The sequence below is a fragment of the Xanthomarina sp. F2636L genome (genome assembly GCF_026410195.1).
GTDB lineage: Bacteria > Bacteroidota > Bacteroidia > Flavobacteriales > Flavobacteriaceae > Xanthomarina.
In genome coordinates this window covers 57,672-173,014 of the sequence record NZ_JAPMLM010000055.1, presented here as the reverse complement: position 1 = coordinate 173,014, position 115,343 = coordinate 57,672, and the positions used below count along the sequence as shown (strand labels likewise).

At 31.3% G+C, this 115,343-nt stretch carries 116 protein-coding genes and 1 pseudogene (2 of these 117 cut by a window edge); 52 read left to right on the top strand and 65 right to left on the bottom strand.

Annotated features, from left to right (window positions below):
• The 4 genes from OS191_RS01860 to OS191_RS01845 all read right to left on the bottom strand — a co-directional run.
• Positions 1-1,185 carry the 5' portion of a tetratricopeptide repeat protein gene (locus tag OS191_RS01860; protein WP_267154008.1) on the bottom strand. The gene continues 450 nt to the left of window position 1, outside the view, so the window shows 1,185 of its 1,635 coding nt (coding positions 1-1,185); its start codon is at positions 1,183-1,185; its stop codon lies beyond the left edge, outside the window.
• Positions 1,186-1,377: 192 nt separating this feature from the next.
• Positions 1,378-2,412, bottom strand: coding sequence for an ACR3 family arsenite efflux transporter (gene arsB / locus OS191_RS01855; protein WP_267154007.1), 1,035 nt, complete (start codon positions 2,410-2,412; stop codon positions 1,378-1,380).
• 1 nt (position 2,413) lies between these two features.
• Positions 2,414-3,025 (bottom strand): low molecular weight phosphatase family protein, encoded by a 612-nt coding sequence (locus tag OS191_RS01850; protein WP_267154006.1) that lies wholly within the window; start codon positions 3,023-3,025, stop codon positions 2,414-2,416.
• Between the two features lie 29 nt (positions 3,026-3,054).
• The gene (locus OS191_RS01845) at positions 3,055-3,387 is read right to left on the bottom strand and encodes an ArsR/SmtB family transcription factor (RefSeq protein WP_267154005.1); all 333 of its coding nucleotides are present in this window, start codon (positions 3,385-3,387) and stop codon (positions 3,055-3,057) included.
• Between the two features lie 148 nt (positions 3,388-3,535).
• On the opposite strand from OS191_RS01845, the gene OS191_RS01840 reads away from it, so the two are divergent.
• Positions 3,536-5,848, top strand: coding sequence for a DNA topoisomerase 3 (locus OS191_RS01840; RefSeq protein WP_267154004.1), 2,313 nt, complete (start codon positions 3,536-3,538; stop codon positions 5,846-5,848).
• A gap of 23 nt (positions 5,849-5,871) precedes the next feature.
• On the opposite strand, the gene OS191_RS01835 is transcribed toward OS191_RS01840, so the two are convergent.
• The gene (locus OS191_RS01835) at positions 5,872-7,071 is read right to left on the bottom strand and encodes a porin (protein WP_267154003.1); all 1,200 of its coding nucleotides are present in this window, start codon (positions 7,069-7,071) and stop codon (positions 5,872-5,874) included.
• Positions 7,072-7,403: 332 nt separating this feature from the next.
• On the opposite strand from OS191_RS01835, the gene OS191_RS01830 reads away from it, so the two are divergent.
• The 15 genes from OS191_RS01830 to OS191_RS01760 all read left to right on the top strand — a co-directional run bounded on the left by OS191_RS01830 (position 7,404) and on the right by OS191_RS01760 (position 19,394).
• The gene (locus OS191_RS01830) at positions 7,404-8,018 is read left to right on the top strand and encodes a TetR/AcrR family transcriptional regulator (RefSeq protein WP_267154002.1); all 615 of its coding nucleotides are present in this window, start codon (positions 7,404-7,406) and stop codon (positions 8,016-8,018) included.
• Between the two features lies 1 nt (position 8,019).
• A complete protein-coding gene (locus OS191_RS01825) occupies positions 8,020-9,273 on the top strand; it encodes a TolC family protein (protein ID WP_267154001.1) in 1,254 nt (417 codons plus the stop codon).
• Positions 9,274-9,275: 2 nt separating this feature from the next.
• The gene (locus tag OS191_RS01820; RefSeq protein WP_267154000.1) at positions 9,276-10,172 is read left to right on the top strand and encodes an HlyD family secretion protein; all 897 of its coding nucleotides are present in this window, start codon (positions 9,276-9,278) and stop codon (positions 10,170-10,172) included.
• 51 nt (positions 10,173-10,223) lie between these two features.
• On the top strand, positions 10,224-10,724 hold the full coding sequence (locus OS191_RS01815) for a hypothetical protein (RefSeq protein ID WP_267153999.1): 501 nt from the start codon (positions 10,224-10,226) through the stop codon (positions 10,722-10,724).
• An 8-nt stretch (positions 10,725-10,732) separates the two neighbouring features.
• Positions 10,733-11,191 carry an OsmC family protein gene (locus OS191_RS01810; RefSeq protein ID WP_267149516.1) on the top strand — a complete coding sequence of 153 codons (459 nt, stop codon included), beginning with the start codon at positions 10,733-10,735 and terminating at the stop codon, positions 11,189-11,191.
• Positions 11,192-11,197: 6 nt separating this feature from the next.
• On the top strand, positions 11,198-12,100 hold the full coding sequence (locus OS191_RS01805) for an ABC transporter ATP-binding protein (RefSeq protein WP_267153998.1): 903 nt from the start codon (positions 11,198-11,200) through the stop codon (positions 12,098-12,100).
• A gap of 3 nt (positions 12,101-12,103) precedes the next feature.
• Positions 12,104-12,832 carry an ABC transporter ATP-binding protein gene (locus OS191_RS01800; protein WP_267153997.1) on the top strand — a complete coding sequence of 243 codons (729 nt, stop codon included), beginning with the start codon at positions 12,104-12,106 and terminating at the stop codon, positions 12,830-12,832.
• 150 nt (positions 12,833-12,982) lie between these two features.
• Positions 12,983-14,089 (top strand): ABC transporter permease, encoded by a 1,107-nt coding sequence (locus tag OS191_RS01795; RefSeq protein WP_267153996.1) that lies wholly within the window; start codon positions 12,983-12,985, stop codon positions 14,087-14,089.
• Positions 14,090-14,158: 69 nt separating this feature from the next.
• A complete protein-coding gene (locus OS191_RS01790; protein ID WP_267153995.1) occupies positions 14,159-15,280 on the top strand; it encodes an ABC transporter permease in 1,122 nt (373 codons plus the stop codon).
• A 12-nt stretch (positions 15,281-15,292) separates the two neighbouring features.
• Entirely contained in the window at positions 15,293-16,027 is a 735-nt protein-coding gene (locus OS191_RS01785; protein ID WP_267153994.1) for an LOG family protein, read from the top strand.
• 21 nt (positions 16,028-16,048) lie between these two features.
• Positions 16,049-16,459, top strand: coding sequence for a hypothetical protein (locus tag OS191_RS01780; RefSeq protein ID WP_267153993.1), 411 nt, complete (start codon positions 16,049-16,051; stop codon positions 16,457-16,459).
• On the top strand, positions 16,438-16,881 hold the full coding sequence (locus OS191_RS01775) for a DUF2141 domain-containing protein (protein ID WP_267153992.1): 444 nt from the start codon (positions 16,438-16,440) through the stop codon (positions 16,879-16,881). Before OS191_RS01780 ends, OS191_RS01775 begins: the two co-directional genes overlap by 22 nt.
• Positions 16,882-17,028: 147 nt before the next feature.
• Positions 17,029-17,607 carry a cytochrome b/b6 domain-containing protein gene (locus tag OS191_RS01770; RefSeq protein WP_267153991.1) on the top strand — a complete coding sequence of 193 codons (579 nt, stop codon included), beginning with the start codon at positions 17,029-17,031 and terminating at the stop codon, positions 17,605-17,607.
• Positions 17,608-17,646: 39 nt separating this feature from the next.
• A complete protein-coding gene (locus OS191_RS01765) occupies positions 17,647-18,543 on the top strand; it encodes a hypothetical protein (protein ID WP_267153990.1) in 897 nt (298 codons plus the stop codon).
• 14 nt (positions 18,544-18,557) lie between these two features.
• Positions 18,558-19,394 (top strand): restriction endonuclease, encoded by an 837-nt coding sequence (locus OS191_RS01760; protein WP_267153989.1) that lies wholly within the window; start codon positions 18,558-18,560, stop codon positions 19,392-19,394.
• 58 nt (positions 19,395-19,452) lie between these two features.
• On the opposite strand, the gene OS191_RS01755 is transcribed toward OS191_RS01760, so the two are convergent.
• Complete coding sequence (locus tag OS191_RS01755) at positions 19,453-19,914, bottom strand: cold-shock protein (protein ID WP_267153988.1); 462 nt, start codon at positions 19,912-19,914, stop codon at positions 19,453-19,455.
• 248 nt (positions 19,915-20,162) lie between these two features.
• The gene (locus OS191_RS01750) at positions 20,163-21,281 is read right to left on the bottom strand and encodes a DEAD/DEAH box helicase (protein WP_267153987.1); all 1,119 of its coding nucleotides are present in this window, start codon (positions 21,279-21,281) and stop codon (positions 20,163-20,165) included.
• 117 nt (positions 21,282-21,398) lie between these two features.
• On the opposite strand from OS191_RS01750, the gene rlmF reads away from it, so the two are divergent.
• Positions 21,399-22,265 (top strand): 23S rRNA (adenine(1618)-N(6))-methyltransferase RlmF, encoded by an 867-nt coding sequence (rlmF, locus tag OS191_RS01745; RefSeq protein ID WP_267153986.1) that lies wholly within the window; start codon positions 21,399-21,401, stop codon positions 22,263-22,265.
• 36 nt (positions 22,266-22,301) lie between these two features.
• Here rlmF and OS191_RS01740 read toward each other — a convergent pair whose 3' ends face one another.
• On the bottom strand, positions 22,302-23,648 hold the full coding sequence (locus tag OS191_RS01740; protein WP_267153985.1) for a T9SS type A sorting domain-containing protein: 1,347 nt from the start codon (positions 23,646-23,648) through the stop codon (positions 22,302-22,304).
• Between the two features lie 228 nt (positions 23,649-23,876).
• Here OS191_RS01740 and OS191_RS01735 point away from each other — a divergent pair, with 228 nt between their 5' ends.
• Both OS191_RS01735 and OS191_RS01730 read left to right on the top strand, forming a co-directional pair.
• Positions 23,877-24,167, top strand: a complete 291-nt coding sequence (locus OS191_RS01735; protein WP_267153984.1) for a DUF3817 domain-containing protein — start codon at positions 23,877-23,879, stop codon at positions 24,165-24,167.
• A complete protein-coding gene (locus OS191_RS01730) occupies positions 24,167-25,414 on the top strand; it encodes a mechanosensitive ion channel family protein (RefSeq protein ID WP_267153983.1) in 1,248 nt (415 codons plus the stop codon). Before OS191_RS01735 ends, OS191_RS01730 begins: the two co-directional genes overlap by 1 nt.
• Here OS191_RS01730 and OS191_RS01725 read toward each other — a convergent pair.
• Entirely contained in the window at positions 25,407-25,802 is a 396-nt protein-coding gene (locus OS191_RS01725) for an acyl-CoA thioesterase (protein ID WP_267153982.1), read from the bottom strand. The two genes, OS191_RS01730 and OS191_RS01725, sit on opposite strands and share 8 nt — an antisense overlap.
• A gap of 188 nt (positions 25,803-25,990) precedes the next feature.
• Here OS191_RS01725 and OS191_RS01720 point away from each other — a divergent pair, with 188 nt between their 5' ends.
• Positions 25,991-26,392: a glyoxalase gene (locus OS191_RS01720; protein ID WP_267153981.1), complete on the top strand. Its 402-nt coding sequence runs from the start codon at positions 25,991-25,993 to the stop codon at positions 26,390-26,392.
• 3 nt (positions 26,393-26,395) lie between these two features.
• The gene (locus OS191_RS01715; RefSeq protein ID WP_267153980.1) at positions 26,396-26,842 is read left to right on the top strand and encodes a transcription elongation factor; all 447 of its coding nucleotides are present in this window, start codon (positions 26,396-26,398) and stop codon (positions 26,840-26,842) included.
• On the opposite strand, the gene OS191_RS01710 is transcribed toward OS191_RS01715, so the two are convergent.
• From OS191_RS01710 to OS191_RS01690, 5 genes are all read right to left on the bottom strand, one after another.
• Entirely contained in the window at positions 26,835-27,512 is a 678-nt protein-coding gene (locus OS191_RS01710) for a DUF2461 domain-containing protein (RefSeq protein WP_267153979.1), read from the bottom strand. The two genes, OS191_RS01715 and OS191_RS01710, sit on opposite strands and share 8 nt — an antisense overlap.
• A 78-nt stretch (positions 27,513-27,590) precedes the next feature.
• The gene (locus tag OS191_RS01705) at positions 27,591-28,139 is read right to left on the bottom strand and encodes a hypothetical protein (RefSeq protein ID WP_267153978.1); all 549 of its coding nucleotides are present in this window, start codon (positions 28,137-28,139) and stop codon (positions 27,591-27,593) included.
• 66 nt (positions 28,140-28,205) lie between these two features.
• Complete coding sequence (locus tag OS191_RS01700) at positions 28,206-28,409, bottom strand: hypothetical protein (RefSeq protein WP_267153977.1); 204 nt, start codon at positions 28,407-28,409, stop codon at positions 28,206-28,208.
• Between the two features lie 130 nt (positions 28,410-28,539).
• The gene (locus OS191_RS01695; RefSeq protein ID WP_267153976.1) at positions 28,540-29,043 is read right to left on the bottom strand and encodes a Dps family protein; all 504 of its coding nucleotides are present in this window, start codon (positions 29,041-29,043) and stop codon (positions 28,540-28,542) included.
• 170 nt (positions 29,044-29,213) lie between these two features.
• Positions 29,214-29,999 carry a tRNA pseudouridine synthase A gene (locus OS191_RS01690; protein ID WP_267153975.1) on the bottom strand — a complete coding sequence of 262 codons (786 nt, stop codon included), beginning with the start codon at positions 29,997-29,999 and terminating at the stop codon, positions 29,214-29,216.
• Positions 30,000-30,096: 97 nt separating this feature from the next.
• Here OS191_RS01690 and OS191_RS01685 point away from each other — a divergent pair, with 97 nt between their 5' ends.
• Positions 30,097-30,534 carry a hypothetical protein gene (locus OS191_RS01685; protein ID WP_267153974.1) on the top strand — a complete coding sequence of 146 codons (438 nt, stop codon included), beginning with the start codon at positions 30,097-30,099 and terminating at the stop codon, positions 30,532-30,534.
• 36 nt (positions 30,535-30,570) lie between these two features.
• Here OS191_RS01685 and hisIE read toward each other — a convergent pair whose 3' ends face one another.
• From hisIE to OS191_RS01590, 19 genes are all read right to left on the bottom strand, one after another.
• On the bottom strand, positions 30,571-31,167 hold the full coding sequence (gene hisIE / locus OS191_RS01680) for a bifunctional phosphoribosyl-AMP cyclohydrolase/phosphoribosyl-ATP diphosphatase HisIE (RefSeq protein ID WP_267153973.1): 597 nt from the start codon (positions 31,165-31,167) through the stop codon (positions 30,571-30,573).
• The gene (hisF, locus tag OS191_RS01675) at positions 31,167-31,922 is read right to left on the bottom strand and encodes an imidazole glycerol phosphate synthase subunit HisF (RefSeq protein WP_267153972.1); all 756 of its coding nucleotides are present in this window, start codon (positions 31,920-31,922) and stop codon (positions 31,167-31,169) included. The genes hisIE and hisF overlap by 1 nt, the downstream gene beginning before the upstream one ends.
• Before the next feature lies 1 nt (position 31,923).
• Entirely contained in the window at positions 31,924-32,655 is a 732-nt protein-coding gene (hisA, locus tag OS191_RS01670) for a 1-(5-phosphoribosyl)-5-[(5-phosphoribosylamino)methylideneamino]imidazole-4-carboxamide isomerase (RefSeq protein ID WP_267148832.1), read from the bottom strand.
• A gap of 1 nt (position 32,656) precedes the next feature.
• A complete protein-coding gene (hisH, locus tag OS191_RS01665) occupies positions 32,657-33,238 on the bottom strand; it encodes an imidazole glycerol phosphate synthase subunit HisH (RefSeq protein ID WP_267153971.1) in 582 nt (193 codons plus the stop codon).
• Between the two features lie 55 nt (positions 33,239-33,293).
• A complete protein-coding gene (gene hisB / locus OS191_RS01660) occupies positions 33,294-34,427 on the bottom strand; it encodes a bifunctional histidinol-phosphatase/imidazoleglycerol-phosphate dehydratase HisB (protein ID WP_267153970.1) in 1,134 nt (377 codons plus the stop codon).
• Complete coding sequence (gene hisC / locus OS191_RS01655; RefSeq protein WP_267153969.1) at positions 34,427-35,455, bottom strand: histidinol-phosphate transaminase; 1,029 nt, start codon at positions 35,453-35,455, stop codon at positions 34,427-34,429. Before hisC ends, hisB begins: the two co-directional genes overlap by 1 nt.
• A 2-nt stretch (positions 35,456-35,457) precedes the next feature.
• Positions 35,458-36,738: a histidinol dehydrogenase gene (hisD, locus tag OS191_RS01650; RefSeq protein WP_267153968.1), complete on the bottom strand. Its 1,281-nt coding sequence runs from the start codon at positions 36,736-36,738 to the stop codon at positions 35,458-35,460.
• Positions 36,738-37,595: an ATP phosphoribosyltransferase gene (gene hisG, locus OS191_RS01645; protein ID WP_267153967.1), complete on the bottom strand. Its 858-nt coding sequence runs from the start codon at positions 37,593-37,595 to the stop codon at positions 36,738-36,740. The genes hisD and hisG overlap by 1 nt, the downstream gene beginning before the upstream one ends.
• A 266-nt stretch (positions 37,596-37,861) precedes the next feature.
• A complete protein-coding gene (locus tag OS191_RS01640) occupies positions 37,862-38,677 on the bottom strand; it encodes a prohibitin family protein (protein WP_267153966.1) in 816 nt (271 codons plus the stop codon).
• A gap of 10 nt (positions 38,678-38,687) precedes the next feature.
• Positions 38,688-40,721 carry a VWA domain-containing protein gene (locus tag OS191_RS01635; RefSeq protein ID WP_267153965.1) on the bottom strand — a complete coding sequence of 678 codons (2,034 nt, stop codon included), beginning with the start codon at positions 40,719-40,721 and terminating at the stop codon, positions 38,688-38,690.
• Positions 40,722-40,729: 8 nt separating this feature from the next.
• Entirely contained in the window at positions 40,730-41,476 is a 747-nt protein-coding gene (gene fabG, locus OS191_RS01630; protein ID WP_267153964.1) for a 3-oxoacyl-[acyl-carrier-protein] reductase, read from the bottom strand.
• Positions 41,477-41,635: 159 nt separating this feature from the next.
• Complete coding sequence (sucD, locus tag OS191_RS01625) at positions 41,636-42,508, bottom strand: succinate--CoA ligase subunit alpha (RefSeq protein WP_267153963.1); 873 nt, start codon at positions 42,506-42,508, stop codon at positions 41,636-41,638.
• A gap of 68 nt (positions 42,509-42,576) precedes the next feature.
• Complete coding sequence (locus OS191_RS01620; protein ID WP_267153962.1) at positions 42,577-42,984, bottom strand: nuclear transport factor 2 family protein; 408 nt, start codon at positions 42,982-42,984, stop codon at positions 42,577-42,579.
• Positions 42,985-43,920, bottom strand: coding sequence for a UDP-3-O-(3-hydroxymyristoyl)glucosamine N-acyltransferase (locus tag OS191_RS01615; protein ID WP_267153961.1), 936 nt, complete (start codon positions 43,918-43,920; stop codon positions 42,985-42,987).
• A complete protein-coding gene (gene efp / locus OS191_RS01610; protein WP_267153960.1) occupies positions 43,921-44,487 on the bottom strand; it encodes an elongation factor P in 567 nt (188 codons plus the stop codon).
• Between the two features lie 105 nt (positions 44,488-44,592).
• Positions 44,593-45,378, bottom strand: a complete 786-nt coding sequence (gene lpxA, locus OS191_RS01605; RefSeq protein ID WP_267153959.1) for an acyl-ACP--UDP-N-acetylglucosamine O-acyltransferase — start codon at positions 45,376-45,378, stop codon at positions 44,593-44,595.
• 26 nt (positions 45,379-45,404) lie between these two features.
• On the bottom strand, positions 45,405-46,811 hold the full coding sequence (locus tag OS191_RS01600; protein WP_267153958.1) for a bifunctional UDP-3-O-[3-hydroxymyristoyl] N-acetylglucosamine deacetylase/3-hydroxyacyl-ACP dehydratase: 1,407 nt from the start codon (positions 46,809-46,811) through the stop codon (positions 45,405-45,407).
• Positions 46,798-47,826, bottom strand: a complete 1,029-nt coding sequence (gene lpxD, locus OS191_RS01595; protein ID WP_267153957.1) for a UDP-3-O-(3-hydroxymyristoyl)glucosamine N-acyltransferase — start codon at positions 47,824-47,826, stop codon at positions 46,798-46,800. The genes OS191_RS01600 and lpxD overlap by 14 nt, the downstream gene beginning before the upstream one ends.
• Positions 47,827-47,850: 24 nt before the next feature.
• Positions 47,851-49,080, bottom strand: a complete 1,230-nt coding sequence (locus tag OS191_RS01590; protein WP_267153956.1) for an HD domain-containing protein — start codon at positions 49,078-49,080, stop codon at positions 47,851-47,853.
• Positions 49,081-49,116: 36 nt separating this feature from the next.
• On the opposite strand from OS191_RS01590, the gene porX reads away from it, so the two are divergent.
• The 4 genes from porX (at position 49,117) to OS191_RS01570 (ending at position 51,978) form a co-directional block, all read left to right on the top strand.
• Positions 49,117-50,670 (top strand): T9SS response regulator signal transducer PorX, encoded by a 1,554-nt coding sequence (gene porX / locus OS191_RS01585; protein ID WP_267153955.1) that lies wholly within the window; start codon positions 49,117-49,119, stop codon positions 50,668-50,670.
• A 74-nt stretch (positions 50,671-50,744) separates the two neighbouring features.
• The gene (gene tsaE / locus OS191_RS01580) at positions 50,745-51,167 is read left to right on the top strand and encodes a tRNA (adenosine(37)-N6)-threonylcarbamoyltransferase complex ATPase subunit type 1 TsaE (RefSeq protein ID WP_267153954.1); all 423 of its coding nucleotides are present in this window, start codon (positions 50,745-50,747) and stop codon (positions 51,165-51,167) included.
• A 183-nt stretch (positions 51,168-51,350) separates the two neighbouring features.
• A complete protein-coding gene (locus tag OS191_RS01575; protein ID WP_267153953.1) occupies positions 51,351-51,491 on the top strand; it encodes a hypothetical protein in 141 nt (46 codons plus the stop codon).
• The gene (locus OS191_RS01570; RefSeq protein ID WP_267153952.1) at positions 51,454-51,978 is read left to right on the top strand and encodes a hypothetical protein; all 525 of its coding nucleotides are present in this window, start codon (positions 51,454-51,456) and stop codon (positions 51,976-51,978) included. The genes OS191_RS01575 and OS191_RS01570 overlap by 38 nt, the downstream gene beginning before the upstream one ends.
• Here OS191_RS01570 and OS191_RS01565 read toward each other — a convergent pair whose 3' ends face one another.
• The 5 genes from OS191_RS01565 to OS191_RS01545 form a co-directional block, all read right to left on the bottom strand.
• Positions 51,979-53,151 carry a hypothetical protein gene (locus OS191_RS01565; protein WP_267153951.1) on the bottom strand — a complete coding sequence of 391 codons (1,173 nt, stop codon included), beginning with the start codon at positions 53,149-53,151 and terminating at the stop codon, positions 51,979-51,981.
• 2 nt (positions 53,152-53,153) lie between these two features.
• The gene (locus tag OS191_RS01560) at positions 53,154-53,606 is read right to left on the bottom strand and encodes a hypothetical protein (RefSeq protein ID WP_267153950.1); all 453 of its coding nucleotides are present in this window, start codon (positions 53,604-53,606) and stop codon (positions 53,154-53,156) included.
• A 60-nt stretch (positions 53,607-53,666) separates the two neighbouring features.
• On the bottom strand, positions 53,667-53,933 hold the full coding sequence (locus tag OS191_RS01555) for a hypothetical protein (RefSeq protein ID WP_267153949.1): 267 nt from the start codon (positions 53,931-53,933) through the stop codon (positions 53,667-53,669).
• A gap of 74 nt (positions 53,934-54,007) precedes the next feature.
• A complete protein-coding gene (locus OS191_RS01550; RefSeq protein WP_267153948.1) occupies positions 54,008-54,586 on the bottom strand; it encodes a TlpA family protein disulfide reductase in 579 nt (192 codons plus the stop codon).
• Between the two features lie 212 nt (positions 54,587-54,798).
• A complete protein-coding gene (locus tag OS191_RS01545; protein WP_267153947.1) occupies positions 54,799-55,206 on the bottom strand; it encodes a hypothetical protein in 408 nt (135 codons plus the stop codon).
• A 518-nt stretch (positions 55,207-55,724) separates the two neighbouring features.
• Between OS191_RS01545 and OS191_RS01540 the strand changes: the two genes are divergently transcribed.
• Genes OS191_RS01540 through OS191_RS01530 form a run of 3 tightly spaced genes read left to right on the top strand, consistent with a single transcriptional unit; the run spans position 55,725 to position 59,113 of the window.
• Positions 55,725-57,458: a helix-turn-helix domain-containing protein gene (locus OS191_RS01540; protein ID WP_267153946.1), complete on the top strand. Its 1,734-nt coding sequence runs from the start codon at positions 55,725-55,727 to the stop codon at positions 57,456-57,458.
• 29 nt (positions 57,459-57,487) lie between these two features.
• Positions 57,488-58,687, top strand: a complete 1,200-nt coding sequence (locus OS191_RS01535) for an alanine dehydrogenase (RefSeq protein ID WP_267153945.1) — start codon at positions 57,488-57,490, stop codon at positions 58,685-58,687.
• Positions 58,688-58,741: 54 nt separating this feature from the next.
• Complete coding sequence (locus OS191_RS01530; protein ID WP_267153944.1) at positions 58,742-59,113, top strand: hypothetical protein; 372 nt, start codon at positions 58,742-58,744, stop codon at positions 59,111-59,113.
• Positions 59,114-59,167: 54 nt separating this feature from the next.
• Here the strand turns inward: OS191_RS01530 and OS191_RS01525 are convergent, their stop codons facing one another.
• Positions 59,168-60,676: a T9SS type A sorting domain-containing protein gene (locus OS191_RS01525; protein ID WP_267153943.1), complete on the bottom strand. Its 1,509-nt coding sequence runs from the start codon at positions 60,674-60,676 to the stop codon at positions 59,168-59,170.
• 434 nt (positions 60,677-61,110) lie between these two features.
• Between OS191_RS01525 and OS191_RS01520 the strand changes: the two genes are divergently transcribed.
• The 11 genes from OS191_RS01520 (at position 61,111) to OS191_RS01470 (ending at position 73,791) form a co-directional block, all read left to right on the top strand.
• Positions 61,111-62,202: a glycosyltransferase family 4 protein gene (locus tag OS191_RS01520; RefSeq protein ID WP_267153942.1), complete on the top strand. Its 1,092-nt coding sequence runs from the start codon at positions 61,111-61,113 to the stop codon at positions 62,200-62,202.
• A gap of 4 nt (positions 62,203-62,206) precedes the next feature.
• Positions 62,207-63,541 carry a murein biosynthesis integral membrane protein MurJ gene (murJ, locus tag OS191_RS01515; RefSeq protein ID WP_267153941.1) on the top strand — a complete coding sequence of 445 codons (1,335 nt, stop codon included), beginning with the start codon at positions 62,207-62,209 and terminating at the stop codon, positions 63,539-63,541.
• 74 nt (positions 63,542-63,615) lie between these two features.
• Positions 63,616-64,575: a glycosyltransferase family 2 protein gene (locus OS191_RS01510; protein ID WP_267153940.1), complete on the top strand. Its 960-nt coding sequence runs from the start codon at positions 63,616-63,618 to the stop codon at positions 64,573-64,575.
• Between the two features lie 20 nt (positions 64,576-64,595).
• Positions 64,596-65,708 carry an O-antigen ligase family protein gene (locus OS191_RS01505; RefSeq protein ID WP_267153939.1) on the top strand — a complete coding sequence of 371 codons (1,113 nt, stop codon included), beginning with the start codon at positions 64,596-64,598 and terminating at the stop codon, positions 65,706-65,708.
• 12 nt (positions 65,709-65,720) lie between these two features.
• Positions 65,721-67,568 carry an asparagine synthase (glutamine-hydrolyzing) gene (gene asnB / locus OS191_RS01500; RefSeq protein WP_267153938.1) on the top strand — a complete coding sequence of 616 codons (1,848 nt, stop codon included), beginning with the start codon at positions 65,721-65,723 and terminating at the stop codon, positions 67,566-67,568.
• A complete protein-coding gene (locus OS191_RS01495; RefSeq protein ID WP_267153937.1) occupies positions 67,565-68,653 on the top strand; it encodes a glycosyltransferase in 1,089 nt (362 codons plus the stop codon). The genes asnB and OS191_RS01495 overlap by 4 nt, the downstream gene beginning before the upstream one ends.
• Positions 68,654-69,811: a glycosyltransferase gene (locus tag OS191_RS01490; protein ID WP_267153936.1), complete on the top strand. Its 1,158-nt coding sequence runs from the start codon at positions 68,654-68,656 to the stop codon at positions 69,809-69,811. It abuts the gene before it with no gap.
• Between the two features lie 111 nt (positions 69,812-69,922).
• Entirely contained in the window at positions 69,923-71,014 is a 1,092-nt protein-coding gene (locus OS191_RS01485) for a glycosyltransferase (protein ID WP_267153935.1), read from the top strand.
• Positions 71,015-71,018: 4 nt separating this feature from the next.
• On the top strand, positions 71,019-72,224 hold the full coding sequence (locus OS191_RS01480; protein ID WP_267153934.1) for a DegT/DnrJ/EryC1/StrS family aminotransferase: 1,206 nt from the start codon (positions 71,019-71,021) through the stop codon (positions 72,222-72,224).
• Complete coding sequence (locus OS191_RS01475) at positions 72,221-72,811, top strand: sugar transferase (protein WP_267153933.1); 591 nt, start codon at positions 72,221-72,223, stop codon at positions 72,809-72,811. Before OS191_RS01480 ends, OS191_RS01475 begins: the two co-directional genes overlap by 4 nt.
• Entirely contained in the window at positions 72,808-73,791 is a 984-nt protein-coding gene (locus tag OS191_RS01470; RefSeq protein ID WP_267153932.1) for a polysaccharide deacetylase family protein, read from the top strand. Before OS191_RS01475 ends, OS191_RS01470 begins: the two co-directional genes overlap by 4 nt.
• Here OS191_RS01470 and OS191_RS01465 read toward each other — a convergent pair.
• The gene (locus OS191_RS01465; RefSeq protein ID WP_267153931.1) at positions 73,778-75,022 is read right to left on the bottom strand and encodes a GNAT family N-acetyltransferase; all 1,245 of its coding nucleotides are present in this window, start codon (positions 75,020-75,022) and stop codon (positions 73,778-73,780) included. The genes OS191_RS01470 and OS191_RS01465 overlap by 14 nt on opposite strands.
• A complete protein-coding gene (locus tag OS191_RS01460) occupies positions 75,012-76,265 on the bottom strand; it encodes a GNAT family N-acetyltransferase (RefSeq protein WP_267153930.1) in 1,254 nt (417 codons plus the stop codon). Before OS191_RS01460 ends, OS191_RS01465 begins: the two co-directional genes overlap by 11 nt.
• 387 nt (positions 76,266-76,652) lie before the next feature.
• Between OS191_RS01460 and OS191_RS01455 the strand changes: the two genes are divergently transcribed.
• From OS191_RS01455 to OS191_RS01440, 4 genes are read left to right on the top strand one after another with little or no spacing between them, the layout of a single operon-like run.
• Positions 76,653-77,795 carry a DegT/DnrJ/EryC1/StrS family aminotransferase gene (locus OS191_RS01455; RefSeq protein WP_267153929.1) on the top strand — a complete coding sequence of 381 codons (1,143 nt, stop codon included), beginning with the start codon at positions 76,653-76,655 and terminating at the stop codon, positions 77,793-77,795.
• Between the two features lie 55 nt (positions 77,796-77,850).
• The gene (locus tag OS191_RS01450) at positions 77,851-79,698 is read left to right on the top strand and encodes a polysaccharide biosynthesis protein (RefSeq protein WP_323370025.1); all 1,848 of its coding nucleotides are present in this window, start codon (positions 77,851-77,853) and stop codon (positions 79,696-79,698) included.
• Positions 79,699-79,709: 11 nt separating this feature from the next.
• Positions 79,710-80,498 (top strand): polysaccharide biosynthesis/export family protein, encoded by a 789-nt coding sequence (locus OS191_RS01445; protein ID WP_267153928.1) that lies wholly within the window; start codon positions 79,710-79,712, stop codon positions 80,496-80,498.
• A gap of 24 nt (positions 80,499-80,522) precedes the next feature.
• On the top strand, positions 80,523-82,877 hold the full coding sequence (locus tag OS191_RS01440) for a GumC family protein (RefSeq protein ID WP_267153927.1): 2,355 nt from the start codon (positions 80,523-80,525) through the stop codon (positions 82,875-82,877).
• Between the two features lie 3 nt (positions 82,878-82,880).
• Here the strand turns inward: OS191_RS01440 and OS191_RS01435 are convergent, their stop codons facing one another.
• On the bottom strand, positions 82,881-84,053 hold the full coding sequence (locus OS191_RS01435) for a proline dehydrogenase family protein (RefSeq protein WP_267153926.1): 1,173 nt from the start codon (positions 84,051-84,053) through the stop codon (positions 82,881-82,883).
• Between the two features lie 92 nt (positions 84,054-84,145).
• Here OS191_RS01435 and aroB point away from each other — a divergent pair, with 92 nt between their 5' ends.
• Entirely contained in the window at positions 84,146-85,213 is a 1,068-nt protein-coding gene (gene aroB / locus OS191_RS01430) for a 3-dehydroquinate synthase (RefSeq protein WP_267153925.1), read from the top strand.
• A gap of 85 nt (positions 85,214-85,298) precedes the next feature.
• Positions 85,299-85,601: a hypothetical protein gene (locus OS191_RS01425; RefSeq protein WP_267153924.1), complete on the top strand. Its 303-nt coding sequence runs from the start codon at positions 85,299-85,301 to the stop codon at positions 85,599-85,601.
• On the opposite strand, the gene OS191_RS01420 is transcribed toward OS191_RS01425, so the two are convergent.
• The 3 genes from OS191_RS01420 to OS191_RS01410 all read right to left on the bottom strand — a co-directional run bounded on the left by OS191_RS01420 (position 85,602) and on the right by OS191_RS01410 (position 87,898).
• Positions 85,602-86,117 (bottom strand): DinB family protein, encoded by a 516-nt coding sequence (locus tag OS191_RS01420; protein WP_267153923.1) that lies wholly within the window; start codon positions 86,115-86,117, stop codon positions 85,602-85,604. It abuts the gene before it with no gap.
• 71 nt (positions 86,118-86,188) lie between these two features.
• Positions 86,189-86,668, bottom strand: coding sequence for an Lrp/AsnC family transcriptional regulator (locus OS191_RS01415; RefSeq protein ID WP_267153922.1), 480 nt, complete (start codon positions 86,666-86,668; stop codon positions 86,189-86,191).
• 69 nt (positions 86,669-86,737) lie between these two features.
• Positions 86,738-87,898, bottom strand: coding sequence for a M14 family zinc carboxypeptidase (locus OS191_RS01410; protein ID WP_267153921.1), 1,161 nt, complete (start codon positions 87,896-87,898; stop codon positions 86,738-86,740).
• A 301-nt stretch (positions 87,899-88,199) separates the two neighbouring features.
• Between OS191_RS01410 and OS191_RS01405 the strand changes: the two genes are divergently transcribed.
• The gene (locus OS191_RS01405) at positions 88,200-88,598 is read left to right on the top strand and encodes a helix-turn-helix domain-containing protein (protein ID WP_267153920.1); all 399 of its coding nucleotides are present in this window, start codon (positions 88,200-88,202) and stop codon (positions 88,596-88,598) included.
• Positions 88,599-88,656: 58 nt separating this feature from the next.
• Here OS191_RS01405 and OS191_RS01400 read toward each other — a convergent pair whose 3' ends face one another.
• The 6 genes from OS191_RS01400 to OS191_RS01375 all read right to left on the bottom strand — a co-directional run bounded on the left by OS191_RS01400 (position 88,657) and on the right by OS191_RS01375 (position 94,006).
• Complete coding sequence (locus OS191_RS01400) at positions 88,657-89,142, bottom strand: ABC transporter ATPase (RefSeq protein WP_267153919.1); 486 nt, start codon at positions 89,140-89,142, stop codon at positions 88,657-88,659.
• Entirely contained in the window at positions 89,142-89,933 is a 792-nt protein-coding gene (locus tag OS191_RS01395) for a (Fe-S)-binding protein (RefSeq protein ID WP_267153918.1), read from the bottom strand. Before OS191_RS01395 ends, OS191_RS01400 begins: the two co-directional genes overlap by 1 nt.
• A 65-nt stretch (positions 89,934-89,998) precedes the next feature.
• Positions 89,999-90,448, bottom strand: coding sequence for an LNS2 domain-containing protein (locus OS191_RS01390; protein WP_267153917.1), 450 nt, complete (start codon positions 90,446-90,448; stop codon positions 89,999-90,001).
• 112 nt (positions 90,449-90,560) lie between these two features.
• Positions 90,561-91,868 (bottom strand): 4Fe-4S dicluster domain-containing protein, encoded by a 1,308-nt coding sequence (locus OS191_RS01385; RefSeq protein ID WP_267153916.1) that lies wholly within the window; start codon positions 91,866-91,868, stop codon positions 90,561-90,563.
• Between the two features lie 16 nt (positions 91,869-91,884).
• Positions 91,885-92,832 carry an MlaD family protein gene (locus OS191_RS01380; protein WP_267153915.1) on the bottom strand — a complete coding sequence of 316 codons (948 nt, stop codon included), beginning with the start codon at positions 92,830-92,832 and terminating at the stop codon, positions 91,885-91,887.
• A gap of 55 nt (positions 92,833-92,887) precedes the next feature.
• On the bottom strand, positions 92,888-94,006 hold the full coding sequence (locus tag OS191_RS01375; protein WP_267153914.1) for an N-acetylmuramoyl-L-alanine amidase family protein: 1,119 nt from the start codon (positions 94,004-94,006) through the stop codon (positions 92,888-92,890).
• 189 nt (positions 94,007-94,195) lie between these two features.
• Here OS191_RS01375 and OS191_RS01370 point away from each other — a divergent pair, with 189 nt between their 5' ends.
• A complete protein-coding gene (locus OS191_RS01370) occupies positions 94,196-96,943 on the top strand; it encodes a putative LPS assembly protein LptD (RefSeq protein ID WP_267153913.1) in 2,748 nt (915 codons plus the stop codon).
• 27 nt (positions 96,944-96,970) lie between these two features.
• Positions 96,971-97,351: a Rid family detoxifying hydrolase gene (locus OS191_RS01365; RefSeq protein ID WP_267153912.1), complete on the top strand. Its 381-nt coding sequence runs from the start codon at positions 96,971-96,973 to the stop codon at positions 97,349-97,351.
• A gap of 1 nt (position 97,352) precedes the next feature.
• On the opposite strand, the gene OS191_RS01360 is transcribed toward OS191_RS01365, so the two are convergent.
• On the bottom strand, positions 97,353-97,901 hold the full coding sequence (locus OS191_RS01360) for a methyltransferase domain-containing protein (protein WP_267153911.1): 549 nt from the start codon (positions 97,899-97,901) through the stop codon (positions 97,353-97,355).
• 14 nt (positions 97,902-97,915) lie between these two features.
• Positions 97,916-100,291, bottom strand: coding sequence for a S9 family peptidase (locus tag OS191_RS01355; protein ID WP_267153910.1), 2,376 nt, complete (start codon positions 100,289-100,291; stop codon positions 97,916-97,918).
• 195 nt (positions 100,292-100,486) lie between these two features.
• Between OS191_RS01355 and OS191_RS01350 the strand changes: the two genes are divergently transcribed.
• On the top strand, positions 100,487-101,527 hold the full coding sequence (locus OS191_RS01350; protein WP_267153909.1) for a GMP reductase: 1,041 nt from the start codon (positions 100,487-100,489) through the stop codon (positions 101,525-101,527).
• Here the strand turns inward: OS191_RS01350 and OS191_RS01345 are convergent.
• The 8 genes and pseudogenes from OS191_RS01345 to OS191_RS01310 all read right to left on the bottom strand — a co-directional run.
• Positions 101,528-101,665 (bottom strand): annotated as a pseudogene (locus tag OS191_RS01345) (methylglyoxal synthase); the annotation flags it as partial. It abuts the gene before it with no gap.
• A 291-nt stretch (positions 101,666-101,956) separates the two neighbouring features.
• Positions 101,957-102,265 carry a hypothetical protein gene (locus OS191_RS01340; RefSeq protein ID WP_267153908.1) on the bottom strand — a complete coding sequence of 103 codons (309 nt, stop codon included), beginning with the start codon at positions 102,263-102,265 and terminating at the stop codon, positions 101,957-101,959.
• 113 nt (positions 102,266-102,378) lie between these two features.
• Positions 102,379-102,648, bottom strand: a complete 270-nt coding sequence (locus OS191_RS01335) for a hypothetical protein (protein WP_267153907.1) — start codon at positions 102,646-102,648, stop codon at positions 102,379-102,381.
• Between the two features lie 26 nt (positions 102,649-102,674).
• Entirely contained in the window at positions 102,675-102,818 is a 144-nt protein-coding gene (locus OS191_RS01330; protein ID WP_267153906.1) for a hypothetical protein, read from the bottom strand.
• 407 nt (positions 102,819-103,225) lie between these two features.
• The gene (locus tag OS191_RS01325) at positions 103,226-104,263 is read right to left on the bottom strand and encodes a CobW family GTP-binding protein (RefSeq protein WP_267153905.1); all 1,038 of its coding nucleotides are present in this window, start codon (positions 104,261-104,263) and stop codon (positions 103,226-103,228) included.
• A 10-nt stretch (positions 104,264-104,273) separates the two neighbouring features.
• Entirely contained in the window at positions 104,274-105,782 is a 1,509-nt protein-coding gene (locus OS191_RS01320; RefSeq protein WP_267153904.1) for an amidohydrolase family protein, read from the bottom strand.
• A gap of 875 nt (positions 105,783-106,657) precedes the next feature.
• Entirely contained in the window at positions 106,658-107,719 is a 1,062-nt protein-coding gene (locus OS191_RS01315) for an HAD family hydrolase (protein ID WP_267153903.1), read from the bottom strand.
• A gap of 92 nt (positions 107,720-107,811) precedes the next feature.
• Entirely contained in the window at positions 107,812-109,446 is a 1,635-nt protein-coding gene (locus OS191_RS01310) for an arylsulfatase (RefSeq protein WP_267153902.1), read from the bottom strand.
• A gap of 423 nt (positions 109,447-109,869) precedes the next feature.
• Between OS191_RS01310 and OS191_RS01305 the strand changes: the two genes are divergently transcribed.
• Both OS191_RS01305 and OS191_RS01300 read left to right on the top strand, forming a co-directional pair.
• Positions 109,870-111,000: a helix-turn-helix domain-containing protein gene (locus OS191_RS01305; protein WP_267153901.1), complete on the top strand. Its 1,131-nt coding sequence runs from the start codon at positions 109,870-109,872 to the stop codon at positions 110,998-111,000.
• Between the two features lie 447 nt (positions 111,001-111,447).
• The gene (locus OS191_RS01300; protein WP_267153900.1) at positions 111,448-112,236 is read left to right on the top strand and encodes a helix-turn-helix domain-containing protein; all 789 of its coding nucleotides are present in this window, start codon (positions 111,448-111,450) and stop codon (positions 112,234-112,236) included.
• Positions 112,237-112,488: 252 nt separating this feature from the next.
• Here the strand turns inward: OS191_RS01300 and OS191_RS01295 are convergent, their stop codons facing one another.
• The 4 genes from OS191_RS01295 to pfkA all read right to left on the bottom strand — a co-directional run.
• A complete protein-coding gene (locus tag OS191_RS01295; RefSeq protein WP_267153899.1) occupies positions 112,489-112,851 on the bottom strand; it encodes a methylglyoxal synthase in 363 nt (120 codons plus the stop codon).
• A complete protein-coding gene (locus OS191_RS01290; protein WP_267153898.1) occupies positions 112,842-113,714 on the bottom strand; it encodes an N-acetylglucosamine kinase in 873 nt (290 codons plus the stop codon). Before OS191_RS01290 ends, OS191_RS01295 begins: the two co-directional genes overlap by 10 nt.
• A gap of 76 nt (positions 113,715-113,790) precedes the next feature.
• A complete protein-coding gene (gene gap / locus OS191_RS01285; RefSeq protein ID WP_267153897.1) occupies positions 113,791-114,786 on the bottom strand; it encodes a type I glyceraldehyde-3-phosphate dehydrogenase in 996 nt (331 codons plus the stop codon).
• 55 nt (positions 114,787-114,841) lie between these two features.
• Positions 114,842-115,343: the 3' portion of a 6-phosphofructokinase gene (gene pfkA, locus OS191_RS01280; protein ID WP_267153896.1), read on the bottom strand. The gene runs 485 nt beyond the window's last position; only the last 502 of its 987 coding nucleotides appear in the window; its start codon lies beyond the right edge, outside the window; it ends in the stop codon at positions 114,842-114,844.

Genomic DNA, 115,343 nt, shown 5'->3' with positions numbered 1-115,343 from the left:
ATTTTTCACAGCTGTAAGTTCTAATTCTTGTTCAGCTAACAGCTGCTTATTTTTAGCATTTATAATATGCTGACGTCTTCTTAAAAATAATGATAGCATTAGGATTAAAACCAATGAAGACGTTAAACTAACAATCCAAAGTTTTGAACGCTGATTGTTAATTTTATTTTCTTTCTCAATTCTATCTATTTTAAAGTTTAACGCTACTCTATCAAGTGAAATTGTATTCAATTCATCTTGCCATTTTCTGTCTGCTATTTTAGATATAGCATTAAGACTATCCTTGATGCGGTTTCTATTTAAGGAAACTTTATAAGCAGCTTCGTAATTGTTTTGAGCAATAAATAAGTCTTCTTGTGCTTTTAAAAACTCTAAACGCGACTTACTAGATATTTTATTCTTAAACTCTGTTTCAAACAAGTTTTTTTGAAGTTCTGCAAAAGTTTGTTTTGCATTATTCAACAGGTTAAGTTTTATTTCAGTTTTTACTAATTGTGTTCCAGCACTAATATAACGTGGTATATCCAATTGATTGGACTCTTCGTCTTTTGTTTTAAGATAAAAATCAAAATTCTTTTTATAAAGTAATCTGGCTTTTTCTGGCTGATCTAATTCTAAGTAAATATCAGCTAAATTATCCCTTATACTTCCTAAAAATATATGATTTGGAAAATTGCGCTTTGTTAAGGAATAAGCTTTATTAAAATACACTAAAGCAGAGTCTAATTCATTCTTGTTCCAGTAGAGAAACAAACCGTAATTATTATAAGCTGAAGGTGTTGAAATAATATTTAATTCTTTAGCAAATTTGATGTTTTTTTTATGCTCCAAAGCAGCACTATCCAAAAAACCCATATTTGCATAATTCTCTGCTAAAATACTATGCGAGAAGATTATCATTGTAACCAAGGAATCTCTTTCAAAAGTTTTTAAATCTTGCTCATGAGCATTATAATAATCAAAAAACTTTTTATACCATTTATTAGATTCTTTTGGAAAACCCAATTGGCGAAACCAATTACCAGAATGTAAATAATTATTAATTTTAAATACATGACGACCTTCGATATAAGGTAGTAAATCTAATCTTTGAAAGTGTTGCGATAAATAAGTTTGAAGTTGTTGTTCTGAAAACGATTCTCTTTTGTAGGTTTTGTATTCATCCTCAGGAAAAGTTTGATCCATAACAAATGTTATAGAATCAAATTGTTTTAAAGCTTCAGTATTTGTTATTGTTTCTTGAGCATAGCAAATATAACTAAGAAATAAACAAATACTTAATAGCAAATGCCTGAAAAACATCACTGTACAAAATGAAATTAGTGTTTAATTAATTCAAATATACAAGATATTTATAAGAATAACTTTACCTAAGAATTAATAATATTTTTTCTTTAACCAAAAAGATATTCTTACTAATAGTATTAAAGCTGGTACTTCTACCAAGGGACCAATAACACCTGCAAAGGCTTGACCTGAATTCAAACCAAACACTGCAATAGCAACTGCTATGGCTAATTCAAAATTATTTCCTGCTGCTGTAAAAGCAATAGCAGCATTTTTATCGTAAGTTGCTCCCATAGCTTTACTAACAAAAAAACCAATTACAAACATCAAGGTGAAGTAAATTAACAGTGGAATTGCAATAATGACAACATCCATAGGAATTTCTACTATTAATTCCCCCTTCAACGAAAACATGACTACAATTGTGAATAACAAGGCAATTAATGTTATTGGTGAAATTTTAGGAATAAATACCTCGTTATACCAAATTTCTCCTTTTAATTTCACTAATATTTTTCTACTTAAATAACCTAATAAAAAAGGAATTCCTAAATAAATAAGTACACTTTCTGCAATAGTTGTTATGGAAATATCAACAATAGCTCCATCAAACCCAAAATAAGGTGGTAAAATGGTTATAAATATCCAGGCATAAAAACTATAAGCAAATACTTGAAAAATACTATTTAAAGCTACCAAACCAGCTCCATATTCGCTGTTACCTTCAGCCAGATCGTTCCAAACTAAAACCATAGCAATACATCTGGCTAGACCAATCAATATTAAACCAACCATGTATTCCGGATAATCCTGAAGAAATGTAATGGCCAGAATAAACATCAAAACTGGTCCAACAATCCAATTTAAAACCAAGGATATAGATAAGATTTTTACATCCTTAAAAATTTTTGGTAGTAAGGCATAATTCACTTTTGCTAAAGGCGGATACATCATTAAAATTAACCCAATTGCGATAGGTATATTGGTTGAACCACTACTAAACGAATTAATATAATCTGGAATAGATGGAATTAAATAGCCAAGACCTACGCCAATTCCCATAGCAATAAAAATCCAAAGGGTTAAATAACTATCTAGAAAACTTAGTTTTTTATTTGATGCCATCTTATTTATTTATTTGTGAAAAAACATAATACATTTCAGTTGCAATTTGCAAGCTTCTGTTTGAATAAACTTCTTTTTGGTTTGGCGAGCCATCAGATACTTTAGGATCTTCATAAGTTATTGGAATACGCTTTTCAGCTCCAGCTATAAACGGACATCCAACATCAGCTTGCGAGCAGGTCAAAATAGCTGCAAAATTAGATTTCGGATTAAAAACATCATCAAAGGTTTTAGAAAAACCTATAATTGGATGTTTATTTTCTGAATACTTCATACTGTAAACTGGATTGCTTTCTTCTGATAATTTCTGGATATAAAAGCCTGACAACTCTAGAGTTTTTACTACTTTAGGAAATAAAGCAGTGACTTCTGTACCTCCAGAATAACAAAACATCTGAGATATTTGAAAATGATGAGCCAGTGTTTGTGCCCAAACCTGTGCCAAATGGCTACGTCTAGAATTGTGAGTGCAAATAAAGTTTAAACGGATTTCTTGCTTTCCTGAGACTTTTTCTTGAATGTACTCTATTAGTTCTTGTAGTATTTTTTTACGTTCTAAAGGAAGAGTTGAAACGTCCAAAGATCCGATAATACCTCTAATTTCTTTATACATAAATCGGTTTAAATATGTTAAATCTAATGTTAACAGCAATCGTTATTTATTCCTGTTTCTTGCTCTAAAAATTGAGTAATTATTTGTTTTACATTCTTCCATTTATCCTGGTCTATACAATAACAAACACTAGTACCTTCAATACTTCCTTTAATAATCCCTAGCTTTTTTAATTCTTTTAAATGCTGAGAAATTGTAGGTTGTGCTAAACCAATTTCATTGACTAAATCGCCACAAACACAACTATCTATTTTAAATAAATGCTGAATAATAGCTACTCTAGCTGGGTGCCCAAAAACTTTAGCAATTTGCGCTATGTTGTTTTGTTCCTCAGTAAATATTTCCGATTTTGTAATTCCCATAATAATCTGTCATTTTATTAATCGCAATATTACGATTAAGAAAATAAAATCACAAATATTTTTAATAAAAATTGATAACAGAAGCAGATTTCATTACTTAAATTTTATAAAAAAGATGTACTTTGCATGTCCCATAAAAAAGTAAAAAATGAAAGTATGTATTGCCGAAAAACCTAGTGTTGCCAGAGAGATTGCTTCCGTTCTTGGAGCAAACAGCAAGCGCGATGGCTATTATGAAGGCAATGGATATGCTGTAACTTATACCTTTGGACATTTGTGCACACTTATGGAGCCAAACGACTATAAAGCGCATTGGAAAAGTTGGGATTTGAATAACTTACCTATGCTGCCTGAAAAGTTTAAAACCAAGGTGGTAAGTAATTCGGGGATCCAGAAACAATTCAATATTGTAAAAAGTCTTTTCGATAAAGCCGAAGTTGTTATTAATTGTGGGGATGCTGGCCAGGAAGGAGAACTCATTCAACGATGGGTTCTAGATCAAGCCAACTATAAAGGAAAAGTTGAAAGACTTTGGATTTCATCTTTAACAACGGAAGCTATTAAAGAAGGATTTGAAAAGCTAAAACCTTCTGAAGATTACGACAATCTCTACTATGCCGGATTTTCACGAGCCATTGGAGATTGGCTACTAGGTATGAATGCCACGAGGTTATACACTGTAAAACATGGAGGTTATAAACAAGTACTCTCCGTTGGACGTGTGCAAACTCCTACGCTTGCCATGGTTGTAAACAGGTTTAAAGAAATTGAAAACTTTAAGCCACAACCCTATTGGGAATTACAAACCTTATATCGCGATACGGTTTTTTCTTACGAAGAAGGACGCTTCACTAAAATGGAAGACGGTGAAATTTTAGCAAATAAGGTAAAAGAACACGAATTTGAAATAGATTCCGTTACCAAAAAGAAAGGTAAAGAATATGCGCCAAAGCTTTTCGATTTAACGGGTTTACAGGTGTATTGCAATACCAAATTTGGATTTTCGGCAGATGACACTTTAAAAATTGTTCAGAAGTTGTATGAAATGAAAGTGGTAACCTACCCGAGAGTAGATACAACCTTTTTACCTAATGATGTGTATCCAAAAGTGGCAGGAATTCTTCAGAAATTAACTAACTATGCCGAATTAACACAACCACTTTTAGGCAAGAAAATAAAGAAATCGTCTAAAGTCTTTAACGATAAGAAAGTTACAGATCACCATGCTATTATTCCAACCGGTATGCAGACCAATTTACAATACAACCAGCAGCAGGTTTACGATATTATTACAAAACGCTTTATAGCTGTTTTTTACGAGGATTGTTCTGTATCTAACACCACTGTCATAGGAAAAGCTGCTGATGTGAACTTTAAAACTACCGGAAAAGAAATTCTTAAAAAGGGATGGCGCGTAGTTTTCGAAGCTGACGAAAAAGACAAGTCTGCTCGTCCTTCAGGTGGGAAAGAATCAGATATCCTTCCAACCTTTGTTAAAGGTGAAAAAGGCCCTCATGAGCCTAGTTTTCTAGAAAAACAAACCAAACCACCTAATCAATTTACTGAAGCTTCTCTCCTACGCGCAATGGAAACTGCGGGTAAACAGGTGGACGACGATGAGCTGCGTGATTTAATGAAAGAGAATGGTATTGGACGTCCTTCCACACGAGCTAATATTATAGAAACCCTTTTTAAACGTCAATATATTAAGCGTAACAAAAAACAAATTTTACCTACGGTTACGGGAGTTGCTTTAATTGACACCATTCAAAATGAACTTTTAAAATCTGCCGAACTCACTGGTTTATGGGAAAAGCAATTAAAAGATATTGAAAAAGGGGAATTTAGCGCAAGACAATTCATTATCAATATGAAAAAAATGGTCGATGAATTGGTCTATGAAGTAAGAAGCGAAACAAAACGCGCCAATATTTCTCAAGCTACAATAGCCAAGCAACGACAAGCAAAAGCGCAACAAAAGAAAAAAGCAGGAATTGCAGCTGAAACTTGCCCTAAATGTAAAAAAGGGACACTTATTAAAGGGAAATCAGCTTATGGCTGCTCAGCATATAAAGAAGGTTGTAAATTTATTCTTCCTTTTAAATTATATGATAAGAAAATCTCCGAAAAGCAGTTTTTAAGATTACTCCAAAAAGGTTCGACTGTAAATTTAAAAGGCTTTAAAACAGATTCTGGAACAGCCGAAGGGTTGCTGCGTTTTGATGAAGCTTTTCAACTTGTTTTAGAACCTAAAAAAACAAAATCAAAAGTTATTCCAGATACTTTGACTTGTCCAAAATGTAAAAAGGGAACGGTTGTAAAAGGTAAAACAGCTTATGGATGTTCGGCGTATAAAGACGGATGTGACTTTAGATTCTCATTTGAAGATTTAAGAAGCAAAATTAAAAATAAAAAGCCAACTAAAGAATTGGTTTACAGCATATTAAATGAGGTTAATTAAGCTTACAAATTAATCGTTATTGATTAAAACGAAATATCCCATTGTACACGAAATCGCCATTCTTTAGGGTCTTGAAAGTTTGAACTTAGAAATTTGAAATGTGTAAATTCCATAGTTAATTTATTTCTATGTCCGCTAAAAAACCAATTTAAGGCCATTCCTATTTCTCTTTCATAATTATGAGATAGTTCTAAATCCGGCTGGTAATTAGTATAAATACCAGCAAGCTCTAATGGTTCAGGAACAAAGTCTAAAATATTAGAAAAAAAGTAACCTGCTTGAAAATAATATCCTCTTAAGTTTCTGGTTTGCAGATTTACGTAATCTTTTACGGTTTTTACATGAAACTCATTCTGCCAAGAAAAACCTTTGTACTTAAATGCTGTTTCTAAAAGTGCTTGATTTACTCGGTATTGACCTGGAATTCCTTCTTCGAAACCAGTTAGTTCTCCTCCTCCCGCTTGCGAAAATCGCGTATAAGGACTTCTATTTGTAGCAGCAGCCAAAGCAATTAATCCTGTAGGTTTTTTGTGAAAAGATAAATCAGAACCAGTCATTCCTAATTCACGTCCAAACATATTCCATTGCAACCTTCCAACATACATTAAATGATTATCGTCATTCGTAGTAGAACCTCGTCCAGCCCCAGTTAAAATGGATAAATGATAGGTGAAATCTGCTAAACTTCCTGGAAACACCCTTCCGTAAAACTCAATACCTTGCTGCCTGTCTAATGTAAAAGGTCTATTAATTATAGATCTATCAACCATTTGTTGCTTCCCTGAAGATATAACACGTTCCCGATTATAATAGGTTTTCCATTGTCCAACCTTTATTTTAAAAAACTCCCAGCGTTCAATCATAATTCGGAAATCCAACAAATTTCCCTGCGATAACTCATATTCAAAATAATATTTCAACCAAGGCTTATACGCATGTCCTCCAATTTTTAATCTGGCTCTATTAATTTTAAAAGTTGTTTTATGACCTTCAAAAAAGTCATTATAATTTAGTGGGTTTTGATCGTTTGGTGTTGCAAATCGAAATTGAAATCGTGATTCAACATGCAATAAGTACTTGTTATCCGGAGTGCTAAAAGCAAAACCCTTATCTGTATATTCAATATTAATATTATTCGAAGTAATAGAATCAGTCTGCGCTATCACATGATAAGTAAAACAAAAAGAAATGAAAAGAAATAAAAACCCTGTTTTGATAGACATAAACTGTTTTTAAGCTAATATAATAATTAGTATATTTTATACAATAATTAAGTTTGATATTTTAGCCAGATGTACAATTAAAAATAAGGTTAATTGTAGAAATCATTACAGACAATTAATAAGAACTTACTAACTATCATCCACAAAGATCTATTAGTTTTATTGTAATTTCAAAAATTTTTAAGCAATACCCCACTCTCTTTTATCATTGATAATCAGCATCTTATTATACCTAACAACCTTATATATTGTTACAAATTTCAATTTTATACTAGGAATTAGAAAATTTTATTATCTTTGTTAACCAAATGGTTAAACTAATTAGTTAGATAATGGCGAAAGTAAAGGATAGTAATACAGAAGAACAAATTTTAGATGCAGCTAAAAACGTGTTTCAAACAAAAGGAATGGATGGTGCAAGAATGCAAGAGATAGCAGATGTTGCAGGAATTAATAAAGCCATGCTTCATTATTATTATAAAAGCAAACAGTTGCTTTTTGAAGCGGTATTTAAAAATGCCTTTTCTTTATTGGCACCACAATTAAATAAGGTTTTAAATGATGATTCTTCAATTGAGGACAAGGTGAAAAACTTCACATCAAATTATATATCGTTCATTATCAAACATCCGTATTTACCAAACTTTATTATACAAGAGCTTAATAGGAATCCTGACTTTATAAAAACCATTCAAGAAAATAACACATTTTTAAATATTGAAAAGTTTAAACAGCAAGTAGCATTAGAAGTCAGTCAGGGTATTTTAAAACCAACTAAAGGCGATCAGCTTTTTATTAACATTCTAGCCTTAAACATCTTCCCTTTTGTAGCAAAACCCCTTATAAAAGCCTTTACAAAAGAAGACGATAAAGGTTTTAAAGCACTCATGGAACAACGAAAAACAGAAGTTTCAGAATTTATAATTAATTCGATAAAACAACATTAAAATGAAAACAACTTTTAGCATATTGGTTTTCTTTTTATTTGTGACGCTAAGTTGGGCGCAACAGCAAATTACTTTGGAAACGTGTTATCAATTGGTATCTGAAAATTACCCCTTAGTCAAACAAAGCACTTTATTAGAAAGTAAAACGCAGTTAGAGTTAGACGCCATTGACACAGCAAAACTTCCACAATTAGGATTTGATGCACAAGCGGCATATTTATCCGATGTGACTCAAATCCCCTTAGAAAACACTGGAGTTGAGCCACCTAATAACGACCAGTATCGCGCAACGCTTTCTGTAAATCAGTTAATATACAACGGTGGTTTTATCGATGCTTCTTCGAAAGTAAAATCTGCTCAATTAAAAACCCAGCAGAAACAATTAGAAGTTAGTTTATACCAATTAAAGCAACAGGTAAACCAACTTTACTTCTCCATTTTGCTTTCTAATGAATCTTTTAGTTTATTAGAAACCAAGCAAACACAATTGGAAAGTAAGCTAAAGGAAGTAAAATCTGGAATTCAATATGGAACCATATTACCATCTTCAGATAAAGTTATTGAAGCAGAATTATTAAGGATTAAGCAACAATTTTCGGACATTAATAACAATAAAAAGGTGTTAGTTGAAACCTTATCAGCTTTAATTGGTCAACCTTTAGATGTTTCAACCAAGTTTCAAGAACCTCAAATTTCAACCAGCCTCACTCCTACAACTCAGCGTCCAGAAATGGATTTATTTCAACTTAAAAAAGAAGAAATTGAAAGTCAGGAACAACTTATTCAAAAAGAGAATATCCCAAAACTATTCGGATTTGCAACAGGAGGTATTGGAAACCCTGGATTAAATATGTTGGATAATACTTTTCAGCCGTTTTATACTGTTGGTGTGAAATTAAATTGGAATGTATTCGATTGGAATGCCAATAAAAAGAAACGCGAATCTTTAATGATTAATAAAGATATTGTTGATAATGAAACTGAAATTTTTCAATTGAATAACAATATAGAACTCAATCAATATGAAACAGAGATTCATAAGATTTCTGAAAACATTCTTATAGATTCAGAAATTATAAATCTTAGAAAAGACGTGTTGTTAGCAACAGAATCTCAATTAAGAAACGGGGTGATTACCACATCTACTTATATAACCGAATTAACCAATTTATTTGAAGCCGAAAACATGCTGGTAACACATAACATCCAATTAGAATTGGCAAAAGCAAATTATAACATTACTCAAGGAAATTAAAGATGAAATACATTCACACATATTTTATAGGAATTAGCATAGGCACATTAAGTCTGGTTTCATGTAGCGATTCGAATGGAAAAGCTGATGGTTACGGGAATTTTGAAGCTACTGAAATAACCGTTTCTGCTGAAAACAATGGCAAACTCATGGTTTTTCAAGTCAACGAAGGCGATGCGCTTAAAAAGGAAGCTTTTATAGGTTATATAGACACCATTCCTTTGGCATTAAAACGTGAACAACTTTTGGTCTCAAAAGATGTTATTAGTTCTAAATCTCAAGGGGTTTTATCTCAAATAGCTGTGTTAAAAGCCAAATTAAAAACAGCAAACATTAATAAAACCAGAACTGAAAACTTGATAAAAGACAAAGCTGGAACCCAAAAACAATTGGATGATGTTTTAGGTGAAATAGATGTGATAAAACAACAAATTAGAAGTGTTGAAATCCAAAACGCTCCTGTTGTGAACGAATTAAAAAGTATCGATGTACAATTAAAACAAATTGATGACCAGATTGAAAAATGTAAAATCATCAATCCGATCAATGGAACTGTTTTAACAAAATACGCTGAACCAGATGAAATTACAGCTTTTGGAAAACCATTATATAAAATTGCCGATTTAAACAACATGGAGTTGCGTGTTTTTATAAGTGAAACCCAACTGGCTCATTTAAAAATTGGAGAGGAAGTAACTGTCAAAATTGATGCTGGAGATGCTATGAAGGATTATAAAGGAACCGTTACATGGATAGCTTCGGAAGCTGAATTTACACCAAAAATTATTCAAACAAAAGAAGAACGTGTTGCTTTGGTTTATGCTGTAAAAGTTACTGTAATAAACGATGGAAGTTTAAAAATTGGCATGCCAGCCGAAATGTGGCTCAAAACGTCTTAAACAAATAAATAAATCTAAATAATTAAAAATCAACCTTTAAATTCAAATATTATGAAAAAAACAATTTTATCATTCGCAATGTTGGCATTTATTCTTTCAAGTTGCAACAACAAAAAAGAAGAAGCGGCTACAGAACAAACTATTCAAGAGTCAGTTGAAGTCGTATCACATGAAAATCACGACACGCATCACGCAAGTTCAGCATTAAACAACGACTGGATGAATGAGATTCAAATGGATAATGGCTCGCAATGGGAAGCAAATATTGAAACGACTGATGGTGTAAACGATATGCTAAAACTAATTTCTGAAAGCAAAACAGAAACCGTTGAAGACTATTTAGGTCTAGCCAATAAATTAAACGAGAGAAAAAACACTTTGGTTAAAGAATGCACTATGACAGGGCCTTCACACGACAATCTTCATGTGTTTTTACATCCATTAATTGAAAAAATTGATGTGCTTCTAGAAACAAAAACCACTGAAGAAGGTGCAACAGCCTTAAAAAGCATCGAGGATAATTTAAATGCTTATACTACCTATTTTAAATAATATTTATCATGGAAAAACATATTTACAATGTAGATATCAACTGGACACAAGACCGTAAAGGCACCATGTGTTCTCCAGAACTACAAAACGAAGCGACTCAAGAAACAAATTGTATAGAAGTCGCAACACCACCTGAATTTGATAAAGGCATGCCACATATCTGGTCGCCAGAACATTTGTTTACAGCTGCAGTAAGCAGTTGTTTAATGACCACGTTTTTGGCAATTTCTGAATATTCAAAATTGGAGTTTATCAGTTTTAAATGTCCATCAAAAGGCATTTTAGAAAAAGTGGATGGGAAATTTGTTATGAGCGAAATTCACCTATTCCCGGAAGTGGTAATTGCAGACGAATCCAAACGCGAACGTGCAGAACGCATCATCGAAAAATCGGAAAAGGCCTGTCTCATTTCAAACTCCATTACTTCTAAGGTTGTTTTAGAGTCTAAAATAATTGTAAAAAGTTAAGACATTTTGGGGATAACTGTTTCTAACATATCGAAATCTTATAAAGACGTGAAAGCGCTTCAAAAAATATCATTTGAGGTAAAACCAAATGAGCTTTTTGGTCTTATTGGACCTGATGGCGCAGGAAAAACCACGCTTTTCAGAATCCTAACTACCTTGTTAATTGCCAACGAAGGACATGCAACAGTGGCCGGTTTTGATGTGTTAGACGACTTTAAGGAAATTAGAAAACATGTGGGTTATATGCCTGGGAAATTTTCTTTGTACCAAGATTTAACTATTGAAGAAAACTTAGAGTTCTTTGCCACTATTTTTGGAACTACCATTGAAGAAAACTACGAGTTAATTAAAGATATTTATGTTCAAATAGAACCTTTTAAAGACCGTAGAGCTGGAAAACTTTCTGGAGGGATGAAACAAAAACTGGCTTTAAGCTGTGCTTTAATTCATAAGCCTAAAGTGTTGTTTTTAGACGAACCTACAACTGGTGTGGATCCTGTATCTAGAAAGGAATTTTGGGAGATGCTTAAACGCTTGCAACAAAAAGGAATTACTATTCTGGTTTCCACGCCTTATATGGATGAAGCTGCTCTATGTGACAGAATTGCATTGATTCAAGATGGTGAAATTCTCCAAATTGACAGTCCTGAAAACATTGTAAAACAATATCCAAAAACTATATATGATGTGAGCGCGAATAATATGTATCAATTAATTAATAGTTTGAAAGCGTATCAACATCAACATAGTGTCTATCCTTTTGGAGAGTTTGTGCATTATACAGATAAACGTACCGATTTTAATCCGAAAGACTTAAAACAGTATTTAGAAGCACAGCAACTTTCGAATATTCGTATTGAAAAAACCCAAGCAACCATAGAAGATAGTTTTATGGAATTAGCGAAATAATAAATGAACAATAACAACGTCATACAAGCAGAAGGTTTAACAAAAATGTTTGGAGATTTTAAAGCTGTAAACGCCATAACTTTTGAAGTTAAAAAAGGTGAGATCTTTGGGTTTCTTGGTGCTAATGGTGCTGGAAAAACCACAGCCATGAAAATGCTGATTGGAATTTCAATTCCTACTTCAGGAGCTGCTCATGTTGCCGGTTTTGATGTGTTTACGCAAGCAGAAGATATCAAAAAAAATATTGGCTATATGAGTCAGAAGTTCGCTTTATACGACGACTTAACCGTCAAAGAAAACATTACTTTTTTTGGTGGCATTTATGGATTATCCAAATTGAAAATCAAAGAAAAAACCAAGGAACTGATTGACGATTTAGGTCTTCAAGAAGTAGCTAATCAATTAGTAGGCTCCTTGCCTTTAGGCTGGAAACAGAAATTATCGTTTTCCGTTGCTTTAATTCATGAACCTAAAATTGTGTTTTTAGATGAACCAACTGGTGGGGTAGATCCAATTACAAGACGTCAGTTTTGGGAAATGATTTACAGAGCTGCACATGAAGGAACCACCATTTTTGTAACCACGCATTATATGGATGAAGCAGAATATTGCGATCGGGTGTCTATTATGGTGAATGGTAAAATTGAAGCTTTAGATACACCTAAAAAATTAAAAGAACAATTTAAAGTGGATAGCATGAACGATGTGTTTTTAAAATTAGCACGTGGATGAAAACATTTGCCCTCAGATGACGCAGATTAGCGCAGAAACTAAATGAAACATCTGCGTATATCAGCGAAATCAGCGGGACAAAAAATGAGATTCCCACGTCCGTGAGAATGTTAAACTTAAAAGAGATTCCTGCATTCGCAGGAATGTAGTATGAAAAGATTTATAGGTTTTATAACAAAGGAATTTTACCATATTTTTAGAGATAGACGCTCTTTGTTTATTCTTTTTGGGATGCCTATTGTCCAAATTCTACTGTTTGGTTTTGCTATTACAAACGAAATAAACAATGTAGATATTGCTATTTTAGACCATTCTAAAGATGCTTCCACCAAAGAGATTATTAATAAAATTTCTGCTTCAAAATATTTCAGTATCAAACAACTTATTGAACGAGAAGCCGATATTGAAGGTGTTTTTAAAAAAGGAAAAGTAAAGGCCGTTTTAAACTTTGAAAAAGACTTCAGTAAAAATCTCATCAAAGATCATCAGGCGACCATTCAAATTATTACAGATGCAACAGATCCCAACACAGCAAATACCATCAGTAATTATGTGAATTCTATTTTACAAAATTACCAGCAAGAGCAAAACAAAGCCATTAACATCGACTATGTGATTGTTCCTGAACCTAGAATGGTTTATAACCCAGAACTAAAAAGCGTCTATATGTTTGTTCCTGGCGTTATGACTATTATTTTAATGTTGGTTTCAGCCATGATGACTTCCATTTCAATTACAAGAGAGAAAGAATTAGGAACTATGGAGATTCTATTAGTGTCTCCAATCAAACCTTTTCAAGTAATAATAGGCAAGGTGTTTCCATACATTTTTCTATCCATTATCAATGCCATTGTAATTGTAGTTATGAGCATTTTCATTTTTAAAATGCCTGTTCAGGGTAGCTTATTATTGTTAGGCTTAGAAAGCGTATTGTTTATAGTTTCAGCCTTAGCGTTAGGAATTTTAATCTCAACCATTTCAGCAACTCAGCAAACAGCCATGATGATTTCGCTCATGGGATTAATGCTTCCTGTAATTCTACTATCAGGATTCATTTTTCCTATTTCGAGCATGCCTGTCCCTTTACAAATTATTAGCAATGCCATTCCAGCTAAATGGTTTATCATCATCTTAAAAGGGATTATGCTTAAAGGTGTTGGAATCCAATTTTTATGGAAGGAAACATTGATTTTACTAGGTATGACCGTGTTTTTTATTGGCTTGAGTGTTAAGAAATATAAAATTAGGCTTGAATAAGCTTAGACAAAAGAAAATAGAAGAAAGAGAATAGACTTAACTGTCTGGAATCTTTATTCTTTTAGAACTATGAAAACAATTAGATACATCATACAAAAAGAATTCAAACAAATCTTTAGAAATAAAGGGATGTTGCCTATTATTTTTGTGCTACCACTACTCCAATTGGTTATTCTTTCCAATGCGGCAACCTTTGAAGTCAAAAACATCAAATTTGCATATATAGATCATGACCATAGTTCTTCATCCAGAGCCTTAATTGAAAAATTTGAAGCATCAACGTATTTTAATGTTTTAACCGATTTTCCTTCGGAAACTCAAGCAAGTTCTGCCATGCTAAAAGGCGAAGTGGATGTGGTTTTAGAGATTCCTTCGCATTTTGAACGGAATTTACAAAAAGAAAAAAATGCAAATCTTGGGATAACCATAAATGCCATTGATGGTGCAGCTGCTGGTGTTGAAAACGTGTATGTCTCGCAAATTATTCAAAGCTATAATAAGCATATAAAAACAGATTTGATGCAAAGGTTAGATGCTCAAATTCAACCAGTAAACATTGCAAGTATTCCATTGTTTTGGTATAACGAAACCTTAAATTATAAGACTTATATGGTTCCTGGAATTCTAGTATTATTAGTAACCATGATTACCTTATTTCTTTCAGGAATGAATATTGTTCGTGAAAAAGAAATTGGCACCTTAGAGCAAATAAATGTGACACCAATAAAGAAAAGTCAGTTTATTATAGGCAAACTCTTTCCATTTTGGGTAATCGGTATGGGCTTATTAACCATTGGATTAATATTAGCTAGATTGATTTTTGATGTTCCTATGATTGGAAGTTTATTTTTAATGTACTTCTATACATCCATTTATATTTTAGTCATTCTTGGGATGGGCTTATTCATTTCCAACTTTACAGACACCCAACAACAAGCCATGTTTATAGCTTGGTTTTTCACGGTTATTTTCATATTAATGAGTGGTTTGTTTACTCCTATTGAAAGTATGCCAGAATGGGCTCAAACACTCACAGAATTCAATCCTATCAAATATTTTGTGGAAGTGATGCGTATGGTTATGTTAAAAGGTTCTGGGCTTATGGATATTTTACCACAATTGATAAAAACACTTGTGTATGCCCTTATCATGAATGGCTTAGCCGTTTGGAGTTATAAGAAAGCTAGTTAAAATCATACTTTTATGGAGACAAAACAGAACCATAAATTATCTACAGAAGAATCCTTATTTGTAAGAGGACCTTTATCGCGTTTTAAAGAATTGACTTTTGCCTTTAAGGTGTTCTTTAATTTTATTAATGCATTTAGGAAAATGCACTTTATTGGTCCTTGTGTTACTGTTTTTGGTTCTGCACGCTTTACAAATGATTCGACACATTATAAAAATGCCGAAAAAATTGGAGCAGAATTAGCAAAAATAGGGTTTACAGTAATGACAGGTGGTGGTCCTGGTATTATGGAGGCTGCCAATAAGGGTGCTTTTGAAGCTGGAGGCTATTCGGTTGGGTGTAATATTATTTTACCATTTGAGCAGAAACCAAATCCTTATCTTCATAAATGGATAAACATTCCATATTTCTTTTTACGCAAGGTTATTCTTGTAAAATACTCTTATGCATTTGTTGTTATGCCTGGAGGCATTGGTACCTTAGATGAGCTTTTTGAGGCTCTAACACTTATCCAAACCCAAGTCATTCAAGATTTTCCAGTGGTTATTTTTGATTCGGAATATCATAAAGAATTATGCCAACATATTGAACTGATGGCAAAGAATGAAAGCATCAGTCCAGAAGATATGAAATTACTTTTCATAACCGATTCTGTAGAAGATTTAATGGCTCATATTAAAAAATATTCTATTAAAAAGTTTGGGTTAATTAACAAACAAAACAAGCCAAAATGGTGGCTTAATGAATAAAATAATTAAATAGAAATATTTATGAAAAAGGTAAAAATAGTTCAGCTAGTAAGTGCGGTTATTTTACTCATGTTTGCGCTAATCACTTTGTTTATGAGTAGTTCTGTGATTTTCGATTGGTTTGAGATTAGAGCCAAAGAAGGAAACTATGTGCTTTTTATAGTTTGGACAAACTTGATATGTAGTCTACTGTACTTACTTGCTGTTTACGGATTTATTAAAAGTAGAAAATGGACATCTACAGTATTGGTTGTAACATTAATTATGTTAGCCTTAGCTTTTGTTGCCTTACAATTTCATATTAATAATGGAGGTCTTTATGAGTCAAAAACGATTAAAGCAATGATTTTTAGAATGTTGCTAACATTTACTTTCTCTTTAATAGCCTTTCTTAAATTTAATAAGACACTATGGAAAAAACCATCTTCTTAGGATTTCTTTTAATGGTTACAATATTAGAAAACATTAATTCAGACACCTATTTTTTAACTGCAGAAGTTGATGATTTAAACAATTCTGAAGGGACTGTCATATTTGCTTTATACAATAAAAACGGGACGATACCAGATGAAAATTTTAAAAACTATTACAAAATAAAATCGGGAGATATTATTGATAAAACAGCAAAAGTAACTTTCAACCATTTGAATCCTGGTATTTATGCAATTACCATTTTACACGATGAGAACAATAATGGAAAAATAGATAAAAAATTCATGTTACCATTACCTGATGAAGGTGTTGGGTTTTCAAATTATACTGATTTTGGGCTAAACAACCGTCCAAATTTTAAAAAAGCCAGTTTTAATTTAAATAAAGACACAACCATTGTAGTAAAAACAATTTATAAATAAAATGAAATTTAAGTTCTTTTTTTTGATTTCTGTTTTGAAATTTATCTTTAGTTAATGTGTAGAAATTAGACTCTCTTTTATCTAAACTTTTATTTTAAAAAACAGCTTAAATCTATCAAAATAATCATTCAAATTAAAACAAACATTATGGAAAACGCAACATATTCTAAAGTATATCGAATAATTCATTGGGCAATTGCTGTTTCATTCCTACTATTATTAATTACAATTTTTTTACGATTAACCTGGATGAATAAGTATCATGTAGCAGCTATCATTCAGGATTATTTGAGTAGTACTGGACAGAATTTATCTGAAGACCAACTTATTACTTTAGCAAAAAAGATAAGACAACCTATGTGGGATTGGCATATTTATATGGGTTATGTATTGGTTGGGTTATTTAGTATTCGTTTTATACTTCCTGCTTTCGGACAGATGAAGTTTCAAAATCCTTTAGGTAAAAATCTAACAACAAAAATGAAATTTCAGAAATGGACATATATCATTTTTTATCTCTGTGTTATTGTATCGCTTGTTACTGGACTAATTATAGAACTTGGGCCTAAAGAACTTAAAAAACCAATGGAGGAGATTCATGTTCTTGGTATCTACTATCTAATAGCATTTATAGCAATCCATTTGGCAGGTGTATTAATAGCAGAATTTACGGAACAAAAAGGGATTATTTCAAGAATAGTAAGTGGCTTTAAGAGAGAAAGTTAAAAACACATTACAAAGACTAGATTATAGAAAACTAATTAAATGAAAGCGAAAGCTCACATATTATTTTTGTTTTTGTGGTGCACACAATTTGTTTTTTCGCAAGAAGGTGTTGACTCCTTACCACAACTAGATTTGTATAGAATAGCTTTTATTAACCAAAGTGACAGTTATATTACTTTTCCAACTGATGTAGGAAACATTGAACCCTTATTGTTTGAAGCTAATCTAAATCCTTCTTTTGTTATTAGAAAACGAAAAGATTCTAAATTGATGGCCATTTTAACGCCACAGATTATCATTAGAATGTATAATGAATATTCCTATCCTATAAAAACACCTAGTTATATTCCTCAAATCTCAGCCTTTTATCTAGTTAACAATAAAAGCGCTTTAGAATATTCCGTTTTATTTGGACGTCTTGCACATCATTCTAATGGACAGGATGGCGCATTTTATAATGATGATGGAACTATAAACTTAGAGTCAGGGAATTTTTCAACAAATTTCATAGAATTAGGTTTTATCCAAACAGGTTATAGTAAAAGTTTAAAAGCAATTAAAACCTTAAGAAGTTCTATTGAAGTTCATCCAAAATATTGGATGCAAGACGAATTACAAGGAATTTATAGTGGTTTGAGATGGCATAACGCTTTTACGTCTTTCAAATTTCCATTAAACGGATCAGAAAATAAAAAAAAAGCAAAATACTCACTAAAAGCAGAAACGACGTTTATGCTTGATAATTACAACGATCTAAAGATGTTTGATTTAGATAGAATTAACGCTAAATTTACCTTCTATTATCATCCAGTTTTTTTAGAAGACATTGGGTTCTTTGTTCAGTTTTATCATGGCATGGATTATTATAATATTTATTTTAACCATCAAATATCTATCATCAGATTTGGAATTATGACAGAAATTTTAAGATTTTAAAACAATATAGCACAATGGAAAAGCAAGTTTTTATAAAAAAAAGTAATGGAGAAACGGAACTCTTTTCGTTTGAAAAATTAAGAAACTCACTACTGTCTTCGGGAGCTACCAAACAAATAGTAGAAATTATTGTATCTAAAATACAACCAGAAGTTTTCGACGGCATGTCTTCCAATGAGATATACAAAAAAGCATTTGCCTTATTAAAAAAAGACAATAAGATTTGTGCTTCACGCTATAGTTTAAAACGTGCTCTATTCGATTTAGGACCTACAGGTTATCCATTTGAGAGGTTGGTTGCTGCTCTCTTAAAAGAAAAAGGATTTGAAACTCAGGTAAGTGTTATTTTAAATGGTGAATGTGTCACTCATGAAATTGATGTCTTGGCAGAAAAAGATGGCAATGTATATGCCATAGAATGTAAGTTTCATTCGGATGCTAAAAGAGGCAGCAACGTTAGAGTGCCGTTATACATTAATTCTAGATTTTTGGATATCCAAAAGCAGTGGAATATCAATTCCAATAAAAAAACACATTTAAAGCAAGGTTGGTTGGTAACAAATACCAGGTTTACCGAAGATGCTTTAAATTATGGCAAATGTGTAGGTTTAACTATGTTAAGTTGGGATTATCCAAAAAATAACGGATTAAAAGCAAATATTGATACTTTGGCTCTGTATCCTGTTACCACTTTAACAACCTTAACAAAAAAGGAAAAACATCAGCTTATAGACAAGAATATTGTTTTGGTTAAAGAGCTAGCAAATGCTAATAAAATATTGAAAAACCTAGGTATATCCGATCTTAGAATTGGAAAGGTTCTAAATGAAGTAGAAAAACTATGTTTTTAATAAAAAAATCCTATCAATTTCTTGATAGGATTAGTATATTTTAATGTGATATATCTATTTATTCAACAATTTTTACTCGAACTGCATTCATACCTTTCATTCCTTTCTCTAATTCGAAAGACACCTTATCGTTTTCTTGAATTTCATCAATCAAACCACTAACATGGCAGAAGTATTTTTCTTGATTTTCTGAATCTATAATAAATCCAAAACCTTTTGAAGTATCAAAGAAGGAAACTTTTCCCTTTCTAACCGGATCGAATTCTTCTACATCACTATCATCTCGTTTTGGAATACTAACTTCGATACTTTCAGCATCCACTTTTACTTTCATGGAAGGGTCTGGGGGTGTATCGGTTAAATTTCCATTATAATCTACGTAAGCAAATTGGATTCCTTCACTTCCTCCTTCTTCTTTTTCAAGTTTACGCGCTTCCATTTTCTTACGCTTATCTTCACGTTTCTTTAAACGCTTTTTTTCTTTTTCACTTTTATTAAATGTTTGTTGCGATTTTGCCATTCGTTGTTTTAAAATTAATTGATAATCTATTACTTAAGAAGATGTAAAAATACTAAACGAATGTTTCGATAAGAACCATGTATATATTATTAATGAACCTAAGGATATGACCTGCATCTTTATGACATGCAGTTAGGTATATCTCCTTAACTATTGCAAATATAAGGCTTTCATTTCAATTTATTTAAAGAATTGGCTGTCTTTTTATTGAAGTTTAAAAATATAAAGCCCTTAAAATAAATAGTAAATTACATAACGATTTCTCTAAAAGTAATACCTAATTCTCTTTGTAAATCATGAATTTTTTGCAACTCTCCAGGAATCAATAAGGCTATTGAATGACCTGTTTTTCCTGCTCTAGCTGTCCTCCCACTTCTATGTGTATAGTATTCTAACTGCTCTGGGAGTTGGTGATGGATTACAAAGCCAAGATTATTTACATCAATTCCTCGAGCAGATACATCTGTAGACACTAATACTCTTAAAGATTCGTTTTTAAAAGCACGCATGACTTTATCGCGCTCTTTTTGTTGCATGTCACCTTCCAAAGCCGCAACCGAGTATCCTTCGTTTTTAAGATTTTCAACCAAACTTTGAGTTCCAGCTTTGGTTCTACAAAAAATAATACCACGTTCGTCTTTTCTTCTATCTAAGATTCTGGTTATAATATTTTCTTTGTCTTTAATGGTTGTTGTAAGGTATTGATGGGTAATGTTTTCATTAACTAAGCTATCTTTATTTACTTCAATGCGAACAGCCTTTTCAGACATATATGTTTTTATAATTTGCTTTATCTCATCAGGCATTGTTGCTGAAAACAACCAGGTATGTCTATGTCCTGAAGTAAACTTTAGAATTTTATTTAAATCTTCTTTAAATCCCATACTAAGCATTTCATCTGCTTCATCTAGTACTAGTGTTTTAATATTTTTTATGTTGATGGTATTACGTTCAATTAAATCCAGTAAACGTCCAGGGGTTGCCACTACAATATGAGTGGTGCGTTTTAAAGCACTTATTTGTCTATCAATTTTTTCTCCACCGTATACACCTTCAACAAATATTTTAGAATCTGAATATTTAGTAAACTTAAAGAGTTGTTTTTTAATTTGTTGTACCAACTCTCTTGTAGGAGCTAGAATTAAAGCCTGAATGTGATTGTTTGAAGGATCTATTTGATGTAAAATAGGCAAACCAAAAGCAGCTGTTTTTCCTGTTCCTGTTTGTGCTAGGCCTATAAAATCTGTTTTGGAATTTAGTAGTATAGGAATAGCTTGTTCCTGTATGTGTGTGGGTGTTTTAATTCCAAGCTCTTTTAAAGCTTTTATATATTCTTTACTGATTCCTATATCTAAAAATGTAGCCATAATAATTAATTAGGTGCCAAAGATACTGTTATTTACTATGGAGGATTACTTTATTTTTAAACTCTTTTAGATGTTTAATAAGTTTATATTTGAATATTAAACGAAATACGGACTTTAATGCATACTAGAAATTTACACCGTAATGGTTATATTTTTGAAGAATTAATAGAAAATCATCACCCCTTAGAGGATTTTGTATTTACAAATGACTACCAAAATAAAACCATCGATTTTTCAAATCCTGATGCCGTATTTCATTTAAATAAAGCTTTATTAAAAACCTATTATCAAATTACAGATTGGCATATACCAAAAGGCTATTTATGTTCCCCAATTCCTGGAAGAGCTGATTATATTCATCAAATTGCTGATTTGCTTCAAATTGAAAACTCTAAAGACTCCATTAATGGATTAGATATAGGTGTAGGCGCTAATTGTATTTATCCTCTTTTAGGAGCTCAAATATATCATTGGAAAATGGTAGGATCAGATATTCAATTAGAATCTGTAGATGCAGCAAAACATAATGTCAGTTTAACTGATAATCTAAGTGATTCTATTGAAATAAGACATCAAACAAATCCTGCTAATATTTTTGAAGGCATTATCTTGCCAAATGAATATTACCATTTTACCATGTGTAATCCACCTTTTCATGCTTCGGAGAAAGATGCTTTAAAAGGATCAAAACAAAAATTAAAAAATCTTAAAATAGATGGAGAACTTCTCTTAAATTTTGGTGGTCAAGCTAATGAATTGTGGTGTAATGGTGGCGAAGCCTTATTTATAAAACGCATGATAAAACAAAGCATAGGCTTTAAAAATCAAGTGCTATGGTTTACATCTTTAGTTTCAAAAAAAGAACATATCCCAAAATTTCAGAAACAGCTTAATAAATTAAATGCCTCCTATAAAATTATCGAGATGTTTCAGGGTAATAAGAAAAGTCGTATTCTAGCTTGGTCCTTTAAACACGAAAGCTAATTAAGCTATGCTAACTTAAAAAAAGGATTAATTTTTTTAATAAATAAGTAGTTTTTTCGTTTCTGACGTTTCTTCAGAAATAATTTTTACCAGATATAATCCAGAACTATAAGCATCTAATGAAATATCATTTCTTCCATATGCTAAGTTTTGGCTATGCATTAATTGCCCTTTTAATGAATACATTTCTAACTTAGCTTCTTGAGTTTGTATAGAAATGGATATATTTTCGGTAGCAGGATTTGGAAACATGTCAAAAGTAAACACATCTGAATTTGCTTCATCTATAGACAAGGCTTCACAATCTGACTCATTTTCAACAAAAGCACTTATATCGTCAATCAACCAATTTGCTAAAAAACTTGCATTAGCATCATCAACAAAAATACAGCTTAGATTGCTATTGTCCGTCATTATAAATTCAGAAATGTTTACGTTGTTTCCATTTCTAAAATCCACTGTTGAAAGATTGTTGCCTTCACATTTAATTCGTTTTAAAACAGGATTGTTTGAAATATCTAATGTTGTAAGATTGTTAAATTTAGCATAGAAAAATAATAACTCTGGTGCGTTTGATAAATCTATTTCATTGATGTTATTGTAGCATACAAACAATCTTTCTAAATCTGTGTTCGTATTTAAATCTAAACTAGTTATATTATTATTTCTACAATCTAAATAACTGAGTTCTGTATTATATTCTGTTGATAAAGCACTTAAATTATTACCACTACATGAAACCGTTTTTATATTAAAGTTTTGTGATAAGTCCAGCTCATTTAAATCATTAAAATCTACATGTAAATACCTTAATTGCGTATTACTTAAAAGATTTAAGTCTTCAATAAAATTTGAATAGCAGCCTAAAAATTCTAAATTAGAATTAGCTGAAACATCTATGGTTGATAGATTATTTAAACTTACAGATAAATCTGTTAAACTAAAATTACCTGAAACGTCTATAGAACTTAAAGAATTTGAAGCAAGCTCTAAAACACTTAACTTAGTATTAGAAGATACATTTATACTGCTTAAGCTATTATCGTTAGCTTTTAATTCTTCCAAATGGTTATTTTGAGAAATATCTAACAAACTTAAATCGTTGTTAGAACAATTAAGCGTTTTTAAGCTCGTAAATGCTTCAATACCAGAGAGGTCTTGTATATACTCGTAACTAACGTTTAAATGAAAAACTTGAGAAGCATCAGAATTTAATATATTCCCATTTAAGCCGTTGGTATCAATATTCAAATTAACCAAAGCTTCTTCAAAATTTGAATCTAAAATAGGAGTTGTAGATTGAGAAAATATTTGAGACATAAATCCCATCAATAAAATTGATAATATAATACGTTTAGATATGCCTTTAATTGTAGGTTGCATATTTTAGTGTTTAGTTTTTAATATTAGTTGCTTACATATATTGATATAAAGGTATTATAATATTAAAATGCATAATCATTTTATCGTTATGATTTAAATTTTTCCGATAACCTACTGTTTTTAACCCGAATATGTTTTTATTTTTAAAAATATTAATACGTTAAAAACATTTTAAAAATGCTATACTTTGTAACTTGAATCGTATTTTTGTCAATTAAAATTAAATTTATGTTTTCTTTATTAAACACATTTAGAGTCATCGCACTTTTAGAAGGAATTTCTTATATATTACTATTATTTATTGCTGTACCTATTAAATATTTTGCAAACGACCCTCAATATGTAAAAATGTTAGGTATGCCTCATGGAATATTATTTGTAGCTTATGTTATTTTAGCTATAATTTTAGGTTCTAAATTAAAATGGAAAACTTCTTCCTTATTATTTATTTTGGCTGCATCTGTAATTCCTTTTGGAACTTTTTATGTGGATAAAGTTTACTTAAAACAAGTATCTTAATGGAATATATTCAATGTTTTTTTTACGATTATTTAGTTTCTCTCAATGTTCCTGAAACTGCGTCAAAATATTTGAACATGCTTTGCTTGTTAATAATTCTAGCAATTATTATTTACATAACAGATTTTATTACTCGTAAAATATTATTAAATGCTTTTTCTAAATTTTCTGATAAATCGAAAACCAATTTCGACGATTTATTAATAGACCATAAAGCACCTAGAAACATTGCACATATTGTTCCTTTAGTTATCACAATTAAAGTATTCCCTTTTGTTTTTTACGATTTTCCACATTTTGAGGGTTACATTATTATGATTCTTAAAGTATATGGTGTTATATTAACCATATGGATAATTAGAAGTATTTTAAAAACGTTTGAATCCTATTTTAAAACCCTACCAAGCTTAAAAGACAAGCCCATTGATAGTTATATTCAGGTAGCCATGCTTTTTTTATGGATTATTGGGTTTGCCACATGTTTGGCTGTACTAATTGATCTTTCTTTTGTAAAATTCTTTACCACACTTGGTGCTGCTTCAGCTGTTTTATTATTAATTTTTAAAGATACTATTCTTGGGTTTGTTGCCAGTATTCAAGTAGCTATAAACGATTCTGTTCGAATTGGAGATTGGATTACCATGGAAAAATTTGGTGCAGATGGAGATGTTATTGAAATTAACCTATCTACTATTGAAGTTCAAAATTTCGACAAAACTATAACACACATTCCTACTTATGCTATTTTAACTGATTCTTTTAAAAACTGGAGAGGCATGCAGTCTTCTGGTGGAAGACGAATTAAACGTGCCATTGTATTAAAGGCTAAAAGTGTCCATTATTTAACCGATGAACAAATTGAAGAGCTCAAAAAAATAGAGGTGATTTCTGAATACCTGTCGCAAAGACAAAAAGATATTATAAACTACAACGAAACACATAACGTAGATAAAACTACATTAATTAATGGTAGAAACATGACTAATCTAGGAGTGTTTAGAAAGTATTTATTAAGCTATGTCCAAAACCATTCTGCTATAAATAAGGACATGTCTATTATGGTTAGACAGTTAGAACCTACTCCAAACGGATTACCTTTAGAGATTTATGCGTTTAGTAGTGATAAACGCTGGGAAAATTACGAATATATAATGGCAGATATTTTCGACCATGCCATATCTGCAGTAAGCTATTTCGATTTGGAATTATTTGAATACCCTACCCAGTTTCCAAACCTGGCTAAGTAGTTTTATTTAATCTGTCTTTAACATACTCAAGCCTCTTTTTACCATGAGGGGCCGGTTTCCCATCTTCACCCAAGTTTACCATCACAATATTATCGACTGTTAAAATTGTTTCACGTGTCATTTTATTACGTGCTTCACAATTTAATGTAATCGATGTTTTTCCAAATTTTACTACACTCATGCCTAGCTCAACAATATCACCTTGTTTTGCAGAACTATTAAAGTTAATTTCAGAAATAAACTTGGTAACAATTTTAGAATTTTCTAATTGAATATTGGTATATAAAGCTGCTTCTTCATCAATCCATGCTAATAAACGACCTCCAAATAAGGTGCCATTAGGATTTAGGTCTTCGGGTTTAACCCATTTTCTAGTGTGAAATCTCATGTTAAAATATATTTTATTACTGTTTATATCAAAGATACCTTTTATAACCTTAATCTAAAACAACAATAGATATTTTGATTCTATTAAAACATACTTTATTTCTATTTGTTAATAACCCTGTTAACATTGAAAATGAAGATTAATAAATATACTCCTGTTTATTTATAAATTTAAAAAAACTTACTAAAATGAACAGATCTACAGACCTATTAGAGTGCCGTCCACAAATCTCTTCCATGACATTTTCTGATTCCATGAGTAAAGACGAGCGTTTTCAAAACACAACCTTAAGACCTATTATTAAGCTTCAAAACGATTTATTTGTAGAAGTTTTTAAAAATTATGTGTCCAAACATAAAAATGTGTTTTTTGACTTACCTATTGAAAAACAAGTAGACTATATTGAAAACGCCATCCAAAAGGACATGAAGTTTAGAAACTCTCTTAAAGGGATGGTTATTGGCCAATTTACTGTTGAAGAATATCAGTTTTATATAACAAATTCTTCAGCTTTAAATAAGCGTATGATGCATATAGTTAAGGAAAGATTAATTAGTAATATTCAAGTTTTTCATCCTATCTTTGCTTAAGATATGAATTTGAAAGAACAGTTGTTACAAGCCTGTTATGGTTATGTAAACAAGCGTATTGCTAGTTATAAAGACGAAATAGAAACCATTAAGGAAGCTATTGAAAATAATGATAAAAGCAATGACGAAGGAGACGATTCCGGCAACGGAAAGCTATTTAACGATTTAGAATTAAATGCACAGTATTTAAGCGATGCCAATAAAATGCTTGATACTATAAAGTTGATAAATTCTAAAACTTCGCATACTAATGTTGTTTTAGGAAGCTTAGTAAAAACGACGTCTAACAATTTCTTCATGTCCATTAGTATAGGTAAAATAGAGATTGAAAATGCTAGTTATTTTGGAATTTCTTTAAGTTCTCCAATTGGATTATTGATCAAAAATAAAGTCGTTGGAGATAGCATTACCTTCAACAACAACACGTTTACAATTACAGAAATTAAATAAGTGTTTCGCCATTTAAATTGGTTGTAAGAACATCACTCATATAATCAAAAAATGGTCTAACAACTTTAAAAGAAACCTTTACATCTTCAAAAAATGCTGGTGAAAGTACTTCCTTATCTGTAAAGTTTTTAGTGAAAATATATTGCTTTTTACGAATTAAATCTATTGCTGGATGGTCTTTATTAAAATCTCTAGGAGCTGTTTTTAACTCATCGCCAACAAGTTCTCCCCAAACGTCCTGAAATCTTTTATTGGAAAGAATCTGTCTAATTTCTGTATCGTCCATTTCAAATTCTTTTCTAATTCTAAGTAAGTCGTCTTTATTTGGATCCCAAAAACCAGTGGCAATAAAAGATTGATTATTTGGTGCTAATTGCAAATAATACCCTCCTCTTAATTCTGGTTTTCTTCTATGAAATGAACCTCCAAAGTGGGTTTTGTAAGGTAGTTTGTTTTTTGAAAAACGCACATCACGATAAATTCTAAAAATTTTAAGATTATCAATATCATCATGTGTTTTTAAAGATTCAAAAACAGAGTTAAAATAGAATTTTGCTTGCTTTTCTACCTTATTAAACTCTTTTTTATTCTCGTTAAACCAATCGCGATTGTTATTTTTTTCAAGCTTTAGCAGAAACTCGAAGATATCTTTGGAAATAGCAGGATTCATTTTTTAAAAGTATTTGTTAAAAGTACAAAAAAAGTCCTGCTACAAAGCAGAACTTTAAATTTGATTTTTTAAAGAAAATTATTTAGATAAAGTAAATACTTTTTTTACAATTGTATTTGAATCAGCATCATAATATTCTACAATAAAATTGTTGTTAGAATCAAAATACCCGATTCCATTATAATCGGTAGATTTAAAAACATAGTTGTTAGATCTACTGGTATTCATAACATGTCCATAATTGTCTTTAGTTGTTGAACCAATTTCCGATACTAAAAAACCTTCATTATTTCTTTTAAATAAATATTTTTCATCATTAAAGCTATAATGAATGGATTGCGTTTCAGAATCGTAAAATGGATCCATATCGTCATCAATTTGAACTGTTTGCGTTACTTTAGCAGGAGAATCTACTATGGCTTGATTTACTTTATTTTTATCACTTTCAGCCAACTCAATTTTTTGTTCTTCTCTTGTTGTGACTTTAACTTTTTTCTCTACTACTTCCTTACCGTCATCCACGGTAATAGTTCTAGTTGTTGTTTCTTCTGATACATTTTTTGGTTTTTCCTGAGCCATAAAGGCCATTGGAATTAAAAATGCAGTTATATAAATTATATGTTTCATTTTGATATTTGTTTAAAAGGTTAATATTATTAAAAGGTTAATATTATTTCTTAAAGGTCCATTAAATTAATTTCCGTCAAAGGCATCTTCTACTTCGTCTGCAGCGTCTTCAATTCCATCTCCTACATCATCGGCCGCATCTTCTACATCATCTCCTATTTCGTCCATTGTTTCTTCTATTTGTTCGTCGGCTTTCTTTTCATCTCTACAACTTGTAAAAACAGTTGCAAAAGAAAATATAAGTGCGAATACTAATATGATTCTTTTCATGATTAATTTTTTAAAGTTATGCTTAAAACTTGATTATCAAATTTCTATAACACAAATATGGGTTTTAAAACTTAAGTAGATTAGCTTTAACGATAAGCATCTTAACTCAAACCAATAGTGGAAACATTTTTTAAGCTTCTATAACACTTTCTTTAAGCGAATCTGTAGATTCTTTGTTCCAGGCATCAAGCATCCAACTGGATTTTTCTAATTCACGAATGTAAGCACCAATTAAATCTATAGTTCCTTCATCTGAAACAGCATTGGCTTTTTCTATAACCAAATTCATTTGTTTTAAAAGTGTTTTATGATCCTTAATTGTTTCGGAAACCATTTCTTTATCTGTTTGTAAGGCTGAAGCTTCATTAATGGATGATACTTTTAGATAGTCGCTGTACTTACTCATTGGATGGTATCTTAAAGTTAAGATTCGTTCGGCAATATCGTCGATTTTAACTCTAGCATCCGTATAAAGCTCTTCAAATTTATTGTGTAAATCGAAAAAGTTTTTGCCTAGAATATTCCAATGGTTGTTTCTTAGGTTTTGGTAATATAAATGGTAATCGGCTAGTAAAGTGTTTAATTCTACTACAACTGGTAATAATTTTTCATCTTGCATGTTCAAATAACTCATAATTATGTCTTGCTTTTTTTTAGATTTATATATACTAAAAACTAAGATTTGAGTTAAGAAAACCAAGGCATTTAACAGGGTTTAACGGTTTTAAGTTTTGTTTAACTTAAATTATGTTAAATAAAAAGTGATTTGTTAAAAAAGTTAAGAAAACTTGAAATTCAATGTATTTATTCGAATTCAATTCTATTTAAAATTAAGCCAGAGGCTGGAGCAATATAATCCATAATCTCTGTACTTTCAGGCTTTAAAGAGTCTTTAATATAATCTAAAGTAATATCACCTCTGCCCAATTTTATAAGTGCCCCCATAATTAGCCTAATTTGATTTCGCATATACCCCTGTCCTCTTACACGAAGTAAATAAGAGGTTTCGGGAAAGAAGTTGGCTGTAAAAAGTGTGTTTTCAACTATTTCGCAAGTAATAATTTCTCTATTGTATATACCATTATCTGTTGCTTTATAACAATAAGTTTTAAAGTTATGAAAGCCTTCAAACAGCTTGGCTCCTTGTTTCATGAGTTCTATATCCATTTCTTCTAAAATGGTAGTCATAATGGGAGCACAAAACGGATGAAATTTATCTCCATGAGCAAAAATATATAGATATTCTTTAATTTTTGCATGATTAATTATATTAAACTTTTCATCGACCTGTTTTACTGAAAGTGCACGAATATCTTGTGGTAAATTATGATTAAACAAGACTAAGAACTCCTGTAAATCTTCTAATGGATCATCATAAATAAATAATTCAAAAGCAGCTTCTTGAGCAGAAACCATAGCATCTGTTCTACCAGAACCTAGTGTTTTAAAGCGTTTTCCTTCAAAAATATAGTTTAAAGTTCTATCTATCATCAAATGAACTGTTTTTACATTGGGTTGTTTTTGCCAACCATGAAAACGATATCCTAAGAATTGAATTTTTATTACGTAGTAATATTTTTTATTGAACACGAAACAATGTATTTGGTTGCTGAAAAATAAAGCATTTTAAGTAACTGCCAAATTTTTTATACCTTGTAATTCCAATAACCTCTAAAACTGACTAAATATGACAAATATTTCAACCAACAAACCTCCGATCTGGTTTTGGATTGTAAGCATTATTGCTCTTATTTGGAACCTTATGGGAGTTATAGTTTATATTGGACAAGCTTATATGACTGATGCTGAACTAGCAGATTTATCTGCAACAGAACAAACGCTATATAACAATATTCCTGTTTGGGTTACAATTGCTTTTGCTATTGCCGTTTTTGGTGGCACTTTGGCTTCGATAGCTCTGCTACTAAGAAAGAAACTTTCTCTAAAGCTCTTTATTATCTCATTACTTGGCATAATAACCCAATTGGCTTACAATTTATTTATTAGCGACGCTATGAAAGTTTATGGGCCAGAAGGTTTGATTATGCCTATAATGGTTCTTATTATTGGTATTTATCTTATTATGTTTTCTAATAGGTGTATTTCTAAAAAATGGATTTCATAAATACTTCTAAACGGGTTTAAAAGAATTAGATATTTTTTATTGCCTTTGTTTTAAAACACTCATAACATCTTGTAAATAAAACCCTTTAGCTTGCAGCAGAATTAAGTAATGAAATAGTAAGTCGGCACTTTCATTTAAAAACAAGTCGTCGTTAGTATCTTTTGCTTCAATGACAACTTCTACAGCCTCCTCTCCTACTTTTTGAGCAATTTTATTAATCCCTTTCTCAAATAAAGAAGCGACATAAGATTCTTTTGAAAGGGAATTTGTTTTTCTGTCTTTTATAATGTTCTCAAGATTAGTTATAAAACCGTATGTTTCTATGTTATCTTCATTCCAACAGGTATCTGATCCTTTGTGACATGTTGGGCCTTTTGGAAGGACTTGAATCAGTAATGAATCGCTATCACAATCTAATTTTATATCCACCAAATTCAAGAAATTCCCACTTTTTTCTCCTTTAGTCCATAATCTTTGTTTTGTTCTACTATAAAAGGTTACTTGTTTGGTTGCGTTTGTTTTTTTTAAAGCCTCTTCATTCATATATCCTAACATTAAGACATTTTTTGTTAGGGCATCCTGAATGATTGCTGGAACCAAGCCGTCATTATTTTTATTAAAATCTATTTTCATTATAATCTCACTTCAATATTATTATTCTTTAATTTTCTTTTCAAATCTAAAATCTCAATTTCACCAAAATGAAATACACTAGCAGCTAAGGCTCCATCAGCTTTTCCAAGTTGAAATGTATCTATAAAATGCTGTATATTACCTGCTCCACCGGATGCAATAATTGGTATATTTAATTCTTCAGAAAGTTTTTTTAAAACCAAATTAGCAAAGCCATTTTTGGTTCCATCATGATCCATGGATGTAAATAGGATTTCTCCAGCGCCACGTTGCTCAACTTCCTTAGCCCATTCGAATAAATCTAAGTCTGTTGAAATAGTTCCACCTGCAAGATGTACTTTCCATTGGCCATGAATTTGTTTGGCATCTATAGCAACTACAATACATTGATTCCCGAATTTTTTAGACAATTCATTAATTAAATCTGGACGTTTAATTGCTGAGGAATTTACAGATACTTTATCTGCACCACATTTTAAAAGAGCTTCTACATCTTCTAACGAAGAAATTCCTCCACCAACAGTAAAAGGAATATTTATTTGTTTAGCAACCTTTAACACTAAATCCAGCATGGTTTTCCTACCTTCAAGAGTGGCTGATATATCTAAAAAAACCAATTCGTCTGCACCATTCTCCGAATAAATCTTGGCAAGCTCAATAGGGTCTCCAGCATCTCTCAAATCGATAAAATTAACGCCTTTAACTGTACGTCCGTTTTTAATATCTAAGCACGGAATAATTCTTTTTGCAAGCATATTAAAAATTTGTTTCTAAGTCTTTTAGGCTGATTTTTCCTTCGTATAAAGCCTTACCAATAATTACTGCTTCACAACCAATATCTTCTAGTAAATTAATATCATCTAAACAAGAGACACCTCCTGAAGCAATCAGGTTAATTGACTGAGCATCGCTGTTAGAACAGGAATTTATTATTTTTTTATACAAATCGATGGATGGTCCCTCTAGCATACCATCTTTTGAAATATCTGTACAAATAACATATTTAATACTCTTTTTTTGATAGTTTTTTATAAATGGAATTATTTCTAAAGGACTATGTTCTTGCCAGCCATCAATTACTATTTTTTCTTCCTTGCAATCTGCTCCAAGAATTATTTTAGTACCTCCATATTTTTCAAGCCAACCATCAAATAGTTTTGAATTATTTACAGCAATACTTCCACCAGTAATCTGCTTTGCACCAGAATTAAAAGCTATGTGTAAATCTTCATTTGTTCTTATGCCACCTCCAAAATCAATTTTTAGTGTTGTTTTTGAAGCAATTTGTTCCAAAACTCTATAATTGACAATTTGCTGGGCTTTTGCTCCATCTAAATCTACTAAGTGTAGATATTCAATTCCTGCTGCTTCAAATTGTTTTGCCACTTCTAATGGACTTTCGTTATATATTTTTTTTGTGTTGTAATCGCCTTTTGTTAGCCTAACGCACTTTCCGTCTATAATATCAATTGCGGGTATAATTCTCATGTTATAATTCTAAAAAATTCTTTAATAATAGTTCTCCTGTATAACTACTCTTTTCTGGATGAAATTGAACTCCATAAAAATTGTTTTTTTGTAAAGCTGATGAATAGATTTGGCTATAATTAGTAGTTGCTATGGTGTCTTTGCAGTTTTCGGCATAATAACTATGAACAAGATACATATATTCATTTTCAGAAATACCATGAAAAAGCTCCGATTTTAAATTATTTATTGTGTTCCAACCCATTTGGGGTACTTTTACTTGATTGGGAAAGCGTTTTACTGAAACATTAAAGACTCCCAAACCTTTTGTATTACCTTCTTCGGTATCATTACAAAGTAATTGCATACCTAAACAAATTCCTAAAACAGGTTGTGTAAGTTGTGGAATAATAATATCTAAACCACTTTCTCCAAGCATTTTCATAGCACTATTTGCTTCGCCAACTCCAGGGAATATCACTTTATCTGCTCCCATAATCTCTTTTAGTTTATTGGAAAGTACAGCATCTACTCCCAAACGCTTAAATGCAAACTGAATACTTTTAATGTTTCCGGCTCCATAATCTATAATAACTACTTTCATTTTCTTTTTTTTTAGACTCTTCGCCAAGCTCAGAGTGACATTATTTTATTCAATTTCATAAAAGACCTTTTGTTGAAGGCAACACCATTTTATCTACATCTTGTTTTACGGCCATTTTAATGGCTTTAGCAAAAGCTTTAAAAATAGCCTCAATCTTGTGATGCTCATTTGTACCTTCTGCTTTAATGTTCAGGTTACATTTGGCGCCGTCTGTAAAGGACTTAAAGAAGTGCATAAACATTTCTGTTGGCATCCTACCAATCATTTCACGTTTAAACTCTGCATCCCAAACCAACCAGTTTCTCCCACCAAAATCTATGGCTACTTGTGCTAAACAATCGTCCATTGGTAAACAAAATCCATAACGTTCAATGCCTAATTTGTTGCCCAAAGTTGTCGCAAAAAGGTCACCTAAAGCAATAGCTGTATCTTCAATGGTGTGGTGTTCATCCACTTCTAAATCGCCATGTACTTTAACATTCAAATCCAATTGTCCATGACGTGCAATTTGATCCAACATATGGTCGAAAAAAGCAATTCCAGTATCAATACTACTTTTACCTGTTCCATCTAAATTTAAACCAATTTTAATTTTAGTTTCATTGGTGTTTCTTTCAATAACACTAGTTCTCTCTTTCATTTTTAAGAAGGTGTAAATTTGCTCCCAACTATTAGTTTCTAAAGCTATATACTCATCTAATTCTTCTCGTTTTACTGTAATTTCATTTGTTCCAAGGTTTGTATTATCATTAATAAAAACACCTTTAGAACCTAAGTTTTTGGCTAATTCCATATCTGTTAGACGATCTCCAATAACGTATGAATCTTCTAAATTATATGCCTTTGAAAAGTATTGCGTTAATAAACCCGTATTTGGCTTTCTAGTTGGTGCATTATCTTTTGCAAAAGTTCTATCTATGAATTGCTCTTTAAATTGAATCCCTTCCGCTTGAAACGTTTTGAGGATAAAATTATGGATAGGCCAAAAAGTATCTTCAGGAAACGCTTTGGTTCCAAGACCATCTTGATTGGTGATCATGACAATTTCAAAATCTAATTCCTTAGTAATTTTACTTAAATATTGAAATACATTTGGATAAAAATCTAGTTTCTCAAAAGAATCTATTTGTTCATCTGAAGTTTCTTTTATGATGGTTCCATCTCTATCTATAAAAAGGACTTTTTTCATTATATAGCGTTTAATGTGTTTATTAATTTTTGATTTTCTAATGGTGTACCAACTGTTAAACGTAAACAATTTTCACAACCAAATTGAGTGGTTCTATTGCGGATAACAATTCCTTTTTCTGTTAATTGCTTATACCTTAAATTAGCATTATCTACTTTAATAAGTAAAAAATTGGCATCTGTAGGGTAGATTTTAGAAATATATTCCACAGAGCTCAATTGTGATATTAATTGGTCTCTTTCTAATCTTATTAAATTTATTTCAGACATAACTTCATCATTATTTTTCAATCTCTCTAATGCTAAATCTTGACTTAAACTATTGATATTATAAGGTGGTTTTATTTTATTCAAAACAGCTATTATTTCGGTTGAAGCATAGCAAACACCTAATCTAATTCCTGCCAAACCATAGGCTTTAGAAAAGGTTTGTGTGATTATTAAATTAGGAAATTCTTCCAATCTATTTAGCCAACTTTCTTGCTTTGAAAAATCTACATAAGCTTCATCGAGAACGACGATTCCTTTAAATTTCTTAAGCAGTTCATCAATTGTAGATTTATTAAAACTATTTCCTGTTGGGTTATTTGGTGAACAAAGAAACAAGATTTTAGCATTAGACACTTTTAAAATTAAATCTAAGTGTGGTTGAAAAGTATTTGTTAATGGCACTTCCACTACTTCAACAGCATTGATATTAGCTAACACCTGATACATCCCATAAGTTGGTGGCAAGCAAATAACTTTATCTGTCTTTGGTTCACAAAAAGCTCGAATAATTAAATCTAGAACTTCGTCGCTACCATTTCCTAAAAGGATATTATTTGTTGCAATGTTTTTAATTTTAGAGAGTTCTAATTTCACAAGAGTTTGTTGCGGATCTGGATACCGATTTACACCATTATCAAATGGATTTTCGTTGGCATCTAAAAAAACCATATCGTTTACAAAGTCCTGGTATTCGTCTCTTGCAGAAGAATATGGCTTTAAAGTCTTTACGTTATCTCTAACTAAGTCTAAAATTTTCATGTTTAAATGTCTTTTAATCTAATAGTTACTGCGTTTTTATGTGCTTGTAAACCTTCAGCTTCTGCCATTAATTCAATTGCATTACCTATATTTTTCAAACCTTCTTTTGAGATGTTTTGAAAGGTGATACTCTTAGTAAAACTATCTAAATTCACCCCAGAATAAGATTTGCTAAAACCATTTGTTGGCAAGGTATGGTTAGTGCCAGACGCATAATCTCCAGCACTTTCAGGTGTATAATTTCCAATAAAAACTGATCCTGCATTCATCACATTGTTGATGAAAAATTCTTGATTTTTACTACAAATTATAAAATGTTCTGGAGCGTATTCATTAATTAAATCCATGGCATCTTTATCATTCTCTAAATAAATAAATTTTGAATTGGATAATGCTTTTTCTACCATATCCTTTCTTGGCAAACCTTTTAATTGTTTCAAGATTTCGTTTTGAACGTCTTTAATAAGATATTTTGAAGTTGAAACCAAAACAACTTGACTATCTGTTCCGTGTTCTGCCTGACTTAATAAATCGGAAGCAACATAAGCTGCATTTGCACTATCATCAGCTACCACTAACAATTCACTAGGTCCAGCAGGCATATCAATAGCAACACCAAATTTTGTTGCCAACTGTTTGGCAACCGTAACGAATTGATTTCCTGGACCAAATATTTTATACACTTGAGGCATAGACTCTGTACCAAAAGTCAAGCCCGCAATGGCTTGAATTCCTCCTACCATAAAAATTTTAGTAACGCCACAAAGTTGTGCTGCGTATAAAATTTCATTTGCAATTTTCCCTTGTTTGTTTGGAGGTGAGCACAACACAATTTCTTTACAACCTGCAATTTGGGCAGGAATAGCCAACATTAAAACCGTTGAAAACAAAGGAGCGGTACCTCCAGGAATATATAGTCCAATTTTTTCAATAGGTCTTTTTTCTTGCCAACAACTAACACCAGTCATAGTCTCTACTTGAACTTTATTTGTTTTCTGAGCTTTATGAAACTTTTCAATATTTTTTTTTGCCAATTTTATGGCATTTTTTAATTCGTTTGAAATTTGATTTGATGCTTTTTCAATGTCTACTTTAGCAACCATATTTGATTTTAAAACTATACCATCAAAAAGTTCTGTATATTTTGAAATAGCATTATTTCCATTTCTTTTTACATCATTAAAAATATGATTAACAGTATCTTCTAAGTTTTCAATTTTTTGTGTAGGTCTCTGCAAAATAGCAGACCAAGCTTCTCTATTTGGGTTTATTATCGTTTTCATTATAATACCATATTTTCTATTGGACAAACTAAAATACCTTGAGCTCCTTTGGCTTTTAATTCATCGATAATTTCCCAAAAATCATTTTTATTAATTACTGAATGTAAAGAGCTCCAACCTTCTTCCGCTAATGGTAAAATAGTTGGGCTTTTCATTCCAGGAAGAATTTTTAGAATATCTTGAATCTTATTATTAGGTGCATTTAATAATACATATTTTGATTGTCTTCCTTTTAAAACAGATTGAAATCGAAACTTTAATTGATTTAAAATAATCTCATTTTTAGTTGATATTAGGGGAGATACAGCCAAAACTGCTTCCGATTGCAACAACACTTCTACTTCCTTTAAATTGTTTTTAAACAAAGTACTTCCACTTGAAACAATATCAACAATGGCATCTGCAAGTCCGATGTTTGGCGCAATCTCAACTGAACCATTAATAATATGAAGTTGGGCTTCAATATTATTTTTCGATAAAAACTGATTGACTGTGTTTGGATATGAAGTGGCAATCCGCTTGCCTTGTAAATCCTGAATAGATTTAAATTTTATAGCTTTTGGAACTGCAAGTGACACTTTACAGCTTGAGAAGCCTAATTTTTCAACAATTGGGATATCAATCCCTTTTTCTATTAAAATGTTTTCTCCAATTATGGCTGCATCAACTACACCATCTCTAAGGTATTGTGGAATATCTCCATTTCGCAAATAAAATACTTCCAAAGGGAAATTTTTAGCTGATGCTTTTAGTTGGTCTCTTCCATTATCTATAGAAACACCTACATCTTTAAGAATCTTCATGGAATCGTCGTGTAGACGACCCGACTTTTGAACGGCAATTTTTAATTTACTCATAATATTTCCCAAGAAAGTGGGAAGCTTTTAATTTGTGTTTGAGTAAATCTTTTTGGAAGAAGATTCCTGTTATTCAGGAATAAAAAACCCGTTTGATTTACTCAAACGGGTTTTTAAATATCTTGGTTTTATTCAATACATTTTCAGCTCGCCTGAGTGCCAGAATGAAAATGATGATGATGTGATTGAATAAAAGTCATGTTTCTTTTTTGTGAGTACAAAGATTGTAAATTATTATTTACAATTCCTAAATAAACTATATTTTTTTATTGGTTTCCAAGTATAATAGGCATTCCTGAGTCTCCTGAACCAATGATAACAACCTTACTGTTTGGTGATTCAGATAACTTTATGGTTGCTTCGATTCCTTTATCCTGTAATATTTTGTCTGTTAAAGAGGCACTTAAAATTCTATTTGCATCTGCCTTTCCTTGAGCTTCAATAATTTGTTTTTCGGCTTCTTTTGCTGCTGTTACTAATCTAAATTCGTATTCTAAAGATTCTTGTTCTTGCTTTAATTTACGCTCGATAGCATCTTTAATTGTTGGTGGTAAAGTAACATCTCTAACCAAAACTTCGTTTAATTGAATGTACTGATCTTCTACAATTTTCTTAGTTTCTTCAAAAATTTCTTGTTGGATAGCATCACGCTTACTAGAATATAATTGTTCTGGAGTATATCGTCCTACTACGCTTCTAGCTGCCGAACGAATGGCAGGTAATAAAACACGTTCTTTATACATTTCACTTTTCTCTTGGTGTAATTTTCCTAAGCTAGCGAAATCTGGCTGAAACCAAATTGAGGCTTCTAATTTAATATCTAAACCATTAGAGGAAAGAACATTCATTCTTTCTAAAATCTCTTGCTGACGAACTTCGTAAACAAACACCTTATTCCAAGGTGCTACAATATGAAACCCTTCCCCTAAAGGTGGTTCATCTGTTACAACTCCATCATCAAAAGTTCTATATAAAACACCAGCTTCACCAGAATCAATGGTTACAGCTGATTTAGCAATTAAAACTAAGATTACTATAGCAATAATAATAGTTGGTAAAGCAATTTTTGGTAATTTTTCCATGTATTTTTTTTTAAATTAATCCGTTATATTTTCTAATAAACCATTCTGCAGATAAGCAAAAGACAATTAAAACTAGAAGATATTTCCAGTCGATCAAAGGTACAACATTTTTATGGCTCTTTTGAATAGGTTTGTATCTTTCATCCTTCAAAATATCGTTTATCAAATCATTACTATTTGTAGCAAAATAGCTATTTCCATTGCTAGTTTCAGCTATTTGTTGCAGTTTATTAAGATTTGCGTTTAAGAACTGCTGTTCAATATGATATTCTAAAATTTTAAAACTTCCAGACTTATAGATTTTTTCATTAGTTGCACTTACCGTAAAATTGTATTCTGAAGCTGGCAAATTGCTTAAATCTACTTGATAATAATTGTTTTTTAGAATTAATGGGAAGCTTTTTGTTTCTTCAGAAATCTTATCGGTGACTTTAATTAGAAGGGATTCTTTAGAGTCGAATTCATAATTTTTATTAAAGAATTGCGCTTTTAAGATTACACTTGAATTTCCTTCATAAAAAGAATTATAATCTAAGTCAAGCCTAGTTTTCCTCTCGGTTGATGCCAGATATTGAACAAGCTTCCCTATAAAATTATCAAAACCTTTGAAGGACTTATCGTTTAAATAACTTTGTGCTCTCCATTGCCAAATATTTTCACCAAACAATATGGCTTCTCTCCTGCCATTGTGTTCTAAAGTAGCCAATAAGCTACTTTCAGTAGCATAATTACCAACTTTTTTATATAAAATAGTTTGAAAAGGAGTTTTAAATTTTGCCTCACCAAAATTGGATTTTAAGGGAGGAAATAATTCAAATTCTAAATCCTCTACAATAAAATTTGAAAATCCTGTATTTAAAACTGCTTGATAATCTTCGGTTTGATTTGTAATTTCATGTGTGACATTTAAATCTAAATTATTTAAATATCTCCAGTTCGTTTTTGTTCCAGAAATTAAAAAATAATTGCTGTTTGTATTTTTTAAATAGTCGAAAACTTGATTGAAGCTATTGTTTGGCTGATACAACACAACTAACTGAAAATCATTTTTTTGAGTTAAAAAATCGTATGGATTTAAAATTTTTGACTGACGTTGTTCGTTTGCTTCAATACTCTTTTTTAAAGCGCCTAAATCTGGATGTAACATGTCTGAAACAATGGCTACATTTGTTTTTTGATCGATAACCTCTACAGCAAATTCCTTATAATTATTAACCGTGTTTCTTTCGTTTTCAAGAGGCTCTAAAATGGCTTTGTATGTATGAACCCCAACCTGATTTGCTGGCAGATAGAAATTCAAAACTTGAGAATTATTGTCTTTAGTGAAGTTTACTTTTTTAGAAAAAATAGTTGCAGAGCCACTTTGGACTTTAAATAAAGAACTTACAGGTTCTACACCATGATAAACTAAAATAACTTCAACTGGGAATTTATTTTTTAAATAAGCGTACTTGTTAATATTTAATTGCTGAATTTTTAAATCTGAATAAACTATTGAATCTCCTAAAATAACAGAATAAACTGGTTGCTTATATTTGGCAGCTGTAAACACATAATCACTACCAATAGTTTGGTTCCCATCACTTATAAGTATCGTTGGAGAAACACTTTGCTTATATATTTGATTAAATTCATGAAACAACCTATCCAAATTGGTTTGTTGTTCATTAAAACCAATCGAATCTGATAGCTTAACTTGATCTCCAAACGTATAAGTTTGCACATGAAATTTCTTGTTAATTTCAGCATTAGAGACAATACTCTCTAGCATTGACAAGGCATGAGCATCTTGTTTTAAATAAGTAATAGAATTGGAATTATCTACAGCAACAACCAAATTTGGTTTTTCTAAATACACACTCGTATTTTCAAATTTAGGATTGATTAACAATAGTAGTAAAGAAAAAACAGTAACAAATCTTAAAACAGTTAAAACTAATTGTCTTCTAGACTTTTGTTTCACCATATATTTATACTGAAAAAGCGCTACAAATAGCGCTATAAATCCAGATAATATGATATATAAGATTGTTTCTGTTTGCATGTATAGATTTAAGTTAGCATACCACCATCCACATGAATAGTTTGTCCAGTAATATACGAACTCATGTCGCTAGCTAAAAACACACAAACATTGGCAACATCATCAGGAGTCCCTCCTCTTTTTAATGGAATTGCATCTCTCCAACCCTTTACAGCAGCTTCATCTAATTTAGCTGTCATTTCAGTTTCAATAAATCCTGGAGCAATCACGTTACTTCTAATATTTCTAGAACCTAATTCTAAGGCAACAGATTTAGAAAACCCAATAATACCTGCTTTAGAAGCCGCATAATTAGTCTGACCTGCATTTCCTTTAACACCAACAACAGAACTCATATTTATTATAGAACCACTACGTTGCTTTAACATGGTGCGTTGTACAGCTTTGGTCATGTTAAAAACAGATTTTAAGTTTACTTCTATAACCGTATCGAAATCTTCTTCAGTAATACGCATTAATAAATTATCTTTAGTAATTCCAGCATTATTAACCAATATATCTATGGTTCCAAATTCAGCTAGAACTGTATCAGCTAATTCTTGAGCCTGTTTAAAATCGGCAGCATTACTTTTATAACCTTTGGCTTTAATGCCAAGAGCATTTAATTCTTTTTCAAGCTCGTTAGCAGCTTCTACAGAAGAGCTATAAGTAAATGCTACGTTAGCACCTTGTTTAGCAAAAACCTCTGCAATACCTTTTCCTATTCCACGACTTGCTCCTGTAATAATGGCTGTTTTTCCTTCTAATAATTTCATTCTAAATATATTTTGATACGAATAACACGAATGTACTATTTAGTTGATTCGTTTGGTTGACTTCTTATTTCAAATATAATAATAAGAAGTTATAAGAATTAAAAAAACCTCATAAAATTAAGATGAATTTATGAGGCTTTAATATATGTTAAATGGATTTTATCCTAAAACTTCTTTTACTTTTTTTCCAATTTCAGCAGGAGATTCCACTACGTGAATTCCACAAGCTCTCATGATTTTCTTTTTAGCCTGAGCCGTATCGTCACTTCCGCCAACGATTGCTCCAGCGTGACCCATTGTACGACCTGCAGGAGCTGTTTCTCCAGCAATAAAACCAATAATAGGCTTCTTAGAGCCACTAGCTTTGTACCAATGAGCAGCATCAGCTTCTAGTTGACCACCAATTTCACCAATCATTACTACAGCTTCAGTTTCTGGATCGTTGATTAATAATTCTACAGCTTCTTTTGTTGTAGTTCCAATAATTGGATCTCCCCCAATCCCAATAGCCGTTGTAATACCCAAACCTTGCTTTACAACTTGGTCTGCAGCTTCGTAAGTTAAAGTTCCTGACTTAGAAACAATTCCTACTTTTCCTTTTTTGAATACAAAACCTGGCATGATACCAACTTTAGCTTCTCCTGGAGTAATAACCCCTGGACAGTTAGGACCAATTAATCTGCAATCTCTATTTTTAATATATTCTGCAGCTTTAATCATATCTCCAACAGGAATACCTTCTGTGATGGTAATAATAACTTTAATTCCAGCATCAGCAGCTTCCATAATAGCATCTGCAGCAAAAGCTGGTGGAACAAAAATAATAGTTGTATCAGCTCCAGCTTTCTCAACGGCCTCTTGAACTGTATTAAAAACAGGTCTGTCTAAATGCGTTTGTCCACCTTTTCCTGGAGTTACACCACCAACAACATTAGTCCCATACTCAATCATTTGTTCAGCATGAAATGTTCCTTCACTTCCTGTGAAACCTTGTACGATTATTTTTGAATTTTTATTAACTAAAACGCTCATTATTGTTAAATTTTTATGTTTTTAAAACGTTGCAAAAGTAAGTTTTTAACTGCAATTTATAAAGTGTTTTAAACTTTAATTTCTGAAAAAGAATTGGATTCTATGGCAAGATCATCTGCAAGCTGACTTATTTGGTAGCCTCTGTATAATTTTCCGTCTTTTACCTGCCAAATACACATATAATGTGCTAACGGCATTTCTTCGTCCATGTTTTCAATAGGCTTACCAAATACGGTATATCTAGAGGTAACATGATCATTATCTTCTAATAAATGACTCATTTCATATCTAATTGACACATAATTTTCTCGGACATTTTTAAAGAAACCTAAAATGTCTTGAAACTTCGAAATACGGAATCCCTGACTACTGTTCCAATGTAACTCACATTCTTTATGATAGAATTCTTCAACTAACTTATTGTTGTTGATTATATCTGCATTATAGAATTGTTTTAATAGCTCTTTTGGGCTCATTTATTTTATTTTTAATTTCTCCAAAATTTCCGGAATCATTCTTATGGAAGCAATTTCTTTATATTTTGATCTAAAATCATCGGCTGGAGTACCAAAATAACTCTTTCCTCCTTCTAAAGATTTACTAACGCCAGATTGTGCCGAAATAACCGCTTTCTTACCAATAGTTATTCCACTAGTTATACCAACTTGTCCCCAAATGGTGACTTCATCTTCTATAACCACACAACCTGCAATACCTACTTGAGAAGCAATTAAACATTTTTTACCAATTACAGTATCATGACCAACCTGAATTTGGTTATCAAGTTTTGATCCTTCACCAACTCTAGTATCTGCTGTAACCCCTTTATCTATGGTGCATAATGCTCCAATATCCACATAATTTTCAATAACAACACGACCTCCAGATTTTAATTGATCGAAACCTTCTGGTCTGTTTTTATAATAAAAAGCACTAGCTCCCAATACTGTTCCTGCATGAATAGTTACGTGATTTCCAATAACGGTATCATCATAAATGCTTACATTGGAATGGATGATGCAATGATCTCCAATAACCACATTGTTTCCTATAAAACAATTAGGTTGAATAATGGTGTTTTTTCCAATTTTTGCTGAATTTGAAATATCTGAACTAGAGGAAATAAAAGGTTTAAAATGTTGTGTTAATTTATTAAAATCTCTAAAAGGGTCATCACTTATTAGCAATGCCTTTCCTTCAGGACAAACTACTTCTTTATTGATTAAGACAATAGTTGCAGCAGAGTCTAAGGCTTTATCGTAATACTTTGGATGATCGACAAAAACTATATCTCCAGGTTCCACCACATGAATTTCGTTCATACCTAAAACAGGAAAATTTTCATCGCCAATAAACTGACAATTAATAATTTCTGAAACTTGTTTTAAGGTATGTGGTTTTGGAAACTTCATTTATTCTTTAACTCTTTCTTTATAAGTTCCTTTTTCAGTTTCAATTTTAATTTTGTCACCTTCGTTTATAAATAGAGGCACATTTACTTCTGCTCCAGTTTCAACTGTTGCTGGTTTGGTAGCATTTGTAGCTGTATTACCTTTTACTCCAGGTTCTGTATGCGTTACTTCTAGTACAACACTTGCAGGCATTTCTACAGACAGTGGCATGTTATCTTCTGCGTTAATAATAACAGTAACAACTTCACCCTCTTTCATTAAATCTGGTCTATCTAAAGCAGCTTCTAATAAACGAATTTGCGTATAATCTTCGGTATTCATAAAGTGGTAAAATTCGCCATCGTTATATAAAAATTGAAACTTATGGGTTTCTACACGTACATCTTCTAATTTGTGTCCGGCTGAAAACGTGTTTTCTAATGTTCTTCCACTAGTGACACTTTTCATTTTTGTTCTAACAAACGCAGGACCTTTTCCTGGTTTTACATGCAAGAATTCTGTTATTTTATAAATATCGTTATTGAATCTAATACATAATCCGTTTCTTATATCACTTGTAGTTGCCATTATTTTGTTAAGTTGTTTGTAGTTAATTTGATTATTTCCTCTTTGTCTAAAGCAATGGGGAATAAATGTTTCTTTTGTTTTCTTACGTTATTTTAAAAAGCTAAATTAATTTGATTTAAAATAACCTTTCATAATTCCTCGATGTGAGTTTTTGATAAACTGAAGAATTTCATCTCTTTCTGGTGTTGCTTCCATTTCTGCTTCAATTAAATCTGAAGCTTGAGTATTGTTATAGTTTTTTTGATATAATATTCTGTAGATATCTTGAATTTCTCTTATTTTTTCAGTTGAAAATCCTCGTCTACGTAAACCAACAGAATTAATTCCAACATAAGATAAGGGTTCTCGTCCTGCTTTAACAAATGGTGGCACATCTTTTCTAACTAAAGAACCTCCAGTTACAAAAGCATGATTTCCAATAGAGCAAAATTGATGCACAGCAGTCATTCCTGCTAATACTACATAATCGCCAATGGAAATATGTCCCGCTAATGTACTATTATTAGAAAAAATACAATTATTACCAACTATACAATCGTGAGCAATATGACAATAGGCCATTATTAAGCAATTGTCGCCAATAACGGTTTTCATTTTATCTGTGGTACCTCTATTTATAGTCACACACTCCCTAATTGTGACATTATCTCCAATTATGGTTAGAGTGTCTTCGTCATCAAATTTTAAATCTTGAGGAACTGCTGAAATTACAGCACCTGGAAAAATATTACAATTTTTTCCAATGCGAGCACCTTCCATAATAGTAACGTTACTTCCAATCCAAGTACCTTCTCCAATAATAACATTGTTATGTATGGTAGTAAAAGGATCAATTACAACATTTTTTGCAATTTTAGCTCCAGGATGGACGTAAGCTAGTGGTTGATTCATTTGATTAAGTTTTATTTACTTACTTTTTATTTAACTTTTGCTATTTGAGCCATTAGCTCAGCTTCTGCGCACAATTTCCCATTAGCATAGGCGTAACCTTGCATATGACATATCCCACGACGGATTGGAGTAATCAAATCGCATTTAAAGATTAAGGTATCTCCAGGAACTACTTTCTGCTTAAATTTTACATTATCTATTTTCATAAAGAAGGTTAGATAATTTTCAGGATCTGGCACAGTGCTAAGTACAAGTATTCCTCCTGTTTGCGCCATAGCTTCTACTATTAAAACTCCAGGCATTACGGGAGCTCCAGGGAAATGTCCAGCAAAAAAAGGCTCGTTCATGGTAACATTTTTCATACCAATAACTCCAGAGTCTGTTAATTCGAATATTTTATCAATCAATAAAAATGGTTGTCTGTGTGGTAGCATATCCATGATTTGATTCACATCCATTAATGGTTCTTGATTCAAATCTATTTTTGGAACGTTATTACGTCTTTCGTTTTTAATAAGTTTAGACATTTTTTTTGCAAACTGCGTGTTTACAAAATGTCCAGGTTTATTAGCAATAATTTTACCTTTTAATCTCACACCAATTAAGGCTAAATCTCCTACAACGTCTAATAATTTGTGTCTAGCAGCCTCATTAGGATAGTGCAATGTTAAGTTGTCTAAAATACCATTAGGTTTCACCGCTATAGAATCTTTATTAAATGCTATTTTTAATTTTTCAATAGTATCAGGAGAAATTTCTTTATCTACATAAACTATGGCATTATTTAAATCGCCACCTTTAATTAAACCATGATCTAAAAGCGTTTCTAATTCGTGAAGAAAACTAAAGGTTCTAGATTTAGAGATTTCGTTCTTAAAATCTGAAAGGTTCTTTAATGTTGCATTCTGGGTTCCTAAAACCTTCGTACCAAAATCGACCATGGTAGTGACTTGATACTCGCTTGCAGGCATCACCAAAATTTCGCTTCCAGTTTCTTCATCTGTATAAGAAATAATATCTGTAACCACATATTCTTCTCTAAAAGCATCTTGCTCTTCTATCCCTGCTTTTTCTATTGCTTCTACAAAATACTTTGAAGAACCATCCATGATGGGAGGTTCGGAAGCATTTAATTCAATAATTACATTGTCTAAATCTAAACCAACCAAAGCAGCTAAAACATGCTCTGATGTTTGAATTATAACACCATTTTTCTCCAAGCAAGTGCCTCTTTGCGTATTAGTTACTAAATTGGCATCGGCTTCAATTACAGGCGTTCCTTCTAAATCTACACGTTTAAATGCAAATCCAGTATTTTCTGGAGCTGGTTTAAAAGTTAAGGTCACATTATTTCCTGTGTGCAAGCCAACACCATCTAAAGAAATTGCTTTCTTTATAGTTTTTTGTTTAACTTCAGTATTAATTATTGCCATCTACTTTTTTTTCTAATTCGATTATATTTTTTACAATTTTTGGTAAATTCTTAAAATGAACATAAGATTTATTCCAATCGCTATAATTAAAAGATGGTGAGCCTTGTAAAACCTCATTGTCTTTTATATTTTTTCCAATTCCAGACTGCGCTTGAATTTTCACATTATTACCTATAATTAAATGTCCGGCAAAGCCTACCTGTCCTCCTATTTGACAGTTTTCACCAATTTTAGTAGAACCTGCAATTCCTGTTTGAGCAGCAATAACGGTATTTTTTCCTATTTCAACATTATGAGCAATCTGTATTTGGTTATCTAATTTAACGCCTCTTCTAATTATTGTAGATCCTAAAGTAGCTCTATCTATTGTAGTTGCTGCACCAACATCTACATAATCTTCAATAATAACATTTCCAGTTTGTGGCACCTTATTATATTCTCCATTTTCATCTGGCATAAAACCAAAGCCATCAGCACCAATAATAACACCAGAGTTAATTACACAATTGGCACCTATTATAGACTCAGAATATATTTTAGTTCCTGCAAAAATAACGGTATCGTTTCCTATAACCACATTATCGCCTATATAGGTATTGGGGAATATTTTTACATTTTCTCCAATTTTTACATTTTCACCTATATAGGTAAATGCTCCTATATAAATATTAGAACCGTAAGTTGCTGTCTTTGAAATAAACGAAGGATCTTCAATACCTTGTTTATTTAACTTCACCATATTATAATATTCTAATAATTTTGAAAAAGACTTATAAGCATCATCTACTTTAATAAGTGTTGTCTCTAAATTATTATCTGGCACAAAAGTTTTGTTAACAATAGTTACAGATGCTTTTGTTGAATAAATATAAGATTGATATTTAGGATTAGCAAGAAAAGTTAAAGAACCTTCTGTGCCTTCTTCTATCTTGGAAAGCTTAGAAACTTCAACATCTGGATTACCTATAATGTCGCCTTCTAATATTCCTGCTATTTGTTGAGCTGTAAATTTCATTCCAGCAAAAATAGGAAAAAAGTGCTAAAGTTTTTCTTTAGGGTAACAGATATAATATTTTGTCACTATTTTTGAGAGTGCTTTTAGGTTTAATTGGTCTGAAGCCTCAATGATATCCTGAATTTTCCCATTTTTATATAATATATTTATATGTTGTTTTTTTATTTCATAAGCTTGATTTGAAATTTCTCCAGTAAACACAAAATAATTAGCTTCTTCCTTACTTATATTATAAGCATTCATTAGCTTTTTAATATGTTCTTGAAGTTTTACTTTCTTCACTTTTTTATTTTTTAGCTTTACTTTTAACAAATCGCGATTAATTAGCATATCGCATAAATTTTTTAAAACAAAGTCGTCGTGAAATTGCCATTCTTTCATAGCTGAAACTATATCATAATCGTCTAATCTTGCAAAGATATTTAGAGTCTTGCTATTAAAGTTTTCTAAGGAAACTTCATTAAATAAAAAGTATTGCAAAGCTTGGCTGGCTTTTAAATCTACTCCTTGACTAGTTAATTCTTTGGCCCGTTTTAAAACACGGATTAAAAGTTGTTCAGCTGCCAAACTGGTTTTATGCAGATATACCTGCCAATACATAAGTCTTCTTGCTACCAAGAACTTTTCCACACTGTAAATACCTTTTTCTTCAACCACCAACTCATCATCAACCACATTAAGCATGGTAATTAAACGTTCGCTATTTATATTTCCTTCTGCAACTCCAGTATAAAAACTATCACGTTTTAAATAGTCTGCACGATCCATGTCCAATTGCCCAGAAATTAACTGACAAAGAAACTTTCTTGGGTGATCTCCTTTAAAAATTTGAATGGCTAGAGTTAAACTTAAGTTAAAGTCTTTATTAAGCTGCTCCATAAAAAGCAGTGAAATTTCTTCGTGTGAAACCCCATTTACAATACTATGTTCCATAGCATGAGAGAAAGGCCCATGCCCAATATCGTGCAATAAAATAGCTATATAAAGTGCTTGTTCTTCATCTTCAGAAATGCTTACACCTTTAAAACGCAGGACATTAACAGCTTTTTGCATTAAATGCATGCAACCAAGTGCATGATGAAATCTGGTATGATGCGCGCCTGGATAAACCAAATAAGACATGCCCATTTGCGAAATTCGTCGCAAGCGCTGAAAGTATTTATGTTCAATTAAATCGTAAATTAACGAATTTGGAATAGTAATAAATCCGTAAATTGGGTCGTTAAATATTTTAAGTTTGTTTTGCACAATCAAGCTGAGACTTTAACATTAATATATAAACAAATATACATGAACCATATAAATATTCTTTGGGTTGACGATGAAATTGATTTACTAAAACCTCATATTATCTTTCTTGAAAAGAAAAACTATTCTGTAACGACATGTAAAAGTGGTACTGAAGCGCTTGAAGTTTTAGACGACAAGAATTTTGACATCGTTTTTTTAGACGAAAATATGCCAGGTTTAACTGGTCTTGAAACTCTAAATGAAATTAAGGAAAAGCGAGATACACTTCCAGTAGTTATGATAACTAAAAGTGAAGAGGAGTATATTATGGAAGAAGCTATTGGAAACAAAATTGCCGATTATCTTATAAAACCTGTAAATCCTAATCAAATATTATTGAGTTTAAAGAAAAATCTAGATCACTCAAGATTGATTTCAGAAAAAACAACTTCTAACTACCAACAAGAGTTTCGAAAAATTGCCATGGATTTAAGTATGGTCAATACCTATGAAGAATGGGTGCAATTATATCAAAAACTTATTTATTGGGAAATTCAGCTTGAAAACATTGAAGATCCTGGTATGTTCGAAATTTTAGAGTCTCAAAAAAGTGAAGCCAATACACAATTTGGCAAATATATAGATAAGCATTACCCAAGCTGGTTTGAGCCACATACAGATACTCCCACCTTATCTCACACCTTATTTAAAAATAAAATTGTTCCAGAGTTAAGCAAAGAACAACCTACTCTTTTGGTAGTTATAGATAATTTAAGATATGACCAATGGAAGGCTTTTGAGCCCATAGTAAACAATTATTATAAAAAAGTAAGCGAATCGCCTTTTTATAGTATTTTGCCAACGGCTACACAATACGCAAGAAACGCCATATTCTCTGGACTAATGCCTAGCGATATGGAAAAACTGCATCCAGATTTATGGAAAAATGATACAGATGAAGGTGGAAAAAATCTTCATGAAGAAGAATTTTTAAATGCACAATTAAAACGTTTGGGCCTTTCACACCTTAAAACAGAATACCATAAAATAACCAATTTAAAAGCTGGAAAAAAACTAGTTGAAAATTTTAAAAATTTAAAAAACAACGACTTATCGGTTATTGTTTACAATTTTGTAGACATGCTTTCACATTCCAAAACCGAAATGGATGTTGTAAAAGAATTGGCTTCTAACGATAAAGCTTATCGTTCTTTAACCCAAAGTTGGTTTAAAAACTCGCCTTTACTAGAAATGATTCAACAAGCACAACAGCTTGGATTTAAATTAATATTAACTACAGATCATGGAACTATTAATGTAAAAAACCCTTCAAAAGTGATTGGTGATAAAGAAACCAGTTTAAATTTACGTTATAAAACTGGTAGAAGTTTAACTTATGAAGACAAAGACGTATTGGTTGCAAAAGACCCAAAAACCATCCACTTACCTTCTATTACTATGAGTAGTTCGTTTATTTTTGCAAAAGGAGATTTATTTTTTGCTTACCCAAATAACTACAACCATTATGTTAGTTATTATAGAAATACCTATCAGCATGGAGGTGTTTCTTTGGAAGAAATGATTATTCCTTTTGTGGTGTTGAGCCCGAAATAAATCTGTGTAACGCAAAAAAATCCGATGAAATACACAAATTATTAGTTTTTCTAAATTTTTATTCCTATCATTGTATGCAAAAATCAAACAATTTGAATGTTGATTATCGTATTGATGAGTTACAAACTGTTGCCAATCAACTCCTAAAAAACCTAAAAAGTAAAACCATTTTGCTTTACGGAAACATGGGAGTTGGCAAAACAACCTTAATAAAAGCGCTTGTTAAAGCCTTGGGTAGTATGGATGATGTTAGTAGCCCAACCTATTCCATAGTGAACGAATACGAATTAAAAGATGATAACATATATCATTTCGATTTATACAGAATTAAAGATCTTGATGAAGCCTATAATTTTGGCCTGGAAGATTATTTGAATTCTACCCACTGGCTCATTATTGAATGGCCAGAATTGATTGAAGATATAATAACCGATGATTTTGATTGTGCGACATTAACAATGAATGACAATCACACTCGAAATCTCATTTTAAAATAATTGTTTAACGAGCTAAAAAACCAAATAACAGCCAAAATCTACCAAAAAGAGGTTCTATTACGGAAAAACCGTAACGGAAAAATGAAAAAAGCGTGTTTTTAACATAATTTTAACATTTGACTCTTTTAACATACTGCTTACTCATATACTTTTGGAGTATTAATTAATTAAATCCCTTAAATTATGAAAACTAAAAAGTATGTAATTGCAATAGCAATTTTCGGTGGCATGTTGTTCACAGCTCAAGCAGCTAATTTATTTCAAACCAATGAAGACGCGCCAAAAATTGAGAAAAACAGAATTAAAACTCCAAGACAACTATAGTAAAAAAGAGTTGATTTTGGGAAGTATTTTTGCTACAATTATAGCAATATCTCCATTTTTATTTAATTTATACGAAAGTGTTCCAGACACTAAAGTTTGGGACACTTTTTTGTTTTCGTATGACAGTAAATACTATGAAAGTGTTTATGTAGTAGCTTGGACATTGGCAGGTAAAGTAATTCCATTAATTCTGCTTTTAATTTGGTTTTTTACTTGCAGGCATTGGTGGTATCATACCATAATTGTTCCAATATCAATGTTTCTGTATCAAATAATACAAACCTTAAATAGTGATTTATATTGGGTAGATAAAAATTTAATACTTTATATGTTACCAATCATGGCTGTAGTAATCCCTTCTATTTATCTTATTCGGGCGAAAATGTTTGATAAGCTCAACACAGCCAACAAATCGTTGGAAGAGTTGGAAGACGAATTTATGATTAAACCTACCACATTCTGGGGCAAAATAAAGCAGTATTTTTAATTAGTCATATTCATTAATTCCATATAAAATCTCTTTCATTTTACTACCATTAATTTCAACGGGTTTATAAGCTGTATTGAATTTTTCAATGGATATGCTAATATTCTCTTTAAGTTTATTATATTCCAATGGTATTTTTGTTGCACATTGTTGTTCGTTTTCATAGCTGTCTAGCATGATTCCAAACTTTTCGTAAAATTTTGAACCTTGATCAATAAACGCATTGTACTGCGTAATAAATTGCAAGAGCCTATCTATAGGGAACTCTAAATTAATCTGCATTTTATGCGCTTTAAATCTTTGACCGCTATCCCCTATAACCTTGTCCATTTCCAATAGATACTGATTTAAATATTCACGAACCGAATCCCAGTCGTCTGTATTTCTACATTCTTTTAAAGGCATATTATATTTTATGGGTTTTGTAAAATCTACAAAAAGCTGCTCTAATTCCAACATGATATTGTCGTTGCTCTTTTGCAAAAAAGCGGTTTCAAAATATATGGTATTCAATTCGTTGTGCATACGCAATGTGAAATCCAAAATACACTCTACCTCTTTCATATCTGCATTCTTTTCAGACTTTGAAACATTGGTGTTTGAAAATAAAGACACAATAGAATATACAACCGAAGTATATATATTGGATCCTAAAATACTGGACAAGTCAAAACCTGTTTTTTTGTCTTGGTTGCTGTTTAAGTTTTCTTTTAATTGCAAAAATTCTGGGTAATGATTAGGATTACTAATATTATTGATTTCATTAAAGGTTGCCACCGAAGCGAAATGATGGTCTAAGGACAAGTTCTTTTCATATAGAATCTTAATAATTTGCAAACCTTTTAAATACCTTATTTTACTAATATCGGAAACTTCAGAAAGTTTATTGAATTTTAAATCTTCGGTAATTTGGTCTTTTGCAATTAATAATGTTACTTGATGCTCTAAGTTTTTGGCATTTTTCAATTGTTCTTGAATCTGGTGCAACTTTGTGTACAGGATCCTGTTTTGTGTGCTATAATAAGAACATACAGCCTTTGTTTCTGCTACCCATTCCTGTAAAACAGCATCAATGTCTTGATTGTTATTTAACTCAGGGCCAGTATCACTAAAACCATATGCCGTTTTAAAAACAACCATAATAAAAATAACATATTTTGTAAAGTACGACATAGCTATTCCAATTTTAAAGTTATCGTAATTGTATGTTCGTTTATTAATACAGGATAATTCCCTTTTGCTATTTTAGTAAGATGGTTAGCGGTTTTTAAACTTGTTTTTAGGTCATTCTCCAATACCAAATCTTCATCCATAGCAAAAGTCAATTCATTTGTTTTCGAGCTTGCTTCAAGATATTGCCCTAACATTTTGTATTCATCGTCTTTAGTCATCTTATTTCTATCTATAATTAAGGTGATGGTATTATCCATATTATAGGTTATTTGTGTGTTTGCATGTGCTTTATTATTGCTAGAACCAAAAGTGCAAATGCCTCCAGGTCTTAAACAATCTGTGTACTTGCCAAAGGCAACCTCTCCATGAATTGATTTATTTTCAGTTTGATTTTGCGCTTGAGAAAAGGCAATAGCATGCAGGCACAGAAACACTGCGTAACGTATGTTTTTCATAAATTGTATAGATTAAAAAGGAGGAAATAGAAAAAATCTATCTCCTCCAGAAATTAAAAATTAGAACAAATGATCTAATGCGCATTCAACAACACACCAAAATTCTTGGTCGCAAGGCTCAATACATTTTTTGAAATCATCAATTGAAGATACTCTTGCAAATAAATCTATAGGTACCGATTTAGGTGCTAACATTTGAATTACTTTATTTTCTTTGTCAAAGGAAACAGTAATGTTTCCTTCAGCTTTCTCATAATATTTGGTTTCAGTTTTATAAACTACAGTACTTTTTGATTTATATTCGCTAAGAACTGTAATTTCATGCATATTATCTTGTTTTTGGGCAATTACATTAATTGTTAAAACAAATAAAAAGATTGAATTTATTATATATTTTGATTTCATGATTTTATACTATTTAAAAAATTTATAATTAAAGTAGAATTCCAATTCTGAGAGCCAGAAATTACATAGAAAATGTTTTTACTTTTATCTATGATATATGTAGTTGGAATCGCTGAATGGTTGAAAATTGATTTTTCCTTTTCTTTAAATTGATAAAAAGGCAAATTATATTTGCGATTTGAATTAAATGATTTAATTTTTTCTAAGCTTTCTTTTGAAGCAAAAACGAATTTAATTTTGTTATTAGAAAAACTTTCCAAGTTAATAAGCTTTTCTAAAGATGGCATTTCTGCGATACATGGCTGACACCAAGTGGCCCAAAAATTAACAAAAATTAAATCATTATCTTCTAAAATGTTTTCACTTATACCATCAATAATATTTTTAAAAACATAAGCATTATCTTCAATACTATAAGGCTTTAAAGTTAAATACAATTCTTCTACATCAGACGTCATTTCTTTAACTAATGCCTCCTCTTGTTTTGATTGTGTATATTTAAAAACAATAAATATTATAACGATCATTACTAAGATTGTGGTAATAAGTCCAAATAAAAAATATTTTAATTTCATTGATAATTAAAAATTTAAAGTTTTTATTATTACTTATATAATATATTATTAGATGGTAGGTGTAAATTTTATCTTCCTACTATTCAAAAATAGACATCGCAAAGTATATAATAACAAAAATAGCCATAATTACAATTATTGTTATTATTGCAACTTTCAAAATATTCTTTAAAGTAAATTTCATTTTTTTTAAATTTAAATATTAGTTTATGTTAACAAAAAAAGGCATCTATTATACAATAAACAGTACAAAGAAGCGTACCAGATTCTGTATTAGTGTTTCTTGTACAATCTCTCATACATTGCAAAGTATCACAGTAAGCCATCATTCTTAAATTTTCTTTAAGTTTTGTCAAGTCTTTACCATTTATAACTATTGAGTTTATTTTTACAAAACCATTTTCAACATAACCTTTTACTTCAATTATTGCTCCGTATTCCTTAAATTTTTCGTAATCAGTAAATGATTTTAATTTTTTATCATTTTGAAAGACAAAGTTTTCCTGAGGTATTTTATTGGATAAATTGAATTTTTCTACTTTTTGAGCAGACACATTAACAGATATCAACATAACAATAGCTAAAATGATTGTTGATGTTAAATTTTTAAAAATTTTCATAATAAATTATTTTATATAAGACACCTACTCTATTCGTTTTTCGGTAATCACGGCTTATTATAGTGAAAAGCTTAACACTTAAAACAAACTTGGTTATTCTTATTTAAAAATTTATTATCTTTGCAATAGTAAATAAGCGCAAGTTTATTTTACACACACACTGTGAAAGCTTCTACCTAGTAGAGGCTTTCTCTTTTTTTATAAGTTACACTAAGTCATAGTTTTTTATTGTTTTTAATGGTTGTACATTTTTTATAAAGTTTTCCAATTATATTTTACTTACTGAAAATCTTGGTATATAATGAAAATAGATTCAGAATAAAACTTCGGTTTTGATGCCTTTAAATTTGTTTAAAACTCAAACTGGTTTTTTTTTAGTAAATACTTTTAAAATTCAATTAGGTGAGCTGTTTTGTTTCATCAAAGCAAATCTAAAATTTTATAAATTGCAAATAGTATTAGTCCATATTTATAAATTTCGACTCGAAATTTGTAAATTAGGTGCAAATTTTACCATAATGCCCCAAAAAACCATATCCTCTTTTCTATTGGTGCTTATTGCAAATATCTGCTTGTCCCAAAACAGCAGCCTGAATGATAGTTTTATAAATAAAAGCTTTGACTATCTAGAAACCAACATAAAGGACAGTTTGGTAAGTGATGCTTTAAAACCAATTTATATAAATGCTTTTTTACAAAAAGCTAAAAACGAAAAAGACACCGTTAATATTGGTAATGGTTATTATTTTAAAATATTTAAGGAACTCTATTTTAAAGGTGGTGAAGATTTGTTTTATCAAAATGCTTATGATACAGGAAATTTAAACAGAAAACTTGTTCTTGCCGATAGCATGATAAAATATACCAAATCATTAAATCATTTTAAATTCCCGGGATTAAGCTATTCAACTAGAAGTTACCTATACTATATTTCTGGAAATGAAATAGAATCTCTTAATGATGCCTTGATAGCTTATGGTTTTGCAAAAATACACAACAATAAAGCACAGTTAGAAAATATACAAAAAGCCATTCTTGCCATAAAAGGCAATTACAATCAGAATCGCTATATTATCGAAACAAGACAAAAACTGGACTCTATAAAAAAGGTTCCTGATTACAAAGAGAAACATAAGTTTGGCTATTTATCAGACTTAAATAGCTTAATAAGCGATTTACAAGAAAACAAAAATTTTGACTTGGCAAAAGAATATACCAAAGAGGGAATAGAAATTACTGTCAATACAGATCACAAAAGCCATTATTATGGTTTTGTGTTTTCTGCCGGCATTAACCACTATTTTAGTAATAATTTTGAAGCTGCTATGGACAGTATCAACAAATCACAGAACCACCTAATAGTTACAAGCCTGTCTTTAGCCTATTACCTAAAGGGCAAGATTTTTGAAAGAACAGATACAGATAAAGCCTTAGGGTATTTCAATAAAGTAGATTCAATTTTTCAAATAAACCATGCACCTATTTATGGCCTGAAAGACAATTATAAATCTTTACTTAACATATATAAAGACAAGAACAACTATGCGAAACAAATAGAAACCATAGACAAGCTAATATATGCTGATAGTGTTGTAAGCAGAACAAAATTTTACATCAATGAAAGAATACTTGAAGCTTATGAAGTTCCGGAATTTAAAAAAGAAAAAGAAACCATTATTTTAAAACTAAAAGCAGAAAATTTTAAAAACAGGAAAAAAAATGTTTTTTTATGGTCATCATTACTTGCCTTAGGTTTAATAAGCGTTTATTTTTATTACACACAACATATCTATAAAAAACGTTATAAAAAGTTGATGGGAAATTTAAAGCCCGCTCAAGAAAAACCATCTAAAACGATGGTTTCCAACGCGGATTTAAACATCCCTAACGATACTGTAAATGACATCCTTAAGGCTTTGGAAACTTTTGAAAAAGAAAAGCAATTTACCAAAAACACAATAACACTTAATAACCTAGCAAAACAATTTGATACAAATAATACATATTTATCTAAAATAATCAATACCTATAAAGGTAAATCGTTTAACAATTACATAACAGATTTGAGGGTTGATTATATTATTAATGAACTAAACCAAAATCACATATTGCGAAAAATGACTATTAAAGCTATTGCTTTAGAAATTGGCTTTAACAATCCAGAATCATTTTCAAAAGCTTTTTATAAAAAAACAGGCATCAAACCCTCATATTTTATTAAACAGATAGAAAAAGAAAATAAAAATTCGTAATTTGACTCCTTATATAATGTGTGTCAACTATGTCTAAATCTTTATCTCCTTTTACTAAGCAACAACTACTTCCACAAGAAGAAAGACTAGAAATCTTTAGTCGTAAGGGCAATTTATTTATAGGTATTCCCAAAGAGACAGCCTATCAAGAAAAACGGGTTTGCTTGACGCCTGACGCTGTATCAGCTTTGGTTAGTAATGGGCATCGTGTATTATTAGAATCTGGCGCAGGAATTGGTGCGCATTTTTCGGATAAAGAATATAGCGAAGCTGGTGCCGAAATAACAAAAGACACAGCCAAAGTATATGGCTGCCCCATGATTTTAAAAGTGGAGCCTCCTACCCTAGAACAAATAAACCTAATCAATCCGCAAACTATACTTATCTCTGCAGTCCAATTAAAAACCCAAACAAAAAAATATTTTGAAACCTTGGCTGCAAAACGAATCACAGCCTTGGCTTTCGAGTTTATTAGGGACGAAACTGGCGCTTATCCTGCTGTACGCTCATTAAGCGAAATTGCCGGAACAGCTTCCGTACTTATTGCTTCAGAACTATTAAGCAATGTTAACGATGGAAATGGGCTCATGTTTGGCAATGTATGTGGCGTTCCTCCTATTGAAGTGGTTATTCTAGGTGCTGGAACTGTTGGGGAATTTGCTGCCAGAAGTGCTATTGGACTTGGAGCCAATGTTAAGGTTTTTGATAATTCAATTACCAAATTAAGACGTATGCAAGTTAATTTGGGTAAAACTTTTTTTACTTCAACTTTACAACCTAAAAACTTAAGCAAAGCTTTAAAGCGCTGCGATGTGGTTATTGCAGCTGTAAGAGGAAAAAACAGATCGCCAATTCTAGTTACAGAGCCTATGGTGGCTAACATGAAAAATGGTTCGGTTGTTATAGATGTGAGTATTGATATGGGTGGCTGTTTTGAAACCAGCGAAGTCACTTCTCATAAAACTCCTACTTTTACCAAACATGGAGTAATACATTATTGTGTGCCAAATATTCCTGCACGCTATTCCAGAACAGCTTCTATTTCAATTAGTAATATTTTCACCCCTTATCTTTTGAAAATTGCTGAAGATGGCGGTTTAGAAAATTCTCTTCGTTTTGATAAGGGTTTAAAAAATGGGTTGTATTTTTACCACGGAATTTTAACAAGTAAACCGGTTGGTGAATGGTTCGATTTGAAACATAGCGATATTAATTTGCTAATTTTCTAATTAGAATAAACCTCTAAACACCTCTATATTCCCTAAAAATATAAGTAAGCTTAAATGAAATTACTACATCGTATTGGATATTATCTTGGTGGCTTTGCCATTGGATTAATAATATTAGCCTTTTTCTTAAATGGTAAAAAAGTATCTTGTGATTATGGCCCTGACGCTCGAGTTTTAAAAAATATTAATTTAAAGGAAATTAAATTTTCAGAAATTATTAATTCTGCAATTTTAGAAAATAAAATAGACTCTCTTGAAGTTAGAGGTATCTTAAAATATGGAGACATTAATTTTTCTCAAAGCGAAACCAGAAAGAAACCTTGTGGTATTTATGCTGTTGAAGGAGAAATTAATAAGACTGAAGTGGTTTTAACTGTAGAGAATTGCGACAGTATAGCAACCGTAAAAGATATAAAGTGGCCATAAAAAAAGCCTGAAATAAAAATTTCAGGCTAGATTATTAAAACCATTTAAGTTTCTCTAATTCAAAACGATTCGTTTTGTTATAGAACCATTTTTTTCAGTTTGAAAAGTTAATAAGTATACACCTTGTGGCAAACTTGATAGATTTAAACTCTTTTCGTTAGAAGACATAGCCTCTTCTCTTATTGTTCTTCCAAGCATATCATATAACTGTATAGATTTAACAGCTATGTTTCCATTAAGTTTTATGTTTACTAAACCATCTTTAGACGGGTTTGGATATACCTTAATATCGTTTGATGCTGACATTTCATTTCCTTCAACACTTAAAGTAGCTGGTGCTTCTACAACAAAAGCAGGAGGATGAGCTTCAGTAAAACGATCAGACCAATTACTTGCAAACATCACTTTGCTTCCATCGTTATTTGGAACAGAATGCGCTTGATGTCCATATCCCGTATTCTCATTCGTATGGTGGAAAGCATATCTTTCAATCATATCTGATCCATCTAATTTTATCGCAAAAACTTCTTTTCTACCTACTGTTTGACAACATCCTTCAGTAACATAAGCCCAACCAGGTCTTGAAGTATTTCTACAACTTACGTGTCCATTCCATACCCCATAATCTGATGTATAGTGAAACATTGGCGTTTGATTACCATCTGACAATCTAATCATCTTCATATAATAATCGTTTCCTCTAGTAACAGGATCTCCAAAAGTTACATATACATCTTGACCATTAGAGTCGATACCTAAATCTCCATGTTTTGTATAATCGTCAAGATGTCTTCTATTAGTAAGATCTATATTAAAAACTTTCATGCCTTCATCGTCTGCAGGACCATCTTCTAAATAACAAGACACAGCATATTGACCAGATTGACTTATTGCAAACCAGGCAAATGCTACATTACCAATAAATCTTGTAGCCACTATCACATCATCTTCAACGTTATACACTATTAACGTACGATCGTTACCATTTCTACCAACAAGACCTACATATTTATCGTCTATAGACATATTTCCTTTACTTCCACCATATTCAATTTTAGAATACTCGCTAAACGTGCGAATGGTTTGTCTATTATTTGTTGTTACATCATAACTAACAAATCTATTTCCTGCAGTACCATACATTAATATAGGATTTGAATAGGACCACGTTGCAGAACTTGGAATACCAGCCCAAAAAAGAAATTCGTAGGTTTCTGCATCTAAAATTGCAGCTGGGTATCCTGCTAACTTTATTAATGTATTATCAGAGTTCCAAGGTTGATCCAACGAATAATGGTGTCTTAGATTATGATCTGTAGTACCAAATACTTCTGCATCACTAATTCTTATTAAATTATTGCCAAATTCATTGGTAAATGGTTCCAAGTATCCTGGTTTTGCACCTGTAGGTGGCTGATAAGTCTCATACGGGATATCATTCACCTGGGTGGCCTGAGGATAATTTTGAGCAGTTGTTATTAAACTGAAAAATAAAAAATTGATAAATAATACTCTCTTAAAATTCTCTACATGTGAGAATTTTCTAACATATAAATGTTTCATACTTAGGGGTTTTGCTATTAATCTTTTGCTAATCTATTAAAATGCAATTCATTTTACTATCAAAATAATTATAATTTCGACAAAATACATTATTTTTGTAGTCTTTTTATTACTTAAAATGTATTTTGTAGTACTAATGATACTTTTTGCCGATTTGATAATCGATGAACTGCATATTTTATAGTTACAGGTTTATATACGAACCGAATCCTGTTTTGGATTATATATATTTTTAAAAGTAATTAACAGGTTATGAACAATTTAACTTATTATATAACTTCTCCTACAAACTATTTCGTGCATTTTAAATTGTAAATCGGTGATTTCATCTAATTAGTATTGGAGAAATATTATTAGAATAAAAAATTACATACTTTTAAAATCTATTTTTAAAGCTATTAATCTATAATTTTTGCAGCCTAACTCTTTATAAATTGAAAAAAACGATTGCTTTTGTAATACCAAATTTAAATGCAGGAGGCGCTGAACGCGTGGTTAGCTCTTTAGCAAATTTACTTGTTGAAGAATATCATATTATAATTATTACATTATACAGATGTGAACCTTTTTACACCTTACATCCAAATATTAAAATAACTTATTGTGTAAAAGAATACTTTCCTGACCTTAATTTATTTCAATCTCTTTCTATTAACTATAAACTAATAAAGCATCTTACCAGGCATTTAAAGAGCGAAAAAGCAGATATAGCTATTGGTTTTTTGCCTGCCACTAACATCTATACCATCTTAGCTTCAAAACTTTCAAAAATTCCAAACATCATTAATGAAAGAGCAAACCCAGAATTCAACCGAATTAATAAATTTTGGCAAACCATTAGAAAACTAATTTATCCATATTGCAATTGCTTGGTAGTACAAACAAAAGGAACAAAGGGATATTTTAAAAATTATAAAATACCACAAATACAAACCATTAAAAACCCACTTAACGCTGAGCTTTTAAAAAAGAGAAATCCGTTATTAACAAAAGAAAACATCATATTAAATGTAGGCAGATTAATAGAACTTAAAAATCAGGATTTATTAATACGCGCTTTTTCAAATATTGAGAATACAGGTTGGAAAGTAATTTTAGTTGGAGATGGTAATAAATATGAAGACTATAAAGAGCTTATTTCGTCTTTAGGGTTAAAAACTCAAATAATATTAACAGGAAATATAAAAGATGTTTCAGAATATTTTAATAAAGCCAAAATATTTGCTTTTACTTCAAAACATGAAGGCTTTCCAAATGTTATTTTAGAAGCTATGTCTTACGGTTTAGCTTGTGTATCTACCGATTGTCCTTACGGCCCATCTGAAATTATTGACAACAATAATAATGGGATGTTAATTCCTGTTGGAGACCAAAAGGCTTTAGAAAATGCCTTAACTGAGCTAATGGAGAATTCGGAATTACAAAACACATTTAGAGAAAATGCTATGAATTCAATTAAAACTTACGAACCATCTAATATTGCTTTGAAATGGTCCAAACTAATTAATGAAATCATTGAAAATTAATTTTTTGAAAATAAAAAAACACATAACCACCCTATTCCATTCACTTAGAAATAATCCTATGGTGATGAATATTATGGCGGTGGCAATTGTAACATTAATTGTAAAAGGATTTGGCTTTTATAAAGAGATTGTTATTGCTGGGAATTTTGGTTTGTCTGAATTATTAGACACCTTCTTAATTGCTTCTCTAGTTCCTGGGTTTATTTATCAGGTGTTTCTAAATGCTTTTAAATCTGTTTTTATTCCTAATTATATTATTGAACAAAAAACAGATAGAGACATAAGCTCCTTTCAAGCAACTAGTTTTATTGTAACCATATCTACGACAATAATTTTTATGATTTTGGCGTATTTATTTACCAATACGTTTTTAGAGATATTTTTTCCCAATCACACACAATCTTATTATGCTTTAATAAAAATTCAATTTTTCTATCTGCTTCCTTGTATTTTATTTTGGGGACTCTCCTCTTTAATTAGTGGCTTATTAAACATTCACGACGAATTTAAATACTCAACCATTTATCCTGTTTTTACTTCAATTGCTATCTTAATTTTATTACTGTTTTTTAAAGATGTACTTGAAGAAAGAGTGTTAGCTGTGGGTATGTTAATTGGTAGCATCTTGGAATTTACATTCCTTGTGATTGTTGCAAAATCTAAAAAAATTATAAAAATTAGTAAGCCTGACTTTAAAACTGAAGGAACTAGACTAATGTTTAGCCAACTACCTGCCAAGGTTAGTTCTGGGTTTTTATCAGGGTTAATACCAATTACAGATCAATATTTTGCTGCACAATTAGTTGTAGGTTCTATCGCTGCTTTAAATTACGCTTTAAAAATACCTGCATTTTTTACTGCCATAGCTGTTTTGGCATTAGCGAGAGTTTTATTACCACATTTTTCAAAATTAATTACAGAAAATAAATTAGAAGCTTCCATGCAATTACGAAGGATCTTGAAATTTGTTTTTATTTCATTAGTGCTTGTTATTATTCCAATTATCCTATTTTCAGATACAATTGTTTCGTTTATATTCGAGCGCGATCAATTTACTTCAGAAGACAGTTTGTTAGTTTCTAAATTACAAATTATTCTTTTGATTGGGGCGCCATTTTATATTTGCGACAATATTATAATACAATATTTAACGAGCCTCAATAAAAATACTTTTATGGCATATGTTTCTTTTGGAAGCATGACTTTAAATATTATTTTAGATTATATTTTCTTAAAATTATACGGCATTTATGGCATTGTACTTTGCACAACAACCATATATATAATAAGAAGTTTGGTGCTTTTTAGTTTTGCCAACAAACAAAACAAAGTGTCTTGAGAAAAAAACATACAATAATCCTATTTTTAAATAAATTGAAAATAAAAAAACCCTTGAAGTAACACAAACAAGACATGAACTTAAAAGATTTATTGCCAAAATACGTCCCTTTAGATAAGCCTTCTGAATATGATTATAAATTCACTGTTTTTACACCTGTCTATAATCGTACAGACACCATTCACAGAGTATTTGAAAGCCTTGAAAAACAGACATTTAAAAATTTTGAATTAATTATTGTAAATGATGGGTCTCAAGATAATTCGCATGAAGTTATAGAAGAATTAATTAGTCAGTCTTCCCTAAATATTAAGTACATTAATAATAAGGATAATCGCCATAAAATGGCGCGTATTGTAGAAGCAGTAGCCATAGCTAGAGGCGAGTTTTTTTTAACCTTAGATTCTGATGATGCCTGTGTTGAAAATGCTTTAGAAGTTTTTTTGGAGAGATATAATAGCATTCCTAAGGAAAAACTGTCAAAAATAAGTGGAGTTACTTGTTTATGCTTGGACCAAAATGGGTTATTGGTTGGAGAAAAGTTCAAAGAAGCTCCAATTTATAGCTCTTCATTTGAAAATAGGCTTAATAAAGAAAATCTTTCAGAAAAATGGGGTTTTACAAAAACAGATATTTTAAAAAGTATTCAAGTAAATCCTGATATTTTTTCAAAAGGATGGATTCCCGAAGGGGTTCTTTGGAATTTAATTTCTAAACAGCAATATAAAACCATGTACACAAACGATCTGCTAAGGGTTTATTATATGGATACTTCCAATAGTATTACGAATGAACAACATGAAAGTAACGCCTTTGGAATGGCTGTATTTTCTCTATGTTTGCTTAACTGGTTTTATAGTGATTATTTCTGGAAAAATCCAAAAATATTTCTAGCTAGAATGTTTGCGCTTTTACGCTCTGCAAATTATTTAGACTACAAAAGACATGATTATACTAATGCATTAAGTGATAAAAGTTTAAAATTTATATTTACCATTGCCTGGCCTTTTAAAAAAATAATCACTTTAATTTAATTTTGTATCATATATAATTAATGAAAATATTAAAATACATACTACTCTCAATAACCTTACTAAATTTAGTTTCCTTTAGCCCTATTGCTTTTGGCTCTTCAGCTGGTAGCTTAGTGAGTGCTTTGTTTTTTATATTAATTATTTTCTATTATTTCGTTAATCCTAAACCTAAATTAGTTGTTTCTTTTATAGTTTTAGGACTTGCTTATCATTTAATAGCAGGAATAGGTTATACTGGAGAAATAAAGGACTTTTACCTAGATGCTACAAAATTTTTTATCTTTATTATTGGAATTGTTTACTTAGCTAAGGATACTACTCATAAAGAATTATTTATTTTTGCATTTATTGGCTCCATGAGTATTTTAATTAATGCAGTGTCATTTTCATCTCTTTATGGACGTTATGGTGGTTTTTATATTAACCCAAATAGTGCAGGAATTATATGCCTAATTGCCTTTTCTTTAACTTTTAACATTAAAAACACTATTTTAAAACTAGGCTTACAATTACTTATTGTTATTGCTGGAATAATGACGCTCTCAAGGTATTTTATACTTTTATTGGTAGTAGTTAATTTAATTGCCATAATCTCAAATAGAAAAAACAGTATAAGCCTAGTTGCTGGTACTTTTGCTATTGTTTTAGTTTTAACGGTTTCATCTTTATTCAATTTAAATACGGTTAGATTCTCGGCCTTTCAAAGTATATTTGGAGGTGGAGAAGTCGAAACTAAAACTATAACAGAAAACTCAAGAAACGAAACGTGGGCATTATACACAGATTTAATATTAGACAACCCAGTAACCGGAGTTGGGTATAATGTGTTATCTGGCAAAAAAAACAAATATATTGATGTACGAGTTGGGGTTCATAACACGTATTTAATGATTATAGGCGAATCTGGCATTATTCCTTTTCTACTAATTATTATTATTTATCTCTCATTAATCTTTAGAAGTATCAAACACTTAAGTACAAACCCAGAATATGCTTGTATAGCTGTAGTTCTAGCAACATTTCTACTAGCATCCCATAATTATTTCGATAATTTCCTTGTACTTTTTACATCCATTTGGCTGTATCAAAGAGTTAAAGAGAAACCAGAAACATTAAACACTTTAATACCTTAATACCTTAAAATTATGTGTGGCATTTACGGCTCTACAATTGCTTATAACAACGCTCAGATTAAAGAAAAACTAGAACGCTCTAAGTTTAGAGGTCCAGATAAGTTAAAATTTGAACATTTTGGTAAAGACAATCATGTTATCTTTGGGCATAACAGATTAGCTATAATTGATCTTGACGAACGTTCCAATCAGCCATTTACATATAGAGAAACCATTCATTTAGTTTTTAATGGTGAAATTTATAATTTCATGGACATTAAAAACACGCTAACTGAGAAAGGTTACAAATTCAATACTACAAGTGATACAGAAGTTATTTGTGCAGCTTATTTAGAATATGGCGAAGACTGCGTCAATCATTTTAATGGTATGTTTGCTTTTGTAATTTTCGATCAGACAAAAAACACCTTCTTTGGTGCAAGAGATAGACTTGGCCAAAAACCCTTCTATTACTATCAAAACGGCAAAGATTTTGAATTTGCTAGTCAGCTTTCTGTTGTTCAACTTTATAATGAAAATTTATCCATTTCAAAAAAAGCTATCTCCTTATATTTGGCTTGGGGAGTAATTCCTGATCCATATTCAATATTTAATGAAATAAAAAAATTGCCTGCTGGACATTCTTTTACCTTCGATTTGAATACTAATAAATTTAAAGAAAAAGCATATTGGGATATTGATTATCAAGGTAAAAAACAATTTAAAGGAAGTTTTGATGAGGCTGTCAATATTTTAGATACAACTTTAAAAGACGCTGTAAAAATTCGTTTGTTTGCCGATGTTCCTGTTGGAATTTTTCTTTCAGGTGGTGTAGATTCCTCTGTTATAGCTGCATTAGCAACAAAAAGTACAAATAGTAAGGTGAAAACTTTTTCAGTTAAATTTAATGAAAAAGGTTTTGACGAAAGTGTTTACGCACAACAAGTGGCAGACCATTTAGAAACCGATCATCATGTTATAGAATGCAATTACGAAGAAGGTAAAGAGCTTATAAAAAACTTTTGTCATTTTTACGATGAACCATTTTCAGACTCTTCTGCAATTCCATCCATGTTATTAGCAAAACATACGCGAGAAAAAGTAACAGTGGCACTTTCTGGAGATGCTGGCGATGAAAGCTTTATTGGATACCACAGGTATGAATGGATCAAAAAAGGTCAGAAAATAAACATGCTACCTCTATTTTTTAGAAAAATATGTGCTTCCATTCTTAGACTATCATCAAATTATAGAATGAAAATTATTGCAAAAGCAATGACCTATAAAAACACCAACGACGTGTATTTAGCATCCATGACAAATCTCGATTTTACTTGGATAGATAGCCAAACAGACTTTTATGATTTAGAAGAGGTGAAATATCTAAAACACAAAAAAAAGAACATCTTTGAGCGTATTACAGATTTCGACTTAAAAAGCTACTTAATTTGGGACATCAACACAAAAGTTGATAGAGCCACTATGGCTTTCTCACTGGAAGCAAGAGCTCCTCTTTTAGATTATAGAGTAGTTGAATTTGCTAGATCCTTACCTACTTCTTTTAAATTTAAAGGAAAAAATCAAAAACGTATTTTAAAAGAAGTGTTATATCAATATGTCCCTAAACATATTTTCGATAGGCCAAAGTCTGGTTTTTCGATGCCTTTTTCAGAATGGTTTAAAACAGATTTAAAATCATATGTGCTTGAAGAATTAAGTGATGAAAACTTAAAAGAAATCCCTTGTATTCACCCTGAAATTATTAGTGGTTATATTAAGCAACATATGGATGGCAGCTGGAATCGTTTTTCAATTATCTGGCAAATATTAGTCCTTAAACAATGGTTAGACAATAACGGAAAAGGATATCCAATAAAATGAAAACTAAAAAATTAAATATTGTTTTTGTAATCCCTTCCCTAAGAGCTGGAGGTGCAGAGCGCATTTTATCATTTGTAGCACAAAATCTGGATGCTAACAAATTTAAAACAACGCTTTTAGTTATAGGTTATGAAAAAGATGCAGTCTATCATTTATCAAATTTAAACATTGTATATCTCAATAAATCAAGAGTTTTAAAATCGTTTTTCAGCATATTTTCTTATTTAAAACAAAACAAACCAGATGTAATTGTAAGCTCTATTGTGCATTTAAATGTTTTTATAGCTATAATGTCTCCTTTCTTTAGAAAAACTAAAATTGTGGCTAGGGAAGCTAGTGTTTTAAGTATTTTAAACAAATACGACCCTTCTTCTTCTATCTTTTTTTCACAACGTTCTGTCTCTCTAGCTTACAAGCTTGTTGACTGTATTATTTGTCAGTCTAAAGACATGCAAGAAGACATGGTAAACTATTTTAAAGTACCAAAAAGCAAAACACATCTTATTAATAATCCCATAGCTAATGTTTTTGAATTAAAAACTCAATTAAAAGTTGATCAGGATATTCTTAGACTTATAACCATTGGAAGGTTAAGCAAAGAAAAAGGCTACCTAAGAATTATAGATGCTTTAGCTCAAGTAGATTTTCCCTTTCACTACACCATTATAGGAGATGGTCCAGAAAAAGACATTATTTTTGATACCATTGAAAAACACGGATTAACAGATAAAATAGATTATATAGAATTCACCAATGAAGTGGATAAATATCTAACGAAAAGCGATTTATTCTTACAAGGCTCTTATGTTGATGGTTTCCCAAATGCACTTATTGAAAGTTGTGTTGTAGGAACACCTGTTTTAGCATTCCATGCTCCAGGAGGTTTATCTGAAATTATAGAAAATGGAAAAAACGGAATTATAGTAAATTCCAACGAAGAATTTATTAACCAATTAAAAGCCATAAATACCAGTTATAATTTTAGTCCCAAAATTGTTAGTAACATAGTAAAAGAACGTTTTGGCAAAGAAAAAATTATTTCGCAGTACGAAAGTTTATTTTTAAATTTGACCAACTCAAACTAAATGAACAACAAAAAAAAAATTGCCTTATTTGTACCTGCAATCGGATTTGGAGGTGCAGAGAAAGTTGTTAGCCTACTTACCTTCGAGTTGACAAAATATTTCGATGTTACCTTAATTTTACTTTACGACGTTATAAAACTCCCTATTTCAAAAGATGTTAAAGTTATTTTGCTCTCTAAAAAAGGAGAAACATTCAAAACGTCTAAAATTCAGCATTTAACAGATTATATAAAATTTATTTTTAAATATAACAGTGTTTTAAAAAAGGAGAAAATAGACGTCGTTATCTCCTTTATGCTTCGACAAAACGTTATGACAGGTTTTGTTAAACTTTTTAATCCAAAACTTAAATCTATTATAAGCGAAAGATGTTTTCCATCAAAACGCTATACAAATACTAGGCTTATGTCTATAATTACCAAAACAATGATTCCCTTGTTTTACAATAGGAATGATAAATTGTTTTCTAATTCCATTTATATAAATGAAGATTTAAAACAACATTTTAATGTGAAAATTGATGCAAGTGTTATCTATAATCCTACAGTTTTAAATAAAGAAAAATTAAATATCGACCATTATACAAATCTACAAGACCCTTTTAAAGTGGTTACAGTTGGAAGGTTAATTCCTGTTAAAAACCACCAGCACGTTCTTAAAAGCTTAAACATACTTCATGGAAGTGTTCATTTAGACATCTATGGTGATGGCGAATTGCATGAAGAGCTTGAACAATTATCTCAAACCCTTCATTTAAAGAACAGAGTGAGTTTTAAAGGAAACGTATTAAATGTTCATTCTGAAATTATAAACAATCATTGTTTTGTTTTAAGTTCTTTAACCGAAGGATTCCCTAATGTGTTATTAGAAGCTATGTCGGTTGGATTACCCGTAATTGCTACTAATTGCATGTCTGGACCTCTAGAATTACTAAATGAAAACGAACCTGTAGAAATTGAAACTGGAACTTTTTACAAAGCTAAATATGGTATTTTGGTAAATGTTGATGATGTAGAAGGACTAGCAAGTGCCATAAAATATTTACAAGAAAATAACGAACAAAGAATGGTTTTTGGAGGCTTGGGTTATACACGTTCTAAAGATTATGGTGTTGATAAAATTGGAGCTCAATTAAAAACACTAATTGACAGCATTTAATTATTACTTACATTATTAAAAGCTTGAGAATGGGTTTTATTATATAAATATTTAAACCCTATAAAACAAAAAAATCAAATAAAGGGTTAAATTTGAGTTGATTACAATTATATGGCCAAAAAAATCTGTTTAATAGGTGGTGAAGATGTACACAAAAGAATTCTTTTGTCCAACTATTTAATGGATGCAGGTTTTGAAGTAACAATAGTTGGAACAAGCAACATACAATTTCCAAAACCTATTACTTACATCCCTTATAATTTAAACAGAAGCTTCTCCCCTATTTCGGATTACAAAACAGTTTTATGGTTAAAACAATTTTTAAAAAAAAATACATTCGACCTCATACATACATTCGATACTAAACCGGCATTTTTAGTACCACTTTCACAATTAAAAACCAACACTCCAATTACTAGAACTGTTACAGGTTTAGGAACCATTTTTATGTCTAAATCTTTGTTTAGCGCTATTTTAAGAAAGGTGTATTTATTTTTGCACACCTTAGTTAAAAACAGAGTAAACAACACCATTTTTCAGAACGAAGATGATAAAAACCTCTATTTAAAATACAATCTAATTTCAAATTCCAACTATAGCTTAATATTAAGTAGTGGTATTGAGCTAAAAAAAATAACCCAAAGAGCCAAACGTAACAACCTGACTTTCACATTTATATGTGTGGCTAGATTGGTTTATGAAAAAGGCATCATTAATCTTTTGGAAGCAGCAAGAATATGTAGTAACAAAGGTTATAAATTTAAATATTTACTGGTTGGACCCCTAGAAGAGAATTCTAAAAAACTCAATAAAAACATACTTTCTCAATATGAAGATATCGTAGATATTTTAGGCTCTAGAAGCGATGTTCTAAATTTATTAGAAACTTCTGATGCTTTTGTACTTCCCACATTTAGAGAAGGATTTTCTAGAGTATTATTAGAAGCTGCAGCAGTTGGACTGCCTATAGTTTCTACAAATGTTACTGGAGTTCGCGATTTTACTAGACATAATGAGGAAGCTATTTTAGTAGAGCCTAAAAACTCTGAAACTTTAGCAAATGCCATGGTTGAAATAGCAACCAACAAGAATTTAGCAGATAAATTAGCTGAAAATGCCTTAAAACACGTTAAACAGTTTAGTCTTGAAAATGTATCTAAGCAATATATAGCTATATTTAACACAGCTATTAATCATAATTAAAATAATGAAGATTCCGTTTTCTCCACCTTATATAAATAAGGATGTTATTCAAGAAGTTAACAGTGCTTTAGAGTCTGGTTGGATAACTACTGGACCAAAGGTTAAACTATTAGAAGAACTTGTTTGCAAATACACTTTAGCAGGAAACACACTCTGTGTAAATTCTGCAACTTCAGGTCTTATGCTTTCTTTAAAATGGTATGGCATTGGCCATGGAGACGAAGTTATTATTCCCGCATATACCTACGCTGCTACAGCTTTGGCTGTAATACATGTAGGGGCAACTCCTGTAATGATTGATGTAGAAGAAGATTTTAATATTTCGGTCAATAATATTGATAAAGCCATAACTAATAAAACTAAAGCTATTATTCCTGTGGATATTGCAGGATGGCCGTGTAATTACGACGAGATTCATTCTCTAGTAAATAAGAAAAAAGTTATATTCAATCCTATAAATGAAAATCAAAAAAAATTAGGAAGAATATTAATTATTTCAGATTCAGCTCATTCTATTGGATCTAAATACAAAGATCAATACCTAGGATCTATTACAGATATCACAGTTTTTTCTTTTCATGCTGTAAAAAATGTTACAACAGCAGAAGGTGGAGCTATATGTCTTAACTTACCAACTCCGTTTAGTAATCAAGAAGAGTATCATTATTTGCGCTGTTATTCTTTAAACGGACAAACAAAAGACGCGTTTACAAAATCGAAGGCTGGTGGTTGGAGATATGATATTATTTATCCTGGACTTAAAATAAACATGCCAGATATTCTTGCAGCTATTGGTGTTGCACAATTACCTGAGTATTTTGAAAAGACGCTTGATAAACGTGTAGATATTTATGAGTTTTATCAAACCTATTTTAAATCAAAATCTTGGGCTATGTTGCCTCCTTATAAAAACGAAGAGAAAACTTCATCATGCCATTTATACGCCTTGAGAATAAAAGGTGTTTCCGAAGCAACTCGAGATGCAATTATTGATGATATTTCAAAAAATGGCGTGGCTGTAAATGTTCATTTTCAACCTCTACCTATGTTAACGCTTTTTAAGAATATGGGCTATGATATCAACTCTTACCCAATGGCTTATAATAATTATAAGTGCGAAATTTCGCTACCTATTTATCCACAATTAACACTAGAGGAACTAGAATATATAGTAAACACAGTTGCTAATGCTGTTGAATCCAAGATATGATTAAAAGAATCTTTGATATCATTTTTTCTTTTTTTGGTTTAATATTATTACTACCTTTATTACTCCTTATAGCAATACTAATTAAAATAGAATCTAAAGGTTCGCTTTTCTATTTACAAACTAGAGTTGGCAAGCATAATAAAGATTTTAAAATATTTAAATTTAGAACCATGTTTGTTGGATCTGATAAAAAGGGGTTGTTAACTCTTGGAGATCGAGATCCTAGAATTACTAAAACAGGTTTTTTTTTAAGAAAATATAAATTAGACGAACTCCCACAACTAATTAATGTTTTTATAGGCAACATGAGTTTTGTTGGCCCAAGACCAGAAGTGCGCAAATATGTAAATTATTACTCTCAAGAAGATGCTATAATTTTATCTGTAAAACCTGGAATAACAGACTATGCTTCAATTTATTATAGAGACGAAGCAGAACTCTTAAAAGGGGTCGAGAATCCTGAGATGTTTTATATTGAAAACATCATGCCTGAAAAAATAAAACTAAATAAGAAATACATTAATAGCCATAATCTGTTTACAGATTTTAAAATTATTTTAAAAACGATTCAAATTATTATTACATGATGGATGTTTCTAATGGTTATTTTGTTATTTCTTTAGATTTTGAGATACACTGGGGGGTTTTCGATAAAAAAAGTGTTGCAGAGTACAAAGAAAATCTCGAGAATGTCAAGCTTGTAATTCCAAGATTACTAGAACTAGCAGATAAATATAATATAAAACTAACCTTTGCAACTGTTGGTTTTTTATTTGCTGAAAACAAGCAAGAATTAACAAGCCACAATCCTAAACTATTACCTAACTACACCGATTTAAACTTTAGTCCGTACAATAAGCTAGACAGCATTGGAGAAAATGAAACTGAGGATGAATTTCATTATGCTTCACGTTTAATAGATTTAATAAAACAAACCAAGAAACACGAAATAGGAACCCACACCTATTCGCATTATTACTGTTTAGAAGATGGACAAACCAAAGAAGAGTTTGAGGCAGATCTTATTGCTGCAATTTCTTTAGCTGCAAAAAAAGGCATTTCAATAAAAAGCATTGTTTTTCCTAGAAACCAAGTAAACACAAATTATCTTGACATATGTTCTAAGCATGGAATAACTAGTTATAGAGGTATTGAAACTCATAAAATTTATAACACCTTAGATAGGAATTTTAATAAAAAACAATCTACTAGAGCTTTAAGGTTAATAGATTCTTATTTAAACCTAACTGGACACAATACATATAAACTAGAAAATTTAAACACAATATCAGGTTTAACAAACATCCCTTCTAGTACTTTTTTAAGACCTTACAGCAAAAAACTAAGCATGTTTGATTCCTTGAAAATTTCTAGAGTTAAAAACGGGATGACTCATGCAGCTAAACATAAAGAACTATTTCATCTTTGGTGGCATCCACATAATTTTGGAAAACATATAGAGGATAATTTTAAAGGTCTGGAAGAGATTTTTATACATTATAAAATACTAAACAATAACTTTAATTTTAATAATGTAACCATGGAGAAACTAGCTAGTTTGGTTTAAATACTATTTGATATTTGTTTACTTTTCCAACAACCAAATAGTGCATCATTTTTTTATCCTTTTTTGAATAAATATTTATATCAGTTATGGGCTCAGGGTTCCTATATAATAGGTCCAAAATAGTTCTATTTAGAAAAAACAAGTTTTTATCATCAGTTTGCACTATGTCTAAATCATCAAAATTTTCCCCTTCTTCTATGGGTTTTATAATTATTTTATGGTCTTTATTTTCGTTAAAACCTATTAAACTTTTCAGTTGATACTTAAACTTCTTCATTAATAAGTTAACGTTTTTATTTCTTAGATACTGCTTCAACCTGAAATAATTCGCTAATAAGCTGGAATTTAATCTACTAACTATATTCGAAGAATCATATAAAATATGACAGTTATAAATATATTCCTCATTAGTCCATTTTGTTTTATACTCATACTCACCTTTAGAAAAGTCTAAAGTTGAAATATTGTTTTCAAAACACCACTCTATTAGTTTCCCAAGTTCTATGTGCCCAATATTAAATTTGTAATAATCAGGATTGAATGCTTTTACCGACCCAATTAAATTATCACCTTCAACAAAAGCTAACGACATGGAAATAGGCTTATTATCAACATTTATACTTATTAAAAGCGCTTTCCCTTGTTGAATCATAGGAAATATTAACTCATGATAAAAATGCCATTTAGCAATAATATTGGTATCTATTTTTAAGTCTTTATGTCTTTCAACTATTAATTCTTTAAAATTATCTAAAGCTTCATTACATTCTACTTCGGAGATTTCTTTATGATAAATTTTATATGAAACATTAAAACAATTTTCAAATTTCCTCAACGTACTTCTATGTTTATTCCTGCTTTTGGAACTCATAACAGAAGCCATATATTCTTCAAGATTAATAAAACCATCTAAATTTGCTAAAAACCCTTTGTACTGTTTAATTTTATAGGCTTTTAAATGCCTTAAACTTGATGGAATATCTGAGTTACTAAAACTAGGAACATCGTACATCAAGAAGGTTTTGTTATTATAATCTTTATTATTTTCTATGAGACTATAGGTAATTCCGTTAGTAGAATTTTTACCTACATTTATATAATATGGAAAGAACGAATGTTTTATAAACTTTAAATCATTAATAAAATTAAACGTATAACTCTGTTTGCCCTTAGCAAAATGCTTAAGCCATAAATCTTGATAAATATGTGATGTAAATGGATTACGACTCATTTTTAACAATTTTTAATATGTCTTTTTCGCCAAAAGCAAAAAAACAATTATCTACGTCTTGTGTTCCATATAGTTGGATTGTATTAGCTTTTTGCGGATTCATGTATAGAAAATCATAAATAGCTCTTCTAACAGATATAAACTGATTACTTTCTAAATCTAATGCTTTCAAATTACTCTTAACTGGTAAATTTTCTTCAATTTTTTTAACATGATAGGATTCAATAACCACAGCATCTGGCTTATTAGATCCAAACATTTTATATTTTAGTTGATGATAAATTTTATTGTAATTTTTTTCTCTAAAAGCACGTTTAAAATTAAAATAAAACTCAATAAAATTAGCTATAATAGTACTTTTTATTGATTTAGAATCATAAAACAAATGATAATGTGTATCGTAGGTGTCGCTACTCCATCGTTTCTTATACTCAAAATTTCCTTGTGTATAGTCGAAGGTTTTAACATTGTTTTCAAAACTCCATTCAAGCATTTTTAAAATGGTAGTATGTCCTATATTATATCTATAGAAATCAATATCAAACACGGTAAGCGCCTCAATTAAAGCATCTTCAAAATGATAACTAAAAGTAACTCCTATGGGTTTTTTATCGCAATAAACAACAAATAAAGAGGCCGTGCTTTCATTAATCATTTTAAATGCCAGTTCTGTATAATAATTCCAAATTACTGGATTTAATTCCCCACAAGGCTCCTGTTTATTTGCATAACGTTTTTCGAAAAGGTTATAAAACTCCTGGAATACATCATCAAAATGTTCTTTAGAAATATCTCCATAATGCATCACGAAATCTACATCAAAACAAGCTTCAAGCCTCTTGATGTTTCTTTTTAATTTAGAACGCGTATTAGATTTGTATATGGTATTTAAATAATCTTCTAAACTATTATAATTTGAAACCTTAGTAATGTATCCTTCATACTGAAAGATTTTTATCAGTTTTAAAGCCCCGTATTCTTTATATGTTGGAATATTAAAATAGGTTGGAATGTCTCTTAATAAAAATACTTTGTTTTTATAATCTGTTTCATTTTTTTCCGAAATTTCATAATCTAAGCCATTTGTTAAGTTTTTACCAACATTAATGTAATATGGTAGAGACTTATGTTTGGTAAAACTTGCTTTTTTAATAAAATTAAAAGTAAATACTTTCTCATTTTTATTAAAGTGCTTGGTCCAAACATCAATGAAAGTTTGAGAATTAAATGGGTTTATATTCATTCTAACAATAAGTAGATTCAAAACTAAAATATAAATTTAGATAGAATAAGAGGAGAATTCATTCAAATTTTAGATGTATGAAATAAAAAGGAATATGAACGGTCATTATTATCAGAATTGATCTGGATTTTTTTGTATATTTATGCCTTATAAATAGCACAATTCATTTTTATTAAAAATAAAAACTCTTCCCTTTATTTAATTTTCAGCATTTTTAAAAGCATTATGTTTGCTTTTAAATTCGATAATTTTTTTTTATTCCTTACGATTAAATACCGTTTTATTATGATTAAAGAATAACTTTAATTTAAATAGAATCAAAAATCGTAGAAATTAGTTATTTATCGTATTTATTTGACGATTGCTATTTAAACGTAGATATTTACTATGGCTAAAAATGTATCAAAATTGAATTCTAAAATATGGTTATCTGCACCACATATGAGTGGTCATGAGGAGAAATTCATTAAAGAAGCATTCAACACCAATTGGATTGCTCCTTTGGGACCTAATGTTAATGGATTTGAAAAAGATTTGGAATCTTATTTAGGAGTCAATGCCCATGTGGCTGCATTAACAACAGGAACAGCTGCCATTCACTTAGCATTACTGTTATTAAACGTAACAAGTAAGGATGAAGTAATTTGCCAAACTAAAACATTTGCAGCATCCGTTAATCCAGTTTTATATTTGGGTGCAAAGCCGGTTTTTGTAGATAGTGAAACAGACACTTGGAATATGTGCCCTATTTTATTAGAACAAGCTATTAACGATAGAATAAAAAAAGGAAAAAAGCCTAAAGCAATCATTGTAATTAATCTTTATGGTATGCCACATAAAGTAAACGAAATAAAGAATATATCTAACAAGTATAACATTCCAATTGTGGAGGATAGCGCTGAAGCCTTAGGAAGCTGTTATTTTAACAAAAAGTGTGGCACTTTTGGAAAACTGTCTGTTTTGTCTTTTAATGGGAATAAAATAATTACTACTTCTGGCGGTGGTGCTTTGGTGTCTAATAGCACTGAAACAAAAGCAAAAACTATTTTTTTGGCAACACAAGCCAAAGAACCAGGAATAGAATATTCTCATAAAGTTATTGGATATAACTATAGAATGTCTAACATTTTGGCAGGAATTGGAAGAGGACAGATGGAAGTGCTGGATAATTACGTGGCATTAAGAAGAAAAAATTATAGTTATTATTTAAACGAATTAGAAAGCATAAAAGATATTAACTTTTTAATAGAGCCAGAAGGCTTTTTTTCAAACAGATGGTTAACATGTATTAAATTATCAACTAAGCAAATGCGAGAAGATTTAATAAAATTATTACAAGAACATAATATTGAAGCTAGACCATCTTGGAAGCCCATGCATCTGCAACCTGTTTTTAAAGAGTATCCTAGTTATTTAAATGGTGTTTCTGAAGATATATATAACAAGACCATGTGTCTGCCTAGCGGTTCTAACTTATCAAAAAACGAATTAAACCGAATAGTAAAAGTAATTAAGGCCTATTTTGAATAAATATATAAACATATTAAGGAGATTATCAAATCAATACGCTTCAAAGTGGCTGGTCTTGCTATTCGATTTATGCGTTGTTGCATTCACATTTTTTCTTGCATATATAATTCGGTTTAATTTTGAAATAATTTTTGATTTTGATCTGTTTTTAAAACAACTCCCTTTTGTTTTAATTGCGGCTTTAATTAGTTTTATTATTGTAAACTCACATAAAGGTGTTGTTAGATTTACTGGAGTTAAAGACGTAATAAATCTGATTATTGGCGTTAATATTTTGGCTACAATATTAATTGTTACTACTTTTTTAAGCCGAGAATATCATTTCGATATTATTTTCGATATTCCAGGCTCTATTATTTACATTCATTTATTATTAAACATTTTCTTTTTAGTTGGCGCTAAGTTTATCGTAAAATCACTCTATAGGAGTATTGTTACAGATTACGAAGAACAAAAATCTGTTCTAATTTATGGAGCAGGAACTTCTGGAATGATTACTTACGATGCCGTTTCTAACGATCCAAAAAGCAATATAAAAGTTGTAGGCTTTATTGATGATAACGAAGGAAAGACTGGTAAAAAAATAAACTTACTTAATGTTTATGAACCTGAAAAAATAACCAAAGAGTTTATTGAAAAAAACAGCATCGATGAGGTTATTATCTCTATTCAAAGTATTGACTCCAATAGACTTTTACAAATAACAAGCAACCTATTTGCCTTAAACCTAAAAGTAAAAATTGTACCAGCTGTTAAAAACTGGATTGATGGAGATTTAAGCATTGGTCAAATAAAAGATATAAATCTGGAAGATTTGCTTGGTAGAGAACCAATCAATATTGATAATCCAATGTTAACCGAAGAGTATAATAATAAAGTAATTATAGTAACTGGCTCTGCAGGCTCTATTGGAAGCGAGTTGGTTAGAAAATTAACAAGGTATCATTTCAAAAAACTAATTCTTATAGATAACTCCGAGTCACCTTTATACGACTTACAACAAGAGCTACATAGAAATGGTGTGATAAACATTACATCCATAGTTGCAGATATTAGAAACCAAATTAGACTTGACAATATTTTTAACCAATACAAACCAGACATTGTTTTCCATGCAGCAGCCTACAAACATGTTCCCTTAATGGAGCAAAATCCATACGAAGCTGTAAGCGTAAACGTTAGAGGAACAAAAAACGTTATTAATTTGTCTGTAAAATACGGAGTTGATAAGTTTATTCTAATCTCAACAGATAAGGCCGTAAACCCAACAAATGTTATGGGAGCAACAAAGCGTATTGCAGAAATGATTGTTTGCTGCCAAAATACCGAAGCAGCAGGTAAAACCAAATTTATTATAACCAGATTTGGAAATGTATTAGGCTCCAATGGATCTGTCATTCCGTTATTTAAAAAACAAATAGAGAGTGGTGGTCCTTTAACGGTAACACATAAAGATATTATTAGGTATTTTATGACCATTCCAGAAGCTTCTCAATTAGTATTAGAAGCTGCAGCCATGGGATTAGGACAGGAAATTTTTGTGTTTGATATGGGAAAACCTGTTCGGATTTTCGATTTAGCTGTTAACATGATTACCTTATCTGGTTTTAGATACCCAGAAGACATAAATATTAAGATTACTGGACTAAGACCTGGAGAAAAAATATATGAAGAATTATTGGTAGATGGCGAAAACACTAAACCTACTTATAATGAAAAAATAATGATTGCAAAATGTAAATCTTTAAATAATTTAGAGGTAAAAGATGTTATTAATGAATTGTGTAACTTAGGACCAAATACGCAAAACATAGAAATTGTTTCTAAAATAAAGGACATTGTAGCAGAATACAACCCAAATAACACAAAATACGACGTACTAAACAAAATAAACAGAAGCTAAAATCTTTAAGTATGAAAGTGAGATCTTTTAAACATATACTCCAATATACAGTTGCAATAATCGTGGTAGCTGCTTTTTCATCTTGTACTACAAGTCAAGAAATCATATACTTTCAAGACGAGCCACTTAGCAGTTTAAATTCAACTGTTTTTAAATCTGAAATCAAATACAAAGCAAACGATTTACTAACAATAAATGTTTCTGCCTTAGATCCAGAAACTGTAAGACCTTTTAATTTACCTGTTATTACTAATTCTTTAACCTCTCTTAATCCGCAAGGAAATGCTACAGCTCAAACATATATTATTGATGATAGTGGAAATATAGAGTTCCCGGTTTTAGGCACGTTAAAATTAGGTGGATTAACAAGGAATGAAGCATCTTTAATGCTTAAAGAAAAAATATCAGAATACGTAAATAACCCCATAATTAACATCAGGCTTACTAATTTTACGGTTACCGTTTTGGGTGAGGTCAACAACCCTGGTACTTTTAAAGTGGAAGAAGAAAAAATTTCACTTTTAGAAGCTATAGGTCTTGCAGGAGACTTAACCATCCATGGAGTTAGAGACAATATTTTTTTAATTAGAGAACAAGATGGTGTAAAACGTTTTACAAAATTCGATTTAACATCGATAAACGTTGTTAATCAACCAAATTATTATCTAGAACAAAATGATGTGATTTATGTAGAACCAAACCCTGCAAAAATACGTTCTGCATCTTATAACCAAAATTACGTTTTAATTATTTCTGCTGTAGGAACATTAGCAACCATAGCCGCTATACTTGTAAGATAAACTGTTAAAGAGCACAAAATAACCATGAGCCAAAATATTGATTTTAAAGAAATTATCACTCCATATTTACACAAGTGGAAATTTATTATTCTATGTGTCGTTTTTGCTGTATCACTTGCTTTCTTGTATCTGCGTTATGCAGATTACCAATATCAAGCCAATGCAAAAATTAAAATTAAAGAAACGGAATCTAATAAAAAACTTCCAGAAATTTCACAATTGCAAAATTACGGCTTGTTTAAAACTGAAAACAATAATGTTTTAGATGAAATTGAAGTTATTAAATCCAGAATTATTGTTGAACAAGCAGTAAAGGATTTAAAGTTCAACATTCAATACTTTGTTGAAGGACGCATAAAAGCCACGGAAGAATACTTAAACCCACCACTTAAAATTAATTTTAGTGCTCCAGACTCTGTAATCCATACTATTGATACCACTTTTAACATCAAAATCCAATCGGCTAATAAGTTTCTTTTAAAAGGTATTAATTTTTCAGAAAAAATATCTTTTAAAAACAATCAAGATGCTGAACTTGACGACGAAGGCACTGTATATTCCTTTGGCGAAAGCATTCCTACTAGTTTTGGCGCTATTACCATTACTCCAAGAATTGGAGAATCTGCAACTAAAATTGGATCTAATATTAAGATAAAAATTAACCCCATTGAAACGGTTATTTCTAAATACAAAGGAAATCTTATTATAGGAAACCAAGAAATGTCAAGCATTATTACCTTGACTATTAACGATAATGTTCAAGAAAAGGCTAGCTTATTTTTAGATAAGCTCATTGAAAAATATAATGAAGATGTTCAAAACGACAAACAATTAGTAGTTGATGCCACTTCTGAATTTATTAGCAAAAGACTAGAAATTGTCTCTGCCGAATTAGGCGATGTTGATTTAAACGCCGAAACGGTTCAAAAAACCAATAAACTAACAGATTTAGCTACACAATCTAATATCTATTTAGAAAGTGAAAGACAAAATGAAAGTAGATTGGTTGAAACTGCCATGCAAATTCAACTAATAGACTATATGAATCAACATATAAACAAAGATAAGTCTGACACCGAATTATTACCTTCAAACATAGGAATTGCTGACAATTCTGTAGAACAATTAACACAACAATACAACAACTTAGTGTTAGAAAAAAACAGACTTTTAAAAAATTCCAGTGAAAAAAACCCAACTGTTGTCAATCTTTCAAATCAAATAAATCAATTAAGAACCAATCTATCTCAAAGTTTAAACAATATTAAACACACTAACGAAATGAATTATAATTCGTTAGCTGCCGAAAACCAAAGAATCAGTTCTAAAATATATTCAGCTCCTAAAAAACAAAGACAATTTAGAGATATAAAAAGGCAACAAGATATTAAAGAAGGCTTATATCTATACTTACTTGAGAAACGTGAAGAAGCAGCCATAACACATGGTGTAACATCGCCAAATGCTAAAATAGTTGATGCAGCTTATGCTCCTGCTAGACCTGTTGCACCAAAAAAATCAATCACGTATTTAGCTGCACTAATTTTAGGATTTGGTTTTCCGGTTGTATTAATTTACTTACTAAATCTATTAGATGATAAAGTTCATAACATCAATGATATTAAAAAACAAGTAACCATTCCTTTTATTGGTGATATTCCAAAATCTAAGAAAAACAAAAAACTTATAAATAGAGTTGACTATTCACCAAAAGCAGAAGCCTTTAGAATGGTTAGAACCAATGCTGAGTTTATGCTTCAGAATATTGAAAACAGAGCTAAGGTTATTTTTATTACTTCAACAACTAGTAAAGAAGGTAAATCTCATACAGCAACAAACCTAGCATTATCTTTATCTTTTTCAGAAAAAAAAGTCTTATTAATCGAAACTGATATTCGTGTTCCAAAAGCAACTAATTACCTAGAAGTGGAAAATAATTTTGGATTAACTAATTTTATTGGGAATAAAAAAACTGAAATTCAAGACGTCATTGTAAAACACAAAGAAAACGAGTTTTTTGATATTATTCCATCAGGTACAATTCCTCCTAATCCTGCTGAGTTATTAATGAGTAGTCGTGTGAAAGAACTCTTTGACTACACATCAAACATGTATGAATACATAATTGTAGATACTGCAGCTATAGGACTGGTTACAGACACTTTACTAATAAGTAAGTTTGCAGACTTATTTATTTTTGTTGCAAAGGCTAACTATATCTCAAAAAAACAATTAGAATTAGCAGAACGTATGTATAAAGAAAATAGACTTCCAAACATGACTATTTTACTAAATAATGTTGATCATAAAAAAGGTTCCGGTTATGGCTATGGTTATGGTGTGCATCCTCAGAAAAAGAGATGGTGGAAATTCTCTTAAATCTTAACTTCTTCTCCTTGCTTTTTCTTTAGAGAGTAGCATAAGTTCTCTTCCTGTTTGTCCTGCAACCGACGTGTTTTCTTCTGCTCTACGAATTAAATAAGGAAGCACATCTTTAACAGGTCCAAATGGCACATATTTAGCCACATTATAACCTAGTTTTGCTAGATTAAAACTAATATTATCGCTCATTCCATAAAGTTGCCCAAACCACACTCTGTTATCGTTTATAGCAATCCCTTTTTCTTTCATTAAATCAAGAATAAGATAGCTACTAGCTTCGTTATGTGTTCCAGCGAAAAGAGAAATTCGGTCCAAGTGATCTAAAATAAACTTAGCAGATTCATTAAAATTGTCGTCTGTTGCAGCTTTACTCTCACAAATTGGCGTAGGGTATCCTTTTTTTAGAGCACGTTCATTTTCCTTTTCCATATAAGCTCCGCGTACAATCTTATAGCCTAAGAAATATCCATTTGCTTCAGCATGTTCTAATTCTTCCTTTAAAAAAGCCATTCTATCGTGTCTATACATCTGTAGTGTATTATAAACAATAGGTTTTTCAGTATTATATTTTTGCATCATTTTTGACACCAAATCATCAACAGCTTTTTGCATCCAACTTTCTTCAGCATCAATTAATAACTCTACATCTCTTTCTTTGGCGAGCTTACAAACCATGTCATACCTCTCCTCTATTCTATCCCATTGCTTTTGTTCTTCAGATGTGAATGAAATACCTTCACTCTTTTTTACATACAGAGTTGGCTTACCAAAGCCTGTAGGTTTAAAAACCGCTATTGGCATAGCTTCTTTGTTTTGCGAAAATTTTATAATTTCCAAAGTTTTTTCTGAGGCAGCTTCAAAAAAAGAATCTACTTCTTTCCCTTCTACCGAAAAGTCTAAAACAGAACTAACACCCTTTTCATACATGGCATCAATTACTGGTAAACAGTCTTTTTCATTAATACCACCACAAAAATGATCAAAAACGGTAGCCCTAATTACACTATCTACAGGAAGATTTGCATTTATAGCAAAATTAGTTAGCGATTTACCAACCTTTACTAGTGGTTCGTAAGATATCATTTTAAACAGTAAATAAGCTCTATTTAGTTCTGAGTTGCTTTTTAACGAAAAAGCGATTTCAGTATTGTCGAAAAGTCGTTCTGTAGACATGCTTTTAAAATTATACACAAATATAATTTAGTATTATTAGATATTTATAAAAAAAAGCATAATTTTCACCTATAATTTTTCTTATAAAGCCCATGAATTCCATCTCAACTTCAAGTTACTTAATTCATTTTAATACAGAGAGTTACTTAGCTCTTAACACACATCTAAAAGCTAACAATTATTCAAAAGTATTTGTTTTGGTTGATCAAAACACACACGAATATTGTTTTTCACATTTTTTAAGCAATTTAGAAACCCATTTAGAGATAGAAATAATTGAAATTGAAGCAGGAGAAATTAATAAAAACATTGAAACCTGTTCTGGAATTTGGAATGCTTTGTCTGAACTTGATGCAGATAGAAAAAGCCTCTTAATTAACCTTGGAGGTGGCGTAATAACAGATATAGGAGGTTTTGTGGCTTCAACATTTAAACGAGGAATAACCTACATTCAAGTACCTACAACCCTTCTATCTATGGTCGATGCGTCTATTGGAGGGAAAACAGGTGTCGATCTAGGACATTTAAAAAATCAAATTGGTGTTATTAATACCGGTGCAATGGTTTTAATAGACACCTCTTTTTTAAACACTTTACCAAACAAACAAATGCGCTCTGGCTTGGCTGAAATGCTTAAACATGGCTTAATCTACAGTAGAGAGTATTGGAATAAGTTTACTTCATTCAACAAATTAGACCTAAACGATTTAGACCAGTTAATTTATGAGTCTATAGAAATAAAAAACAGTATTGTTGAGAAAGATCCTTTAGAGAATAATTTAAGAAAAACTCTGAATTACGGACACACACTTGGTCACGCTATTGAATCTTATTATTTAAGCAATCCGAGCAAAACACCTCTCTTACATGGAGAAGCGGTAGCTATTGGAATGGTCTTAGCCACTTATATCTCTACTGAGTTATGCAAATTCCCTAAAGAAGAATGTCATACTATAAAAGACGTTATTTTAAGTGTTTTTGGACAACCAAAAATTGCAAATGAAGACCTACTGTCAATTATTGAGCTTTTAAAATTCGACAAGAAAAATGAACATGGTAATATTAATTTTGTACTTCTTGAAGCCATTGGAAAACCAAAAATTAACTGTCAAGTTGAAAACAATCTAATCATTAAAGCTTTCAAATATTACAATTCTTAAATTTCATATGAAATAATTTGTAACTTTATAAAAATTGCTAGAGCAAAAAGTAAATGCTATTTATTAATTTTTAAACCCTTTAGTAATGAAAAAAGTTATTGTTGATTTTAAGAAACTTACTCCAAAGCTTCTTAAACTTTTAACCGATAAATTTCCGGATGGTTACTATGATGGTGATATAATTACCTTCGAAAATCACAAAAATGAAATTATAGAGGCTGTAGAGGTGCGCACTAAAGACACCATCTACTTAGTTAAAGTTAGTAGTAAACTACATTATACCATGACTAATTTTGAAGGAATAGAAGAAACGGAAGTGGACGATTTAGGACATGTTGTAATTAATGACGACATTAAAGCTGAATCTTTTAAGGACGAAGAAGAATAACTACAAATAACGTGATTTAATTACCTGACAATGGTGTTTTTCATGACCAATAGTCATAAAGCCAATTGCACGAACGGACACATTAGAATTGCTTGCAACGCCATTTAACATTAACATCTCTCGACTCATACTTTTAAACAAGCATAAAGTAGTTTCTCTTACTGATTGATACTCTTTTAATAAATCTTCCCAATCTCTATGGTTGGCATTTGCATGAACAACATAATCATTTTCTTCAAATCCTGGTAACGACGTTTGATCTTGTCTCGAAAAACGTAAAGCCCTATATGCAAAAATACGTTCTGAATCAATTAGATGCTGCAGAATATCCTTTATAGTCCATTTTCCTTCCTGATATCTGTAATCTAATTTATGTTCTGGAATGGATTTAAAAAATAACAAAGCATCTCTAAAACTAGTAGATAAACCAGAGATTAAATCCTCCTCACCCGCTAGTTTAATATAGTTGGAATAAAAAAGAGCATATTCCGTTTCAGATAAATCAGTTACATACATAAAAGTTTATTTTATAAATAAAAAAACCTCTTTCTTGCAGAAAGAGGTTTTAAAGATACTTATATTATTAATTACATATCATTAAAAATGGAATGCATTAATCGTTTTTTATCATTTAAACTTTCTTCTAAAGAAATCATGGTCTCTGTTCTATAAACACCTTCAATATCATCTAACATAAAAATAATGTCTTTAGCATGTTCCGTATTTTTTGCCCTAATCTTACAGAAAATATTGAATTTACCTGTGGTAATATGCGCTACAGTAACAAAAGGGATATCGTTTATTCGCTCTAAAACAAACTTAGTTTGCGACGTATTTTGAAGAAATATTCCAACATATGCTATAAAAGAATAGCCCATTTTGTTATAATCTAATGTTAAAGACGACCCTTTGATGATACCGGCATCTTCCATTTTTTTAACTCTAACATGAATAGTCCCTGCAGAAATTGATAGGCTTTTAGCAATATCAGTAAAAGGAACTCTCGTATTTTCAATTAACATATCTAAAATCTGATGATCTATTTCATCTAACTTAAATTTCGCCATTTTATATTTTTTTAAATAAAAAGCAAAAATAATACATTAAAACTGAATAATATCTATCGATATTTAAGTTTATGTCAGTTTTATTGAATATTTAACAGAATTTACAATAATGCTTTCTACTTCAAGTCCTTTCTTAATATCTTTTTGATTGTTAATTAAAATCTCATTATCATGAACTAAAATCTCTCTATGTCCAAAATACTGATTAAAATCTCCAATACCTTCAATTTTAGGGATAAACACAATTTCATTGTCCTTTAAAACTTCATGATATTGAATGGCCAAATCAACTTTGTCCCACATATTATTTTTAAACAACTTAACATCGCGAACAATTACATCAAAATGATTTTTTCTATTCTCAGGAATATCAAAATAAGGCTCAAAAGTAGCTCCTAACACGTTGTTAGAAGAAATATAGTACACGCTAAACAATATAGCTTGGAACATGTAAAACCTAGTAGATTCACGATTATAATCATTTTTAAAATGTCCTGCTTCAAACAAGATAGTAGGACAATTTAATGATTGAAACGTATCTCCTACACAATTTTCATTAAACACATCGTCATAGATGCCTATCTGATTTGGGATTTGTGTTTGCAACAACTTATTGATTGCAACAATTACCTCCATAGCTTTTTTTCGCGTTTCTGAAACTGTACAAGCTTTATCTTGAGCAGGAGACAAAAATGATAAGGTAGCTGAGTTATCCGTGTTTCCTGCACCAAAAATAGTGCGTTGCCCATGCAGATTAAAACAAAAATCCGGCTTGAAACTATCAAAGAGATTTCTTAAAACCCTACTTTCTGGTTGAGACTGGTTTTTTGCGTCTCTATTTAAATCCACATCATTTGCATTATGTCTTGTATAAAACTTCGCACCGTCAGGATTCAAAATTGGAACTACCATAATAGTACAGGTATTTAAAATTTTCTGAATAACTTGGCTAGAATCTTGTGCAAAAACATTACAAATATCAAAAACAGCTTTTGTTGTTGTGCTTTCGTTGCCATGCATTTGAGACCACATTAATATTTTTTTTGGACCAGATCCAATTTTTATGGAATGTATAGGCTCGCCTAAAACAGAAAATCCTATTTCTATAACTTCAAAATTAGCTTCTAATTTTTTAATTAAAGGATGTGTATGTTCTAGATGAATATATCGATTTTTAAGATGTGTTTCTTGATAAGAATGAAAGCAATTTTTTAAATAGTCTGTAGTCATTAAAAAAGGTTTGATACAAATGTAAACATTTATCAATTTACAAATGTAAACAACTAAAACGACTTGGATTGTTTACATTAATAAACATATACAGCGCTATTTTATTACTATGTAAACATTAATTGACTCAAAATTTAACAAATTTAATAGCAAACTTATATTATATTGTATTTCAGTGCTTTAAAACATATTATGTGAAGTTTAAGTTTTATACAAAAGACCAGATTAACATTTATTTATTACACGCTATCATTATATTTGTTACATTTGTAAATAGAAAACGCCCTATTTATAGTTTACAATGATAAACAACGAAGAGTTTGCAAAAAGACTCCAAAAAGTCATAGATTATTACAATGAAAGTGCCTCCTCTTTCGCTGAAAAAATTGGGGTGCAACGGTCTAGTATTTCACATATTCTTTCGGGAAGAAATAAACCTAGTTTGGATTTTGTATTAAAGGTTCTCTCCTCTTTTCCCGAAGTTGAATTGTATTGGTTGCTAAATGGAAAAGGACAATTTCCATCTGAAGAAAAACTAGAAGTTAAAATTCCAATTGAAAAAAATAGCAAGGAAGAAAAAAAGCCTCCTGTCGTTTCAAATATTTTACAAACTGAAAAAAAGGGCGATTCAGAAAAAAGCATAGAACGGATTGTAATATTTTATTCTGATGGAAGTTTTAAAAACTTTGAAGAGTTATAAAATGAAAAAAGCTTGAATTTTATTCAAGCTTTTCATATTTGCATTATTTCAGAAAAAATTATTTTAAAAATCGACTGTGCCAACTATCGCTAGCAGGGACTTCCCAATTTTCTTTGAATTCTGCAATATTTACTACTAGGTTATTAAATACAATTGTATTTTTTGATACGGCTTTTTCTTTTGCCATTTTCTTAAAATCAATTAAGGTTTTATAGGCTATGAATTCCCCTTGTTTGTAAGACACGTTCATTTTGTCTAAAAGGTCAACTTGGTACTCTTTTTCTAATTCTTGGATAAAATATACAGAGGCATCAATAGAACATCCTGTAGCTGCTCCAACCTGCTGGTCTAATCCAATTACAATAAAACGCTTGTAAACTATTTTATAACCTGCTTGTAAATCGCTTCCATGAGCAGTCCAATTATCCAGAAACACATCTAACTTAGACTCAATCTCTCTGATTTCTTCGTCTGTAAATGAACGGTTACATTGATAAATCCAAACTTTGGACTCTTCTGGTAACATATTAAAATCTACTATCATTATTCTTGAGAGTTTGCTATTAGTTCGGCAATATCCAAAACTTGAACACTGTCTTCTTTATCTTTAGCTTTTACGCCATCTGTCATCATCGTATTACAATATGGACAACCAGTTGCAATAATATTTGGTTTTGTTTCTAAAGCATCTTCTGTTCTTAACACATTGATATCTTTATCGCCTTTTTCTGGCTCCTTAAACATTTGTGCACCTCCTGCTCCACAACATAAGGCAGAGTTTCTGCTGCGTTTCATTTCTACCAATTCTACACCTAGTGTTTTTAGTAATTGTCTTGGCGCTTCGTAAACATCGTTAGCACGTCCTAAATAACAAGGGTCATGAAAAGTGATACGTTTTCCACTGAATTGAGAAACTTTTCCAATATTTAATTTTCCAGCATTTATAAGTTCATTAATAAACTCCGTATGATGTTGTACTTGATAATTTCCACCAAGCTCAGGATATTCGTTTTTTAAAGTATTATATGAATGTGGACAAGCTGTCACAATTCGTTTTACTTCGTATGCATTTAAAACTTCAATATTTGTAACAGCTTGCATTTGAAACAAAAACTCATTTCCTGCACGTTTTGCCACATCTCCTGTTGAGCTTTCTTCGGTTCCTAATACAGCAAAATCAACATTTGCTTTATTAAGAATTTTCACAAAAGCTTTGGTTATCTTTTTGGCTCTATCGTCGTAACTTCCAGCTGCTCCTACCCAAAACAAAATTTCAGGTTGTCTGCCTTCTGCCATACATTGCGCCATTGTTGGCACTTTTAATTGTTCGCTCATTTTATTAATTGCTTTAATTATGAGATTATTGTATTCCTATCTTGCGACAGGCATTTGCAAAAATTTTATGATTCATGTTGACCATCATCAAAAACCTGAATGGTCACTTTTTTATCTACTAAATCTGTAAATTTTCCTTTATATCTAGTTGCTTTTACCAAGTGATTATCTATCCAATGGTAATTTCCTCCTCTTGGTTTTCCCATTAATAAACTATGAAACATAAATCCATGTTTATTTAACCAATTAGTTGTTACTTCTCTATGATCTTCTGTTCTGGAAGTAAAAAAGCAAATTAAATGCCCTTCTTCATACCACTTGTTACAAGTTTCTAATGCATCTAAATAAGGCTCACAAGTTGCCATTCTTTCTGGTTCTTCGTTTGGAATATCGTCTGTGATGGTACCATCTATATCAATCAAATAATTTTTAACTTCTTTAGGTAAAATAGGACTTACTTTCTCTCCTGCTTCTACTTTTTCATGTAATAGTTTGTCTGCGTCTTCTCTTTTCATATTCACATTTCCTGCGAAAACAGGAATCTCTTTAGTTCAACTTATTTAAATTTTTATTTTTATAAAAAATTACTTCAATATTTTATAAGATTTCTGCTTACACAGGAATTTGTTACTCATCTTTCCAATTCAATCTATCCATTTGGTTGTATGGCCAAGGCGCACCATTGTTTTCAATATTTGTCATCATATTATTGAGCTCTACTGGAGCCGCACTTTGTTCCATAACCAAATAACGTCTCATTTCAATTATAATAGATAAGGGGTCAATGCTAACCGGGCAAGCTTCAACACAAGCATTACAGGTGGTACAAGCCCAAAGTTCTTCAGCAGTAATATAGTCACCCAAAAGCTGTTTGCCATCATCTTTAAATTCGCCTTTATTAGCATCGATGTTTTTACCAACCTCTTCTAGTCTATCTCTTGTATCCATCATAATTTTACGAGGAGACAGTTTTTTTCCTGTTAAATTTGCCGGACATTCGCTAGTACAACGTCCACATTCTGTACAGGTATATGCATTTAGTAATTGTACCCAAGATAAATCTTGCACATCGCTAGCACCAAATTTTGCAGGCATTTCTGCCTCTGTCCCTTCTGGTGGTGCTGCAAATGGATCGATGTTTGGATCCATCATCATTTTAACTTCTTTGGTTACAGCCTCTAAATTATTTAATTGTCCTTTAGGTTTCACTTTTCCATAATAGGTGTTTGGAAACGCTAAAAGAATGTGTAAATGTTTAGAAAAGTACAAGTAATTTAGAAATACTAAAATTCCTATAATATGAAGCCACCAAGCTGTGCGTTCTATTATATGAATAGTTGTTTCAGGGAGTCCACTAAACCATGGAGCAATGAATTGAGACACAACATTTCCAGAATTCATTAATTGAAAATGAATATCTGTGGCGTTCATTACTAAGAAAAGTGACATTAGCACCATTTCAAAATACAGAATATAATTAGCATCATTTTTAGGCCAACTAGTCATTTCACTTTTCCAAAAACGTTGGATTTTTATAATGTTTCTTCTAATCCAAAAGATTACAACAGAAACAAATACTAAAAGTGCTAAAACTTCGAAAGTCCCAATTAAAATGCCATAAAGCTCTTGGTAATAAGAGAAAATTCTCCAAGAACCCGTTAATCCATCTATAACTATTTCTAATAATTCGATATTAATTATTACAAACCCAACATAAACAATAACATGTAGAAAACCTGAAATTGGTCTTTTAACCATTTTACTTTGTCCTAAAGCAATCATGGCCATGTTTTTCCAACGTTGTGATTTATTATCACTTACATCCACATCTTGACCAAGTTTGATGTTTCTGATAAGCTTTTTAACATTCCTGGCAAAAAAACCAAGACCTGCTATAAGTAATAGAGCAAATAAAATGTTTGGAATATAATTCATTGGTTAGTTTGTTTAGTTATTGTCTTTCGTCTTCTGGTTTTTCGAACTCGTCTTTGTTTTTTCCTCCAAAAACAGATACATGAATATAACGTTTAGGATTTAATTTAAAATCTTGAAGTAATTCGCTTAATTGTCCAGAAGCCACTTCTAAATTATGATAAAGTTTTTCGTCTTTAAGTAGTTTTCCCATGGAACCTTCGCCTTTTTCTAAATCTGCTAAAAGTGCATTTACATGCTTTAACGTTTCATCTAGATTAGCAACGGTTTTAGAAATTTCAATATCTTTTAAATCTTCGGAAAGAACAGCAAGATTTTTACTTACAGAATTAAAGTTATTAATAACTTGAGTTAGACTGTCTTGATTTTTAATAATTAAATTATTGAATGAACCCGATAGGTTTTTAAACGACGTTAAGGTTAAATTCATTTCTTTAATAGCATGCTTTAAACCTTCTTCTGAGTTGTCTTCCACCAAACTATTGATGCTTAATAATAAGGTGTCAGCCGTTTTTAAAGTACTATCCAAACCTTCACTTAATCCTGAAAAATTTTCGGAAAGATCTTTAATAAGTCCTGGTTCTACTTCAGATTGAAGTATCTCACCACTTTCAGCATATTGTTCATCTTTTGCAGGAATAATTGCAAGTGCATTACCATCTAGAAGGCCCATTGGATAAAGCCTCATTTTACTGTTTTTTGAAAACTTCAAATCATTATCTACTGTAAAGGAAACACGGGTTTTTCCAGTTTCCATCACGTATATTATTTTATTTATTTTTCCAACATTATTTCCTTTAATTGTTACTGGAGATGCTGTAGTCAAGCCGTTATAGTCGAATTCAGTGTAATATTCATCTGAAGCATCGAATAAGTTTTTTCCTTTTAAATAATTAAAGCCAAAAACAAAAAATAAGACTCCAAATATGACTAGAATAGCCGTTTTAACTTCTCTTGATAGTTTCAAATTATATGTATTTAGTTACCTAACAAAATTAGAAATAAATTTATAAAGAATGACTCTAATTTGCAGTTGATTTTAGCGCTGCTTCTAAAGAAATTTGTTTTCCATCTTTATAAGCAACTATAAAGCTTGATGGATACCCTTTAGATTTTGCATAATTTTGAAAATCTTTTATCTTAGTATAATTAGATGTATAGCCATAAAAGTATTTATACAAGTTATTTATTTTTTCTCTAGTAACATCTTCTAAACCTTTAAAATTATAAGATTTTAATTCAATCTCTTTTGAACTAGCAGCAATTTGCACTTTAAAAACGATATTCTTATAAATCTCATCAGGTTCAGTATTTGCTTCTGCTTCAGTAATGGTATCTAGATAAACAAAGTTATCTATATTTTGATAGATGGAATTTTTATAATCTAAAATAGCTTTTTTAATGGCTGTAGACATTTCCTTTTGTCCTTTACCGGAATTTAAATACGGCCCTTCATGTTTGTTAGTAATAAATCCTGTTTCAACTAATACACTAGGCATAATAGTCTGATGCAGCACGATAAACCCAGCCTGTTTTACACCTCTACTATTACGCTTTAAAGCATTTTTAAAATTTCCTTCAATCAAACTAGCTAAAAGAATACTTTGATCTAAATACTCTTCTTGCATAAGCGTTAAACCTATGAAAGACCCAGGGGAATTTGGATCAAATCCTTCGTAATTTTTCTCATAGTCATCTTCCAAGTAAATAACTTCGTTTTCTGCTTTAGCAACATTAAAATTGGTATCGTTTCTATTTATTCCTAAAACATAGGTTTCAGAGCCATAAGCCTGTGTGTGATGTGCATTACAATGAATAGAAACAAAAAGGTCTGCTTTTGCCTCATTAGCAATTTTCCCTCTTTTAAATAAATCTACAAAAACATCTTTTTCTCTTGTGTAAACAACTTTAATATCAGGATTTTTTTCTAACTCTTTGCCAACTTCTAGCGCAATTTTTAGAGCAATATCTTTCTCTTTATAACCATCCTTTGAAGGTTTTCCTGGATCTTTTCCACCATGCCCAGCATCTAAAACAACAATAAATTTATTTGAACTATCTTGTGCATATAAAGAATTATAGCTTGTATTTGTTAAAAAGAACAAAGCAGTTAAAAAAAGTAAAACCAATTTCGTTTTCATGTATTTATAAATATTTTTTTAGTAATACGTAACACCTTTATAATTATATTTTTTTTCATCATTAATACAACCATAGATGTTTCATATAATAACAGCAAAAATGCATGTTTATTACTTAATAATTCTAAGCAAAAGTTTATTTTCGAATTTTTGTGAATATTAAATTAATCACAAAAAATATATGTAATTTTGGCAATTCAAAAACCGAGCCATACTTTTACAAAAATACATTTAAAAGCGTTGCGTACAAACAACTTTTACATACTTTTTTCCTTAAGTTTTACAGTGTTTATCAACACTTTTGGCTTCGCTCAAGATATTCCCAAAACTGGAGAAAAAGTATCTCCAGTAAAAAATAATGACACTATTTCTGTTAATCTTAACGATCTTGAAAAATTAGAGGTTTCAGAAATTGGCCAAGATTCTACTTTACAAGATTCGGTTATACCTAAGCCTCAAATGCTAACTTCTACAGTTACTTATAAGGCTAAAGACTATACTTCTTTTAATAATAAGGAACAAAAACTATATTTATATAACGAAGCCGAAGTGTATTTTGATGACATGGAATTAAAGGCTGGTATTATAGTTATAGATTACAACAAAAAAGAAGTGTATGCTGGAAGAATAAAAGATACAGCCGGAGTTTATACGCAAAGACCCTCTTTTAAACAAGGTGATAATCTAGTAGAACCAGACTCGATTAGATTTAATTATGAAACGGAAAAGGCCTTAATTTTTAAATCGCAAACCGAACAACAAGGCATGCAAATTTATGCCCCTATCACTAAAAAAGAGAACGATTCGGTTATCTTTTTATATAAAGGCCGTTTTACAACTTCCAAAGACATAGAAAACCCTGAATATTATTTTCAAGCCAATAAAATTAAGTTAGTTCCTGGAAAAAAAATTGTAGTCGGATTAACCAATATGGTTGTGGCCGATGTGCCTACACCAATTGGATTACCTTTTGGATTCTTTCCATTAACAAAAACTCAAACCTCAGGAGTTTTAATTCCTAGTTTTGGTGAGCAAAGTGATCGTGGTTATTTTTTACAAAATGGGGGTTATTATTTTGCTATTAGCGATTATATAGATTTGGCCGTTTTAGGGGATTACTATACAAATGGTAGCTATGGACTGCGTTTTGAAAGTAATTATGCCTTGCGTTATAAGTTTAATGGAAATCTAGGATTTAGATACGAGAATTTAATAAACAGCGAACGTGGTTTTCCTGATTACTCAAAATCGACTATATACAATATCCGATGGTCTCATAGTCAAGATGGAAAATCTAGTCCAAATTCCAGATTTTCAGCTTCGGTAAACTTAGGTAGTAGTAAATATTATCAAGAATCTGTAAATCAGGTGAATTCCCCAAGTTTTTTAAACAACACCATGGCTTCTTCTGTATCTTATTCTAAAACATTCCAAGGAGAACCACAAGTAAACTTAAGTGTTGCGGCTACTCACTCTCAAAATACAAACACTGAAAGTATTAACATGACTTTACCAACAGTTCAGGCTAGTGTTAGTAGAATTTATCCTTTTGAGCCAAAAACAGGTTCAAAAAAAGGTATTATAGAAAACATCAATTTTCAATATAACATCAGAGCTGAAAACAGAATTCAAACTACAGATTCTTTATTCTTTAAAAAAGAAATGTGGGACCAAGCTCAAAACGGCATAAATCATAGCATCCCCCTTACTACAAACTTTAAGGTTTTAAAACATTTAAGCTTAAGTGCCACTACAAATTATAAAGAAACTTGGACCTTTAAAACAGTAGATAAATATTACGACCAAACGACCAAAGAAGTTGTTACGAATGAAAATAATGGTTTTGCTTCTTATAGAACTTACGATTTTTCTACCAGTTTAGGAACTACCTTGTATGGTATGTTCAATTTTGAAAAAGAAGGAGAAGACAAGAAGATTAAGGCGCTTAGACATGTAATGAGACCTTCTATAAGCTACACAATCAACCCGTCTTTCGATCAGTATTATGACACCTATGAAGTTATTAGTGCAGATGGTCTAACTACAAAGGATGTTGAATATTCTAAATTTGAAAATTCTGTTTATGGTGCTCCCAATCAAAGGTATTCTAATACAGTTGGACTTTCGTTAGGAAATAATATTGAAATGAAAGTTCGCGATAAAGATTCTACTGCAACTGAAGCTAGAAAAATTAAATTGTTGGACAACCTAAACTTTAGTACAGGATATGATATCGCTGCAGATTCTTTAAATTTAAGTCCTGTTAGAATTTCGGGAAGTACACAACTTCTAAAAGATAAAATGTCTGTAAATTTTGGAGCAACCCTTAATCCATATGCTCTAGATAACAACAACAATATTGTAGACATGTGGAATGTTGATAATGGAGGAAGTATTTTCAGGCTAACTAGTGCGAATGTCTCCATGAATTATTCACTTTCTAATACCACTTTTACAGGAGGTGAAACCAAAGCAAGTAATGAAGAAACATTAAGAAGTGGTGGGCGTGCAGATGACATGTTTGGACGCTCTATGGATTATGAAAATCAGAGTTTTTATGATGATGAAGAGGAAGAACAAACTCCTAGCGACTTATACACAAATGTTATTCCTTGGAGCTTACGCTTGGTTTATGCAATAAACTATACCAATTCTCAACGTGAAAATGAAATTTCGTCCCATTCATTAATGTTTTCTGGTGATGTAGAATTATCTCCACGTTGGAAAGTTGGAGCCTCTTCTGGATACGATTTTAAAAACAATGGATTTACTTATACATCTTTAAGATTTGAAAGAGACTTATTAAGCTGGAGAATGAGCTTGAATTGGATTCCGTTTAGTGACAGAAGCTCATGGAATTTCTTTATTGGTATTAAATCTAACTTACTAAAAGATCTTAAATACGATAAACGAAAACAACCAGATAAACAGCTATAACTAATTATTTTAATAAAATTTAATTCCATGAAAAAGATAATCAACACACCTCACGCTCCTGCTCCAATTGGTCCATACAATCAAGCTGTTTTAGTAAATAACATTCTATATACATCTGGACAAATAGCTTTAAATCCAGAAACCATGGAGTTGGTTTTAGAAGATATTAAAACGGAAACGAAACAGGTTATGGAAAACCTAAAAGCCGTATTAAAAGCTGCAGATATGACTTTTGAAAATGTTTTTAAAGCTTCTATTTTTGTAAGCGATATGCATAACTTCTCTAAAATAAATGAGGTTTATGCTACTTATTTTAATGAAGAAATAGCACCTGCACGTGAAACAGTTGAAGTTGCTAACCTACCTAAATTTGTAAATGTGGAAATTAGTATGATGGCTTGTAAATAGGTTAATCTATTTTTTCAAAAACATAAAGATTATTCAATCCCAATTGAAACTTCTTTTTCTTTATAAGTTTAAAGCCTTTAGCAAAGATTTTTTCTGTGTCGCCAGGTTTAAAACCATAATGTTCTTCTAGACTCATACCATCAATTAATCTTAATTTCAACAAGATTTCCAGAATAAAATCTACTTGAGGAGAAGGTACTGTTATAATTACCCGGCCTTTAGGTTTTAAAATATAATAGAAATTTTCAGCCATTCCTGCTTGGACTTCCTTTGGAATATGTTCTAATACGGCAAGCATAGAAATAATATCAAAGCTTAAATTTTCAGGAAGATCTTCAGGGAATTTTCCAGGCAAAAGTGTATAAGTATCCGTTTTAATTTCCTTTTCTAAAATAGGATCAATGCCATAACTATAAGAAATATCCTTTTTCCATTTCTCGAACATCACACCATCTACACTTCCAATATCTAAAACAGCATCGTTTTTTCTAATAAACTTTTTAGCTTTTCTTATGCGTTCGTTTTGTAAAAATCTATCTAAGGCCTTCATTTAATTAGCTACAATTATTTACCTAATAAACTTTCCTGGAACAACTTGTATATTCTTTTATATTCATCTGTCCAACTACTTGGCTCTACAAAACCATGTCTTTCGATTGGATAGATTGCCATTTCCCAATTTTCTTTTCCCAATTCAATTAAACGTTGCGATAAACGAACCATATCTTGAAAATGCACATTATCGTCTATCATACCGTGTAAAATCAATAAATCGCCTTCTAAACCATCTGCAAAATATATAGGCGAACTTCTTCTGTAAGCCAAACTATCCGTTACTGGTGTATTTAAAATTCTTGCTGTATAGCCATGATTATAGGCAGCCCAATCTCCCACAGAACGAATAGCGGCACCAGCTTGAAACGTTTCAGCTTCTTTAAACATGGCCATAAGTGTTATAAATCCTCCATAAGAACCACCATAAATACCAACTTTATCTGTATCGATACCGTATTTACTTATTAAATACTCGGCTCCATCTACTTGATCAGACAAATCTTTTCCTCCCATATGTCTGTAAATTCCTGTTCTCCAATCTCCACCATAACCAGCGCTTCCACGATAATCGATGTCTAAAACGGTATAGCCATTATCTACTAAAAAGTTATGAAACATGTATTCTCTATAATAAGAACTCCACCATTTATGAGCGTTTTGTAAATAACCAGCACCATGAACAAAAATAACAGCTGCTTTATTTTTTACCTCCGTTTTAGGTTGATATAATCTGGCATAAACTTCAGCGCTATCATCGGCCTTAAAAGTGATTATTTCTGGATCTTTCCAAGTATAACTTTCAAAAGCCTTCGTTGTAGAATGGGTGATTTGTTTTGGCGTACTTTCTGTTGAAGTAAATAAAGGATTTTCTTTTATATATAATTCCGTAGGCTTATTTGAATAGGAATACAAAATAGCCATCTGTTTTTCATCTGGAGAAAGTGTTACGTTATTATTTCCTATCCTATTAGTCAAAGCTGTAAACTTCCCTCCTTTTATAGGCATACTGTAAAACTGACGATCTCCAGGATGATTCATATTAGCCGTAAAATACCAGCGTTTTTCATCTTTAGAAATTTGAGGGTTATAAATTTCAAAACTTCCTTTTGTAAGTGTTTTTACTTTTTTTGAAGTGACATCCATGGTATATATATGCGAATAGCCTGTTTTTTCAGACTGAAACCAAATGCTTTTATTATCTGGCATCCATCCTAAGTCTCCACCTCCATAACCACCAATTCCAGGACCAGCAATCCATGCTTCGTTGTGCTGATGGTCTAAGTTTTCTACAGTTCCATTTTCTGGATTTAATAATACCAGCCAACGGTCTTTATAATCGTTTGCAATAATATCTAAAACACCATATGAGCCATCCGGACTCCAGGTAGGTCCTGAAATATATCCAATCCGATTGTCGTTTTTATAAACTTTATCTGGATACTCTTTGGTGTATTCTGGTATATAATCTAAGCCTTCTAAATTACCTAAAACAACAGGATAGACTTTCTTATTAACAAGGTTGTAGATATACAAGGTATATTCCGGCTGCTCATCTCCTACTTTAGAACGTGTGTTTTCATTTTCGGTATACCCAGATTCTGTCACATAATGTGGCATGATGGTATTCTTGTTTTTTGGACGTTTTGAAGTTAGATAGGTTACAAACTTTCCATCTGGACTCATTCTTTGATTTAAAATCGATTTATCGCCCAAATAAATTTCTAAAGGTTTCTTCGAATTGAATCGCTTCATTAGGCTATCACGCGTATCCGATTTTTCTTTACGCTCTCTTAAAACATCAAAAAGTTCTAGTTGATCCTGGTTAAGCCAGTCATCTTTTTCACTATTAGATTTCTCCTTTTTCTCGTTCTTTAAAAAGTTGGTGACCTGTGTGGTGGTTCCTGTTTCTATATCCCATGTAAATAAGTTTTTATCTTTTACATAAGCTACTTGCTGATAAGAGTCTGTAAAGTGAACAGATCTTTCATAAGCCGTTGTATTCGTTATTTGAGTTATGGTATTTGTAACAACATCTACTATAAAAATATCGCCATTCTTGCTGTATATTTTTTTAGTTTTGTCTCTATTAAAAACCACATTTGAAGCTGGTAAAGCAAACTCCGTTTCAAAATCAATTTTAGAAATTTTATCGTTTTTTAAATCAAACCCATAAAGAGAATCACTTAACGCATTTTCTGGATTCCATTTAAAATAAATGGTATCGCTGTCACTCGACCAACTAACATTAGAAGGTAGATGACCAACAAAGTCTTCACCTTGCATAATATCTTTTATCTGTAATTCTGAAAGGTTGTTTTCTTGAGCTGTTAAAAAAAAACACATCAAGTAAAGACTTGAAAATAAGAGAGTTGTTTTCAATTTCATAATAAATAGATTCAATAGAAGTAATAAACGTACGAAGTTAGGCTTTCTATGGCTGAAATTCAAAATCGGAATAGATTATTCGTTCCAATATACCTATAAACAATTGTTAATAAGAACAAAGATTAAAAGATGAATTTGACTTTAAGATAACTAAAAGAACTTGTACTTTTGATTGTAACCCAATATTCTTTTAAAATGCGTATAGAACAAGACATCAAATTAGGTTTTAAAGATGTAATGATTAGACCAAAACGCTCCACACTCAAGAGTCGGTCTCAAGTTAGTTTAGAGCGAAATTTTAAGTTCTTAAACAGTGAAAACAGCTGGAATGGCATTCCTATTATGGCTGCTAATATGGATACTGTGGGCACTTTTGAAATGGCATTGTCTCTAGCAAAAAACAAATTATTTACTGCTATACATAAACATTATTCGCTTGCTGAATGGGAAGAGTTTCTAAAAAAGGCTCCTAAAAATATTGGAGAATATATTGCTGTTAGTACGGGAACAGGAAAAGAAGATTTAAGTAAATTGGCTGGTATATTTAAATTAGATTCTCAATTAAAATTTATATGTATAGATGTTGCTAACGGCTACTCCGAACATTTTGTGGATTTTGTAAGACGAACAAGAAAACAGTATCCAGACAAAACCATTATTGCTGGAAATGTGGTAACTGGCGAAATGGTTGAAGAACTTCTATTATCTGGTGCCGATATTGTAAAGGTTGGCATAGGTCCTGGTTCTGTTTGCACGACTCGTGTTAAAACAGGTGTAGGATATCCGCAATTATCTGCTATTATTGAATGTGCCGATGCTGCTCATGGGTTAGGCGGACAGATAATTAGCGATGGAGGCTGCTCTACCCCTGGCGATGTAGCAAAGGCCTTTGGTGCTGGAGCCGATTTTGTGATGCTTGGAGGTATGTTTTCTGGACATGACGAAAGTGGTGGAGAAACTAAAGAGCGTGACGGAAAAACATATAAACAATTTTATGGGATGAGTTCTACAACAGCTATGGATAAATATGTTGGTGGCGTAGCAGAATACCGTGCCAGCGAAGGGAAAACAGTTGAAGTTCCATATAAAGGTGAAGTTGAAGGAACACTTCAGGACATTCTGGGAGGTTTACGAAGTACATGTACCTATGTAGGTGCGCTACGTTTAAAAGAATTGACAAAACGAACGACTTTTATACGCGTGGCAGAACAGGAAAATAGGGTTTATACGGAATAGTTATAATAACCCTTTCATTAACAACTCTGCAGTAACTGAATTTGTAGCCAATGGAACATCGTGCACATCACATAAAAGCATGAGCATAAGAACATCTGGTTCGTGAGGATGTTTTTCTAACGGATCTCTAAAAACCAAAAATATTCTTTATAGAATTATTAAAATAGTTTTTTGATTACGATGATCTTCCATAAAAAGTTATACTATTAGAAATAAATCCTACCCAAATTTAGATTTATTGATCAGCCCAAAAGACAGGAACATTAAGTATAATATCTCTTTAGGAGCCTCCATCTACAGCAGTTATAATACAGAATCTCCAATTGAATCTATTTTTTTATGAGTTTTTGCTAATACAGCAGTTACAGAATATGCTACAGTTCCTGCTATTTCAATCCAAAATCCATAGGCTTCCATAGTAAATTTTGCTTATGATATTCTTTGTTTCTTTAAATTCATAATTCCATTCATTAGCATGGTCGCTAAAAATATTCCGATAGCAATGGATAAGAGTACGCCTCCAAGTGTTGCTAAAATAGTAACTCCAGAAATTTTATTTCCTGTTAACCAACACTCCAAAGTTCTTAAACCATGTGAGCCAAGAGATAGAGCAAAAAGAGGCATTAACAGAAACATAAAATCAGGAGAGTAATTTTCTGATCGATTCGATTTCCAAACAGCTATAATAGTTCCAATAAACATTCCAAAAAAGCTGCCCACATATTCCCCATACGCCATTGTAGCAAGTTGAGCTGCTGCTCTTGTTATTAATAAAATAATGATAGCTGGGAGGTAGGTAATCTTTTGTTCGCATTTGAAAGGCTATAAAATTTTCCATTAAAAAGATGAAACTACCCGGATAAATAGCCCACCAAGCAAATTCTGCCTGTACTGAAGCTGGAAATAGTCAAAGTAAGAATGGCAGCTAATACAACACCTACAACTTGCAGTACTAAAACCATGATACTATAAAATAATCTATCTACTGCTTGCGACCAACGTCCAGAAACCATTTCTAAAGCCTGAGTACTAATAGAATCTCCAGGAATAAAAACTAAGGTGGCTGAAATGAGTAAAAGTCCTGGTGCTGCAGTTGTAAACCCAAATTTCCATGCTAGCATGGCAATTACACCTGAAAAAAAAGTGGCTACAAAACCAGCTGTTTCATTGAATCCTTTAATCCATGTAGAGCAGGAAATACAATTCCAGCTGGTACGGCTGTTATTGCAGCCTTCCAAACAGCTTCCCAAGTTCCAACAACATCAACTGAAAAACCAATACCTAATAACATTACGCCTAACCATCTTAAAAAATTTGAATAAAGTTCAGGGGATTGTTTTATTTGAATTAAACCGATTCTTGAATCGCTTAAATTTAAGCTACCGTTTAATACATTGACATACCATTTTTATAGTTTAGGCATAGCTGCCAAAGAAGAAATATCAGGAATCCCACATTTAACGATGCGATGTTGCCAATTAATTTCTATTATAGCCAATTGGGCATTAACAATTGCCTTTGTGTGTTTATAACCAAAAGTCTCATCTACACGTTCTATACGCTATTCCTAACCAATGGTACCTTCCCAACTCCAACCTAAATATATTGTGGTTTATTCTTATAAAAGATTAAGAACATCAATTACTTCATGCTTTTGTTTTCTTTGTTTTTCTGGTGAAATAGTTTCACTCATAAAAATTAATTTATATAATTTAGTTTTTTAGCAAGTCTTAAAACAGCAGATTGCGATTCATCACCAGTTCCAATACAGGCATCAAAATGTTGCTTTAATTCTTTCGGTTTGATATCCTTTGTATCTCCAATAAGTACCAGCTCAGAAATAGGCGCTTCTTCACCCCAAAGCTCATCCTCTGTTATGACGAGTCGTTTACCAACCATTTGTATTATATAACGATACATGGGTAATTCTTCTAAACAAACAATCCCCTTACAGCGATAGATGGTTTCAGACAAGGTAGAAATAACAGAACGGAACTTATGTAGTGATAACTGCTGGTCTGTTGTCCAACTCCATGTTGCCAAGCCATGTCCATGAACATGTATATAGTTGTCTTTACTTTGTTTGACACGTTCAATAGGAGGAATGGATTGACTATTGGGCAGAATTAATTCCATGGGAATACGGCCTTGAACCACTTCTACTATTTTGGCCCCAGAGGTGAGTTTTTTTACAATGTTCTTAACATGTGTTAGTTGTTCTTGATTTACTAAATCGACCTTATTAAATACGACTATATCGGCTGCTCCAATCTGCGATTGTGCCAGTTTAGCCATGTTGCCTTTCATCAGTGAGAATTGTTCTGAATCTACTATGGATAGAATACAGTTAAAACCAAAAGGCGTCGATAATTCTATATCTAAAATGGTGTTTAGTACTGGAATGGGATGGGAAACACCACTTAATTCAATAAATACATGTTCTGGCATGTCTGGGCGTTTGAGTAAGTCAATACATGCTCCAGCTAGATCATCCCGAATGGTGCAGCATACGCAGCCATTAGCGAGTTCTACTGTCTCTCCTTCAACTCCTACAACGAGTTTCGCATCAATGTTAATCGCGCCAAAATCGTTTACCAAAACAGCTGCTCGAACGCCATGATTTTCACTTAATATATAGTTGAGAAGGGTTGTTTTACCCGACCCTAGAAAACCACCAATAATGGTAACGGGAATCAGTTTTTGTTTTAACCCAACATTATATGTTTTATTATGCATCGGTTTCCAATTACGTTACTCTTGTTGCAGAACCATAAATCGGTTTTCCAGGGAACACATTATCCACAGTTTCAGAATTATTAACCACCACAGTTCCATTTACTAAAACATAAGGAATGCCAGACGATGGTAAACCACCAGCTTGCATGGTTGCATTGTCTTGAACAGTATCTGGGTTAAAGATGGTAATGTCTGCATCTTTACCCCTTTGAACACGGCCTTTATTTGCCATTTGAGGTACGCCATTATCTTCAAGATAACGTGCAATCAAATAGGTCATTTTAGAAACGGCATCCGATAGCATAATATCAATTGTCTTTTCTCTTACTAAACGTAGCAACTTGGCATGTGTTCCAGCACCTCTTGGGTGACCATTTACCGAATCAAAAGGTACATTCCAATCTAAGGCAATTTTACCAGTTTCTTTGATGGTATATGGAAAAGAATCACTCCCTAATACCACGTTAGGATGCGCCAAACCCTTGTACATATCTTCATCTGTCGCATTATAAAACATGATGGATGTAGATGGAGCCGTTTTCATCAGTTCTTCATAACGCTCTTTTGTGAGTGGCGTCATAGTAGATGTTTCAATAATATCTTTGTAATCACGTCCCATATTTGGGCCATAGTTATCAGAGACTAAATAGTCTGCAGCCACTATACTTGCTCCATAATTGTATGGATAAATTTCTGCCAATATTTGATGTCCTTTTTCACGAGCACGATCAATAAGTTCAAGTGAAGCCATGGTGTCTTTTAAGGCTTGCGCATGTAAATGTTGTATGACAATACCGCCACCATAAACTTCTTGAGGCGCCATTAACTCCATAAAACCAAGGATACCGCTAGTAGGTGGCATTTGTGAAGAAAAACGAGCATGAACAAAAGTAGATTGACCGTATTTTCCAGCGAGTTTTTGTGCAATCATAGATTCCTGTTGTGTACATCCATCTACCATATACCCAACTGGATAGCCAACACCAACTGCGCCATCGGCCAAACCTTCTTCCAACAGAATCTCAAATTGTTTTATTTGGTCGTCCGTTGAAATTTGTGTGCTCCATTTCATTGAAAAATGTGATTGTTGAGGAGCCCCTAAGCCATCATAGCAAAAATCTCCGGCAAACTTTGTTTTAAAATTAGGGTTGAAAAGATGCTCACGGACAGGTAACGCACCTGATGAAGCTGCGTAATTCGAGCGACATTTTCCTTCGAGTGCCGCATACCAATCTTTAACCGGATAAACGCCTGCCTCCAATTCCATAGGAGTAGTTACGCCATCGCGCAAAGCCAATTTCTCACCGAATGGTACGCCTGCATTGTGGTGGTGCATATCTATAAATCCTGGGGCTACAACATGATCTGTAGCATCAATGGTTTCCTTTCCTTGAATATCATCTTCGGTTACTACTGCAATTTTGGCTCCATTGATACCAACATTTCGGATGGCATCTAATCCTGTTTCTGGGTCGATTACGCGTCCTCCTTTAATTACTATATCGTATGTATTACTCATGATACTATTGCTTGTTGGTTAATAATTTGTTTATGTAAAAAAGTATATTATTGCATGGCATAGATTGGATTAACCAACGTTATACTTAAATAATTACCAGATACAAACTCGAAGGCCTCATCAATTTGAGAGATCTCAAAATACTGTTCTTTATTTACTTTTTTTAGTCTTTCAAAAAACGAAATTTTAAATTGATACGAGTGCTTTAAAAACTTTAGAATGCCCCACGACAGCCAAGTTTCCTAATCTTTTAATGCACTGATTAAAAATATGACATCCTCAAAAAACACTTTGGTTTCGAAAAGTAAAATTTTCATTTCGTATAATTTGACAAGCACATTTACGGTATCAAAACCAGCATCTAGTTTCTCTTGGAACTACTTCTTCGCTAACTTTTTATCTGTCTCTGTAAATCCATCAATTACCTCAAAAGCCAAGGTATTTGATTTTGATGTTTTTAATTGTACAGTTATTATTCAAACTTATTTACAAGAACTATTAACTTTTCTCATAATTCAGAATCATATACCTTGTAATAAATAATATTCTATTTTAACAACTTTTTTGTTGATTTTACCTGAAAAGGCAGTCTCTCCTAGTACATACCTTATGCCTTTGGTAACTGACGTTTGGCTATCAAGCCCTACAGTTTTAGTGTAGCTCCTTTAACTAAACCGTCTCTATCATAAGCAAAATCAACTTTTACAGATGTGTTGGATCTTCAGCAAGTTTCAAGTTCCCGGTAATCACTTAGAGCTCTAAAACCTTGAGAAATACGATTATTAAGATTGAATTTTCATAGTATAGTTTTAATTATAATACTCCTCATGATTCTTAATAACAAAAGAAAGTTATATTAATTTATTACTAATTAATTATTGTTCATCCATTTTATACGGATATATCACTTTCCAATCATCTTTCATACTAGCAACTGTCCATCCTTTTTCTTCTGCAATTGTCAAGCCTTTGTCAAGAGTACCTACATGAGAGTCCTTATCGTAAGCCCATTCCCTTATAGAATCTGTGTGGTGTACATACAATTGAAAATTTTTATAGCTATTAGAGTTTGCCCATTGAAGCATTTGTAAATCGGCATCTGCATTTCCTCCTGCAAAAACAGGTTTTTTACCAATATATCTGTTTATACCAATAGGTTTCCCTACTTTATCGTCAACAAAATTCATTTTTGGTAATCTTCTAATTACAGGGTTTCCATTATTGTCATCCCATTCTGTAGCAATACTACTACCTACAACTTGGTCTGAAGGAATACCGTAAGCGCTTTGAGTTATAGGACGCATAAATTCAATGCCACCACCGGAAACGATAAAGGTTTTAAAATCGTTTGCTCTTAAATATTCTAATAATTCAACCATAGGTTGAAAGATTAGCTCATTATAATGAACTTTTTTAGTAGGATGTTTTGCAGTAGCAAACCATTCTGTTACAATTTCTGCAAATTCATCGGTAGTTATACCAGCATGGGTTGACATGATTATTTCTTCTATACCTTTCATACCCTGTTTTTTCAAGTCTTCCATGTTGTCTTCTAAAATAGCTTTATATGGCTGTTGGGACTTCCATTCTGGGTGGTCTGCTGCCATAGCTTTTACTCTATCTATAGCGAAAAAGAGTTGAAAATACACTGGCTTTTCAGACCATAAGGTTCCATCATTGTCAAATGTAGCAATACGGTCTAAAACAGGAATATAGTTTGGACTATTTTTATTTGTCACATCTTCTACATAATTTATGATATTTGTTTTATTTGTGCCATCGTTCCATGATGGCAGTGGATTAGATTCTACCGTATTCTCTATAGCCAACCCAGGATCTTCTGCCTTAGTTTCAACTTTTTTATTCTCCTTAGAAGAACAAGAAACTAACATAGCTGTAGCCAATAATAACAACAAGTATCTTCTATTGTTTTTCATAAAATATTTCATTTTTATAGTATTTAGTTGGTAATATAAGTAAAACACAAAAGGCACTTAAAGTACCTTTTGTGTTATATTTAATAATGTGGTTAATTACCTGGCCCCGGAGTTTCTACAGGTGGTAATACAATTCCTTTATGTTTTAATAGTTCTTTTGCTTGCTCTATTGTTCTAAACCTACTAATTGTCATTGGACCTGAATAAGTTTCACTTTGCATTTTTCTTGGAGGGTATTCAACATATGATTTCATAAGTTGTTGTTGTGCTAAAGTAAAAATTACCATAGTCCAAGTTTTCTCAGTATAACTCGTCATAAAAATATCATAGCGTTCTTGAGGGTCTTGCCATAAGTCGTAAATAGCAGGAACCGTTGCTACATATTTTTCAGCACCTCTCCAACCCAGTTGTTGTCCAGGCATATCGCTACCTGCTTGAGCTCCGTTATCTCCACGAGTATTAAATGTAGCTTTCCATTTACCTACTCTTATAGCTCCTGGTGATAATTCTTGTTCCGTGAAGTAAAACCAACTATCACGTAATGGTTCACCTTCATCAAACAATACATTAGACATGTCTATACTATCAAAAGTTATAGGTACTCCATCTCTATCTTTAGTTGGTAAATCGACACCTGCCAGACTTGCAAAAGTTGCCATATAATCTAAACCACCAACAATATCATGACTTTGAGAACCTGCAGCAATTTGTCCAGGCCACCAAGCTAATGCTGGCACACGATTTCCACCTTCACGATCTGTACCTTTAGAACCTCTAAAAGGTGTGTAACCAGAATCTGGATGTACATCTTGCCAAGCTCCATTATCAACAGTATAAACTACAATTGTGTTTTCGTCAATATCTAATTCACGTAATTTATCCATGATACGACCAACATTATAATCCATCTCTACAACACAGTCTGCATATTTACTGGTAGCTGGAGATTTACCTTTAAATTGCTTAGATGGCAAATTAGGCTGGTGATTTTTTGCAAAGTTAATACTCATAAAAAATGGCTCACTACCTTTTTCGTATGTTTCCAACTGTTTTAGGGCATTATCTGTCATCATCATGTCCAATTCAGCGATATTTTCTGGGGTAACTGCAGACACTTCTTTTACAGGTTGTCCAGCAACACCTTCTAAAATTCCTATTGTATTTTTATCGAAGTAAGCCGTCATTTTTGGTGTCATATCTGGATTCCATGAAGGGAATGCATATGTATAAGCATCTAAGTGATACAATACAACATTTTCCATTTTGTCATAACCATGAGCAGTTGGCATAGCATAGTCTGCTTCTCCTAAATGCCATTTTCCAGAGAAATAGGTATTATACCCTGCTTTTTTTAATACAGAAGCCAAGGTCCATTCCGGAGCAGGCAACCCTCCTCCTTGTCCCTGGAAGGCTACTGTGGTCATACCAGAACGATTTGGTATTCTACCGGTTTGCATGGCTGCTCTACCAGGTGTACAACTTGGTTGGCCATAAAAGGACCAAAATTGCATTCCTTCGTTTGCCATACGGTCTAAGTTTGGAGTAGGCATTCCTCTACCTTCACCACCACCATAAACACCTAAATCTCCCCAACCCGTGTCATCGGAGATAAGCATGATAATGTTTGGCTTTTGTGGTCTTTTGTCTTTTTTCTGAGCACTTACGATTGCTGATGTAAACACAAACATCATTAATAGTGCAATTGTTAAAATTTGATTTTTCTTCATTTGATTAAAATTATAATTAATATTTAGATTTATTTTTTTCTATTACTGTTTTGTTAGCCATGTATATATCCATTAGGCTGTAATCATTCATCAATACCATTTGTATAACCTTAATAGCTATAATTGAAGTTTAGCGAAATACAAAACATATTGTTTAAAATTTATAAGGGTGAATATTGAAATTATTTTTTTTAAAATAAATCCGTTTACAGCATGTTTTAATCAAATAGTTTACAGCTTGTTTTAATCAAATATATAACATTTGAAGTTTTTTTAAACACACAAACAAATGTTGATTATCTGATTATAAGAAGAATACAAGGAAAACATCTGAAATATTGGTGGTTATGAGAATATAAAATTTGTCCTGAATTATTATTTAGGAAAAAAAACTACTTTAGCATTACGGTTAATTTAGTTTTTATGAAGTTTTCTTTTTCTGAATTATTTGGAATTATAAGTAGTGTATTGGGTGTACTATTAATGATTCTTGTACTTATAAAAATGAAAGGTAAGGCTAGCATTCGTATTACTTTTATACTTTTATTATTAGTCACCTTATTGGAAGAATCACTTGGCGTTATGAATTACTCCGGAAAAATTAAATTATTTCCTTTTTTAATCAGAATTGATAGCCCCATACATTATTTATTAGGACCCGCATATTACTTTTATGTTTTAAGTAGTTTAAAAACTACTTTTAAATTTAAATATATTCATTTATTAAATTTACTGCCTTTTATTATCAACATAATTCAATTTATGCCTTTATACTCTGCCAGTACTGAATACAAGTTAGATTACTACAATAATTATACTTTGGAAGGTTCTCAGTCTTTTATTATGCAAAATCAATACTTGTTCAAAACTATTAGTGCTTGGGTTTATTTAATTGCTCAATTTCTTGTATTTAATCACTATGTTTTAAAAAATAAGATCAGTAAAAAATACAATACACAGGTAGCCTTATGGATCGGCATTTGTATTTTCTTGCAATTTATTACTTTTTCATTCACAATGTTCGATAATCTTACTGGGTATGAAGTGTTTGGCGACTCATATAAGTTTGCAATAAATATGGTTGGTTTCTTGCTTTCATCATTGGTTGTAGCCATCTTTTTCTTTCCAACATTGTTATACGGGAATGTTATTGTTGAAACATCTAATAATGAAAAATATAATAGCTCTAAACTTAAAGAAAGTAGTAAAATTCAAATATTAGAAGATTTACACAACTATATTAAAAGTGACGAAAAACCTTACCTAAACCCTAAACTTTCACTTACAATTGTTGCTAAAGACTTAAATGTTTCTAATCGGAGACTTTCTCAAGTAATTAACGAAAAGAAGGGTATAAACTTTAACGATTATTTAAATTCTATGCGCGTTGAGGTGGCAAAACAATTACTCGTTAGTGACGCCTATAAGAAATTAACAATTGAAACAATTGCCCTAAAATCTGGATTTAATTCTAAATCTCCTTTTTACGCTGCTTTTAAAAAACACACTGGTATATCTCCTAAACAATTTGTGAATTCATCACAAAAGCACTAAATAATTATTGAGTTGAAAAGTAATTAGATTTTAACGTATATATCACATTGATATTACTAGGAAGTTGAGATTAAAATAGTATTTTTATTTTGTTTTTCTAAAACTATTATGACTTTTTCTATATCAGAATTATTTGGAATTATTAGCAGTTTCCTTGGCATATTGCTGATAGCTATTATCCTTTCTAAAGCAAAGAGTAAAAGTATTATAAAGTACAGCCTTGTATTTTTATTATCAGTGTTAACCCTGATTGTATTTTTTGGTGTATTGAATTACTCAGGAAAAACCAGTATGTTTCCTCATCTATTTCGGATTGATAGCCCGATTCACTACCTGCTAGGCCCGGCAGCCTACTTCTATACCCTTACAAGTCTAAAAAAGGAATTCAAGTTTAGGTGGTTATATTTATTGAACCTATTGCCTTTTATTGCTAACACCATTAATTTCATGCCTTTTTATCTTACGAATGCAGCAGATAAATTAATTTATTACAATGAGCTAATGGCTACAAAGTTAACCATGGTGACACATATACAATACTTGCTAAAAACGATTAGTGTATGGTGCTATTTTTTAGCTCAGCTATACTTGTTTTATAAATATTTATTAAAGAATAGTACCGACATAAAGCACAACAAAAATTTATCGTCTTGGTTTATTGTGTTTTTTGGATCTCAATTTCTTTGTTATTTTGGCATTGCATTAGACCAACTCACAGGCTTGGAAACCTTTCAGGATCCATATAAGTATTCTATTAATATGCTTTCTATTATGCTCCAGACCATTGGTATTGCCCTTTTGTTTTTTCCAAAATTATTGTATGGGATTTATACCAAAAAAAACAATCAGAAAAAATACAGTCATTCAAAGCTTTCAGATGATACTAAAGAACAAATATTAGAAGCACTACAGAACTATATTAAAAGTGACCAAAAACCTTACCTAAACCCTAAAATTTCACTCACAGCTGTTGCTAAAGATTTAAATGTTTCTAATCGGCGACTTTCTCAAGTAATTAACGAAAAAAAGGGTATAAACTTTAACGATTATTTAAATTCTATGCGCATTGAGGTGGCGAAACAATTACTGATTAGTGAGGCTTATAAGAAACTAACTATTGAAACAATTGCCCTAAAATCTGGATTTAATTCTAAATCTGCTTTTTACACAGCCTTTAAAAAACACATTGGTTTAACACCAAAGCAATTTATAAATTCTTCTAAAAAAAGTAGTTAATTAAATAGGTAACATAAGTAATGAAAAGTTGTAAAATAAATAGCTTTTTAAAAATAACTCTCAGGAGGCATCTATTAAAAAAAATAGAAATAAAAATCCATAAAAAAATTGATTTAAGCGTATAAAAAAACCTGTTTTACAGAGTTTTTAAAACAAAATAAAACTACTTATTTACCTCTAAGTAAGTGTTGTTTTTTAGATATAATTTGCAATAAAACACAAGGAAATGTAAAAAAAAAATTGATTTTAAAGTTACAACCCTTTCATTAACAACTCTGCTGTAGCAGGGTTTGTTGCCAATGGAACATCGTGTACATCGCATAAACGCATAAGCATAAGAACATCTGGCTCATGAGGGTGCTTTTCTAAAGGATCTCTAAAAAATAAAACCATATTACATTTTCCTTCAGCTACTCGAGCTGCTATTTGCGCATCGCCACCCAAAGGTCCCGAAAGTAACCTTAATACTTGAAAACCGGCTTTCTTAACTTTTTTTCCGGTAGTTCCTGTGGAAACTAAAGAGATGTTTTTTTGAAGAAATGTTTCTTTATGTTCATTTAAAAACTGAACCATCTCGGCCTTTTTACCATCGTGTGCAATAATTGCTATTTCCATGAATCTAAATGATTTATATGATATTTAACAAGCCCTTCAATTGGACGTCTAATAATATTTCCAACTTTAAAATGAAACTCTTCTGCAACTTCTAAAATTTCTTCTTTTGAAAAATGAGCAATGGAACCTACAAAATGAACGGGAACTGTTTTTATTTCTTCAGAATATTGCAAAATCATATTTTTAGAAAACAAGCGAAGACCTTGAATAATGAGGTTTTTTATATAGTCGGAGTCTTTGTGTGTAAATATGAATTCAGCAAAAGTGGCCAGATAAGCGTTGGGATTAGCTTGTTTGTAAAGTTTATTTTTAATAGCGTCTGCTTCTAAATTGAATTTTTCGGCAAATAAAATTTTCAATTTTTCTGGCATCTGATTGAAGTAATATCCTCTAATTAATTGTCTGCCGTAATAATTTCCGCCAGCATCGTCCATAACACTATAACCTAAAGAAGCTACGCGTTGATGTATTTGTTCTCCATCAAAATAACTACAATTGGAACCGGTTCCAAGAATACACACTACAGCAGCTTCATTTTTATGATTTAAACCTGCTCTTACTGCAGCTAAAGTGTCTTCTTTAACTTCAATAAATGCTTTTTGAAAGATGTTTTGTAAAACCTCTTTCAGTAAAAGCCTAGGTTTTTCTGTACCACAACCAGCTCCGTAGAAAAATACATGTGAAACTTGATCTTTAACCCTTATTAAATCTGGGTTGGCTTGTATAATTTCAGAAAGTTCTTTTTCTGTTAAAAGTGCAGGGTTAAGTCCTTTAGTATCTAATTTATCTAAAAGCTGATCGCCTTGAGAATCGACAGAAATCCAGTCGCATTTTGTAGAACCACTATCGGCTATTAAAATCATGAGATAAAAATATAAAAATTCCACATACTAATCTATTATTTTGAGATAGTATGTGGAATTAAAAATCGAGTTAATATTAAGAATGCATCAAATCTGCCAATTCCAATAATTTAACGGAGTATGCATATTCGTTATCGTACCAACCTACCAGCTTAAAAAATCTTGAATTTAATTCTATAGCGGCATCTGCATCAAAAACACAAATTCTAGTTTCACTTACAAAATCTTGAGATACAACTTTATCTTCAGTATAGCCTAATATTCCAAGCATCTCGTTTTCTGAAGCATCTTTAAAGGCTTTTTTAATTTCTTCTAAAGATGTTTCCTTTTTAGTTCTGACAGTTAAGTCTACAACAGATACATTTGCTGTTGGGACTCTAAACGCCATACCTGTTAATTTACCATTTAATTTCGGAATAACTTTCCCAACAGCTTTTGCAGCTCCTGTTGACGCAGGAATTATATTTATTAAAGCACTTCTCCCTGCTCTGTAATCTTTTGCTGAAGGTCCATCTACCGTTAATTGTGAGGCAGTTACCGCATGAATAGTCGTCATTAAACCTTCTTCTAATCCAAAATTATCATCCACAATCTTAGCCATTGGAGCTAAACAGTTTGTAGTACAAGAAGCATTAGAAATAATCTTGTCTGAGGCTTTTATATCTTCATGGTTTACTCCCATTACAAACATTGGAATATCTTTACTTGGAGCTGAAATTATCACTTTTTTGGCACCAGCTTCAATATGATAATTAGCTGTTTCCATCGTTTTAAAAATACCTGTACAATCTGCAACTACCTCTGCCTGAACCTCGTTCCATTTTAAGTTTCTAGGATCTTTTTCGGCAGTTACTCTAATGGTTTTTCCATTGACAACAAGATTTCCTTTAATAACTTCAACGCTGCCGTTGAACCTTCCATGAACAGAATCGTATTTTAACAAATAGGCTAAATGATCTACTTCTAATAAATCGTTTACACCTACAACTTCTATATTTTGTTTTATCGCTTCTCTAAAGACTAATCTTCCAATTCTTCCGAAGCCGTTAATTCCTAATTTATAATTTGACATTTTATTTTTTAATTTTTTATAATTTATAATTCTTTTTATTAAAAACTGAAGACAATTATGTCGTCATAATATCAGACACTCGTAACAACTCCCAATTGATTTTTGATTTTCCCTTTACGGCTTTATCTAAGGCTGTTAATTCCATTTTATTGTTTAGAATTCCAACCATATAATTTGTTTTTCCTTCCAATAATGATTCTACTGCTTTAACTCCCATCCTACTTGCAAGCACACGATCAAAACAAGTTGGAGAACCACCACGTTGCATATGACCTAAAACAGATACGCGAACATCATATTCCGGCATATTTATATCTATATAATCTTTTAATTCAAACACATTCTTTCCTATTTTATCACCTTCAGCAACCACAACAATACTAGAGGATTTTCCAGAAGCTTTGCTTCTTTTTAAAGATTCTACCAATCTGTCTAAACCTAAATCCTCTTCAGGAATTAATATTTCTTCTGCACCGGCTCCAACACCAGCGTTTAAAGCTATGTGCCCCACATCTCGGCCCATCACTTCAACAAAAAACAATCGTTTATGAGAACTT

Excerpts from the sequence above, each read along its gene's own strand:
- OS191_RS01350 (WP_267153909.1), top strand. The coding sequence starts at position 100,487 with ATGCGTATAGAACAAGACATCAAATTAGGTTTTAAAGATGTAATGATT.
- OS191_RS01555 (WP_267153949.1), bottom strand. The coding sequence starts at position 53,933 with ATGCATGAAATTACAGTTCTTAGCGAATATAAATCAAAAAGTACTGTA.
- OS191_RS01375 (WP_267153914.1), bottom strand. The coding sequence starts at position 94,006 with ATGAAAACGAAATTGGTTTTACTTTTTTTAACTGCTTTGTTCTTTTTA.
- OS191_RS01470 (WP_267153932.1), top strand. The coding sequence starts at position 72,808 with ATGATGGATGTTTCTAATGGTTATTTTGTTATTTCTTTAGATTTTGAG.
- OS191_RS01510 (WP_267153940.1), top strand. The coding sequence starts at position 63,616 with ATGAACTTAAAAGATTTATTGCCAAAATACGTCCCTTTAGATAAGCCT.
- fabG (WP_267153964.1), bottom strand. The coding sequence starts at position 41,476 with ATGAAATTATTAGAAGGAAAAACAGCCATTATTACAGGAGCAAGTCGT.
- OS191_RS01315 (WP_267153903.1), bottom strand. The coding sequence starts at position 107,719 with ATGAAAAACAATAGAAGATACTTGTTGTTATTATTGGCTACAGCTATG.
- OS191_RS01425 (WP_267153924.1), top strand. The coding sequence starts at position 85,299 with ATGAAAAAAGTTATTGTTGATTTTAAGAAACTTACTCCAAAGCTTCTT.
- OS191_RS01620 (WP_267153962.1), bottom strand. The coding sequence starts at position 42,984 with ATGAGCCCAAAAGAGCTATTAAAACAATTCTATAATGCAGATATAATC.
- OS191_RS01830 (WP_267154002.1), top strand. The coding sequence starts at position 7,404 with ATGGCGAAAGTAAAGGATAGTAATACAGAAGAACAAATTTTAGATGCA.
- porX (WP_267153955.1), top strand. The coding sequence starts at position 49,117 with ATGAACCATATAAATATTCTTTGGGTTGACGATGAAATTGATTTACTA.
- OS191_RS01455 (WP_267153929.1), top strand. The coding sequence starts at position 76,653 with ATGGCTAAAAATGTATCAAAATTGAATTCTAAAATATGGTTATCTGCA.
- lpxA (WP_267153959.1), bottom strand. The coding sequence starts at position 45,378 with ATGAATCAACCACTAGCTTACGTCCATCCTGGAGCTAAAATTGCAAAA.
- OS191_RS01360 (WP_267153911.1), bottom strand. The coding sequence starts at position 97,901 with ATGAAGGCCTTAGATAGATTTTTACAAAACGAACGCATAAGAAAAGCT.
- OS191_RS01445 (WP_267153928.1), top strand. The coding sequence starts at position 79,710 with ATGAAAGTGAGATCTTTTAAACATATACTCCAATATACAGTTGCAATA.
- OS191_RS01290 (WP_267153898.1), bottom strand. The coding sequence starts at position 113,714 with ATGATTTTAATAGCCGATAGTGGTTCTACAAAATGCGACTGGATTTCT.
- OS191_RS01760 (WP_267153989.1), top strand. The coding sequence starts at position 18,558 with ATGGAAAAGCAAGTTTTTATAAAAAAAAGTAATGGAGAAACGGAACTC.
- hisC (WP_267153969.1), bottom strand. The coding sequence starts at position 35,455 with ATGAAAATTTTAGACTTAGTTAGAGATAACGTAAAGACTTTAAAGCCA.
- OS191_RS01715 (WP_267153980.1), top strand. The coding sequence starts at position 26,396 with ATGAATTTGAAAGAACAGTTGTTACAAGCCTGTTATGGTTATGTAAAC.
- OS191_RS01410 (WP_267153921.1), bottom strand. The coding sequence starts at position 87,898 with ATGACTACAGACTATTTAAAAAATTGCTTTCATTCTTATCAAGAAACA.
- OS191_RS01395 (WP_267153918.1), bottom strand. The coding sequence starts at position 89,933 with ATGAGCGAACAATTAAAAGTGCCAACAATGGCGCAATGTATGGCAGAA.
- OS191_RS01810 (WP_267149516.1), top strand. The coding sequence starts at position 10,733 with ATGGAAAAACATATTTACAATGTAGATATCAACTGGACACAAGACCGT.
- OS191_RS01565 (WP_267153951.1), bottom strand. The coding sequence starts at position 53,151 with ATGTCGTACTTTACAAAATATGTTATTTTTATTATGGTTGTTTTTAAA.
- OS191_RS01785 (WP_267153994.1), top strand. The coding sequence starts at position 15,293 with ATGGAGACAAAACAGAACCATAAATTATCTACAGAAGAATCCTTATTT.
- OS191_RS01735 (WP_267153984.1), top strand. The coding sequence starts at position 23,877 with ATGTTTTCTTTATTAAACACATTTAGAGTCATCGCACTTTTAGAAGGA.
- OS191_RS01530 (WP_267153944.1), top strand. The coding sequence starts at position 58,742 with ATGAAATTACTACATCGTATTGGATATTATCTTGGTGGCTTTGCCATT.
- OS191_RS01435 (WP_267153926.1), bottom strand. The coding sequence starts at position 84,053 with ATGTCTACAGAACGACTTTTCGACAATACTGAAATCGCTTTTTCGTTA.
- OS191_RS01700 (WP_267153977.1), bottom strand. The coding sequence starts at position 28,409 with ATGAAAAGAATCATATTAGTATTCGCACTTATATTTTCTTTTGCAACT.
- OS191_RS01310 (WP_267153902.1), bottom strand. The coding sequence starts at position 109,446 with ATGAAGAAAAATCAAATTTTAACAATTGCACTATTAATGATGTTTGTG.
- lpxD (WP_267153957.1), bottom strand. The coding sequence starts at position 47,826 with ATGAAATTTACAGCTCAACAAATAGCAGGAATATTAGAAGGCGACATT.
- OS191_RS01535 (WP_267153945.1), top strand. The coding sequence starts at position 57,488 with ATGTCTAAATCTTTATCTCCTTTTACTAAGCAACAACTACTTCCACAA.
- efp (WP_267153960.1), bottom strand. The coding sequence starts at position 44,487 with ATGGCAACTACAAGTGATATAAGAAACGGATTATGTATTAGATTCAAT.
- OS191_RS01325 (WP_267153905.1), bottom strand. The coding sequence starts at position 104,263 with ATGCATAATAAAACATATAATGTTGGGTTAAAACAAAAACTGATTCCC.
- OS191_RS01820 (WP_267154000.1), top strand. The coding sequence starts at position 9,276 with ATGAAATACATTCACACATATTTTATAGGAATTAGCATAGGCACATTA.
- OS191_RS01305 (WP_267153901.1), top strand. The coding sequence starts at position 109,870 with ATGAAGTTTTCTTTTTCTGAATTATTTGGAATTATAAGTAGTGTATTG.
- OS191_RS01770 (WP_267153991.1), top strand. The coding sequence starts at position 17,029 with ATGGAAAACGCAACATATTCTAAAGTATATCGAATAATTCATTGGGCA.
- OS191_RS01545 (WP_267153947.1), bottom strand. The coding sequence starts at position 55,206 with ATGAAAATTTTTAAAAATTTAACATCAACAATCATTTTAGCTATTGTT.
- OS191_RS01790 (WP_267153995.1), top strand. The coding sequence starts at position 14,159 with ATGAAAACAATTAGATACATCATACAAAAAGAATTCAAACAAATCTTT.
- OS191_RS01850 (WP_267154006.1), bottom strand. The coding sequence starts at position 3,025 with ATGTATAAAGAAATTAGAGGTATTATCGGATCTTTGGACGTTTCAACT.
- hisD (WP_267153968.1), bottom strand. The coding sequence starts at position 36,738 with ATGAAAACGATAATAAACCCAAATAGAGAAGCTTGGTCTGCTATTTTG.
- OS191_RS01415 (WP_267153922.1), bottom strand. The coding sequence starts at position 86,668 with ATGGCGAAATTTAAGTTAGATGAAATAGATCATCAGATTTTAGATATG.
- OS191_RS01695 (WP_267153976.1), bottom strand. The coding sequence starts at position 29,043 with ATGAGTTATTTGAACATGCAAGATGAAAAATTATTACCAGTTGTAGTA.
- asnB (WP_267153938.1), top strand. The coding sequence starts at position 65,721 with ATGTGTGGCATTTACGGCTCTACAATTGCTTATAACAACGCTCAGATT.
- OS191_RS01710 (WP_267153979.1), bottom strand. The coding sequence starts at position 27,512 with ATGAATCCTGCTATTTCCAAAGATATCTTCGAGTTTCTGCTAAAGCTT.
- OS191_RS01640 (WP_267153966.1), bottom strand. The coding sequence starts at position 38,677 with ATGGAAAAATTACCAAAAATTGCTTTACCAACTATTATTATTGCTATA.
- gap (WP_267153897.1), bottom strand. The coding sequence starts at position 114,786 with ATGTCAAATTATAAATTAGGAATTAACGGCTTCGGAAGAATTGGAAGA.
- OS191_RS01400 (WP_267153919.1), bottom strand. The coding sequence starts at position 89,142 with ATGATAGTAGATTTTAATATGTTACCAGAAGAGTCCAAAGTTTGGATT.
- OS191_RS01800 (WP_267153997.1), top strand. The coding sequence starts at position 12,104 with ATGAACAATAACAACGTCATACAAGCAGAAGGTTTAACAAAAATGTTT.
- aroB (WP_267153925.1), top strand. The coding sequence starts at position 84,146 with ATGAATTCCATCTCAACTTCAAGTTACTTAATTCATTTTAATACAGAG.
- OS191_RS01525 (WP_267153943.1), bottom strand. The coding sequence starts at position 60,676 with ATGAAACATTTATATGTTAGAAAATTCTCACATGTAGAGAATTTTAAG.
- OS191_RS01295 (WP_267153899.1), bottom strand. The coding sequence starts at position 112,851 with ATGGAAATAGCAATTATTGCACACGATGGTAAAAAGGCCGAGATGGTT.
- OS191_RS01780 (WP_267153993.1), top strand. The coding sequence starts at position 16,049 with ATGAAAAAGGTAAAAATAGTTCAGCTAGTAAGTGCGGTTATTTTACTC.
- OS191_RS01560 (WP_267153950.1), bottom strand. The coding sequence starts at position 53,606 with ATGAAAAACATACGTTACGCAGTGTTTCTGTGCCTGCATGCTATTGCC.
- OS191_RS01635 (WP_267153965.1), bottom strand. The coding sequence starts at position 40,721 with ATGCAAACAGAAACAATCTTATATATCATATTATCTGGATTTATAGCG.
- OS191_RS01575 (WP_267153953.1), top strand. The coding sequence starts at position 51,351 with ATGAAAACTAAAAAGTATGTAATTGCAATAGCAATTTTCGGTGGCATG.
- OS191_RS01385 (WP_267153916.1), bottom strand. The coding sequence starts at position 91,868 with ATGAATTATATTCCAAACATTTTATTTGCTCTATTACTTATAGCAGGT.
- OS191_RS01475 (WP_267153933.1), top strand. The coding sequence starts at position 72,221 with ATGATTAAAAGAATCTTTGATATCATTTTTTCTTTTTTTGGTTTAATA.
- OS191_RS01730 (WP_267153983.1), top strand. The coding sequence starts at position 24,167 with ATGGAATATATTCAATGTTTTTTTTACGATTATTTAGTTTCTCTCAAT.
- OS191_RS01335 (WP_267153907.1), bottom strand. The coding sequence starts at position 102,648 with ATGCTAGCATGGAAATTTGGGTTTACAACTGCAGCACCAGGACTTTTA.
- OS191_RS01485 (WP_267153935.1), top strand. The coding sequence starts at position 69,923 with ATGGCCAAAAAAATCTGTTTAATAGGTGGTGAAGATGTACACAAAAGA.
- OS191_RS01720 (WP_267153981.1), top strand. The coding sequence starts at position 25,991 with ATGAACAGATCTACAGACCTATTAGAGTGCCGTCCACAAATCTCTTCC.
- OS191_RS01685 (WP_267153974.1), top strand. The coding sequence starts at position 30,097 with ATGACAAATATTTCAACCAACAAACCTCCGATCTGGTTTTGGATTGTA.
- OS191_RS01765 (WP_267153990.1), top strand. The coding sequence starts at position 17,647 with ATGAAAGCGAAAGCTCACATATTATTTTTGTTTTTGTGGTGCACACAA.
- OS191_RS01420 (WP_267153923.1), bottom strand. The coding sequence starts at position 86,117 with ATGTATGTAACTGATTTATCTGAAACGGAATATGCTCTTTTTTATTCC.
- OS191_RS01405 (WP_267153920.1), top strand. The coding sequence starts at position 88,200 with ATGATAAACAACGAAGAGTTTGCAAAAAGACTCCAAAAAGTCATAGAT.
- OS191_RS01755 (WP_267153988.1), bottom strand. The coding sequence starts at position 19,914 with ATGGCAAAATCGCAACAAACATTTAATAAAAGTGAAAAAGAAAAAAAG.
- hisB (WP_267153970.1), bottom strand. The coding sequence starts at position 34,427 with ATGAAAAAAGTCCTTTTTATAGATAGAGATGGAACCATCATAAAAGAA.
- OS191_RS01815 (WP_267153999.1), top strand. The coding sequence starts at position 10,224 with ATGAAAAAAACAATTTTATCATTCGCAATGTTGGCATTTATTCTTTCA.
- OS191_RS01440 (WP_267153927.1), top strand. The coding sequence starts at position 80,523 with ATGAGCCAAAATATTGATTTTAAAGAAATTATCACTCCATATTTACAC.
- sucD (WP_267153963.1), bottom strand. The coding sequence starts at position 42,508 with ATGAGCGTTTTAGTTAATAAAAATTCAAAAATAATCGTACAAGGTTTC.
- OS191_RS01795 (WP_267153996.1), top strand. The coding sequence starts at position 12,983 with ATGAAAAGATTTATAGGTTTTATAACAAAGGAATTTTACCATATTTTT.
- OS191_RS01750 (WP_267153987.1), bottom strand. The coding sequence starts at position 21,281 with ATGGCTACATTTTTAGATATAGGAATCAGTAAAGAATATATAAAAGCT.
- OS191_RS01845 (WP_267154005.1), bottom strand. The coding sequence starts at position 3,387 with ATGGGAATTACAAAATCGGAAATATTTACTGAGGAACAAAACAACATA.
- rlmF (WP_267153986.1), top strand. The coding sequence starts at position 21,399 with ATGCATACTAGAAATTTACACCGTAATGGTTATATTTTTGAAGAATTA.
- hisF (WP_267153972.1), bottom strand. The coding sequence starts at position 31,922 with ATGCTTGCAAAAAGAATTATTCCGTGCTTAGATATTAAAAACGGACGT.
- OS191_RS01540 (WP_267153946.1), top strand. The coding sequence starts at position 55,725 with ATGCCCCAAAAAACCATATCCTCTTTTCTATTGGTGCTTATTGCAAAT.
- OS191_RS01505 (WP_267153939.1), top strand. The coding sequence starts at position 64,596 with ATGAAAATATTAAAATACATACTACTCTCAATAACCTTACTAAATTTA.
- OS191_RS01705 (WP_267153978.1), bottom strand. The coding sequence starts at position 28,139 with ATGAAACATATAATTTATATAACTGCATTTTTAATTCCAATGGCCTTT.
- OS191_RS01320 (WP_267153904.1), bottom strand. The coding sequence starts at position 105,782 with ATGAGTAATACATACGATATAGTAATTAAAGGAGGACGCGTAATCGAC.
- OS191_RS01495 (WP_267153937.1), top strand. The coding sequence starts at position 67,565 with ATGAAAACTAAAAAATTAAATATTGTTTTTGTAATCCCTTCCCTAAGA.
- OS191_RS01825 (WP_267154001.1), top strand. The coding sequence starts at position 8,020 with ATGAAAACAACTTTTAGCATATTGGTTTTCTTTTTATTTGTGACGCTA.
- OS191_RS01340 (WP_267153908.1), bottom strand. The coding sequence starts at position 102,265 with ATGGCGTATGGGGAATATGTGGGCAGCTTTTTTGGAATGTTTATTGGA.
- hisA (WP_267148832.1), bottom strand. The coding sequence starts at position 32,655 with ATGAGAATTATACCCGCAATTGATATTATAGACGGAAAGTGCGTTAGG.
- OS191_RS01840 (WP_267154004.1), top strand. The coding sequence starts at position 3,536 with ATGAAAGTATGTATTGCCGAAAAACCTAGTGTTGCCAGAGAGATTGCT.
- OS191_RS01615 (WP_267153961.1), bottom strand. The coding sequence starts at position 43,920 with ATGAAGTTTCCAAAACCACATACCTTAAAACAAGTTTCAGAAATTATT.
- OS191_RS01355 (WP_267153910.1), bottom strand. The coding sequence starts at position 100,291 with ATGAAATTGAAAACAACTCTCTTATTTTCAAGTCTTTACTTGATGTGT.
- OS191_RS01390 (WP_267153917.1), bottom strand. The coding sequence starts at position 90,448 with ATGAAAAGAGAAGACGCAGACAAACTATTACATGAAAAAGTAGAAGCA.
- OS191_RS01480 (WP_267153934.1), top strand. The coding sequence starts at position 71,019 with ATGAAGATTCCGTTTTCTCCACCTTATATAAATAAGGATGTTATTCAA.
- OS191_RS01775 (WP_267153992.1), top strand. The coding sequence starts at position 16,438 with ATGGAAAAAACCATCTTCTTAGGATTTCTTTTAATGGTTACAATATTA.
- OS191_RS01835 (WP_267154003.1), bottom strand. The coding sequence starts at position 7,071 with ATGTCTATCAAAACAGGGTTTTTATTTCTTTTCATTTCTTTTTGTTTT.
- hisG (WP_267153967.1), bottom strand. The coding sequence starts at position 37,595 with ATGAGTAAATTAAAAATTGCCGTTCAAAAGTCGGGTCGTCTACACGAC.
- OS191_RS01550 (WP_267153948.1), bottom strand. The coding sequence starts at position 54,586 with ATGAAATTAAAATATTTTTTATTTGGACTTATTACCACAATCTTAGTA.
- hisH (WP_267153971.1), bottom strand. The coding sequence starts at position 33,238 with ATGAAAGTAGTTATTATAGATTATGGAGCCGGAAACATTAAAAGTATT.
- OS191_RS01300 (WP_267153900.1), top strand. The coding sequence starts at position 111,448 with ATGCCTTTTTATCTTACGAATGCAGCAGATAAATTAATTTATTACAAT.
- OS191_RS01490 (WP_267153936.1), top strand. The coding sequence starts at position 68,654 with ATGAACAACAAAAAAAAAATTGCCTTATTTGTACCTGCAATCGGATTT.
- tsaE (WP_267153954.1), top strand. The coding sequence starts at position 50,745 with ATGCAAAAATCAAACAATTTGAATGTTGATTATCGTATTGATGAGTTA.
- OS191_RS01740 (WP_267153985.1), bottom strand. The coding sequence starts at position 23,648 with ATGCAACCTACAATTAAAGGCATATCTAAACGTATTATATTATCAATT.
- OS191_RS01600 (WP_267153958.1), bottom strand. The coding sequence starts at position 46,811 with ATGGCAATAATTAATACTGAAGTTAAACAAAAAACTATAAAGAAAGCA.
- OS191_RS01365 (WP_267153912.1), top strand. The coding sequence starts at position 96,971 with ATGAAAAAGATAATCAACACACCTCACGCTCCTGCTCCAATTGGTCCA.
- hisIE (WP_267153973.1), bottom strand. The coding sequence starts at position 31,167 with ATGAAAATAGATTTTAATAAAAATAATGACGGCTTGGTTCCAGCAATC.
- arsB (WP_267154007.1), bottom strand. The coding sequence starts at position 2,412 with ATGGCATCAAATAAAAAACTAAGTTTTCTAGATAGTTATTTAACCCTT.
- OS191_RS01465 (WP_267153931.1), bottom strand. The coding sequence starts at position 75,022 with ATGAGTCGTAATCCATTTACATCACATATTTATCAAGATTTATGGCTT.
- OS191_RS01725 (WP_267153982.1), bottom strand. The coding sequence starts at position 25,802 with ATGAGATTTCACACTAGAAAATGGGTTAAACCCGAAGACCTAAATCCT.
- OS191_RS01460 (WP_267153930.1), bottom strand. The coding sequence starts at position 76,265 with ATGAATATAAACCCATTTAATTCTCAAACTTTCATTGATGTTTGGACC.
- OS191_RS01330 (WP_267153906.1), bottom strand. The coding sequence starts at position 102,818 with ATGTTATTAGGTATTGGTTTTTCAGTTGATGTTGTTGGAACTTGGGAA.